Genomic DNA, 115,343 nt, shown 5'->3' with positions numbered 1-115,343 from the left:
GAGGCTCGAATTGCTCGCGCTCGGGATCGTCTTGGCGCTTTCACGGGTCGCGCTTTCTCAGCCCATCCTTCTCACGTTCGAAGACATCTCCGGCATGTCCAACTCGCCGGGCGCGACTGTTCCCGCGCCGTCGCGTCTTTCGGATTTCTATCTCGCGCAGCACGGCATTCGATTCTTTTCGGGCTCTCCTTTCGTCGCGGTCGTCGTTCACGGAGCATCCACACCCAGCGGCGTCAACATCCTCGGGGGAACGACGCCCGGCGGCCAACTCACGTACCAGAACTCGAACCCCGTTGAGGCGGCATTCTTCGATCCCTCCGGCTCGGTTCCGTACGTCGTCTCCACTGTTTCCGTCCGAGGCGATCTGACTTGCATCGCGGGAACAAAGACGCTCGAAGCGTTCAGCCTCGCCGGCGTGATGCTCGGTTCGGACACTCAACTCGATTGCAACTTGGACCCACTCGCGGTCTCCGCGCCCGGCATCCACCGAATCCGCATGTACTCGAGCAGCGCGACAGTCGGATTCGACGATCTGCGCTTCGATACTCCCGTTCCCGCACCCGGAACATGCCCCGGCGATCTCAACGGCGACGGATTTGTGGACGACGCCGACTTCGTGATCTTTGTTGTCGCATACAACATTCTCGACTGCGCCGATCCGTCGATGCCCGCCGGGTGCCCCGCGGACTTGAATGGCGACATGCTGGTGGACGACGCGGACTTTGTGGTGTTTGTTGCCGCGTACAACGAGCTTGTCTGTCCTTGAACAGCCCGCTTTTCCAGCGAATTCGAACATGAAATGAATCACGTCGCGGACGGGGCGATCCGTTCATTCGCCCGAAATCGCATCGCTTTTGGCATGCGGCGCGGTATCTTTGAATTGGAGCGTGTTCGCGGTGGATGCATACCTGCCGGTCACCGCGTGGACGCTCTCTCGCCCGTCGGGAGTTGCCGGTATGCAAGGATCAAGCCGCTTTTCTTCCATTTCTTTGCTCGCGATTCTGTTGTGCCACGCTCCGGCGATCGGCGCGCTCAAACAATCGCTGATCACCGCGCCCGGCGGATTCCTTCAGGCCGCCGCGGGGCCCAGCTCGTGCGGCTGCGGCCCCTGGCCGGGCGACGACTGGTTCACCGTCTACAACGCGCCTTTCGATTCGCACGAATCCGCTTTTGCCGGAAACTCTTCCGCTTCTCACTCCGCCTCGTATTCGTCGGGCAGTGTTTCGACCAGCGCGAGCGGCACGGCCGCGATGGGACACGCGAGCATGGAGGCCGCCGACGCGTTCCCGTCGACCACGTTCTTTTCCATCGGCGTCGCCAATGGAGGCTGGAAAGACACGTTCCTCATCAACAACCCGGCGCACACCGGTCAATCGGGCATCATGCAGTTCACCGTCGATGTCGTCGGTCGGCTTGACGCCACCGGCGTGACCGGCGCCGCATCAATCGCAACCACCGCTTACAAAGACAACGTTCAACTCATGAGCCACCCGCTCGCCAATCCGGGAAACTCCGATCTGATCAGCACCGATCGCCAGTACGGCAACTGGAGCATCGCGACCTACGGCAATCCGCCCTCCGACGGAAAAAATGTCAACGGAACAGTGACCTTCGCCGTGCCTTTCACCTTCGGCACGTCCTTTTCCCTCGGCGTCTATGTCAGGAGCACCGCCGGCCAGCGTTCCTCCGGTGGTTTCGGTGATCCTTCAACTTCGCACGTGACCCTCGCCAGCTTCAGCTGGGGCGGCATCAGCAACATCTATTTCGGCGGCTCTCCCGTCTCCGGCTCGACCATCGTCTCCGGAACCGGGATCGACTGGACCCCGCCGATCAGCGGCAGTTGCCCGGGCGACATCAACAACGACGGATTCGTCGACGATTCCGACTTCGTCCTGTTTGTCGCCGCGTACAACATTCTCGATTGCTCGGACCCGTCGATGCCCGCCGGCTGTCCCGCAGATCTGAACAACGACGGATTCGTCGATGACGCGGACTTTGTGATCTTTGTCGGCGCGTACAACCAGTTGCTCTGTCCCTAGCTGATTCCAATAGTTTGTGCCAACTCTGGAGGTTCCCATGCGAACACGTTTGTTCCAGATCGGATTCACTCTCTCCATCGCCGCCTCAGCCTGCTCCGCCGCGATCGTCACGCGCAACGCCAGCTCCGCCGCAAACGCCGCCGCGACCCGCGCACAGTGGCTCGCCGACTGCGGCGTCGCCGCGCCGACATACCTCGTCGACTTCGAATCCGGCTTCTCTCTCGGCCAGAATGTCTCCGGCGTGACCGGCCTCTTCCCAGGCGGCCTTGTCATCACTGATACGTCAAGCGCTCACAACGCCATCATCCGCGGCAGCGGCAGCTTCGGCGGCTCCAGCCCTAACGGGAGCTACGGCGTCGCCCACAACGAGCAGCAATTCCTCGAACTCTCGTGGCCCGAGCCCGGAGTGGACGGAGTCGGGTTCGCCGACATCGATCACGCCGGAACGACTATCTATGTCGATTTCTCCGGCGGCGGCACGGTGCAGTTCTCGATCGAGACCACGGGCTCCGGCGGCGTCACGGGAGAATTCGTCGGCATCTGGCGCAACGACATGCCCCGCATCATCCGCCTTCGCCTCGATGCGAGCGGCGACGGAAGCTGGGGCGTCGACGACATCCAGTGGATCGCCTCCGGTTCATGTCCCGGCGACATCAACAACGATGGATTCGTCGACGACTCCGACTTCGTCCTGTTTGTCGCCGCGTACAACATCCTCGACTGCGCCGATCCTTCCATGCCCGCAGGCTGCCCCGCAGACTTCAACGGCGACAACTTCGTTGACGACTCCGACTTCGTGATCTTCGTCGGCGCATACAACGAACTCATCTGCCCCTGAACTCTCTTCCGCTGTTCAAAAGCCCGACGTCCCACATCCGCACGTGGCACCGCTCTTCCGGGCGGTGTGCTTTTTCTCCAAAGCCCCTTCCCGTGGGTGGGGGAAGGAAGGGGTTGGCGGAAGGGAGTGTCTTTCGCACATGCGTGCCATCCCCTGATCTTCCCTTCTCTCCGCGCTCGCCGTGTCTCTTCGGTGAACTTTTCCTGAGTCCGCTGGCGCGGCAATATCACATCCGCCATTCGAAAGGCACGCACACCTCTGTGCCCTGCCGCATTCCTCCGAAGCTCGATCATTCAATTTCCCTTTGCCCTCCTTCCCCCTCCCTGTAGACTCGTGAAATCAACGGGTTTTCCCCGCAGACGGGAGGGTGAAACACAATGCGCAACTACTCCTTCGCCCCTGCCGCGATCGTCGCCGCAATCGCCGCAGCCGCAACTCACGCTGATCCGCCCCTCGTTCCCGACAATTCTCTCTTCCGCGGCAGCCAAACTGTCCTTCCTGATCTCCACGATTGCTGCGTCCAGAATCTGACCCCAACCCAAACCCGCGTCACCGCCGCAGCCGGCACACTCATCAGGATTTTGCAGACCCGCTCCGGGCAGCCGCCGCAATCTCATGTCTTCGACATGGCGCCGCGCATCCCCGAGCGAATCTTCCCCTTCAATTCAGCGAACCCCGGGCTTGTCATCACAACCAAGGACGAAGTGCTCTACGCCCCCGTTGACCCGGACGGCGTGCCACTTTCCCTCCAGCAGATCCTCGATAGTTCGCTTGAACCCTTCGGCGGCATCCGCGTCGCCATCGGCGATGTCACCGGCAATGGCCAACCCGATATCGTCGTCACCGGAAACGAAACAGCCTCCGTGCCGCAGTACCGGCCCATTATCAGAGTTTTCAAAAACGACGGCGCCAACCACTTCACCGATCACCAGACCATTCTGCCGCCAGTCTCGGTCGGCTTCGTGACCTCGATCAAGTGCGGCGACATCAACAACGACGGCCGCCCCGAATTCTCATTCTGCGCCACCAACGAGTCCTATTTCCTGACATCCATTCCAAACGGAACGCTCGCCTATCTCGATACCGCGACCGGCCTTGCGCAGAACACCGCGCCGCCCCCGCTCGACGGCTTCGCGGGCGAGTGCGAATTCCACGATCTCAACGGCGACAATCGCGACGACTTCATCGCGCCGCTCCCCTCCGGCGGCTTCGCGGTCTACCTCGCGCAGCCCAATTCAATTCTCGGCGCGCCCTCGATCACTCCCGGCGACATCCTGCAGCGGATCGTTTGTGCCGATTTCGACGGCGATGGAAACACCGATTTCTTCGGCGCCGGCGGCAACATCGGCGCCGCGTCCTTGTATCCCGGCCTCGGAAACGGCTCCTTTGCCGCGCCGATCACGATGGACGGCCCCGCAAATCCCAGTCGCGTCGGCATCATCATCCCGCCGATCGGCGAAACCTTCCCCGCGCGCGCCTTCTTCTCTGTTCACCGTGATCCCGAGGTCATCCAGAATTACCTCATCACACCCGAAGGTCCGGTCTCTTCCGATCGCCAGCCGTTCAAGAACGAATTCGGCAGCGCGATCCAGCCCAGTGCCGCCGCGCTCGCCGACCTCAACGGCGATGGTTTCCTCGATCTCGTCACCTCCGAAGTCGGCCGGAATCTCTTCTTCAGTCTCAACACCGCCGACGGTAGCGGACAACTCCTTCCACCCTTGCAGGACCGCGTCGATCAAATCCGGCATCTCGCCACGCTCGCGCCCGCGCCCGGCGAAGACGCCCGCGCCCGCATCGCGACCAACATCGAGAACCAGCCACTCGGACTGATCCTTCGCCTCGATTCGCCGAGCGAGCCTTCCGGCTGGGAAGTGCCGCAGGTCATCAATCTCCCGCAATCCGGCGTCGGTGTTGCGACCGGCGATCTCGATGGCGATGGCACTGACGACCTTGTTTTCACTCACACCAGCGGCCCGGCGGCATTCACCCGATTCATCCAAGATGAATCAGGCATGTTCGTGAGCGGCGCTTCCTTCGGCGCGCCCGGCAACTGGCCTGCTGTCGCGTGCGCCAATCTCAACGGTCAACTCGGCGATGAAGTCATCCTCGCAGATCCGGTTAGCGGCATTGTGCAGACATATCTCAATAACGGCAGCGGCAGTTTCTCTCCATCCGTTTCCGCCGCGAGTTCTCTTCCCGTGCCGCTCTCGAACAACATCGTCACGGGCGATGTGACCGGCGACGGCGTGCCCGATGTCATCATCGGCGCCGGTTTCGCCGGACTCAGCAACGGATCGGTGCGCGTGCTCCCCGGTGATGGATTCGGCGGCCTCGGGTCTTCGATCGGCATCCCGACCGATGCGCCCGTTGTCAGTGTCGCGGTCGCGGACCTCGATGGCGATGGCCTGCTCGACATCATTGCCGGAACACTGCCGCCGCTTCCTTTTGTTGATGGGCGCTTCGCGGTCATCTTGAATACGCCCTCCGGCTTGCCCCTCAAACCGACATCGTTCCATTACATCTCCGGAGATCCGAAGACGGTTCTTGTCGCGGATCTCAAGCACGCCGCGAGCCAGCGTGAAAAGCTGAGTCTCGCCGCGCTCTCCGTCGCGACCGCGCCCGGCGAAGGTCTGACCGTGATCGACATGGTCCCGAGTTCTGCCTGCCCGGCCGATCTCAACAACGACGGCTTTGTTGAAGATTCCGACTTCGTGATCTTCCTCGCCGCGTACAACATCCTCGACTGCGCTGATCCGTCGATGCCGGCCGGCTGTCCCGCCGATTTCAACTCCGACAACGCCGTCGACGACGCCGATTTCGTCATCTTCGTCCCCGCCTACAACGACCTCATCTGCCCGTGACCGAATCTCACACCGCTCAGGTGGCGCCGCCCTTCCGGGCGGAGTAGCTTTTCTCCGTGTCTTCTCCCGCGGCTCCCCGTGGTGCTCCGTGTTGAGCCGCATTTGCAGCATCCCATTCCCTTTCCCCGCTCTTCCTGCTCCCTCCACGTGTCCGAGGTGAAATCTTCTCGAAGTCCCAGTCACGGCAATCTCACATCCCCCGGGCGCGCCCGCCGCTGAAGTCGCCGATCTGGTTATCGCCCTCTGTCGCCGCGTCATTGCATTTGCTTCTTATGTCATGTATAAAGACGATTCCTCCCGCGCGAGAGGACGCCGACAGAGCATCGCGCCAAGGGGTAGGAGATCGTGCCGACAGTCCGCGTTCCGTCGCCACACCGCGGCATTTCGGCCGCCCGCAACGCAGCCCGCGCTCTGTGCGCGCTGCTTGCCGCCGTTTGTGTGTTCGCTCTGCTCCCTTCCCGTGCCGCCGCCGACACGCTTACCTGGACCGGCGCAGGCGATGGCATGACATTCAGTCAGCCCGCCAACTGGTCTCCCGCAGCCGCGCCGAACCAGACATACGACTGCATCATTCCCGCCGGGCGACCCCCATCCGCGTCGCAAGCAACATCCACGTTCGCAGCCTCCTCACCGAGCGAAATATCTACCTCGATGGCTGCGTCACGCTCGGCTTTCGCGCAGGCCTCACGCTCTCGGACGGCGCGATACTGACGGTGGACAACACGTCCGGCTGTCCCGCGCTTACCTTCCAAGGCGGCACCCAGTCCATCGAAGGAACCGGACAGGTCGTCGTCTCCAGCGTGGGAAACTACGGCACGATCCTCGACCTCACCAACCAGGCGTCGCTCACCATCGGCCCCGAGATCTCGCTTGTCTACGCCGCCAACTCCGGTGGCCGGGGGCCCTCGCTGAAGGTTGGCACAAACTCCTCGCTCACAAACCTCGGAACAATCACGCTCGCCAAACCCGGTTCGCAGATCACCATCGAGGGCGCCGGAACCTTCACCAACCGCGGCACGCTCGACATCCAGGCCGGCACGTTCGCATCGTACAGCACGAAGGACGACGTCGGCAAGATTCAACTCGGCGCCAATGCCGTCGCCCGCATCTATGGCGGACCCTTCACGCTCGCCCACCCCCTCTCCATCCTCGCCGGCGCCGAACTGGTTGTTGACGGCGCGTTCTCCGTCGAAGCGCCGATCCACGTGACCGATGCTCGACTCGAGTTGTCGGGTTACTGGAGCAACACCTCAACGATCGAGTCGCTCCGCTCCACAACTCTTCTGCTCGGAACGTGGACCAACGGCGGATCCCTCTCAATCAAAGACTCCGATCTCACAGTCGGTGGTTTCATCCCCGACCTCGGCGAGCATCAGTTCACCCATTCCAGCCTCACCTATTCCGGCACATTGCCTCAGGGAATCACGCTCGTCGCCGACGAATCAACCGGCGACATCAACCTGGCCAGTGCCCTGCTGAATGAGGCGGAGCTGGAAACGCGCGACGGGGCGAAGTTCCATTTCCGATCATCCCCATTCTCCTGGCAACTTACGACGCTCACGGCTTGCCGCCTCGACGGCGAGTTCGCATTGGCTGAGTGCGTACCCGTGTACGTGCGCGACGGGCTCACGCTCCTCAATGGGGCCCGCATCGAACTCAAGACCGGCTGCTTCGGCGGCTTGACGTTCGAAGGTTTTCCTCAGTCACTTGCCGGAGACGGCGAACTCCTCGCGATCGGCCCCGGCTCGATCATCGTCGGCGCGACGACTTCCGCGCTCACCATCCAGAACGCTCATTCGCTCGATGTCGGCCAGTACTCCGTCGCCGTCTCCACCCCGTGCAGCGCCGTCACCAGCGACTCTGCCTGGCTCCGCTACTGCCACGGAGATTTCAACAGCGACCTCGCCGTCGACGACGCCGACTTCACCTTCTTCGCTCTCAACTACGACATCCTCGACTGCACTGATCCCGCCATGCCCCCCAACTGCCCCGGCGACTACAACGCCGACGGCCTCGTGGACGACGCGGACTTTACATCATTCGTCGTTGCATACGACACGCTCGTCTGCCCGTTCATTTCCGTCTGCCGCTGCTCAACCCCCGCGCCCACAACCCCGCCCTGCGATTTCTTCCGGTGTCGCTAGCAAACGCCCCGGCGACCGAGGGGTTTGAAGGCCGGAATTTCGAGCTCGGAGCTGAATGCAACCGGAAACGACGTGGATGGCTTGGGCGCGCCGCAATCTGCCGCGGTCGTCGCGCACTTCCGGATAATCGCAGGCCGCTCGCTCACGTGATCCCGATAACCGCATCACAGGCTGATCGCCGCACCCGTTTTGAATCGCCGCCCCAACTCCACGTATCAGGAGTCTCCTGCCTCGTGGTAAATTAGAGCGATTCCTCACGTCCACGCCCCGCGCGCCGAGCCACGCAGCATGTCCAGGCCGTTGTTCTATTCCGTTTCACGCAGCGCCGCCGCGCTCGCGTTTTTCGCGTGCATCGCACCCGCTCACGCGCAAGTAACAATCAACACCACGAATCAAACGATCACGGGTGACACCGATTTCCTCTCTTCTTCATTCAACGGAACTCCGTTCCGCACATATGTCGAAAACGGCATCGCGGTTTTCGCGATCAAAGGTGATCTCGTCATTCCCGCAAACCAGATCATCACGATCACCGGCTCGCGCCCGTGCCGCATCCTCGTCGGCAACAACCTCGTCGTCAACAACGGGGCCGTCTTCAACGCGTCCGCAACACTCTCGACAATTCCTGTTCCGCTCCCCGGTCCCGGCGCGGGCGCGGGCGGGCTCGGTGGCGCGGGCGGCGCAGGCGGCACGGCATCCTTCATCTCACCACTCGGCGGCAACGCAACAACCGGCGGGAACGGCGGCAACAAAGGAACCTGCGGCACGCTCTCCGGTTTCGCCGGCGCTTCCGGTCAATCCGGCGCATCGGGCCAGCGCGGCTTCGACGGAAATGTCGGCGGTCTTGGTTCACCGGGCTCCTACGGCGGAGTTGGTTTCGGTCAATCTGGTCTCGGCGCGTTCTACGGTCTCGGCGGCAGCGGCGGCTTTGCAGGTTCCGGCGGCACAGGTGGTCTCGGCGGCAGCGCCGGCTCCGGCGGTTTCGGCGCGATGTCTTTCGCCGGAAACGGAACAAGCGGCAACATCGGTTGGCCCGGAAATCCCGGCAGCGCCGGCAGCGCTGGCAATCAGGGAATCTCGGGCAACAACGCGAGCGCGCCGACAAGCGCAGGCTCTGAACTCCTCTTCATCGCGGGCAACGGCGGCGCGGGTGCAGGGGGGGGAGGAGGGGGAGGCGCAGGGGGTTCGGGAGGAGCAGGAGGCGCAGGAGGTGCGGGAGGGGGCGGGGGCGGCACTTCGTGCAACGCGGGAGCGAAAGGTGGAAATGGAGCCGCGGGTGGAAACGGTTCGCTTGCTTCGAACGGGGGTCAAGGTGGAAACGGCGCGCGCGGAGGGGGCGGGGGTGGAGCATTGGAAATCACGGTGCTTGGAAGATTGACCGTGCGCGGCACTTTGAGTGCGCGCGGGGCGGATGCGGGCGCGCCGGGCGCGGGATCGAACGGGGGCGGAACGCGCTTTGAAGGCGGAAGTTCTTCGTTCGGATTTTCAGGATCGTTTGGAGTTTCGGGTTCAGGAAATGGAGGATCAGGAGGCAATTCGGGTGCGGGAGGTTCGGGGGGTGCAGGGGGCGCGGGTGCGCAGGGCGGATTTGCGGGCGGGGGCGCGGGCGGCACGCTGAGAATTGTCGGAACGGAATTTGATCTGCAGGCTTCGATCGATGTGAAGGGCGGCGCGAACTCGAATGCGAGCGCGAGTGCGCCGAATGGGAGGCTGCAGGTCGGGGCGCACACGGCGGATGCGTACAGCGCGGGCGCGGTGAACGGAACGGTCGCGATCGTGGATGCGCCGAAGGACGCGAACCCGTTTTTCGCGGGCGCGCCTCAGACTCCGTACATCGCGAACCTGAAGGAGGGTGCTGCGATCGCGGGGATCGTTCCGAACCTGAACGCGGGGGCGATGCTGAGCGGGTTGCCGGTGCCGCAGCGCGCGGTGGGCGCGATTGTGTTCACGATCATCGATTTTCCGGGGCTGCGCTACAACACGTCGAACAGCACGGCGCTTTTGTACTTGAACATTTCGGGCGCGGCGCTGAATAACCCGAAGATGGGCGCGGGCGCTTCGAACTTTTCGTCGGCGCTCAAGCAGTTCGGATGGTCGAAGGATGCGCGGTTCGGCGGGGTCGGGCCGAGCACGCTCTTTGATCTGCCGAAGGATGCGGTGTACGCGACGCTCACGTCGGGACCGTTCAATGATCTCTCGAACTTGAGCGCGACCGCGACACTCAACGGCGCGGGCGCATCGCTCGAGTTTTCGTCGATCCACCTCAACGAAGTGGTTTTCATTCTGCTGCCTGAAGCGCCGTGCGCGGGCGACCTGAACGGAGACGGGCTGGTTGAGGACTCGGACTTTGCGGTTTTTGCTTCGATGTACGACCTGTTCGACTGCGCGATCATGCCGCCCGGGTGCGGTGCGGACATGAATAAGGATCGCTTTGTGGACGACGCCGATTTCGTGTTGTTTGCGAGCGCGTACGACCAGCTTGTGTGTCCGTGACCCGGCTTGTGGGCGCGGGCACGAAGCCAATCCGGCGGTGTTGCTTAAGGAAACGCTCATCGCGAGCGGCGTTTTTGAGCCGTGCGGGCACATCGAAACCGGCGGCGACAGCGGATTACGGATTCTTCTTGGGTATTCCTGCTGGGTCCGGTATAACGAAGGCGCAGCGCGGCGCGCGGGGCTCCGGCTGCGGGTCGGCGGGCGGGGGCTCGAAATGCGGAGGGACATCATCATGGCGACCTGGATGCGTCTGATCGCGGCGGCGGTTGCGGTGCTCTTGTGTGTTTCGTTTGCGGAGGCGGGCGCGGCGCGCAAGCCGAAGGTGCTCTTTGTTCACTCGACGGTCGAGGCCGGCGGCGCGGCGGACGTCGTGAGCAAGCTCGCCGGGTCGGGGGTTTTTGCGCAGGTCGATGCGTTCGATGCGGGGCTTGGGACTCCGACGCTGGCACAGCTCAAGGCGTACGACGCGGTGCTCTGCAGCAATCAGGGGTCCTGGGCGGATCGGACGGCGCTGGGCAATGTGATGTCGCAGTACGTGGACGCGGGGTACGGCGTCGTGCAGGCGATCTTCACGACGGGTGGAATTGCCAACAGCAATCTGGGGGGGACGTGGACGGCCTCGTACAACTGCATCACGTTCGGGTCGAGCACGAGCGGCGCGGCGACGCTGGGCACGATCGCGGTTCCCAATCACGCGACGATGATCGGCGTCCAAACCTTCGACGGCGGATCGAGCAGCTACCGTCCATCGGGAACGGCGCTCACCGCGGGCGCGACGCTGATCGCGTCGTGGTCGGACGGGAAGCCGCTGGTGGTTGTGGGGCCGAAGATCAATCGCGCGGACCTCGGCTTCTGGCCCTTGTCTTCGGCGGTGCGGAGCGATTTGTGGAATGCGTCGACAGACGGCGTGAAGCTGATGGTGAACGCGCTGCTCTACACGATTCGTCCGAAGGTGCTCGTGGTTCATTCGTTTGGGGGCGCTTCCGAGACGAACGACGTGATCGCGAAGCTCGCGGGCACCGGCACGCTCGGCGGCGTCGATGCGTTTGACGCCGAAGCTTCCACGCCGACGCTGGCACAGCTCCAGAATTACGACGCGATCCTGGTCGCGAACAACTTTGCCTGGTCCAACCGCGTCGCGCTGGGCAACGTCGTCGCCGATTACGTGGACTGGGGCGGGGGCGTGGTGCTGTCGATGTTCACCGTCAGCGGCATCGCGAATAGCGATCTGGGCGGGCGATTCACCGGCGACTACCGGATCATCAATTTCAGCTCAACCACATCCGGCAACGCGACGTTGGGCGCTGTCGCGTATGCGAGTCACCCGATCATGGCGGGCGTCGGGGGCTTTGACGGCGGCAACAGCAGCTATCGGCCGACCCTGACGACGCTCGCACCGGGCGGTCTCAGGGTTGCACAGTGGTCGGACGGCAAGACGCTGGTCGCGGTTTCGACGAGGCGCGCCAATCGCGCGGACCTTGGTTTCTATCCGCCGTCGAGCACGCTCGGTGCATCGTACTGGTCGGGCGACGGCGCGAAGCTCATGGCGAACGCGCTGCTTTATGTGAGCAAGCCGTACATCGGCGTCACGGCTTCGGACACGACGACCGACACGATTGCGAAGCTGATCGCATCGCGGCGCTTCAGCGGCGTCACCAACTCGCAGGACCTGGAGGTGGGAACGCCGGGGCTCTCGGCGCTCAGCCCGTTCAACGCGCTCCTCTGCTGGAGCAATTTTAATTTCCTCAACGCGGACGCGGTCGGGAATGTGTTCGCGGACTATGTAGATGCGGGCGGCAGCGTTGTCGAGGGCGTGTTCGCCGTCACCGGCAATGCGGCATTCGCGAACTCGCGCCCGCGCGGCCGGTGGATCTCGCAGGGGTACGACATCACTCCGGAGGGTTCGACCGGAGCGAGCATTTCGACGCCGGCGACCCTCGGGGCGTTCGTCCTGCCGAACAACCCGATCGCGACTTTCGTCCGCAAGTTCGACGGCGGCACCTTCGCATACCGGCAGGGGAACAACCCACTCCTGCGGGGCCAGAGGATCATGAACTGGTCGGACGGCAAGATGCTCACCAGCATGCACAACTTCCGAAAGCGGGTGGATCTCGGTTTTTATCCGCCTTCGTCCGACGCGGCCGGTAACTGGAATCCGCGGACCGACGGGACATGGATCATGGCGAACGCGCTCGACTACGCCGTGCGTCACGCGCCGTGTCCGGGCGACCTGAACGGGGACGGATTCGTGGACGATGCAGACTTCGTGCTCTTCGCGGGGTACTACGACAATTTGATCGATCCGCGCGGCGACCTGAACGGCGACGGATTAACGGAGGACTCGGACTTTGTGATCTTCGCCGGGAGTTACGACGCGCTGCTGTGTCCTTAAGTACCGGCAGCGGAGAAACCTCTTGTGCTTTATGGGACCGGGCGCGATTCTCGTGGGAGCGTGCCCGGTCTTTCTATGGAAATGTTGCGGGGGGCGGTAGACTGCTTCTTCATGCGGCGCGGGCATCCGCGCGCACAGGAGAGGGTTATGAAGAGCATTGGTTTGTGGGCGGGTTTTGCCTCCGGCTTGCTGGTGTCGGCGTGTGCGCTGGCGCAGCCGTTTCAGATCGTCGCGACGGAGACGCCGCCGTTCAGCATCCCGCCCGAGCAGTGGAAGAGCGTGACGCGCTGGTCGCTGACGGGCGCGGGTAGCGCGCTCACCCCGCTTTCCAGCATCCCCGATGGACAAGTGCACGATCCGATCGGCGTGGCGTTCCGCACGCCGACCGACCTGTTCATCTCCAACCGCGCGGGCAACGGATTCCAACCGGGCACGATCTCGCGCTTCACGCTGACCGATGGCGGTGCGACGGCGACGAAGATCGATGAGTTCGGCCAGACCGGGCTGGTCGGTCCGCACGAGATCTGCTTCAACCCGATCACGCGCGAGCTCTTCTGCGGGGCCGTGAACGACGGCATCTGGCGCTGGACGTTCGACACGCAGGGCAACGTGACCTCGAACGGTTCGTTTGCGCGCGGGCGGGCGTGGCGGGGCGTGTGCGTCGAGCCGAGCGGTAATTACCTGTACGCCAGCGCGGGCACGAACGGCACGATCTTCCGCTTCCGGCTCAACGGCGACGGCTCGGTCACCGAGCTTTCCGCGGTGGGAATCCCGGGCGCGAGCGGGCTGCATTTCTTTGCGCTCGGCCCCGTTCAGGGCGAGATCTATGTGTGCGATTACGGCTCGAGCAAGGTCTACCGACTCCAGACTCACGCGGATGGATCGTTTACGGTGCTGCAGTCGATCAACTCGACGCAGTCGATCGACTGCGCGTTCAGCCCGGACGGGCAGGAGATGTACGTCGCGCGGCACAACTCGGGCGGGATCGACCGGTTCACGTACAGCAGCGGCACGAATTCATGGACGTTTGTCAATACTGAGAGCACGCCTTCGATGGGGTGCATCGCGGCGTACGTGCCTGCCGCGTGCCCGGCGGACCTGACGGGCGAGGGCTTCGTCGATGACTCGGACTTTGTGGTGTTCGTCACGGCGTACAACCTGCTGGACTGCGAAGACCCGACGATGCCGATCGGGTGCCCGGCAGACTTCAATCTCGACGGGCTTGTGGATGATTCGGACTTTGTGATCTTCGTGGCGGCGTACAACGAACTGGTGTGTTCGTAAGGGAAGGCATTAGGCACTGGGCATCGGGCAACAGGCATCAGGGGCTCGGCGCTTCTGCAAGGAAGCGGGCGGTCGGATTCTGCCGTGGCAAGGTCGCTGGGGATTTCACCACAGAGGCACGAAGGACACAAAGGGCACGGAGAAGAAAGGAAGAGTTGAAAGAGCGAAGTGGCGGGTTTGTGGTTGCCGCGGAGGGCAGGCCGTGGAGCTGGACGCGATATTCCTGTTTTCTCCGGCAGGGGATGTGACGCCGCCCGGGTAGCAACAATCGCGCATGGCCACAAACACCATCCGCCTTCACCGCGTGTTGAAAGCCCCGCCCGATCGCGTCTACCGCGCGTTTATCGATCCCGGCGCGATGTGCAAGTGGATGCCGCCGGATGGGTACACCGGCACGGTGCATTCGATGGACGCGAAAGTGGGCGGCGGGTACCGCATGTCGTTCACGAATTTCACGACGGGGTATACGCACTCCTTCGGCGGCACGTACATCGAGATGAAAGAGGGCGAGAGCCTGAAGTATTCGGACAAATTCGATGATCCGAATCTGCCGGGCGAGATGCGGGTGACGGTGACGTTCAAGAAGGTTTCGTGCGGCACGGAGCTGACGATCGTGCACGAGGGCCTGCCGGAGATCATCCCGCCGGAGACTTGCTGCGTCGGCTGGCAGGAGTCGATGAGCCTGCTCGCGCGGCTGGTGGAGCCGGAATTGAAAGACGGGATGTAAACGAGCGGGTCGCGCGAGACGTGCGGCACCAGAAGCTTGCGCACCGCCCGGAAGAGCGGTGGCACCAAGGCGCGTTACTTGGTCCACTCTTGGCGTGCTTCTTCGAGGTCGTGCAGGAAGAGCGGGCTTTGTTTCATCTGTTCGACGATTGCCTTTCCCAGTGCGTTACCCGCGGCGACATCGCTCGGGAAATGGACGCCGAGGATGATGCGATCGAGGCCGATGAGCCTGCCGCGGGATCGGATCGCGTCGGATTTTTCGGGGACGAGCAGGCAGAGCGTTTCGGTCCAAGCGCTGGCGCGGGTGGCGTGGCCGCTGGGATAGGAGTTGTTGCTCGGGCCTTGGGTGACGAGCTTGATGCGCGGGTCCTGGATGTAGGGACGCGGGCGGTTCCACGTTGCCTTCGCGCGATCGCTGATGGCTTTGCTGTCGCACTCGATCTGCTTGATGAGTGCCGCAGTCTTCGGTTTGTCGGCTTCGTTGAAGGATGGGCCGAGCGCATCGGCGAAGAGCCAGACCTTCATGGTGTCTTCGTCGATAGCGCGCTGGCGAGATGCGGGAAAGGCGTCGGCCTGCGTCGCGAGGATGAGTTCGATCTCGCCGTTTGAGATCGGAGAGTTCGGCGCGGGAGGATCGGGGAGCAGCGCGTGGAGGTCGATCGCGCCTGGCGCGATGTACCTGCCGATGGCGGGCGCCTGAGGCTTTGCAGGCGGCGGGGCGGGGGCGTGGGAGACCGGCGCGGGCTGGGCGGCGACGTGCGATTCTGTTTGGCAGGCGGGGCCGAGGAGTGCCGCGGCGAGGAGGAGAGAAAGAAGCGACTTGTGGAGCATTGGCGGTTCTCGCGAGGGATGCTGAAAGTACGCGGGTTGGAAGCGGGTTGAGGGTTTTTGCCTGCGAAATCGGCCGATCTCTGCCCACCCCCACACCCCCTCCCTCCGGGAGGGGGCTCGGCGAACCGATACTGCATGTGGCCGGTAGGATGGGGAAGCGATTGGTGGGCGAATGGAGTCGAAGCGATGAGCGAGCCGGAAGTGCAGATGCAGGATGTGGAGCAGGTTCGCGAGTCGGCGCGCCGGCTGAAGGAAGAGATCCACCGGACGATCGTGGGGCAGGACGAGGTGGTGGATCAGACGCTGATGGCGATTTTTTGCCGCGGACACGCGGTGGTGGTCGGAGTGCCGGGGCTGGCGAAAACGCTGCTGATCAGTACGCTGGCGAAGACGCTGAGTTTGCAGTTCAGCCGCATCCAGTTCACGCCGGACCTGATGCCGAGCGATATCACCGGCACGGAAGTCATTCAGGAAGATAAAGCGACCGGGCATCGGCAGTTGCGCTTTGTGCGCGGGCCGATTTTCGGGAATGTGATTCTGGCGGACGAGATCAACCGCACGCCTCCGAAAACACAGGCGGCGCTGCTCGAAGCGATGCAGGAGCGGCACGTGACGGTCGGCGGCATTCAGCACGACTTGCCGAACCCGTTCTTTGTGCTGGCGACGCAGAATCCAATCGAACAGGAAGGCACGTATCCGCTGCCCGAGGCGCAGCTCGACCGGTTCATGTTCCAGATTCAAATCTCGTATCCGTCGATGAGCGAGGAAGAGGAGATCGTGAAGCGGAGCGTGACGCGGGCAAGCGTGCAGACGCAGGCGGTGCTCTCGGCGGCGGACATAAAGAAGATACAGGACCTGGTACGGGCGATGCCGGCGCCGGACTATGTCATTAAATATGCGCTCAGGCTGGTGCGCGCGACGCGCGTGAAAGAGCCGTTTGATGGCGGAGGCAAGCGGCCGAAATTGGTGGAGGCGTATCTCGCATGGGGCGCCGGGCCGCGGGCGAGCGAGTTTTTGGTGCTCGCGGCAAAGGCGCGGGCGATCCTGACCGGCGCGACGCACGTGACGCCGGAGCATGTGCGTCAGATCGCCAAGCCCGTGCTGCGCCACAGGTTAATGACGAATTTCAACGCGGAAGCCGATCAGGTGACGACGGACGCGATCATCGACAATCTCCTGAAGGAGATTCCCGTGGACGGGGCCACGGAGCTTGAGCGCAGGCAGATGAACGAAGTGTTGAGATAGGAATGCGGAGGCGGCGGGTCGCCGGCGCAAGATGAATCTGTTCTCATTTTCACAATGAGTTCGGAACCGATTGCCCTTTTGCGATGAATCGCCCAGCAAATCTCGCGTCGTTGCAATATGGACGGTTGTTCGCCGTTTTGCCGACACGTGGGTCCGCGGACGGTCGGTCATGCCCAAGGGAACGCAAGCACTCGGTTTCGTGTGGGTGGTGGCGGTGTCGCTGCGCGCGGCGATGGGTGCGACCGCGTCTGAGGTGCTTGTTCAGTCCGATCAGGCCCTCGCTCAACTTCACAGCGTCGAGTACGTGGTCGCGTGTTATCGGGTCGGGAGCGGCCCGTTCGGCGACGCGAGCCGCAAGACGATCGCGCGGGTGAAGCAGCAGCGGAGCGACGACGATGCGTTGCCTCTGTTCTGGTCCCGGGTGGTTGTTCCTCGATCGGATCTGGTGGGGGAACTCATCCAGGAGATTTCGTTCGACGGATCGAGGTTGGGGGTGATCGATCATGCGCGAAAGGTGTGCACACACGGCACGTACGAGAACGCGGCATCGAACGCGGGCTCGTTTCTGAGCGTCGTGCTGTTCCGCGAGTTCACCCAGCAATCACGGGCGCGGCTATCGCCCGGGGGCGGATCGGTGCGGTTGCTCGGGACGGAGGAAGTTTCCGGGATTCCGTGCGACGTGCTCGAAGTGATCGGGCCGGAGGGTGAAGTGACGCGCTGGTCGATCGGCGTCGCGGATCACCTGCCGAGGAAGCGCCGGCGGATTTCGGTCACGGGCGGGCGTGAATCGGCGGTCGTTCAGGAGATCATCTCGCTGGACACGGCGCCGAATCTTCACGCGGACGTATTCAAGATCGAAACGCCGGACGGGTATGTGCACCGGATCGATCATGGCCTGAAGAGGCTCGCGTTCGAGAGCGGCGGCGCGCCGGAAACGGCGCTCCGGTACGGCGTGGCGGATGAGAAGTACGCTTCGGAGCTGCGGAGTGTGTGCGGGCTCGACAAGTTGTGCGAGGGCGCGACAAGCGATCTGGAAAGAGTGAGACGGGTGTGCGCGTACGTACACGGGTTGTGGAAGCACGACGGGGGCGGTCGATCGCAGGGCACCGATCCGATCTCGATCGTGCGCGAGGCGGCAAAGGGCAGGCGGTTCAGCTGCGTCGAGTTTGCGACCGTCGTTGCCGGCTGCTTGAACGCGATAGGGATCCCGGCGCGCGAGCTCAGCCTGATGCTGCCGGATGTGGAAACATCCCTGATCGGCGCCGGACATCTCGCGGCCGAAGCGTGGCTGGCGGACCAGAAGACCTGGGTTTATGTCGATGCTCAGGAGAACGTGGTTCCGTCGGTCCGGGGCGAAGCTCTTTCTGGCGTGAAATTCCAACAAGCCCTTGCGGAACGATGGCCTGATGTGAGCCTGCGGGGCGAATATAGCGAGATGGGAGAGGCAAGCCGCTATCCGGTCGAACTCGCCGAATCGCTCTTTTACTTCCGGGCGCGGCTCGACAATCGCGTGGCGCGCGACAGGGTCTACACGGGCTCTTTGCTGCTGATGCCCAATGACGTGCCGCAGCCGAAGGTTTTCCAGCGGTGGATGCCTCTCGAGGGCGATGTGGCGACACGGTCGCTGGATGTTTTCTACGCGCCGCCGGGCGGAATCGGGCAAGGGAGCCGCGAGTAGTCTGATGTGCTAGCGTCTAGACGCGGCATGGAAGCAAAAACGCAGGAGAACTCGGGAGCGCCGGGGCTGTTCCGGGCGATCTTTTCGACCAGGGGCGAGCTGTACGCCGCGATTCTCGCGGGAGTGCTGCTGCTCTTTGGCTGGGGTTTGCACGCGATCTTCGATTGGCCCCGGGCCGAGCTTGCGATTTGGGCGAGCCTTGCCCTCGGGCTCGTGCACGGCGCGCGGGCGGCATGGGAAGCCCTTTCGGAAAAGCGCGTCGACATCGACGTGCTGATGGTGGTTGGCGCGATTGCCGCGGCATCGATCGGGCACGCGGAAGAGGGCGCGCTGCTGCTGTTTTTGTTCGTGCTGGCCGGCGCTCTCGAAGACATGGCGATGGCCCGGACGAAGCGCGAGATCGAGGCGCTGCACAAGCTGATGCCGACGGAAGCAACGGTGTTGCGCGCCGGCGAGTGGGTGGACATCGCGCCGGAGAGCCTGGTCGCGGGCGAGCGCGTGAAGATCAGGCCCGGCCAGCGCGCGCCCGCCGATTGCAAGTTGCTCCAGGGCGCAACCGAAATGGATCAATCGGCGATCACCGGCGAGAGCATGCCTCGCGCGGTGAAGCCCGGCGATGAGCTCTTCGCCGGGACGATCAATCTCGACGATCCGATCGAGGCGGAGGTGATCCGGCCGGCGCACGAGAGCAGCCTGCAGAAGGTGTTGAATCTTGTGACGACGGCGCGCGAACAGCGCGAACCGGTGCAGCGGACGATCGACAAACTCAGCGGGCCGTACTCGGTGGGCGTGATGGTGGTGAGCGCGCTCGTGCTGGTGGTCTGGTGGATTCTGATCGGGCGCACGTTCGACGAGTCGCTGTACACGGCGATCACACTCTTGATCGTGGGCTCGCCGTGCGCACTGATCATCGCGACGCCGACGGCAACACTCTCCGCGATCGCGCGCGGCGCCCGCGCGGGCGTTTTGTTCAAGGGCGGGCAGGCGATCGAGCGGCTCGCGAACATCGGCGCGGTCTGTTTCGATAAAACTGGGACGCTGACGATGGGGCGCCCGCGATTGGAACAGGTGCACGCGGTGGCGTGGTCGGACGGGAAGCAGCTTCTGTCCCTTGCGGCCGCGATCGAAGGGGAGAGCACGCACCCGATCGCGGCGGCGGTGCGCGACGCGGCGAAGGCCCGCGAGATTGCGCCCGATACGGAGCTTTCGACCATCACGCACACAACGGGGCGGGGTATGAGCGCGGTATGGCGCGGATCGGAAGTGAGGCTCGGGAGCACGGCGCACACGGATGCGGTGACGCCCGTTTGTCTGCGGAACCGCGTGCACGATGTGCTGAAGACGATTCAGCAGCGCGGGCAGATGGGCGTGGTGATCGCGGTCGGGGTGGACGAGAGCACGCTGAGTTCGGCTCGCGCGAGCGATCCGAATGCGGAAGGCGTCGGACAGGCGGCGGTGCTCATCATGTCGGATTCTGTGCGGCCCGGAGCGCGGGCACTGGTGAAGGAACTCCACAACCTGGGCGTGCGCCCGGTAAAGATGCTGACGGGAGACAACCGCACCACGGCCGAGCGCGTGGCGAAGAGCCTGGGCATCGACGAGTTCGGAGCGGACCTGCTTCCCCAGGACAAACTGGATGCGGTCGCGGCGTTGAAGGAAGAGTTGAAGTACCGGGCCCAGACGCGGGGCGGACCGATGCGCGGCGTGGCGGTGATCGGCGACGGAGTGAACGATGCGCCCGCGCTTGCCGCGGCGGATGTTTCGATGGCGATCGGATCGATCGGCAGCGACGCAGCGCTGGAATCTGCCGACATCGTGCTCTTGTCGGACGATCTGTCGGCCGTTCCGTGGGCGGTGAAACTGGCGAGGCGTGCTCGGGCGACGGTGCGCGCGAACTTGGTTTTTGCGCTCGGAATCATCGCGGTCATGGGAGTGGCGACCTTGATTGGTTCGCTCTTGCGGCACCCGGTGGCGCTGGGGCTGGGTGTGGTGGCTCACGAGGGGGGCACACTTCTGGTTGTGCTCAATTCGTTGCGATTGTTGTGGACCGACCCGCCTCGTCAGGCAGTGACTCGGGCTGCGGGAAACGCGGCGGGCGCGCCCGTGAAGGCAGAAGCCAAGCCCGCGGCCGTGTAAAGATGCGGCGAACTTCGTGGTGTTGGCTGGAAAGTGCAACGCGGCGGGAGCGGTTTCTGCTAGAATGGGCAAGACGCGGCCGCGTGGCCGCCACATACATCCGGCGCGGGTGAAGATTCGCGCTTGACCGTCCGGGTAAAAGCCCGCGAACGTTCGGAGATTGGACCGATGATTCCGAAACCGCCCCCGCGCGAGGGCTCTTTGGGGTTCTATTTCGTTCCGCCGTACCGGATTCAGGGCTTTTCGGTCGCGGGCGAAGTCACGACAATTCAGGTGCCGGAGCTCGACGTGTGCTTCGACATGGGGCAGTGTCCGCGCGCGGCGCTCGCGAGCAAGTACTGCGCCGTGAGCCACGGTCACATGGACCACATCGGCGGGCTGGCGTACTACTGCAGCCAGCGCCGGTTCCAAGGGATGGGCGACGGGCGGATCATCTGCGACGAGCGGATCGCGCCGGCGATCACACGCATGATGGAAGGGTTCATCGATCTCGAGCAGCAGAAGACGCCGTACGAACTGATCCCGCTGAAAGCGGACGGCCAGGTCGAGATCAAGAACAATATCTACTTGCGCGGATTCCACACGGAGCACACAGCGCCCTCGATGGGCTACAGCGTCATCGAGAAGCGGAGCAAGCTCAAGCCGGAGTATGTGGATCTGCCTCAGGAAAAACTGAAGGACCTGAAGGACCGCGGGATCGAGATCACGCGGACGCTGGAGATTCCGCTGATCGCGTACCTGGGCGACACGCAGCCGTGCGCGGCACTCCTGAGACCCGACGTGATCAACGCGCAGATCGTGATCTGCGAGTGCACGTTCTTTGAGCCCGATCACAAGGAGCGCGCGAAGGTCGGCATGCACATGCACGTCGAGAACATCGCGGAATGGCTCGGTGTTCTGCAGTGCCAGGCGCTGGTGCTCTGCCATGTGTCGCGCCGGACGGACCTGATGTACGCGCGCAAGCGGCTCTACGAGGTCGCGGGGCAGAAGGCGGAGAAGGCGCTCTTCCTGATGGATTACAAGGTTGGCAAGGCGAGATACGAGCGGCAGGTCATCGAATCCGGCGGCGTGATCGAGCGCCCCGGATTCCGGGGCGGGGGGCATGGCGGGCACGGTGGGGGCGGGGGGTTTCGACGCGGAGCGCCGGCGAATCGGTAGGCGGAAATAGGTCCTATGAGTCCCATGCGACCTGTGGCTTCTTTTCGAAACCAGTTGGGCTACGGCGGCGAACTACGATTTGGTCCTCCGGATGCGGAGATTTTCCGCCATGCGTCGCGTTGCGTTCACATTGATCGAGCTTCTGGTGGTCATCTCGATCATCGCGCTGCTGATTGGGATCACGATTCCGGCGCTGAGCGGGGCGCGGGAAAGCTCGCGTCGCGTCAAGTGCATGACGAATTTGTCCAGCATCGGCAAGGGTTTGCAGATGTACATGGACACGAAGTCCAAGGGTGTGCTGCCCTTTGCGAGCGGCCTGATCGAATCGACCGATCGGCCGACTTTTCCGGAAGTCGTGGGTGAGTATCTCGATACGCCCAAGCCGGTGAAAGAGTCGGACGGGTTCTATAGATCAAACGATCCGTGGAAGTGTCCGTCGGATGTGATCGGCTCGGACCCGGCGACGAACTTCGAACCGACGTACCGCATCGGCGGGAGCAGTTACGAATACTGGCCCGGCTCGATCATGCTACTCGCGGATTTCATCCGGCTCGGGTTGACGCGGCCCGAGTGGTCGCTGACGAAGCTGTATCAGAAGCCCAGAAACGATCCGGTTACGGGGCAGCGCAAGTTCTGGCCGGTCCTGGCGTGCGCGGATCAGTGGCACAAGCTGCGGGCGGCATCGCTCGACCGGCGCAATGCGCTCTATCTGGATAACGGCATGAGGGTGGATTGGTGTATTCCCAAGCCGTCCACCGAAGAGATCAAGGAACTGATCCTGGAGCTTGCGAGGGAGCCCAACAGTCTGTTCAAGTAGACGGGATGCGCACCGTGAACAAAGAGAAGCAAAACGAAGGATCGCTGATCGCCGACTTGAACTTCGGCACTCTTTCGGCGAAGCGAGTGTCGCCTTGGACACGCGTGCGTGCCGCGGTTGCGGGTGTCTGGGATTCGCCCCGGGTGCGGAATCGCGTGCTGGCCGGATTGGGTATTGCGATCGTTGCCGGCGCCGGAGTCGGCGGATACCGCTACTGGCAGCTTCATCACCGACCCGACTACGCACTCGATCCGATCGACGATCTTGCCGAGTTCACCTTCCTGCGCGGCGATTTCAATTCGCTCCCGATCAAGGAGCGACTAAAACTGATCAAGGACTTCGCGGACCGCATCCGCAACGCAAGCAGCGGCGATTCGGCGCTCCTCGCGAGTTTCGCTGCGGGAATCAGCGGCAAGGCGCGGGAGCAGATCCAGGAAAACGGCGCGCGTTTGATGCTCGACATGGTGGACGCCAGCGCGCTCGACTACGCGAAGGTGGCGCCGGAAGAGCGGGGCGCATTCCTCGAGAAGTCCGTGATCGAGTGGACGCGGATCGGCGATCAGGTCTCAGGCCGGCCCGAGCGCAGCGACGAAGAGATCCTCGCCGATGTGCGCAAGCAGACGGAAGAACGCGACGAGCGCCGCAAGAAGATGGGGCCGGAGCGGTCGGCGAAGATGGCGGCGGGGATCGTCGGCTTCTTGAACGGCAACGTCGCGAATCACGCGAACCCGGTGCAGAGCCAGCGGACGCTGCAGATGATGAGCGATGTGAACAAGCACTTCTCGGGGAAGTAACCCGATCGCTCTCCGGTGCTCGCGCGGGATTAACTTTCCTGTCCTGCGGACCGTTTGCATTCGGCCGCTCTCTCGCGAAGGAGAGATTGTTCGCGCGTGTTCCGGGTCATCGTGGCGGCGCGCTCGAATTCCGGCGCGGCCTCGGCGAAACGGCTGAGCTTGAAGAGGAAATCGGCGCGCACGGCAGGGAGCAGGTGGTACGCGGCGAGGGCGGGCTCGGTCGTCAGCGCGTCAACGATGCGGAGCCCGGCTTGTGGTCCTTCGGCCATCCCGACCGCGACCGCCCGGTTCAATTCGACGATCGGGGAAGGCGCGACGAGGCCGAGGCGGCCGTACAGATCGGCGATCTGGCGCCAGTCGGTTCCCGCGGCGCTGTTTGCCCGCGCGTGACAAGCCGCGATCTCGGCTTGGAGGGTGTAGGGGCCGGGGGCGTGCTTCGAGCGTCGGGCGGCATCGAGCGCACCGAGCCCATGCCGGATCAGCGTGCGATCCCATCGGGAGCGGTCCTGATCCGGGAGTAGGATCGGGTTTCCGTCGCGGTCGGTGCGGGCGTTCAGGCGCGAAGCCTGCAACTCCATGAGCGCAACGAGCCCGTGCACTTCGGGCTCGAGGGGCATGAGGCCTTCGAGAATCCTTCCCAAACGCATCGACTCTTCGCAGAGCGAAGGGCGGATCCAATCGTCGCCCGCCGTTGCGGTATAGCCCTCGTTGAAGAGCAGGTAGAGGACTTCGAGCACGGAGGCCAGGCGCTCGGGCAGATCCTTTCCGACGGGGACTTCGAAGGCGACACGGTTGTCCGAGAGGGTGCGTTTGGCGCGGACAATCCGCTGGGCGATGGTGGGTTCCGGGACGAGGAACGCTCTGGCGATTTCGCCGGTGGAGAGGCCGCAGAGAAGTCGGAGGGTGAGCGCTGATCGTGCGTCATCCGGCAGGAGCGGATGGGACGTCATGAAGACAAGACGGAGTAGATCATCCTCGATCGGGTCGTCGAGCCTGTCGATGGCGGCGGGCATGGGGTCTGAAGTTCCGGATTCTCGCGAGAGTGCTTCGCCGATCTCTCGTAGTTTTTGTTCGCGCCGGATGCGGTCGATGGCGCGACGGCGTGCGGTTGTTGCCAGCCAGGCGCCGGGGTTTTCCGGAACGCCGGCGTCGGGCCACTGCTCGAGCGCTTCGACGAACGCGTCCTGCGCGGCTTCTTCGGCTAGCCCGACATCGCGCACCCGGCGCACGAGCCCCGCGATCAACCGGGGGGCCTCGATCTTCCAGACCGCCTCGATCGCGCGGCGCGTAGGCGATGGCTCGGGCATGCGTTGAGATTAGCCCGAGCCGCCGCCTTGCTGGTTTGCGTACGTCCGCGTGCCGGTCGTTCGTTACGCTCCGAAATCGGAGGCTTCGAAGAGAGGCCGGATCTCGACCTCCGTGTCGGCGCCCGGGTTCGGATGAGGGCAGCGCTTGAGCCACTGGATCGCCTCCTCCAGAGACTTTACCTGCCAGAGCCAGTAGCCCGCGACAAGTTCCTTGGATTCGGTGAACGGTCCGTCGATGACGGAGCGCTGCGACCCTGAAAACCGGACGCGGGCGCCGTGGGAGCTTGCCTTGAGGCCGGCGCCGTCGAGCATGATGCCCGCCTTCGTCAGCTCCTCGTTGAACTTGCCCATCGCTTGAAGAAGTTCCGGATTGGGCATTTTGCCCGCTTCGCTGTCCTTCGACGCCTTGACGATCACCATGACTCGCATTGGAAGCTCCGTTGGAAGTGCGCCCGTTCTGCGGTTATACACCGCCGCAAAGTGGGTCGTTCGACACAGGACGTCGAACGCGACGAAGCGGAATCGACAGAGACGTTCAGAAATTCTCAAACCAGCCCAATTTGTGATGTAACCTCATGTTTGAAAAGTGTTTGCGAGTTCGGTCGCTGGGCGAGTGCCAACCGGTGGACGGGCTTTGAAGGTGCTCCGCTCCATCGTGGTCTGGCAACGCCGGTAAGGGTGCGTATCGGAAGTCGCGTTCGAACAATCCGAACGCGAGGATCGGCTCGCGAGGTGGCCGGGTGGGCCCACAACAAAGGGATCCGATGAACCATCAGACCCGCGTTTACGACAACATCTTCGAGATGCTCCCGAGCGTAGAGAATCCGTCGCCCCTGGTGCGGATCGGGAAGATGAACCCCGCTCCCAACTTTGAGCTGTACGCCAAGCTCGAATGGATGAACCCGTTCGGCTCGGTGAAGGATCGGGCGGCGTCGGCGATGATCGAGGACTTGGAATCGCGGGGCGAACTCAAGCGGGGCGAGACGAGGGAAAGCGGGCGGGGGATTGTCGAGCCGACGAGCGGAAACACGGGGATCAGCCTGGCGGCGATGGCGTCGGTGAAGGGGTACGCGATGCGGGCGGTTGTGCCGCAGAAAGTGCCGCTGGAGAAGCGCGTGCTGCTGCGGATCGCCGGCGCGGACGTGGACGTGATCAACGACCAGATGTGCCCGAGCCCGGGAATGGGCGAGGGTTCGATCGGCATCGCGCGGTCGTACGCGAAAGCGCAGAAAGACCGCTATGCGATGCCGAACCAGTACGAGAACGAGTTGAACGTGCGGGCGCACGTGCGGACGACGGGGCCGGAGATCTGGCGGCAGACCGGCGGCAGAGTGACGCACGTCTTTGTATCGCTGGGAACGGCGGGGACGGCGATGGGGCTGTCGAAGTTTCTGAAGGAAAAGAACCCCGCGGTGAAGGTGATCGCGGTGCAGCCGAGCGAGGGGCACGATGTGCCCGGGCTGCGGAACCTGAGCGAACTGCACGTAACGAAGCTCTTTGATGAGAAACGAATCGACGAAATTCTCGAGATTCCGTTCGAGTTGGCGTACACGCGGGCGCTCGAACTGTGTCGAACCGAGGGGCTTTTCGCGGGTCCTTCCAGCGGGCTGATTTATGAGGGAGCGCGGCGGGTCCTGGAGCTCGACGCGAAGCAGAAAGGGGTGGGGGTGATGGTGTTCTGTGACAGCGTGTTCAAGTATGTGTCGAGTATGGTGAAACACATTCCGGGTCTTGGAGAGGAATAAAGACATCGAGAGAACGCGGAGGAGCGGAGGTGGCGGAGTGGCGCGGAGAAGAAAGCATATTGGATGGCGGCTGTCGGAAGCCGGCGCTGCGATTGAACTGTCTCTTTGCTTTCACTCTCTCTGGTATTCTCCGCGTTCTCTCAAATGAAGAACGAAAGGATCACACATGAGCAATTACGCGCATCCGGAAGTTCTGGTGGAGGCAGATTGGGCGAAGGCGAATATCGGCAAGCCCGGGATCAAGTTTGTCGAGGTCGATGTGGACACCAAGGCATACGAGGTCGGCCACATTCCCGGCGCGGTCGGGTTCAACTGGCAGACGCAGTTGCAGGATCAGGTTCGGCGCGACATCGTGAGCAAGGAAGAATTCGAGAAGCTCGCGAGCAGCGCGGGGATTGCGAACAGCGACACGGTGATCCTGTACGGTGACAACAACAACTGGTTTGCGGCGTACGCGTTCTGGCTCTTCAAGCTGTACGGACACAAGGACGTGCGGCTGCTCAACGGCGGAAGAGTGAAGTGGCTTGCGGGTGAGGATCTGCCGCTGACGGCGGACAAGATCGAAGTGAAGCCGACGACGTACAAAGCGTCGGCGCCGGATGAAACGCTGCGAGCCAAGTTGATGGACGTGATCGAGATCGCGCGCAGCGTGCCCTCGGCGCGGCCGTCCAATCTGGTGGATGTGCGCTCGCCGGACGAATTCACGGGCAAGGTGATCGCGCCGCCCGGAATGACGGAAACCGCGCAGCGCGGGGGTCATGTGCCGGGTGCCGCGAGCGTTCCGTGGGCGAAGGCGGTGAATCAGGACGGCACGTTTAAGCCGCTGATTGAACTGAAGAAGCTGTATCTGGAAGAGGCGAAATTGAGCCCGGAGAAGCCGACGGTGGCGTACTGCCGCATCGGAGAGCGCAGCAGCCACACGTGGTTCGTGCTCAAGTACCTGCTTGGCCTGAAGGACGTGCGCAATTACGACGGGTCGTGGACCGAATACGGCAGCGTTATCGGTGTCCCCATCGAGAAATGACGGGACGTGGCCCTTGGCGCATCAGAAATGGGTAGAAAGCGAGTTTGGTACGGCTGGAGTGGGCTCGTACGCAAAAATATTGACGAGCCTGCCGGATTGAGTGGAACCAAAGCCCCGAAAATCGGTAAGTACTTTCGAGACTGTCCTCCTTCGAACGGACCCGGATGCTTAAGTGCATCCGGGTCTCATCTTAGTGGAGCGGCAACAAGAACGCAATGCCTTTCGATCCGGGAAAGAAAGCCGCCCGCGAACCTTTCGGCTCAAGCGGGCGGTTTGCGGGCCTGAAGTGAGTGCGGGTCGTGCTTCAGGCCCTGGCGCGGGCGGTTGTTTGACGCAAAGATTTGGGCTCTGCGCGATCCGAGCAATCCGGATCGAAACTGCGGCGGGCGTTTTCGCGCGACGCCGCGGATTTTTCAAGGGCCCGCCGGGAGTTACACACGCGGCGGGCCACCCCTCCTCAATCCCTCTCTCCTCTCAAGAACACAAACTCATCGCCTCTGACCCAGAAACCAACGAACTCCCAACTCCCACAGGCAAACACCCACTCCAACCCCATCCTCGAACCCGAAACGCATCCACGAGAGGCTTGAACTTCGGCGAGCGGGGGAGGTTGTTCCCGCGAGCCTCTGTTCCGGCCGATCCAGATTCCTGCGAGACCGGCGATGTGCTCCGATTCGCTCCGACATTGATTTGCGTTCTTCGAGCCATGGTGTTGTCTCTTCTCTCCACCGGCGGGACACTTGGAACAGCCGAAACGCGCAAACCAACCCTGGAGGATGCGTTCTCACGCACCTCCAAGTAAGACAGACCGAGCAGGTCGTTTGGAATTCCCTTGTGCTTGACGGGGCGGGTGGCGTTGTTTGTTCCCACGAGCGCCCGCAAGGATTGAAAAGAGAGAAGTTGCTACGGCGTAGGGCTTGGTAGTTTCGAAGAATCCGGAACTGGCTGGGGAGCGTTGGGGAGGACGCTCCAGACCTAATTCGTTTCGGAAGCGAAGCGGGTCGGTTCCGAAAAATCACGTGCACCGCGCCGTTGCGGGTCGTTTTCACGCTTTCAAATACAAGAAGAATTTCTTCTTACCAGCGGTGAATCGGTGCAAGAAAACCGCATTCTCGTGATCGGAAGTCGCGTCTGCGCAGCGAGTAGAGCGGGGCTTGCGGCGGACAATTCACGCGGAACGGAAGGATCGCGGCGCCGAGCCCGCGCGAGATGCACAGAACAGTGTCGCGCAAACGGAACACGCCCGAGGCCAGATTTCCCGGCAAATCGCAGCTTGTGTGCGGGAGCCATGATGCGTGAGATCGAACCTGTCCGCCGTGCGTGTGGCCGCTGAGCACGATCGGGATGCGCAGCTCCGACGCTGCGAAGATTTCGGATGGATAGTGAACGAGCGCGATCGAGAACGAGTCGTCGCGCGTCCCGACACTCTCAAGAAGGCTCTCGGGAAACCCCGAGCCGATAAGCCGAAGTTCCGAAATGCCGCAGCCGAGATCGATCGGTATTTTGACCGATTCGTGGTGGAGCCAGGTGAGACCGGGGATCCGGCGCGCCCCGGCGATGAAGCGGGCGGTGTCGTGATTGCCCGAGATCGCGAAGGCGCCGAAGCGCGTGCGCCAGGAGCGGGACAATTCGGTGAGCGCGCGCAGAGCGGCGGAATCATCGCAGGGCGAGGTCATGAAATCGCCGGTCAGGACGACGAGGTCGGCTTCGACCCGGGCGAGCGCATCGAGGAGCCGGGTGTGGTGGGGCGGATTCGGGTAGATGCGCTCGATGTGCGCGTCGGAAAGATGGAGAATCCGAAGGCCTTCGAGACCCGGTGGAACCCCGGGATGGTGCAGTTCGAAGGGCTCGATAGGGGCGGGCGGGCGCGGCGCGCGAAAACCCCACTCCGGGCGGGTGGAGAGACCGACGTGCGGGGAGGAACCGGGTTCATCCGACTCGCGTGCCATAGGGGAAGTATCATCTAGGCCCGGCCGGGCCGCCACCGGCATTCTGGTCGGGATTCAGGAGTCCGCACATGGCCAAAATGTTCTACTCGCTCGACGAAGCCGCGCAGAAACTCAAAGTCTCTCCCGACGATGTGAAGGCGATGGCGGACAAGCGGCAGCTCGAGGTGTTCCGCGATCGCGACCGACTCATGTTCAAAGTCGAGCAGGTGGACTTGCTCGCGGGCGGCAAGTCGGACGGCAGGGAAGAGATCATTCCGCTGGCGGACAGCGGCATGGAACTCGAGCCGATCGGGCTTGCGAGCAGCGGCTCGGGCGCTTCGATGGGAAGCGGGCTTGGCATGAGCGGTTCGGGCGCGCCGGCCGGCGACAGCCCCAAGGAACAGACGGGCATCAGCATTTTCGATGCGGACGCGACGGATGAGTCTGATCCATCCGCGGTCACGCGCGTGACGAGCGCGCCGCTGCAGGGACTCGCCGCGACATCGGCGGGTGATTCGTCGGCGGGTTCCGGCATCATGGATCTCGGCGCCGGGACGGGATTCGGACAGGGGCTGGCCGAGGATGCGTTCGGAGTCACTGCGAACGCCGGCTCGGGGTCGGTCGACGCGGAGGGCAGCAGCGCCGGTGCTCCGGAAGGCGGAGCGCTTTTTGAAGGAGGCGGCGGAGCGGACGCGGCGCCTGCGAGCGCCGGGATGGTCCCGATGGCGGCGATGGTCGCGGCGGAGCCATACGACGGCGTCTGGTCGGGCGTGCTCGGAGGCGTGGCGTTCGGCGCGATCGTGACGCTGCTTCTGAGCGTGTTCGCGGTGGTGCTGGTCCTGAGCGGATCCGGCGCTGATTTCCTGCAGATGCTGGGTCAGAATATCTGGGCCGTCATCGGAGGTCTCGCGGTGCTCACGGTTGTTGCCGGTGTGATCGGAATGGTCATCGGTAAGCGGAGCTAAGGCAGAAAGCAGAAGAAAAAGCCCGCGCGTCGATGCGCGGGCTTTTTGTTTTGGCGCGAGAGTTCGGCTCAGGGACAGATCAGGTCGTTGTACGCCGGAACGAAAATCGTGAAATCGGCGTCGTCCACCACGCCGTCGCGATTCAGGTCGGCGGGGCAGCCGGCGGGCATGTTCGGATCGGCGCAGTCGAGGATGTTGTACGCGGGAACAAAGATGATGAAATCGAGATCGTCGACGAAGCCGTCGTTGTTGAGATCACCGACGCACGTGTGTTCGGAAAAGTCGGCGGTGAACGAGAAGCTCGCGCTCGCCGCGGAGCCTGCGGGTGACCCGGTCCACATCAGAAGCGTGTTTGCGGCGCACGACACGGTCAGCGTGTATTGAACACCCATTCCGACGGGCCCTTCGAACTCGATGATGCCCGCTGTGCTCTTGGCGTAGATCAGATTGGCGCCCTGTTTCAGCTCGGCGAGCAAAGTGGACTTGCCGCTCGTGCCGGCGAGCTGGCCCGAGAGATGGAGATTGCCCCCGGCGTCGGGCTGGAAAATGACTTGGAAGCGCGAGGTGCCGGAACCGGCGAAGATGAGCGGTGAGGAAGCCTTGGTCGCGGCGTTTGCATCGACCGTGCCCGCGCCCGACATTTGCGCGGAATCCATTTGGGAGTTGTGCATCGAGGTTGCGCCGCAGCTCCCCGATTCCATGTCGGTGTTCACCATCGTCGTCTTGTTGAACGGCGCGAAAGCAACAGCCGGCGTTTGCGCGGAGTTCTGACCGAAGGAATTCACCGATTGCACGAAGCGGTTGTCGGTGACGAAAGTCAAACCGGCCGCGGCCAGCGTCGACAGCGAGAAAACTGAAACAGCGGCGACCGGGCGAATCATGGTCCAACCCCTTGTGCGTCCGAACTCTCCCAGTTTACCGCGTACTCCACGATCAGCGGACAAAAAATGGCCGTGAGATCGCGTGCGACACGCCCGGATAACCGGGCGAATCAGGCTGGGGGAGCTTCGGCGGGGTCGGCACGCATAAACAGGGCATCGCCCTTCGCGATTCGGTGGCCGGCTTTCAGCCCGCAGGGTCCGTTAAAGCCGCATATTTCCGGGAGGGGAGTACTTTGCGGCGGGGCGCAGTTCCATGCTTGCCAGAGTTGCGACATTTTCTGAGGCATCGCCGGAGACAGCAGCACGGACGCGATGCGGATCGATTCAGCGCAGCAGGCGAGGATGTTGGCGACTTCCTGTCCGTTGGCGGACATGTCCTTTGCGAGCGTGAACGGTTTGGTTTCGCTGATGAGGTCGTCGACGTCTTTGATGAGCGAAGAGGCGGCTTCGAATGCCGCGGCAAGATCGAGGGACTTTGCGGCCTCGAGGTAGCGCGGCACGGCGTCGGCGGAGGTGGTTTCCCAGCGCCGGTCGATCCAGGTCGATTGGAATTCGGGGAGCGTGCCTCCGAAGTATTTTTCGATCATGTTGCCGACTCGGCTGGCGCAGTTGCCGATGCCGTTGGCGAGATCGGCGTTGTAGACCTCGACGAATTTGGCGTGCGAGAAATCGGCGTCGGTCGCGCCCTGAGGCCCTTGCGTGACGAGATACCAGCGGAGCGCATCGAGGCTGTACTTCTGCGCGTAGGCGTGGAGCACTTCGATGGTGACGAAATTACCGAGACTCTTGCTCATCTTTCGCCCGTCGCGCACCCAGTAGGCGTGGCTGTAGACGGCGCGCGGGAGATCGCGGCCGAGCGCCATGAGCAGCGCGGGCCAGATGACGGCATGGAACCAGAGAATGTCCTTTGCGATGTAGTGGACCGTGGCGGGCCAGAAGCGGACGCGCTCGGGCGTATCGACAACGCTGAGGTAGTTGAAGAGCGCATCGATCCAGACGTAGATGCGGTGCGACGGGTCGTCTGGCATCTTGATGCCCCACTGGCTTGTGGGGTCGGCGGTGACGGCGCGGCTGATCGGGATGTCCTGAAGTCCGTCGCGCAGTCGGCCGAGCACTTCGTTGCGGCGGGCTTCGGGGAGCACGAACGCGGGATTGGCGTCGAAATGCGCCCTGAGCTTGTCCTGATAGGCGGAGAGTTTGAAGAAGTAGTTCTTCTCGATCTTCTTGATGAGCGCCTTCCCCGTGACGGGGCTGACGTAGTTCGCCTCCTTTGCCGCGGTCTCGGTGAGGTACTCCTCCTGCGATTCGTCGAACCAGCCGACGTAATCGCCGAGGTAGATGTCTCCCTTTTTCTGGAGCTCGCGGATGTACTCCAGGACCTTTGACTTGTGACGATCCTCCGTGGTGCGGATGAAATCGTCGTTCGAGCAGTTCATGAAGGCGAAAGCCTTCTTGAATTCGGCGGCGTTCTGGTCGGCCCACTGGATCGGCGAAACGTTGTGTGATGCCGCGGACGTGACGACCTTGTCCGCGTGCTCGTCGGTGCCGGTGAGAAAGAACACATCTCGCGGATTCACTGATCCGATCGCGTCCTCTCCTTTGTGCAGCCGATAAAAGCGTGCCGTCACATCCGCGAGCAGGGTCGTGTAACAGTGACCGATGTGGGGCCGGTCGTTGACGTAGTAGATCGGGGTGGTGATGTACGTGGTTGGCGAATCGCTGGGCATGAGACCCGAGGATAGGGAAATATGAGAGAAGGCGAAGAGATACCGAACATGAAAGAACCGGGGGTTGCTCGGAGGGGTATTCTCAGGGGGCAGGAGAAACGCATGAACAAGCCCATTCTCGTCGCGTTCGTCGCGCTCGCCGGCATGGCTGTTTCCGCTCACGCGCAGAATGCGCTGGGCGACGGCCGCGGCATGCAGAAGAACACCAACAAATACGACTCGAGCCTCGGGCCGGTGAACCGGGGGTTTGATGTGCAGGCGGCACGGATGCGCGACGCGATCGTTTTCGGTCGCGCGCCGGGCGGATTGACGACGCGCACGAGCTCCCTTCCCGACTCGAGCCAGTTCATGGGGCGGCTCGGAACCGACACGCTCTACAACTTCCGGCGCGATTCATACTTTTCTGGACTGGCAGGTCAGGGGATCCGATCGACCGATGCTTTGCAGTACCAGTTCGCGATGACGACGGGCGGCGCGGTGGCCAAGCCCGGCCAGCTCGACGGCACCTTGGCGGTCGGTCGCTTTGGCGGCGCGAGCGGCGCTTCGGTCACGGAGAGCGCGGGCCTGACACGGCCGTTGGCGCGCGACTACGCCTCGGCCTGGCGAGCGGATGATGCGAATACGGGTGGCGCACTGCGGTCGACTTCGTCGTTCGTGACGTCGAGCATGCTCAAGCCATCGATCGTCGGAGAGCGGGTTGACGCGGAGGGCGTTGCGCTCTCTGTGGCGGCATCGCCCCTGCTCGGATTGCAGACGCTCGACCGAAATGTCAGTTCGCCTCTCAATGTCTCGGCCGATCGTTCGGCGGCGCCGCGAAACGCGGACACGACCGATCCGAGATCGGCGTCGCCGGGCGGGCCGGAGGCGAGGTCGAGCGGCGCGCGTCCCGATGATTCCTCGACATCAAGAACTTCGACGGATGATCAGATCTCGAGTCTTTCGGAACATGCACGCGAAAGGGCGGGCCGAAGCGAGCGCGGCATCAATGATCGGGATCGAACTGGGGACAAGGCCGGAGACAGAAACGGGGATAAGAAGGGAACAGACGGAGGCAACCCGGCGGGCTCGACCGCGCCCGGCGACATTCCGACAGACAAGGACGGAAAAGCCAGTGCGCTCCCGCGGTGGATGCAGGACATCGAGAACCTGCGGAAGACACTCAACAAGACCGACGCAGCAAGCGGCAAGTCCGCGTCGATGCTCGATGCGGACCAGGCCGCGGCGGCGGGGCTCCCCAAAGCGCCCGTGGGAATGGGCTACAACTCCTCGGGCAAGCTCGTGCCGCTGCTCGACAGCGGAACGATGGATCTGATCCGCGAGTCGGGCGTATCGGGCGCGCGGTTCATCACGCCGATGAAGGACGATCGCGACCCGTTTGTGACCGAGATGCAGCAGGGCGAGAAGCTGTTTGCGCGGAGCCAGTTTTTCCAGGCGGAAGAGAAGTTTGCCCGGGCGCTCTCGATGCGACCGAGCGATACCAGCGCGTTCACCGCACGCATGCACGCTCAATTGGGCGGCGGCATGTACGCATCCGCTTCGACCAACCTGCGCGATCTGCTCACCCATCACCCCGAACTCGCTTCCGTGCGGTACGCACGCGATCTGCTCCCCGCCGAGGAGCGGCTGCAGATCCTGACGAAGGATTTGGAGTCGCGGATGCTGACCAACCCGCGGATGCTCGGTTCGACCGGACTCAAGACGGTGCGTGATGCCGCCCTGCTGCGCGCGTATCTGGGGTATCAACTCGGTGATCGACTCGCCATCGAACGCAGCATCAACATGATGCTGTCGTCTTTCGAAGGGCGCGACGAGCCGACGCTCAACGAGCAGTCGCTGGCGGTCTTTTTGCGGGGCGTGTGGCTCGGTCCGGCGGCGGAGGCGGCGCCTGCAAAGGAACCCGCTGCCGCTCCCGAGCCGGCGAAGTAGGTTGGCGAAACGGGGATAGGACCTATGGGTCGTCTGAGGCCTATAGGTCCTAATGCCTTTGCCTTACTTTCGGCTGACTTCGACCTTGCCGCCGGGGGCGTCCTTGATCGCGTAGCCCATCGCGAGCAGTTCGTCGCGGATCTGGTCGGACTTCTTGAAGTCCTTCGCGGCGCGTGCGGCGCGGCGGGCTTCGAGCCTCGCGATCACGGCCGGATCGGGCGCGAGACCGCCGGTGAAGATGCCGATGTCGGATGTGATTGCCGCGGGGCGCGCGAGCGAAAGAACGCCGAGCACGTTGTCGAACGTTCGCATGGCGGCTACATCGCCGCTGGAGGGGCGTTCGAGTTTGGATGACCAGGTATTGAGTGCCGCGATCGCGCCGGCAATGTTGAGGTCTTCGTTCATCGCGCCGGCGAAGGCATCGAGCGCTTCGCGCGTGACGGGCGTGGGATCGCCGTGGGCGATCGTGAGGTCGCCGATGCGGCGCCAGCGGTCGATCATGCGCTGGCTGTCGGTGAGGCCCTGCATGGTGAAATTGGCGTTGGAGCGGTAGTGCGTCTTGATGAGTTCGAGGCGCAGTGCGGCGGGCTCGATGCCTTTGGCGAAGAGATCGCGCGGGGTGAAGAAGTTGCCCTTGCTCTTGCTCATCTTCGCGCCTTCAACCATGAGAAATCGCGGGTGGAACCACATCGAGGCGAAGGGCGCGGCGGAAGGGTCGGCGTTGAAGGCGCAGCAGGATTGTGCGAGTTCGCATTCGTGGTGCGGGAAGATGTTGTCTTCGCCACCGGAGTGGAGGTCGATGATGGGAGCGGCGTCAGAGACGACGAGCGCGGAAAGAGCCTCGGGATTGAGCAGCGGCCCCACGTTCGCGCGTGGGGTTCCTTTTGCGCTGAGCCGTGCCGCGGACATGACGCTGCACTCGATGTGCCAGCCCGGGTAGCCAAAGCCCCACGGGCTTTCCCATTTCATGATGTGGCGCGAGTCTTCTTTCCAGAGAAGAAAATCGGCGGGGTGTTCCTTTTGCGACTGGTTTGCCGCGGCGATGCGTCCGCCTTCGCCCTCTTTGAGCTTATCGAGCGTGTTGCCGCTGAGCTTGCCGTAGGAGGGGAAGGACTTGACACGGAAATAGACGACGCGCGATCCCGGCGTGCCGACGACGTAGGCGTTGCCTTTGTCGATCAAACGCTGAACGAGCGTGATCATGCCGCGGACGTTGTCGGTGGCGCGGGGCATGAGCGTCGGGTCTTTTTCCGCGTCGAGAACAAGTTTGAGACCGAGTGCCTTCGCATCCTCGCGGAAGCGCGATTCATAGAAACGGGCGACCTGATACGGGTCGCCCGGATCAACCGAGACACCCGCGGGGATCTTGCCGGCTTTCTTGGCTTCGGTGAGGCGCTTGGCGGCCTGCTCCATCTTGTCTTCGCCGGCGCCGTCGGCGCTGTCGTCGTCGGTCATGTGGCCGACGTCGGTGATGTTCATGACGTGCGTGACGGTGCGCGGGCCCTTGTGCGCGGCGCCTTGGCGGTCAAAGAGTTCGCAGAGGGGCGATTCGATCCACCGCCGGAGCAAATCGGCGGCGAGGAAGGAGCGGAAGTTGCCGATGTGGGCATCGTCGTAGACGGTGGGTCCGCAGGAGTAAAAGGTGATACGGGCGGGATCGCGCGGCACGAAATCTTCGAGGCGCTTGGTGAGCGTGTTGTAGAGGCGGAGGGGCATGAAAGAGGATCGTAAGGTGCACGCCCGGCGCGGAAGCTGGAACCGAGCTTCCAAGAGAAGGCGCGAATTCGCAACGCAGTCGAAAGGTTGTCGTAAATCGGCTCGTATTTTTCGTGCCGGCTGGGTAGGCTGACGGAAAGCCGATCGTAGATCGTCGGCGGGAGATGCATCATGCGCGGATTTGTTGGAAGTGTCCTTGGCTTGTTCCTGATCATCGGCATGGCGGCAGCGGGGCCGAACGGGGCGGTGGAGATACCACCCAGCGAGCAATCTCCGTTTGACGATCGTTCCGCTCCCAACGCTTATCAATACGACACGCTTCCGGCGACACTTCTCTGGAGGTGGGGCGATGAAACGCTTGCGATGGATTTGTTTGATGCGGCGGGCGGACGGGACTTAATTACATCTATCTCGGTGATGTGGTACGTTGTGGCTGACGGCACTTCGGCCCGCGTTTTTGTCTGGCAGGACCCGAATGGTCAAGGCAATCCTCGTGAGGCGGTGTTGGTTCATGAGCAGGCGGTGCAAGTACAGGGCAGCGGGACGGCAACGTACACGACTTATACGTTAACGAAGGGCGTCCCCGTTCAAGGCCGCTTTTACGTGGGAGTATCGGTTCCGACAACAGGCTACACACTTGCCGCCGAGAACAACCCCAGTGCACCGGCGGGGCGTTGCTTTCTTGGCGGAACCACCACACCCCCGATCAACGCCGCGAATCTAGGAGCGATTCCACTTCTGTATGACATAACATTGACAAATCCCGGGCATTGGAAATTAAGGGCTTCGGGAAGCGGATCGGTTTTTTCATACCAAGGACGGCTGACGCAGTCGGGCGCGAATTACACGGGCCCCGCCGATTTCAAGGCCACCGTATATGACAGCGCTTCGGGCGGGATACCGGTATCTCCGGTGGTTTCGCAGACCGGCGTCGGAGTTGTTGGCGGCGTGTTCGGCCTGGAAATCTTGGCAAATCCATCGTGGTTCCAGAATGCCCCAGATCGCTATCTCGAAATTGCGGTCCGCACGCCGGAAGCGGGCGGCGTCTACTCGACGCTCTCGCCGCGGCAGAGAATTGGGCAGGTTCCGGCGGCGATGGTGGCGACGACGGCGCAGAACGTGCCGTGGAGCGGTATCACCGGTGCGCCGGCAGGAGCTTCGGCCTGGAGCTCGTCCGCGGGGGGAATTGCGTATACGGGCGGCAGGGTTGGCATTGGAACCAGCTCACCGGGGGCGATCCTGACGGTTTCCGGGTTGAATTCCTACAACCACATGGAGGTGGCCAGCACCTTTGAACAAGGGACGTGGTTCAACCTTACGAACAGCAGCGCCGGCGGCCGCACATGGGCTCTCTGTTCGACGGGATCGATCAATGAAGAAGGCGCCGGTGCAGTGCTTCTCAGGGACAACACGGCGGCCGCGGTACGGATGGCCGTTTTGCCGAACGGAAACGTCGGAATCGGGACCATCACACCTCAGGCAAAGCTCGATGTTCAGGGCTCGATCGCCGCGAGCGGACCGGTTTTGTTCGGAAACAATCTGAACGACCTGCTCGTCCTCAATGGATCGCCGGGAGGACCGAATTTCGGGATCGGCGTCGCGCCAAGCACACTTCGGATCCACACAGCCGTCAATTTGCAGAACATCAGCTTCGGCTACGGCTACGCGGATGCGTTCACGCAGACGGCCTTGATCGCCGGCAACGGCAATCTGACCATCACCGGCAACGCGTTCAAGCCGGGCGGCGGAAGCTGGGCGATCTCCAGCGACCCGCGTCTCAAGCACGATATCTCACCCCTGACGGGCACTCTGGACCGGCTGCTCTCGCTGCGGGGATATCAGTTTTTCTATAACGACGATGTCATTCGATCGAACCGGGGAATGCCCGGAGTTCAGATCGGTTTGATGGGAGACGAGGTCGAGCGCGTGTTTCCGGATTGGGTGACGCGCGACGAGAACGGCATGCGCATGGTGACCGAGCGGAGCACGACGGCGCTGATGGTGGAGGCGCTCCGCGATCTTCGGGCGGAGAAAGACGAGCAGATCCGTGCGCGCGACACGAAAATAGAGTCGCAGGGCCGCGAGATCGAAGACCTCAACGCGCGCCTGCAACGGGTCGAAGAGATATTAAAGAATCGCTGACGCCGCCCCTGCGCAATAGGAAAAGGAGCCGGTGTTTCTTCAGCCAACGGCTGTGTGAAGAGGAGTACCCATGCATCGCGTCGCTTTGTTTGTGCTCGCTCTCGGGCTGATGTTCGGTATGGCAGAGACCAGCGTGCCCGCATCGGCGCAGATCGCACTCCCGACGTCCTTTACGTATCAGGGATTCGTGGCCAACACCTCGGGCCCACTGAATGGGACGGCGAACCTGACGTTTTCCCTGTGGTCCGATCCGGTTTCGGTGTCGGTCGCCAATCGGCTCGGAACGGCGCAGACGATTACGGGCGTCCCGATCAGCAACGGGCGGTTTACGGTCGAGTTGAACGCGAGCGGCCAGTTTTCCGCCAGCGCGTTTTCCGGTGATGCTCGCTGGTTGGAAGTGAGCGTCAACGGTGTAACGCAGGCACCCCGGACGAAAGTTCTCGGGACGCCATACTCCCATCGCGCGACGATCGCGAACGCTCTGCGCCTGCCCTTCGCCGCACAATCGACGATCGCTTCCGGAGCCATGCTCCAGATTCTCAACGACAGCCAGTTCGGGCGGTCGGCGATCATGGGTACTGCGGGCGGCTTTACAGGCAATTCCGGCGCGACTTTCGAGCCGTGCGGCGTGCGGGGCGAGAGCGCTTTCAAAGCCGGCGTGCTGGGCGTATCGACCACGTCAAACGGGTACGGCGTCGTCGGACTCAATGAAATCGGAGGCACAGGAGTTTTGGGGACTGCGAGCGGCCCGGGCGGTGTCGGCGTGAGTGGCGAGGCAAGCGGAACAAACGGCGTCGGGGTGTTCGGAAGGGCGGTCGGCGGCGGGGTCGCCGGTGTGCGGGCCGAGGCGACCGATCCGGGCTCGTACGCCCTCCTTGCTTCGCACCAGGACAAGAACGCTGTCGCGTTTCTTTGCTCCGGTCGGTCCGTCTTTGGAATAGGCGACGTGCAGTTGGGTAACGAATCCGGAAGCATTGGAGCAGGGACGTTGATCCTGCGGCGGAAGAACTTCGACACTTTGTTGCTGCAGCCCAGCCAGATGACGGCCAATGACTTTGTCCAGATCACGTTCTCCGATCCGGATTCAGGGACGCCGGCCGTCGGGCTTCGATATACCGATGCGGGGAATCCGGCGCGAATCGATGTCGTCGGCGGAAGTCTGCGTGGTGTGCTCGAGAACATTTCGACGATCCGATCCAAGAAAGATGTCACACCGGTCGGCAGCGCATTGAACGACTTGCTCAGGCTTCGCCCGGTGGAGTTCACCTGGAGCAAGGAGTACGGCGGCGGGCGCGACGTGGGATTGATCGCCGAAGAAGTAGCCGCGATCTTCCCGAGCGTCACTGGTTCACGAGATGGACAAATCGACAGCATTCGTTACAGCGGGGTGACGGCGCTGCTGGTGCGTGGCATGCAGGAACAGCAGGAACAACTCGAGAACATGCGTGCCGAGAACGCGGCGCTCCGCGAGCGGCTCGAACGCCTCGAGAAGAAACTTGAAATGTCTGCTCGCTAAGCGGGCGGGGGTGGGGGCGGCGCGGTCTTTACGGCGTCGCTGGGCAGCGTCGCGGGCGGTGCTGGTTCTTTCGGCGCTTCGGCCTTTGCCGGCGCGGGCTCGTCCACCTGCTCGCGCAATCCCTTGGCCCGCGTGATCAGGCCTTCTTCGAACTGCTGCTTTGGCTCGGTCTTTTCGAGCGCGGGCTCGAGTTTGAAGTGCCATTTCACCACGGTTTCATAGGGAATCGGCGCCGTGACGAGGTCGAGCGGCGCGCGCTCATAGATCGGCGTCCAGGCGGTCGCCTTGGTGCGAAGCGGTTCGTACCCGTCCTTTCGGACCTGCACGTCGTAGTCGCCGTAATACGTGAATTCGGTCTGGAGAGGCGTGCGACCGACCGGGACGTCGTTGAGTGTGACGAGCGCACCCTCGGGCTCGGTCGTGATCTCGATCACCTTTTGTGAGCAGCCCGCGAGGGAGATGAGTAGACCGAGTGAACCGGTGAGCCGGAGTGCGCTCTTCATGCCGCGTCTCCGCGATCGTTGTTTTCGTCGTCTCGACGCAGGCGACGCTCGGGCAGATGATCGAACTCATCGCCCCGGAAGAGCGAGCCGAGATAGGCGCGCCGGACCATCTCGTCGTTGATGAGCTCGCGGGGCGTGCCCTCGGCGAGCTCTCTGCCGCTGTCGAGGATGTAGGCTCGGTCGCAAACACGCAGAGTCTGCTGCACGTTGTGATCGGTGATGAGGAAGGCGATGCCCTCGCGCCCGGGCCCGTGATCGTGCGCGAGGTGGCGGATCTCGTTCTGTAGGTCTTCGACAGCGATCGGGTCGACGCCGCTGAAGGGTTCATCGAGGAGGATGAGTTTGGGGTTGGTGACGAGGGCGCGTGCGATCTCGAGTTTGCGGCGCTCGCCACCGGAGCAGGTGCGGGCGAGTTGTTTGGCCTTGTGCTTGAGCCCGAAGCGCTCGAGGAGTTCGGCGGCCTTCTTCTTGCGCAGGCCGTGGGGCGTGCCGGTCGTTTCGAGGATTGCAAGCAGATTCTGCTCGCAGGTGAGTCGCTGGAAGATCGAGGGTTCCTGGCTGAGATAGCCCATGCCGAGCCGCGCCCGCTTGTACATCGGGAGGGTGGTGATATCGCGTCCGTCGAAATAAACGCGTCCATCGCCAGCGCCGCCACCCCCACTCAATACGGCCGGATCAGCATCGATCATGCCGATCGTCATGCGGAAACTCGTCGTTTTGCCGGCGCCGTTGCGTCCGAGCAGGCCGACGATCTCGCCGCGCTCGATGTGGAAGGACATGTCGTCCACAACGACGCGGCCGGCGTAGGTCTTGTGCAGCTTGACGCACTGGAGGAGTGGCACGAGTGCGGATTATAGGAGAATGCGCGATGGAATGGGCGCATCAGACGATGCGGATGCTCATCGGGTAGCGGTAGTACTCGCCGCGGTGTGCCGCTTTGGCGGCGAGGATGCAGCCGACGATGTTGAGGACGAGCAGCGGGATCGCGAGGATCGCGCCCAGGCCGCAGGTGATAATTGCTGCGATGGGTACGACGAGAATCGCATAGATCAACATCGAGAGCTGGAAGTTGGTCGATTCGCGTCCGTGGTCATCGAGGAACGGGCTCTCGTCCTTTTTAATCTGCCACATGATGATCGCGGCGACCAACGGGATGATGAACGGCCCGCCCAGATGCGCGATCAGCGGCACGAGGTGCGTGAATGTCGCGTAGCTGCGAACTTCCGCGTCGGGCGCATCAGAGGTTGCGGCGAACGGGTTCTGGCCGGGATGCTGAGACACGGTGCAAGGACCTCCCAACCGGTTGTTCGGAGTGCCGCGGCGAGAATTTCAGGGTATTCCAGCGAGATCAGGGGCAAAGAAGTTCGTTGTACGCCTGGACGAACACCAGGAAATCGGCGTCATCGACGAAGCCGTCGGAATTGAAATCGGCGGGGCAATTCGCGGGCATCGACGGATCGGCACAGTCGAGGATGTTGTACGCCGCGACGAAAATAGTGAAGTCGGTGTCCTCGACGAGCCCGTCGCCGTTGAGATCGGCCGGGCAGGCGGGGATGTAGCGAACGAGGAAATTGTCCACGCGACCGCTCGCGGTTAGACGTGCATCGATCCCGCTGCCACCGTTGCCGGAGTAAAAGCCCAAAAACACGGGGTCGGCGCCGGCGGAAAAATCGGGTTTGTCCGAACCACCAATCTGGACCCAATCGGTGCGGCGGATCGTTCCCGAGTAGTGCACCCACGGGCCGCCCGCTAGTGCCGCTACTCCCGGAACAGTAAAGCGTTTGCTTCCCTGAAAGAGCACCGGCCCGAAACCGATGGCGTTGACGTGCGGCGCGGAATTGCATGCCGCGTCGAACGAAATCTCGAGCGAAGCTGTAGAGCCGAGTGCGCCGGCGCTGTGCGGGAGAGAGGACTTGATATGTCCGAACAGGATGGAAACCCCAGCGGGAACAACTTGCCAGTTGTGCACGACAAGGCGGCAATCACCGGGCATGCCCCCCGAGCCTCGAAGGCCGCTCACGAGCGCATCGGCGCTCGGCGTGGTGTCCACGAGTTTCGATGCGGTCCATTGCGAGTCGAGGAAAGTTCCGTCGAAGAACTGCTGACCTTGGCAGAAATGGGCGAACAGAACAGTCGCGGCCGCGGCGAGCTTTCTCATGTATCCCTCCGGTTTCTCCGTCGGAAGTGTACCGAAAGGGTTGCTAATTTCAGCACAAAAAACGAGTTGGGCCTGTTTCTAGGGACAAATCAGGTCGTTGTACGCCGCGACAAAGAGCACAAAATCGGCATCATCGACGAAGCCGTCGCTATTGAGGTCCGCCGGGCAGCCGGCGGGCATCGAGGGGTCGGCGCAGTCCAGGATGTTGTACGCGGCGACGAAGATGACGAAGTCGGTGTCTTCCACGAGGCCGTCTCCGTTCAAGTCGCCTGGACATGCGTTATCAAGAAAGCCGTACTGAAGGTGATCCACTTCGATGCCGCAGCAGCCGGCGGTCTGGTAGATGCGGATCTTGGAAATGCCCGTTGCGAGCTCGATTCCGTAGAAGCGGTCCTCGGCGGTCTGGCCTACGGCCGAATTGTCGGGGTGAGAGCCGGTGATCTCGCCGATTCTGACGCCGGTCGAGTCGAAAGCCTCGAAGTGAACGGAATCGGGAGTGTTGTTGTGCACACCGTCGGTCCAGACGATTCCGACTCGCTGTGGGTATTTGCCGCCGAACGCGGCGGCATCGAAAGTGAAGGTCAGTCCGGGATCACCGAAGCCGAAATAAGAGTGACCCAGGGTTCCGGAGCCGTCGATCGTGCCGTCGTCACAATCCACGGAATCGGTGTTTCCACCCGGGCCCACGGGCTGTCCGTTTCCCGAGACGCCCGGCGTATTGAGCATGCTGTCCTCGAAATCTTCGAGATAGAAGTTGGGAGCGCCGACGGGCCAGGGGCTGTCGCTCGAGCAGAGATAGGGCATTGGACCCAGGAATATTTGTGCAAGAGCGGCGGTCGACAGGCAGGCGGCAACCGAAACGGCGATGCGGTGGGGTCTCACGGGGGACCTCCTTTCAAGTGCATTGGAAAACGTCGCACGAGTCGACGATCACGACGCAGGCGCGAAGAGCGGAATTCATAAGTTCACCCGCGGTAACGCGCAGGCCAGCCTACCGGGGCGGGAGGGCAAACACCAGTGAAATCCGGCGGATGCACCGCTAATGCCCGAACAGGTTTTTCTCAGCGAAGTACCCGTTCTGCTCGAAATACTGCAGCGCCTCTTCCACGCTCTTGAAGATCTTGGTGGCGGTTTCGGTGATGAACGGGCTCGGTGCTTTCTTGGGCTTCCAGACCACGAACACTTCTTTGGTGTGCTCGAAGGCGTGGTGCAGCTCGCGCTCGACGCCGCTGGACAGCCCGGGGAATTCGGTCCCCTTCGCGGTCGGGATTTCCGGAATCAGGCTCACGATCATGTCGGATTGATCGATGAGCTTGAAATCGCGCATGTAGATCTGGCCGTCGATGTCGCCCGCGATGTCGAGCACTTCGCGGATGCGCACGCGCAGGGGCGGGCCGTCCGCGCTCTTGCTGCCGCCGTACGAGTGGGGGGTGACGTCGAGGAATTCCTTGCCTTCTCGTGCCGCGGCGATGGAGCGCTCGAGCAGCAGTTTCTCATCCACGTCGCCGGGATCGAAGGTGATGAAGTGTTCGGCGAGCGCGGCGCGGAAGGCGTCGATCTCGGCGAGCACGTCGGGCATGTCGACGACGTGGCTCATCGGGAACGAGGGGTACACCTTGCGCATCTGCGGGCGGCAGGAGAGTCGAAAGAGCGTGCGCGTCGTGCTCGCGTGCCGGCCGCGCGCCATGATCGCGAACTGCGAGCCGGGGATCGCCTTGCTCATGAGCTCGGTGGCGAGGATTTCTTCCTCGCGCCAGACCATGCAGTCTTTCAGCGTGGCGTCGATCTCGTGCTCCTTGTGGAGTCGATCGTGCACGACCTCGATGTTGTCGACGAGGCAGATGAACATGTCGGGCTGGAACTTGGCGATCTGATCGAAGTCGAACGCGCTGAACAGGCCGTGGCGCCAGCGGAACGTGGCGTGCGTATTGACGAGCACGTTTTTCTGATCGCGCGAGTCGGCGATGATGTCCTTGAACGCGGCGCGCCGGAGCGAGTTGAGGCGGGAAAGGGGCAGATCCAGAATCTTGCCCGGGCGCACATCCGTCGTTTCCTTGTACATCATGTCGCCGACGTGATAAACGTGGAGATTTTCTCCCTGCTGCCCGGCGAATTTGGCGACCTGGTCGAGGTAGGGTTTCTTTTCCATGCCAACCTGGCCGGTGACGATCACGCGCATGCAGAACACTCCGGGGAGAAGAGAGAATGCTAGGAATGCACGCGGCTTGAGCCCGGTTACGGAGTCGCCGCGGCGTCCAGAAACCACTCGGCATCCCCGACTCTGGCGGAGGGCTGATCTCGGGGCGGAGTTGCGAGGCAACCGGAAACCACGGGCTTCTTGTCGGGACCGGAAGCCAGAAAGATGCGATACCTGGCCGCCCTTGCCGCCGGAATCGTGAGCGTGACGCGGTCTTTGACGGGCGAAGTCGGCGGCGCCTTGGTGGACGCCACGGCCTTCGAGGACTCGGCGAGCGTGGGAGAGCCGGGGAAGAGGCTGAGAGTGTGCCCGTCGTCACCGATGCCCAGAAGCAGGATGTCGATCACGGGCATACGAGCCTGCGGATCCGCCTCGCAGCTTCGCCGGAGCTCGGCTTCGTATGCCGCGGCACACTCGGCGGGCGCGAGGGTCGTTGGCAACGCGTGCACGTTCGATTCCGCGAACGCGATGCGTGACAAGAGAGACTCGCGGGCCATTCGTTCGTTGCTGTCCTTGTCGGTGAGCGGAACGCATCGCTCATCGCCCCACCAGAAATGCACACGCGACCAATCGATACCGGGCAATCCGGCGAGCACGGCGTACATCGTCTTCGGAGTATTGCCCCCGGAGAGGCCGAGATGCGCGGTGCCGCGCACGCCGATTAGTTCGCGGAGGAGGTGGGCGACACGATCGGCGCAGGCGTGTGCCGCGGCGGGCAGATCGGCGTACGAGTGAACAACGTGAGCCATGCGCGGAGCATAACGCGCGGAGCGTGAGAGGCGATTCAGGCATCGGTCCAAGCCTGGCCGTAACGGGCGAGGAGTTCGGAAGAGGCCTGAGGTCCCCACGAGCCCGAGCCGTACGTATGAATCGGCGGGCGGTGTTCGAGCAGCGGCGTGAAAAGCTCCCACGAGGTTTCGATTTCGTCGGCGCGCACGAAGAGCGTGCGATCGCCTCGCGCGACATCGAGCAGCAAAGTCTGATAGGCCTCGGGCAGTTTTCCGAAGGCCTCGGAATAGCGAAAGTGCATCTTCTGCGTCTGGAGCTGAAGCCCCGAGCCGGGCTTCTTCACCTCGACGGTCAGGTTGAAGCCCTCATCGGGTTGGAGCAGAAGTTCGAGCCGGTTCTGCGTGAAGAGACAGGCGCCAAAGGTATCGAACATCGCGACCGGCGGGCGCTTGAACGTGACCGTGATCCGTGTCATCTTCTTCGCGAGGCGCTTGCCCGTGCGAAGGAAGAACGGCACGCCCTGCCATCGCCAGTTGTTGATCGAGAGCTTGCACGCCACGAACGTCTCGGTGAGCGAGTTCGGCGCGACTCCGTGCTCCGATTGGTACCCGGGAACCACTTCGTTGCCCATCATCCCTTTGCCGTACTGGCCGAAGACCGCGTGGTCGCGATCGACCGGCAGGATCGACTTGAGCACTTTGACTTTCTCGTTCGCAACGCTGTCGGCCTCGATAAGCGCGGGGGGCTCCATGGCGACGAGCGCGAGCAATTGCATCATGTGGTTCTGCACGATGTCGCGCAGCGCGCCGGCGTTTTCATAGAACGCGCCGCGCCCCTCGACGCCGAGCTGCTCGGCGACCGTGATCTCCACCCGCTCGATGCGGTCGCGGTTCCAGAGCGGTTCGAAGAGCGAATTGGCGAACCTGAAAACGAGGATGTTCTGGACTGTGTCTTTGCCGAGGTAGTGATCAAGCCGGTAGATGTTGGATTCGGAGTAGTACTTGTGCACGAGGTCGTTGAGAGACCTCGAGCTCGAGAGATCCTGCCCGAACGGCTTTTCGAGAACCAGTCGCGTCCATCCGGGTGATTTGTTGAGCCCGGCTTCCGCGAGGCGCTCCACGGTCGGCGCAAAGGCGGGCAGCGGCAGCGCGAGGTTGAACGCGCGATTGCCCGGAAGGTCGAGCTGGCGCTCGAGCGCCTCGATGCGCTCGCGGAGGGCTTTGTACTCGGCTTGCCCGCTCTCGCCGAGCGACTGGAAGTAGAGCGTTTTCTTGGCCCAGGATGCCGCCTTCGATTTGTCGATGCCGTGCTCGGCCAGTGCGTCGGCGGCCGCCTTGCGGAATTCGTCATCGGAGAGTTTCGCGCGGGCCGTACCGAGAATCGCGTGGCCGTCGTGCGCGTCCGGGTCCTGATCCATGTTGTAGAGCGCGGGGAGAAGCTTGCGATACGAAAGATCGCCGGTTGCGCCGAAGATCACGAAGAGATGCCGCGGCGCTTTTCCACCCTGTCCGATGAGTTGCATCGCCAAGACTCCACAGAATGCCGGGCGCGGCACGCCTGCGCGCGGAGAGGACGCCCGTCGCTGAGGTTATCACGCTGGTCGGCCCTGCGGTGCGGTCACCAGCCGGCCGGGAGCCGGAACACAAAGTACGGGCTCGCGGGCATCGTGCCCCGGGGGCTGAACCGACTGGTCCGATTGATTTGCGAAGTCGTGAAGTAGAGGGAGCCGTCGCTGCCGAACGCGAAACTGTCGGGCCAGATGATGCGCGGGTCGCGGGCGATCGTTTGCATCAATCCGTCGGGAGTTCGCGTCATGATCGATCCTTTCTCGAGCGCCGTGAAGTAGAGGGTGCCACGCGAATCGATCTCCATGCCATCGGTCATCACCGAGGGTCCGAGCGACTTGACGGCGGCCGAGATACGTTCATCGCTGCTCGTCGGATCGCGCAGCACGTCGGTCGGGATTCTGTAGAGTGTGCGTGCGGTGAGTGCCTGCCAGTAGAGCCACTGGCCATCGCTCGAGATCGCGATGCCGTCGGCGTTTATTTTGGGGACCTGTCCTGTTTCTGGCCCGGTGGAATAGCGGAGTTCGCGCCCTTCGATCACCGGAACGATGTCCTCTGCCTTGGTGCGCGGGTCGTCGGCAAGCAATCGGCGCGCTTTTCCAGTTTGAAGATCGACGACAACAATCGCGCCGAGGCCGGAATCCGTGATATACGCCGTGTCGCGTGCGACATCGATGCGAACATCGTTCAGGTAACTGTTCTTTGGCGCGATCGCATCATCGAAATGAATGATCCGTGCGGCACGATCGGTGGCGAGATCGAATTGGACGAGCTTGGCGCCCCCGGGTATGACCCCTGCGAACTTTGGAGAAGCAGGATCCAGTACCCAGAGCCGATCGGAAGAATCGATATGAACGGATTGGACGCAGACGAATTGATCCCCGGGCGGAATTCCCAGGCGTTCGTCGAATCGATTCCAGAATTGATCCGGGTACGGAGCCGGAGACCCGTCGGGTTTCAGTTCGGCAACCGACCAGTAGTGTCCGTCGTGCCAGTTGGGGCTGCTCACGAATCGCCGGCCGGCCTTCGATACAGCGAGGCCGGTCCATTGAACCCCAAACGACTCGGCGACCGCTTTGACTCTGTCTTCGTCCGCGAGTGAACCGCTCTCAAGCCCGGCGCAGCCGGCAATCGTGCCGAGCGCAACCAGAATCGTCGGGAAGGCAATGAGTCGAGTAGCCCGGAGTGTGAGGAGCATTGCCAAGCCTATTCCGAAGATCAAAGCAGGCCTGCACCCAAGGCGATTCCAGTGATGATCAGAAGAGCGGCGACTCCGAACCGAAGAACTTCCAGCGTGATCTTTGTCATCAGCCGCGACCCGAGGAACGCGCCGAGGAATGCCGCGACGCACGCCGCACCAATGAACGAGCCTCGGATGCCGCCTTCCGGCATGCTCCGCGCGTCGAAGAACGCGAGCCCGTAGACCAGGAGTCGGGCGACATCGACCATCACGCTGCACACGTTGTTGACGCCGATATACGCCTCTTTCGAAAGTCCGGTCCTCATGAGGAACGCGGCGCGCAGCGTCCCCTGGTGGCCCGAGAGTCCACCGAAGTAGCCGGACAGAATTCCCCCGAGTGGGAGCAAGCGAGGACCGACTCGAAGACGCGGGCCGATCGGCATCAGATCGAGGAGCGCGAAGCCGACAATCAATGCCGCGATCACGAGTTTCACCGCCGTGACCTCGCAAAGGTGGGAGCCGATGAACCACGTCGCGAGCGGCCGGACATCCGAAAGGGCGCGCAGTGTCGCGGCGCCGGCGAACGCCGCCACCACGGCGGGGATGCCGAAGCTCAGCACGACGCGCTTGTCCGCGTGACGCGCGACAAGACCCAGAGCAAAAACGTTGTTCGCGAGGTGGACGATGGCGGTCGCGGCGATCGCTTCGGGAAGCGGGAAGAAGGCTGCGAACGCCGGCATGAGCAGCGTTCCGAGCCCGAATCCGGTGACGAGCGTCAGTGCCGACGCGAAGAGGGCGACCGAGCAAACGAGGAGATAGTCCACGATCGCGAGATTACGCCGCGAGTGGCAGGTTCGTGCGAGGGGCGGTTTCAGAAGCGGCTTCGGCGGCCGCGGCGACCAGGCCGAGGCGCCAGGTCCAGCGCTTCAGCAGGAGCTGTTCGCTGAAGATTGATTCCACTGCGGGCGCGGTCGCGGACTCGGCGCTCACATCGGCGAGCGCGAAGAACTCCTGGCGGAGTTGCTCCGCGAGCCCGCGCTCGGCGGTAACGAACGCGCGGCTGTACCGCAGTTCATCCGCCTGGCAGATGTCGCGCCCGAAAAGCGCTTTGGCGAAGCGAGGGTGCCGGCGAGCGATGCGATACGCGTGCGTGCCGCGTGAAAACTCGCGGGCGAGAAAGACATCGGGCTCGATCCGGTGATCGTGTTTCGCTCGGATCGCGGTGCGATAGACAACCGGAAGCGAGCGCACCGAAGTGACTCGCCACGCCCACTCGAGATCGGCGTACTCGGCGCATTTCGGCGATTCATCGAAAAGCATTCCCGCGGCATCCTGTGTGCGGATTGAAAAGTTTCGAAGGCTCGCGTGTCGGAATGTCCAGTCACGCTCGAGGCTTGAGCCGTGCCGCTCCATCTGGGAGCATATTGAGACCAGAGAAGTCTCCCGCGCGACGCGGTCGAGCAGACGATCGGGAAGTCGGATGACCGGGGGGGAAGCGCCGACGACCAGTGCGGGCTTTCCCGCGAGTGACTCGTGGCAGCGCGCATGCCGCTCAAGGCAATCGGCACTTGGAACGACGTCGCTCGCGAGGAAAACGAGCACGTCGTTTCGGGCGGCGCCGAGCAGGGCGTTGCGATCGGCGGCAAGGCTCGTGCCCGCCGACGGGATGAGGCGATACGTGGCGGAAGAGGCGCCCTCATGCTGGCCCGTGATGAGGATTTCGAACCGGTCGCGCGCGAGCGATTGCGAAGCCAGGGCTTCGAGGCATCGGGCCAGTTTTTCAGGGGAGCCGCTTGAAGGAATGAGGACGCTGATTTTCACGCCCTCCATATCGGTTGAAGACCCGTGTTGGCATTGGCACGAGAGCGTCCGAAAAAACAGCGCGATTTTTGAAAGGTCCGCGAAAGCGGTCGATTCATGCGGCCGATGGGCTCAGGTCCGCCAGACCGCGAACCGGATGCGACCACCGACGCATTCGGAACCCGGGGGCCACGGACGGCCCTCTGCGGGCTGGACGGCAAGAGGAGCCGCGGCATGTCCACCGACCGTCCCTCGAAGTCCGCAAGTCCCGATTCAATCGGCCAGATCGAATCCAAGCCATTCGACGCGCCGCAGGGCGCCGACCGGCGGCGGCACACGCGGATGTATGTGCGGAAATCGTGCAAGGTATTTCATGCCGAAAGCCGCCAGTATCTGCCGGCGAGCACGCATGATTTTTCGGTCGGCGGGGCGATGGTGTGGCTCGAGCCGGGCCGCCATCTTCAGATCGGCGACGACATCGACATCATCGTCGGCTGGAACTCGGGTGCCGTGGTGCGGCAGGATGCGTCGGTGCCCGGTCGTGTGCTGCGTGTGATCAACATGGACGGCGGGCGCCAAGCCGTCGCGGTGCAGTTCAAAGCGATCCAGCAGGCGCGCCTCGCGGCGTAGCAAAGGCTGCTCGTGCCATTTCTCGTCGCGGATAGACTGCCGATGTGCATGGCATCGCGGCGAATTTCCGTCTATTCCCTGCAATGCTTTGCTCGGCGTTGATCGCGATCGCTGGTTGCGAAACTTCGCATCTTGCTTCGCACGCGGCGTTCGGTCCGTCGCTTCGCGCGGAGCAGATTTCGTTTCGTGGCCCAATCGAGATTGCAGAGCATCAGAAAGGGCGCGAAAATGGGTTCATCCGCCTGCAATCAGACGATCCGCTGATCACGGAATTGAATCTGTGGGCGCAACAGGCATTGGCCGGAGCGAAGGTGGATATTGTGAACTACGCACCGGGAACGACCGTACGTGGTACGGGTTTCAAGCTGAACTTCAAGCCATGGCGAGTTGTCGTGGATATCTGGAATGAGTCTGGCCCGGTCGGCAGTTGGTCAAAGCCATCGGATGAGAACACCGACCGAATGCTGGAAGCACTGACCGCGCGTTTGCACTTGAGTGAATAACGGCGACCGGTCCTCTGGTGGGAATCGGCAACGCCGGTTTCTTCGGAAAACCTAGACTTTGCTCGTATCAAGCGAGATTCGCTCGGCGTCCAACGAACGGGACCAATTCGTGCTCTGGCAACCATCGCTACCCGAAAAGTACACCAAGATGAGCGGCGAAGAACTCGCCGCGGCGATCGCGGAGCGCAAACGTGAACTGGGCCCATCGCTCGTCATTCTCGGTCATCACTATCAGGTGGACGAGGTGATCGCGCACGCCGATCACATCGGAGATTCGCTGAAACTGAGTCAGATTGCCGCGAAGCTCGCGGGGAGCGCACCGAAAGACCGGCCGGTGAAGTGGGTCGTTTTCTGCGGCGTGCACTTCATGGCCGAGACCGCGGACATGCTGACGCCGGATTCGGTCAGCGTGATTCTGCCCGATCTTTCCGCGGGTTGCTCGATGGCGGACATGGCGCAGTACGACGACACGGTGGAGGCGTGGAAGGCGCTGCACGAATCGCTTCGCGAGCAGGGCTGGCGGGGCAGGATCGTTCCGATTACATATGTCAACAGCACCGCGGCGATCAAGGCGTTTGTCGGCGCGAACGGGGGAGCGTGCTGCACGAGTTCGAACGCGGACAAAGTCTTTGCCTGGGCGATGGCACAGGGAAAGCCGGGTGAAGATGTCAAGGTCCTGTTCCTTCCCGATCAGCATCTCGGACGCAACACGGCGGCAAAGTTCGGCATCGATGTCGAGGCGGAAACTTGCGTCTACGACCCGCGGCGTGCGAGCAAGGGCGAAGAACTCGGCGGCGCGAGCGCCGAACAGGTTCTGAGATCGAGGGCGATCCTGTGGGCTGGTCACTGCTCGGTGCACAAACTGTTCCGGCCGGAACACTGCGACGAGATTCGTGCCGATGATCTCACGCACCCTGAACACCCGCGAACGACCATACTCGTTCACCCCGAATGCTGCAAGGAAGTGGTTGATAAGAGCGATCTTGCCGGCTCCACCGAATTCATCATCAAGACGATCCGCGAGGCACCGATCGGTTCGTATTGGGCGGTCGGTACGGAAGTGCACCTGGTGAATCGGCTCGCACGTGAAGCACGCGGCCGCGGCGTCCATGTCCGGATTCTCAGCGATTGCCAATGCCTGTGCACGACGATGTTCCGCATCGATCAGCCGCACCTGCTCTGGGTGCTCGATCATCTCGCGGGCGAGTACAGCAAACACGGCGAGCCGAGAATCATGAACGAGATTCGGGTGCACCCCGAAGCCCGGCGCGACGCGCTCAAAGCGCTCGAGCGGATGCTCTCGCTCACGAATCCGTCGCCCAAGTTCGAGGCGGCGGCGATGCTGGATTGAGAACGGGCGATCAGCGCGTTCAGGTCTTTGCCCACGGGCGCACGACGACGATGGTTTCGTCATCGGGTTTCGGGGCGAGTCCCGCGAATTGGCGCAGGCTCCAATGGATGTGTTCGGTGATGTCCGAAGCGGTCGCGCTCGGCTTGGACGCGAGGAATTCGAGGATGCACGTCCGCAGCCGCTTTTTTCCGAACTTCTGGTGATCGAAGTTCACGGCATCGGTCACGCCGTCGGTGTACGCGACGAGCACATCGCCCGGGTGCATGTCGTAGACCGCGCGCTGGTAGCGCTGGCTCCGATCGATACCCACGACCATGCCCCCGACCGCGAGTTCGTCCACATCCGCAGGTCCCGGGGGTCGGTGTTCGGGGACTCGGAAAATCATGGGCGGCTCGTGTCCCGCGCTGCAGTAGGTGAGCCGAAGGCGGACAGGATCGAGCACGCCGTACCACAGGGTCGCGAACTCGTTGTCGAGCGTGTCGCGGCAGAGCGCGATGTTCACCCGGCTGATGACTTCGTCGAGGTCATAGACGCCCTGCGTGTGCGCCCTCAGGCTCGCGCGCACGGCCGACATTAGAAGTGCCGCGGCGATTCCCTTTCCGACCACGTCGCCCACGACGATGCCGAGGTGGCCGTTCAGGCCGATGAAGTCATAGAAATCGCCGCCGAGCTCGAAGCTCGGGATGTACTTCGCCGCAACATCCAGGTTCCTGAAATCAACTGTCGACGCCGGGACAAAACGCGGCAGCATGCGGCGCTGCACGTCGCTGGCAAGCATCAACTGCCTCTGGATGCGCAGGTCGTCCTCCTGCATTTTCAGCAGACGTGCCTGCTGCACGGCGACCGCGGCCTGCGCGGCAATCGAGCGAAGCACCCGCTGGTCCGGCTCTTCGAAAACGCGGGGCGTGCGGGAGTAGAGGCGCATCACACCGATCGGGCGTCCCTGGAAAGCAAGGCCGGCGTGGATCGCGGCGCCGAGCTTCTCCGCGGCGAGCCGCTCGGGCTCGAGCACGCGCGGATCCTCGGCGAGGTTCTCGCTGATGACCAGTTCGCCGCCGATCGCGAGCCGATCGAAGAGCCGGTCTTTGCTGAGCGGGCGCGGATCGTCCAGCCATTTCTGGCTGAGCCCCTTGCTCGCGATGCGGACGAGATCGGTTTCGTCCGAGCCCTTGATCTCGGCGATCTCCTCGGTCTCTTCGGGCACGAGCACCACGCCGCCGCAGTCAAGGTCGAGGACGTCGAGCGCGAGTTCGAGCGCGACCTGCAGCACGCGATCAACACTCGTGGCGCGAGGCAGCATCGTGCTCAGTTTGTACAAGGCGCTCGCTTCGCGCACGCGGTGACGCAGATCGAGCTCGCGCTCGCAGAGTTCCGAGGTCGTTGCGCCCAGCAGCGTCACGACGCGCCGGAGCGATTGCTTCGATTCTTCGTCCGACTGATCGGACGCAAAGCTCGAGACCGCGAGCGCACCGATTCGGCGCCCTTCGACAAGGAGCGGGACACTCGCCGCCCCGTCGGGAAGGGGGGCCGGTTCGCCCTGCTCGATGAACCAGCCCCGCTCGCTCATGCGGATGGCGCGGCCTTTCGCATCGAGGAGTTCGACTCGAACGCCCGCGAGCCTGGTCAGCTCGTCGCAAAGCCTTACGAGCGAGCCGTCAGAAAGAAAATCGGAGATCGATAGACCGGGGCGTACGGGGACCTCGGGGCCGTCGGCCTTCGCGGTTTCATCCGCCCGCTCACCGGATGGCGGCGGTTGGCCGGGGACGGTCACGCTGGGAGGGGACATTCGGAGAATGATAGGGCGGATCGCGATTCAATGCGGATTTGGCGAACCCACAATCGGCATTAAGTCTTGGTGTAGAAAGAGATTGTGATCTAGGCCCGGGCCGCGGTGCCGCCAGCTCCCTGCTGGCATTTCTCTCGCCACACGGTTCGAAGCAGTTTTTCAAAGCGCTCGAAGAATGCGGGACCGTCCATCAACACGCTCTTCTCCATTCGGCCGCGAAGCGTGCGGCGGTATTCGGCGAGGCGATCGCGATCGCGGGCGAGGGACACCGCCTTTTCGACGTACTCGTCCGCCGAGTGCGCGATCAATTCTGGAACACCCACGGCATGGAGCAGCGAAGAGCCGACGCGCGAGCGGTGACCATCACCCTGGAGCGTGATGACCGGCGTTCCCATGAGCATGGCTTCGCAGGTGGTCGTCGTTCCGTGATAGGGGAACGCGTCGAGGGCGATGTGCATTTTGTGATAGGCCTTGAGGTGCTCGTTGGTGAGCGCGATCTTTTCGAGCAGCTCAACCCGTGCCGGATCAACGCCGTGTTTCTCGAGAGTGCCCAGCACGTACTGGCGTGCCGCGGCATCACCGAATTGGTAGCTCTTGAGGACCAGTTTCGAATCGGGAACCGCAGCCAGAATCCTCGCCCAGACTTCAAGAATGAACGGTGAGAATTTGGCGGCGTTGTTGAACGTGCCGAAAGTGATCGGCGTCGATGGGTCGATCATCGCTTCGCCCAATTCCGGCGGGTCGAAAGGGGGCGTGAAGCACAGGAAGCACGGATCGAGCCGGAGCAGTTTCTCGGTCGAATACGAGTCGCTTTCGCCGGGCGGGTCGGTGATCGAATCGACGATGCGGTAGTCGGTGCGTGTGTACCCGGTCGAGAACGGGTAGCCGAGATAGGTCATCGTGATCGGGGCGGGCCGATGGCAAAGCAGCATCGAGCGATTCAGGGGCGTGTGCCCCGCGAGATCGATCAGCATGTCCAGACCATGCCGTCGGATCTCGGCGGCGGCCAACTGGTCGCCGATCTTGAAGATGTCGCACCAGAGCCCGCACATGCTCTCGAGCCGCCCCGAAATCTCGTCGCGCATCTGGTAGCACGAATAGAGCGCGATCAGCATCTTCGATCGATCGCAATGCGTCATGATCGGTTCGAGGAATCGGCTGACCGAGTGGCCGTACAAGTCGGGCGAGAGGAAGCCCACGCGCAGCGGGCGCTCGGCGTCTTCGGGCTTCGGATCGGGAACGCGGTTGGGGTTGAGTGGGGTCAGCGCTTCCACCCGACGACCGAGCGCCGCGTGCTCGATTCGCAGATCTTCGTTGGTGGTGCCGGCGCTGTACAGCGAGAGGATCGCACGCATCGCCAGGATCGGGATGTCGTTGGGTGTCCGCTCGTCCTGGGACTTGGCGACCTCGAGCGCTTCATCGGCTCTTCCGGTATTCCAAAGCACCCAGGCGAGACCGATCGAGAGCGCCGGGATGTCTTTCCGAAGCGAGAGCCCCTTGCGGAGCGCCGCCTCGGCCTCGGCGAATCGACGTGCCTCGAGCAGCGATTGGCCGAGGTTGTTCCAGGCTTGAGCGTCGGTTGGTGCGAGTTCGCATCCGGCGCGGAATTCGTTGATCGCGCCGGCCAGGTCGCCTCCGTTCGCGAGGCAGATGCCAAGCACCCAGTGGGAGGCCGCATTCGCCGGGTTGAGCTGAACGGCTTGGCGCGCGTGCGGCAGCGCCTTGTCCGCTTGGATCAGCTTCATGTAGGTTGTGGCCATCAGGTGATGGGCTTTGGCGATGTGCGGGTGCGCAGACAAAAGCTCGCGCAGATAGATCTGCGCGAGCTCGAAGTTTCCTTGGTTGGCCGCGGTCACGGCCTTTTGATAGAGCGTTTCTGGGCTGGTCATCCGGAGTGCATTGTTTGCAGCCGCCGGCGCGCCGGCCCGGCGAATTAGCGATCGCCCGGCTTGCTGGCATCGCTGGTCGCGCTGCCGGTCGTCTGGCTCTCAGGCTTGGCGGTCGAGGCGGTGCTCGACTTGACCACCGGCTCGACCAACTGGCGGGTCTGCTCGGGAGTCAGGAACGCAACGCCCTCGCGCATCTTGGCCACGCGATCGGCTTCGTCCTTCGAAGCCTTCGCCTGGTTGAATAACTCGACAACCTTCGGCGCGACATCGGCCGACACGCCGATCTCGGTCACGCGGGTCGCCGCGTCGTTCACGCTGTCGGCCAGCATCCAGTAATACACCTGACGCGCTTCGTCGGCCATCGTCAGGAACATGGCGCGAGCGACAAGGTCGGTGGCGCCCTGCTTCGCATCGCCCGAGCCGGAGGAATCACGCTTCATGTCATCCAGCATCAGGCGCCGGTAGTCGTCCACGATGATCTGGTGCTGCTGCACGTTGTTCTGCGTGAACAGATCGGCCTTCTTGAGTTCAGTGGCGAACGGGCCGAGGTTCGTGAACGGCTTGGTATCGGCGAGAACCTGCTTGAGGTTGTCGCGCTCGCCCATCGAGAATGTCTCGAGGACGCCGCTGTCGAGAAAGCGCACCTTGTCCATATTCTCGAGCACGGTCTGCTCGACCTTGGCGCGGCGCTGATTGATGAACGCCTGGATCTTCTCGCGGGTCGCGGGCGTGATCGTCTTGTTCCGCTCGATCGCGGCCCACTGCAGCGGGCGGTCGAGCTTGATCACATGACCGGAGCCGTCGCGCTCCCACTGGTCATAGTTCGTGTGCATCTCGTCTTTGGTCAAGTTGTGCTCGGCAGACGGCTGCGCGGGCTGGGCCGGCTGACCCTGCGGGTTCTCACCCGGGGTCTTGTTCGCGGAGGGGTCGATCAGCCCGCGCCGGATCGCCTCTTCCATCGTGATCGTTTCGTGCTTCGTTTCGTGAGCCGGGATGGGGGTTTCCTTCGGCCAGCCCTCGGGCTTCTGCGCCGGCGGCGTCGTCATCTGCGCCATCGCGCCGATCGCCAAGCCCGCCACTCCCACCAGCACGCCGAGTTTGTTGAATCCGCTCATCATCTGTTGATTCTCCAAGGGCCGCGCAATCTGGGACACTTCGCCCGGCGGCAGTGGCTCGATATCGACGATCTTTCCGGCCATTCTCAGTCCAAGACGCCATTCCGCTCACAGAACCTGCCACAAACCCGCTTTTTGCCACGCCGCCCACCGGATCAGGCTTGCATCCGGGCGGGTTCAAAAAGATATCCGGACCTTGTGGGTGCTTTTCTTCAAGCGCGCCGCGTCCTCCGAAGGTTCATCCTGCGCTCTTTGCGGTCTCGAGCTGGGGAGGGGCCACCCCAAGCAGCAATCGCAACCAGGTCAGCTTCTGCGGGGCGTCGAGCGCCGGCACGACGCGGACGGAAAGCTCATACAAGTCGCGTGCGTTGGGCTTCGATTTGGTTCGGCTGGCGGCCGCCTCGATGGGCTTGCGCACTTTTTCGTTCTGCTTGTCGCTCGGGTCGAGTGCCACGATCAATTCTTCGAGAACATGTTCGTGGGGAACGCAGCGCCGCTCGAACGCGCGCCGGATCTCGGTCGCCGCCGCATTCAGCGTCACGCGGACGCGTGCCTGCGCCAAAGTGAATTTGTCGTTGCGGTTCTGCGCCTGTTGCATCTCATCGAGCACGACGGCGCGCCAGTACTCATCGATCATGCGCTGAAAATCGCGTCGCTCGGATTCGGGCAGCAGCGGCGCAAGCCGGTCTCGCAGACGAACGGTGCCGGTGGCCCGGTCTATGCCTTCGGCGAGTTGTGCGACGAGAGCCGGCGCTTCCGGCTTGTTCCCGGCCTGCCGGGCCCGTTGCAGGAGGACGAAGACGTCCGGGTCGTGACTGACGAATTCGTCGAGCGCCGTCTGGCTCTCCCGCACGATCTTGTCCACCTGATCGCGTGACTCCCGCGGCAGGTTGAGCGCGTTGAGCGCCGCTTCTTCCGGAGTGCGGTCGAGGCGTCGCAGATTGCCGCTGAACTCGAATCGAACCAGTGTTCGCGCCTCCGCCTCTTCGCTCAGCCGCGGCCCCGAAAGAAGCGGCTCCTCTTCGCCCAGCCAGGGATCCGGTTCGACCGCCAGCGGCGCGAGGGGTGACGATTCCTCTTCAGAATCCGGCTCGGCGGCAAGGGTCGAAAAACACGCTGCAAAGGCGAGAAGAGTTATGGCAAAGCGGCTCGGCACGGCAAAAGTCTACCCGATCCGCCGTTTTTTCCAAGCCCGCTCGCTACGCTTGGCCCATGTCCAGAGAGGCGCTTGTAAAGGAGATCGCCGAAGTCGCCCTGTTGCGGGGAACATTCACGCTGCGTTCGGGAAAAACGAGCACTTACTACCTCGACAAGTACCTTTTTTCGACGCGTCCGGAGTTGCTCGGCCAGCTCGCACCCCTTTTCGCCGAGCGCCTCGACGCCCTTGAATCGAGGCTCGATCTCGACATCGATCGCATCGCCGGGGCGGAGCTGGGCGGCATCCCGCTCGTCACCGCTGCGAGTCTCGCGACCGGTCTCCCGTGCGTCTTTGTCCGCAACAAGAAGAAGGACTACGGCACGTCCAAGCAACTGGAGGGGGCGCTCGAAAAAGGCGAAGTTGTCGCGCTCCTCGAAGACGTGGCGACAACCGGGGGGCAGGCGCTCGAGGCCGTTGAGGTGCTGCGCGAAGCCGGGGCGAAAGTGATCGCCGTCATCGCGACGATCGATCGGCTCGAGGGCGCCCGCGAGAACGTGGAGAAAGCCGGCCTCCTGTTCGAGTCTCTCTTCACCGTCCGCGAACTGGGCGTCCAGCACTAAATCCTTGCGGATACCGACCTGCGTCTTTGCCTAGCATTTCCCCCTTCGGAACCGGCGATTTCGGCCGACCCGGTCGCGGTCGCGGAGCGGGTGTCGGAGGGTTTGTTTCTCCGCCCAAGGACGGCTTGTTTTCGGTCGATATGGACGTGGACCAGGGCCGGAGTATCCGCGGATCGGCCGCGGATCGGTTTTCGGCGTGCCGACCAAACCTCGGCCGCCCTGCCGTCGTACGACTCGGCCCGTCCGGATGGGTTTTGATCCCGCGGCAAGGCAGGCGCCCGCCGCTCTCGAAGTTGAGGAGATTCGCAGCATGGCCACCCCGCGTCGCGCTCTTGTCACCGGCATCACCGGTCAGGATGGTTCCTACCTCGCCGAGTTCCTGCTCGGCAAGGGCTACGAAGTGCACGGCATCATCCGGCGCTCCTCCTCGTTCAACACCGGCCGCATCGACGGCATCTACCAGGACCCGCACGCCAAGAACGGCAAGCTCAAGCTGCACTACGGCGATCTCTGTGACGCCAACAACCTCAGCAAGCTGATGCGCGAAGTTCGCCCGCACGAGGTCTACAACCTCGGCGCGCAGTCGCACGTCCGCGTTTCGTTCGACATGCCGATCTACACCGCCGAAACGGTCGCAATGGGCGCGCTCAAGCTGCTCGAGGCCGTCCGTGACTTCCAGCAGGAATCGGGCCAGCAGGTCCGCTACTACCAGGCGTCCTCGTCCGAGCAGTACGGAAAAGTCGTTGAGACCCCGCAGAAGGAAACCACGCCCTTCTATCCGCGCTCGCCCTACGCCTGCGCGAAGATGATGGCGCACTGGGCGACCGTCAACTACCGCGAGTCGTACGGCCTGCACGCTTCCTGCGGCATCCTGTTCAACCACGAATCGCCCCGGCGCGGCGAAACCTTCGTCACCCGCAAGATCACCCGCGCCGTCGGCCGCATCAAGCTCGGCCTGCAGGACAAGATCTTCCTCGGCAACCTCGACAGCAAGCGCGACTGGGGTTTCGCGGGCGACTACGTCAAGATGATGTGGATGATGCTCCAGCAGGAGAAGCCCGACGATTACGTGATCGCGACCGGCAAGACGATCAGCGTGAAAGAGTTCTGCGAACTGGCCTTCAGCCACGCGGGCCTCGACTACAAGGACTTCGTCGCGTTCGATCCGCGCTACCTGCGCCCCGCCGAAGTCGATCTGCTCCTGGGCGATCCGTCCAAGGCCAAGCAGAAGCTCGGCTGGGTGCCGACCACGACGGTCGAGCAGCTCGCGGCGATGATGGTCGATACCGATCTCGAGCTCGCCAAGCGCGAGAAGACGCTCCGCGACGCCGGGCACGAGATGCCCGAGTTTGCCGGACACGATCAGTAAGCCTGCCCTCAGATTGAACCGAAGAAGCCCGCGTTCGCGGGCTTCTTTCTTTGAAGCAACGATTGGAGATGCCTTGGTCCGGCCGCGTCATCATGCACGTCGATATGGACGCGTTCTTCGCGTCGGTCGAGCAGCGCGACAACCCGGCTCTGAAAGGAAAGCCGGTGCTGGTCGGCGGCGCGAGCAAGCGGGGCGTGGTTGCCGCGGCAAGCTACGAATCTCGCAAGTACGGATGCAAGAGCGCAATGCCTATGGCGCAGGCGCTCCGGCTCTGTCCTCACGCGATCGTTGTGAAAGGGCGGCACGGAAAGTACGGAGAGGTGTCGAAGGTTGTGTTTGAAGTGCTGCGCTCGTTCACGCCGGATGTGCAACCGATTTCGGTGGACGAGGCGTTCATGGAGATGACCGGCACGATGCACCTCTACGAAAAGAAGTGGGGGACGAACGGAAACGATGCGCTCGAGCGAACCGGGCGGGCGATCAAGCAGCGAATCCGCGAAGCGGTTGATCTGCCGGCGAGCGTCGGCATCAGCGGCAACAAGTTTCTCGCCAAACTCTCGAGCGATCTTTCGAAGCCTGACGGATTGAAAATCCTCGATCCGCGCGACGCAGAACGCGAGCTTGCTCCGCTTCCTGTTGGCGTGATTTACGGGCTCGGGCCGAAGACTCAGGATCGGCTGCGCAAACTCGAGATCAAGTCGATCGCCGATCTTCGCGCTTTCGGCGAAGAGAGATTGGTCAGCCGCTTCGGCGAGCAGGCTCGCGATTGGCTGCGGCTTTCGCGGGGCGAAGACGACCGCCCCGTGCGCCTCGAACGCGAACAAAAGAGCATCGGCAAGGAGCGCACGTTCTTCGACAACATCTCAGATCCCGAAGAACTCCGCGCGCTCCTGCTCGGGTTCACCGAAGAAGTGGCGCGGAGCCTCCGGGAAGACGGACTGACCTGCCGCGGCGTGACCCTGAAACTGCGACTCGGGGACTTCACGACGTTCTCGCGCAGTGCCTCACTCCCGTCACCAACGGATTCAACGAAGTTGATCTGGGGCGCTGCGCTCGGCCTCCTGAACAAATGGCTTTCAGAGCGACGCGGCGCGCTCCGGCTCATGGGCATCAGCCTGCACGGACTTTCGAGCGAGGAGCAACTGGGGCTGTTTCAGGCCCTGCCCGAGCAGGCGCCTTCGGAAAAGCGTGCGCAGCGCCAGGAACGGGTGGACAAAGCGACCGACTCGATCGTGCGGAAGTTCGGGCGCGGAGCGATTCGGCGGGGCGGGAGCTTGCGCGACGAATAGCCCGGACACGCCATTCAAAAAAAACGAAAAGAGCCGGATTTCCCGGCTCTCTCGGATCGGATCGACGATCTTGCGTCGCGCTAGCGGCGGCGACGAATCACGATCAAGCCCGCCCCGGCGAGCACGATCGCGCCGCCCGGAGCCGGGATCATGGCGCTCCCGCTGAAGCCGCCCGCCTCGTTCCAGTTCACCTGGCCGCTGCCCGTGAGCGAGCCGACGATTAGGTTGCCCGTGAGCACGCCCGACGAAAAGCTCGTTGCTGCGTTTGCGGCGAGGATGTTGACGTTGTGCCCTCCCGACATGCTGATCGACGTCGCCTGATTCAGGTTGAGCAGCGTGCTGACGGCGCTCGCGCCGTTCTGATAGTTCCACGTCTTGCTCGCGAAGTTGAGCGATGTGCCGCCGACGTTCACGACGACCGGTCCGCTTCCGACGACGCGGATACCCCAGGCGTTGATGAAGTCGCTGCTGTTCACGTTCACCACGGTGAGCGGGCCGCTCGCGTTGATGATCAGTTCGCCCCACTGATTGACGTACGACGTCGTCGACGCCAAACCCGCGGCGTAGTTGCCCGCGTTGTGGAAGTACGTCGATGCATCTGCCAGATTCAATGCCGCGGCATACGCCTGGCCCGTGCTGAGCGAGCCGTTCACGGTCAACTGATTTCCGGTCGTCTTGGTGCCGGCGATGGAAACATTGCCATTCACGCTGCCGCCGGCACCGCCGAGATTGCCGCCGCCGTAAACGGGGCCGGAAATCGAGGCGTTGTTCATCGTCACGTTGCCGGCGACGTTGACGCCGCCGTTGTTGACGCTGCCGGAAATTGTGAAATTGGCGCCGCCGTAGAAGCCGGCCGCAAGGCTCGGCGAGCTGTTGGCCATCGTGCGGGCCGCGAAGCTGCTGAAGTACGCGTTCCCCACAGCGCCCGAAGCGCCCTGGAAATCAGAGCCGTAGCCCTGACCCGAGGTGCCGATGGTCGAGCGGCTGAACACGTTGAAATCCCAGTACGAGATCGCGGCGCTCGCCACGCTCGTCAGTGCCGCGGCGCTCATGATGGCGGCGGCTGGAATGTAGAAAGATCGATTCATAACCCCTCCTCTCGAACGGGACGCATCCGTCTGGCGAATACGACCCCACGGCTCAGTGAAATACGAACCCTGCGGCTCGACGGGTCAAAGTTCCAATTCGTGAAAGCGACTTGCAAGCCGGGTCGCGCGGAAAACGCGGAATCGAAAGCGTTTACACGGGCTGCGCGTCGCATAACAACGGCGCTGGGAATCCGGATTCTGGCGGGTCCAGAAATCGCGGCGATTCCACGCAACAGTCTGGGGCGATCGACTTGGGGCAGCACCTGCCCAGTAGGTTCATTGAGAAGAGATCCGCACTCGAACGGGTTCACGTGGCGGTTCGTGTGCGTCAAGTTTGCGCGTCGATATTGGGCGTTGCAGAGGTGCGTTCGGGGGGAATTCAACCCTTCGAAAATTTGAAAAGGCAGATTTTTCGTTTTGGGCGAAAAAGTGGAATTCTCCTCCACAAACATCAACGATTGTTGAATTCATGAAAGAGTCTGACTTTCGAGGCCAGTTTCCCGGAACGCTCGTGCCGACGGCCTTCACAGAGCGGCAGGAGGGTGGCGAGCGGGTTATCCGAGGGATCGCCTTTGTTCCGGAGGCGCTACCTCCGGAGTTGGGACGAGAGCACCTGATTGGACGATTGTTCGAGGTTTTGGATCGAGCGAAGACTTCGCTCCTGGAACTGCAGGCGGAAGCGGAGTCGCTGCCCGACCCGAACGTGCTGCTGAGCGCGATGCGAGTCCGCGAAGTTCAGTCGTCGTCCAAAATCGAAAACACGTTCTCATCGCTGAAAGACATCGCGATCTCGGAGGTTCTTGGCGCAAAGGCAGATCAGGATTCGCAAGAAGTGTTGCGCAACAAACAGGCAGTCGAGCACGGGCTCACGTCGGCCCTGCCGCTTTCCAATCGATTGATCAACGAGATGCACCGAAAGTTGATCATTGATCCGCGTCATACGCCGGGAAAACTCCGGCAGAAACAGGTGTGCATCGGCGACGAGAATCACGGCTTTGCCGCGGCAAGGTTTGTGCCACCACCAGCCGAGCACGTTTCAGGCTGCATGAAGGATTGGGAGCACTTCGTCAATCCGGAAAGCATCGGCGCGCCGAAGCGGGCGAGGTTTCCGTTCTTCATCGAGCTCGCGCTCGCGCACTATCAGTTCGAGGCGATTCACCCGTACAGCGACGGCAACGGCCGGCTCGGACGCGCGATTGTGAACATCGCACCGATCAAGGCCGGCGTGCTGCGCCAGCCCGTGTGCAATCTCAGCGAATGGGTTCAGACACACCGCGATGAGTACTACGACCGGCTCCTGCGCGTGAGCACGATGGGCGAATGGGAACCTTGGATTCGATTCTTCTGCACGGCTCTAGGAGAACAGGCTTTGCTCGATAGGCAACGTGCCGGTCGTATCCGGGCCCTTTATGAAAAATACCGTGCGATGGTGCAGAACAAACAGCGCAGCGCACTTGCCGGTCGACTGGTCGATTATCTCTTCTCGGATTTCGTCGTCACAATCCCGCGTGCCCAGGAGCTGCTTGGGATCTCGTATACGGCCGCGCAGAGGCACATAGCGCACTTGATCAAGCAGGGAATTCTGACCCAGGCGAACAAGGGCAACTACGACAAGATTTACATTGCAAATGCGATACTGAAGGCGGTACGAGGCAAGGCGGAGGACTGAAGGGCCTGCCGCCGTACTCAAAGCCGACTACCAATCAGTGCGGGTCGAAATACCGTGCTGTGTCTGTTGGTTCGAGGTCCCTCATTTGGCCGGTTCGAGATTACTACTTCTCGGCACGTACCCACTCGACAAGTTCGGTTCCGATGGCACGCAGCTTACCCAAAGTCTGGCCCGAATAAGGGGGCGAGGAGTCAGATATCGCTGTGCCATGGCTTGCCAGAGTGAATGGTGTTGATTGAAGTGCGTCACGCCTAGCAGGCCTGGTCCCTGGTCCGCGCCGAGTTCCTCTTTATCGATTCTCAATCGCTCCGCACCTACCCAGTCGCATAGGCGGGAAATGAATTCGTCATCTTCCGCTCGCGCTGCGGCCACAGATAGGACGATTGCCGCCAGCCCAGCGAACAACAGGGATTCTTCCCACCACGGAAAGGGCAATTTCAGCGTCGCCGAAACCGACCGTCGAGCCTGCAGTGTCGCATTGTTACCCAGAAATATCGCGCTCTCAACGAGCGGCGCAAGTATGTCGGACAAGGAATGCAGATATTCACGAGAATCTTCTTCGCAGTAGGCGTCCGCCAGAATCGCACACGCGAAAAGACGTCGACGATGTCCGTCTGCAGAACTGGGCTTCTCCCATCGCTCCAGTTCGATCGCTTCCTTCGGATTCCACTCGAGACGGCCAGCGACCTTCATTGTCGTTCGCGCGACTCGCAATGCCTCTAAATGGAGCTCACAATCAGGAGTGTCGTTCCAAGCGATCTTCACGAGATCGGCATCAGTCATCTGAGGACAGATGAACCGGAGCAGCGCGCCGCGATCGCTTTCAATGCTCGCTGGAAAATCGAACGTTGACGGCGCTTGTTTGTCCGGCTCAGTCCCCACACCACGCTCCGCCGGGCTTTACCCGCCCATCGCGCTCAACATCGCCGATCCCATGTCCGCCGGGCTCATCGCCACACTCACGCCCGCCGCTTTCAACGCAGAGATCTTCGCATCCGCCGTGTCATCCGCTCCTCCGATGATGGCCCCCGCGTGACCCATGCGCCGGCCGGGCGGCGCGGTGCGTCCCGCGATGAACGCCGCGACCGGCTTCTTCAATCGCCCACTCTTGCGATTCGCCTCGATCCACTTCGCGGCATCGATCTCGTCGCTGCCGCCGATCTCGCCGATCATCAATATGCCGTGCGTCTCCGGGTCTTCGGCGAAGAGTTCGAGGCAGTCGATGTGATTGAGTCCGCGCACCGGGTCGCCCCCGATCCCGACGCACGTGCTCTGGCCGAACCCGAGATTCGAAGTCTGCCACACCGCTTCGTAGGTGAGGGTGCCGCTGCGGCTGACGATGCCGATAGCTTTACCCCGCTTGCTCTGGCTCACATGCGTGTGGATATAGCCTGGCATAATGCCGATCTTGCACCCAGCGCTTGTGAACGGCGCGCCCGGTTCGCCCGTCATGCTGCCCGCGTTCGTCCGCGGTCCCGGAGTGATCACGCCCGGGCAGTTCGGCCCGACCAGCACGAACTTCCGCTTGCTCGCGGGCGTTTCCGGCCCGCCGTTGAGTTCGTCGAGCACCGAGCGCACGCGGATCATGTCCTGCACCGGCACGCCCTCGGTGATTGCGCAAATCACGCGGATCCCGGCTTCCGCCGCCTCGAGAATCGCATCCGCCGTGAACGCCGGCGGCACGAAGATCATCGTCGCGCTCGCGCCCGTCTCACGCACAGCCTGCGCGACGGTGTCGAAGATCGGGAGCCCGTTCGCGTCCTTGGTACCGCCCTTGCCGGGCGTGACGCCCCCGGCCATCTTCGTTCCGTAGAGAAAACAGCCCTTGGTGTGCACCGCCCCGAAGGAGCCGGTGATGCCCTGACAAAGAACCTTCGTGTTCGCGTCGATCAGAATCGCCATAGGGGGAGGAGTGTAGATGCTCGAAAGCCCCCTCCCGAAGAGACTGGTTTAGGATGGGCGGCTGGACAAGCACTCGCGCCGGCGAACCCGGCTGCATTTCCCTTTTCAGCGATTCTGCCGTAAACAATCCCTCGATGACCGCTCCCAATCCACCGGCGTCCTTTGTCGGCAAGCCCTATCCGTCCCGTCCGCCCATTATCGCGCAGGATGGTTGGCTGATCATCTCATTCTTTTTCTTTCCCACGCTCTTTGCGATCGTGGTTGCGATCGGCCTACGCAACACCGCCGCGGCGATTCCACTCTTCGCGATCGCGCTGGTCATGACCGCTTTCACAGCTTGGGCGTTCTGGTTCTTCCGCGATCCGGAGCGCAAGCCGGGCGCCAACGAAGACCTCTCCCTCGCGATGATCTGCCCGGCCGACGGCGTGATCGTCAAGATCGATTCCGCCGCGCCGCCCGCCGAGGCGAGGGAAGCCGTCGGCGAAGAACCGACGCCGCGCACGCGCATCTGCATCTTCATGAATGTGTTCAACGTGCACGTGAACCGCGCGCCGCTCGCGGGCACCGTGCAGGCGATCGCCTACAACCGCGGCAAGTTTTTCAACGCGAGCTTCGACAAGGCGAGCGACCTCAACGAACGCGCCAGCCTCGTGCTCACGCTCGCCGACAACTCGCGATTCTTTGTCGTGCAGATCGCGGGGCTTGTCGCGCGGCGCATCGTGAGCAAAGTGCGGGTCGGCCAGGTTCTAACAGCCGGCGAGCGCTACGGACTCATCAAGTTCGGGTCACGTGTGGATGTGTACCTGCCGCCGGGCTTCGAACCGGCTGTTCAGCTCCGCGACAAGGTCTTCGCCGGGCAGTCAATCATCGCGCGCCGGGCGGGCTGATGGCGCGGATTCGAGTGCTCCGAACGGGCACCAGACCGACGGGCGCCTGTTTCATTGTGAAGTTTTGATTGGAGCCACGGAATTGGCCGCAGGAATGGCTTGATTCCAACGCTGATTTCCGTAGGCTGGAAACGAGCGAGAGGGTTTTCGCCGCGGGAATTCTCCGCGATCGTCCTCTCGGCATTGGAAGTGAGCGCGCTGCGCTCAGGAGTGGCGATCGATGAATACTTCACGCACCGGAGCGTTGATTCTCTGCGCGGGCTTTGCTGCTTCGATGATCGGGAATTCCGCCATCGCCGCGGACCCGCTCGAGGCATATCTCGACAGGATTCGGCTCAATCAGTTGCTCGCCACCGCGAATCTGACGGGCGCCGGGATGAACATCGGACAGATCGAAGACGGTGCGCCGCTCGACACGCATGTGTCCCTCGTTGGCAAGGTGAATACGCAGCCCGGGATTCCCGCGGCAGCTGCCGCCGCGATTGACCACTCCACCGGTGTTGCGGCCCTGCTGGTGGGGCAGCGCAAAGTCGCGGGCGGCAACTTCCAGGGCGTCGCGCCCGGAGCGACTCTTTGGAGTTCTCCGCTTGGTCCGGCCGGCGGAAGCACCGACGAAGCCACCCTGCTGAACGCGATGAAGAGTGCCGTCGATTGGCAATTGACCGCGCCGCGTACGAGCGTTGTCAACATGAGCTGGGGTGTCTTCTGGAACGAGCCGGCCGCGCTGCGCAATGGCGTGAATCGAATCACCGACTGGGCCGGAACGCAAGGGCAGCTCTATGTTGCCGCGGCGGGAAACCAGGGCCAGCAGGCCGGCGACGGCGGCAACATGACCGGCAATCTCGCGAATCCCGGCAACTCGTACAACGCTCTCACCGTCGGCAATTTGGACGGTCCGGACTGGAAGCAGATCCGTCCTGCATCGAGCGTGTCCGAAGTCGGGAAGCGTTTGAGCGTGGATATTTGCGCCCCCGGCACCAACATCAATTCCGCCGGCAACGCCTCCAACGACACTTACAAGAACTGGACCGGCACGAGTTTCGCAACCCCGATTACCGCGGGTGTGGTTGCGTTGCTGCAGCAGCACGGCGGGAACAAGGGCTTTTCCACGGACACTCGGGTGATGCGCGCCGTCATTATGAACAGCGCGGACAAGACCGTGCAGAATCGTGCCGGCGATCGCTGGGACAAGCAGTTCGCGGCGGGCGCGAAGTTCATGAGCAACGAAACCGGAACCGGCGGCCTCGACGCCATGGAAGCGTACAACCAGTACAACGCCGGTCAGGGCCATGCCACGCTGAAGAAGGGCACCTCCACGCACGAGCCCTTGGTGAAGGCGACGGGCTGGGATGTTGACACCGTGGACGGCAAGGGCGCCGCGAACGGAAACGACTACATCACCGCGGCCGAACTTCGCAAAGGAACGTATCTCACCTCCACGCTCGTCTGGAATCGGGATGTCGTCGCCACCGATGCCGACGTGACGAAGTGGACATACGCCGACCTGGCGGGAATGAACCTCTCGATCGGCAAGGGCACGGTCGGCAACGTCGTGAGCCTGTCGAACTATGGCGAAAAATCGGGCGGCGGCGAAGACGACGCATCCAAGGGAACCACGCAGCACAACGTCTACAAGACCGACGCCCGCTCGCAGTACACGATCAGCGCGTACCTGCGCACGACCAGCCCGATCGCCAACATCAAGTACGGCCTGGCATGGCGCGGCTATGAGATGGTCACCAATCGGGTCGAAGAGTTCAACGGCGGCTTCGACGGCGATCGCGGCGCGTACCGCGACAACGGCTGGTTCCAGGCGGTCAACACGGTGACGTTTGGGCAATGCGTGCGCGAAGGCTGGATGGGCGGCGGTGACGACAATTGGGCGATGCGGATGGTGAGCGGACTCGGGATCAACGCCGGTGTCGCGCAGGAGGTGGTGCGGCCGTTCTCGTACTTCGTCATCACCTTCGACATCGCGTTCGAGGCCGCCGACTTTCTCTCGCGCGTCGATGTGTTCCTCGGAAATCTCATGATGGGCTCGGTCTTCGCCGACGGGACGAACACGAAGTCCTTCCAGTTCATTTCCGATTTCTCGCTCGATGCGACGCAGCTCGCCGCCCTGACGCCCGGCGCGTTCGTCGATCTCTCCTTCAAGTTCGTCTCGGTGAACGCCAATGCCGCGTACATCGACAACATCGCGTACGTGCCGTCGAGTTCGGCGCTCGCGCTGATGGGGTTCGCGTGCGTGATCTCCGGGGGGCGCCGGCGACGCTGAGCCGGCAATTCCAATCTGATTTCAAGGCCGCCTTCGGGCGGCCTTTTTGTTGGCGATGATCGGTCCGTGCGGGTCAAAAGCACCGGCGGCGATCCGGGCGAACAATTGAACGACGTGTTTCTCAAGTTCCCAACTCGTCATAGCGCCGTGCCGCTCCGGGCAATCCTGCCCAACATGATCACGTCGGTGGCGCTCGCCTGCGGCCTTGCAAGTATCCACTTCGCCATGCAGAGCAAGTGGGAGAACGCTCTGATCGCGATCGCGCTCTCGGCCGTCTTCGATGCGCTCGACGGTCGCGCCGCGCGTTTGATGCGAGTCACCAGCAAGTTCGGCGCCGTGCTCGACTCGCTCTCCGATTTTGCTTCCTTCGGCATTGCGCCGGCTGTTCTTCTGTACCAGTGGATGCTGCGCGATTCGGAAGCCGTGCGTCCGGAGCCGCTCTTCATGATGAGCGTTCTCACTTTCGCCATGTGCTCGGCGATGCGACTCGCTCGGTTCACAAGCGCCAAGCCCGCCAAGAAAGGCAATCCCTTTGCAACGCGGTTCTTCGTCGGCATGCCCACTCCCGCCGCGGCGGGCGCCGTGCTGCTCCCCGTTCTGGTCTCGCTCTCACCCTCGATCCACTGGCCGATGCCCCCGATCGCCATCGCGATCTACATTTTCTTTGTCGGCGCGCTGATGGTGAGCCGCGTGCCGATGTACAGCTTCAAGAAAATCCGGATCCATCCGCGCGCGGTGGTCCCGCTCTTCATCGGCGTCGGATTGCTCGTGTTTCTCGCCGCGAAAGACACCTGGCTTGTCGCGATTATTCTCGCGGGCGGATACCTCCTTTCTGTCCCGCTCGCGTGCTGGTCGCACTATCGACTCAAGAGGCAACTCGCGGAGCAGGCGTTCCGCATGCTCGAGGGTCACGACGCGATGATCGAGCCCGATGAGAAGCCGCCTTCCCGTTTGAAATTGGGTCGGCGCTGATTCTCTGATACCGGTGCGAGCGGGCTTCTCAGCCGCATACCAACTGGTCGTACGCCGCGACGAAGAGCACGAAATCCGCGTCGTCCACGAGCCCGTCGTGATTCAGGTCGGCGCGGCACGCCGGCGGCATCGCGGCATCGGCGCAGAGCAGCACGTTGTAGCTGTACGCGAACATGACGAAATCGGTGTCGTCCACCTGGCCGTCGAGATTGAAATCGCCGGCGCAGTTCTCGATGCAGCCGTCGGGAATCCCGTTATGATCCGAGTCGGTCGAGAATCCGCTCGCGATATCGCACGAGTCGGGCACGCCGTTCTTGTTGCAGTCCGGATCAAAGCCGAAGGAGATGTCCACCGAATCGTCGCGGCCGTTTCGGTTGCAATCTTCCGGTCCGATACGGATGTAGTAGACATCCTGCCCGCCGGTGAACGTCGCCGACATGATGACGCTTGCGCCCAAATCGTCCGATTCAATGTCGTAGTAATCGCCGATCTTGTTCTGGTTCGGCTGCCCCACGGTGGAATTGAAGATGTTGGTCACCTGCAGCGCATCGCTCCAGGTGGTTCCGCCGTCGTTCGAGCTGATGTACATCAGTTTCGAGTTCGTCAGAGCGCCGGTGCCGTCGGTGCTGTTGTACACGACGTCGAGGCGCCCGTTCGGCGATACGCCGATCGTTCCGAACCACTGCCAGGATGTGTTCAGTGCGGGCTCCGGGTTGATCTTCTGAGGAGGCGAGAAGGTCAGCCCGCCGTCCGTCGAACGGACGAAGTTGATGTCGCCGGGATCGGTCCCGACGGGATCAACCGTCGCCAGCAGATACACCCAGCCGCGCCGGGGTCCGTTGGAAGCATCGACGACAACCTGCGATTGCCCGAGCAGGCCGCCCGGGTTCGGAGTGCCGCCGATCCTCGCGGTCCCACCCATGTTGACGGTCGACCAGGTGAAGGCCGGCGTCGCCAGCGCATCGTTCGCGTTGGACGACTTCACCAGGTAAAACGTGGAAGTGGAGGACGAGTTGGGTGTTCCGAAGACGTACACCTCGCCGTTCGGGCCGACGTAGTTCGTTCCAAACACGGGCGAGACCGGGAGCTGAATCGGATCCTCGAAGAAAAACCCGTCTGTCGCTCGCGCGAAAGTGTTTGGCGCGTAATTGTTGCCCGCGGTGTTCCAGCTCTCATACAGAAAACCGCGACCAGGACCGCTCGTTCGGTCGATCGCCATCCAGGTTTTGTCGCCGCCGAACGCGGGATAGGGCGCGGCCCAAGTCTTCCCCCCGTCGTACGAGAGAAAGTTCCACCCGAAGAAATCGCCGGTCAGCGAGTTGTAGAAAATGACACCGTCCGAGTTCGCTCGAAGCACCGGATCAGATCGAAACACTCCGGGGTTAAGTGTCGAGGCATGCCAGGTGCGTCCGCCGTCGTTCGACCACGCGACCCCCGCCTGTCGGAAGTTGCTCGCGATCGTGTCGAATTGACGCCAGCCCACCGCGATTCGGCTCGGAGCGGTCGGATCGTGCGCGAGCGAAGGTTCGTTCGCCGCGTCACCGACAATGTTCTGCTGCGACGGTGTGACGTTCACCTGCGTGACGCGAACCACCGGAGTCGCGGCGAGCGGCAAAAGTTCCTGACCGGGCGGAGTTGTCTGCAAAGCCGGGCGCAAAAGGGCCGGCGGGTTATCGGGCTGCTCAAGTCTGGTTGGCGATTCGTCCGCGAGAACCGCTACGCCAGCCAGGAAAATCGCCGCCGACCCGCCGATTTGGTGCCGCATCGCATGCTCCTCACCTCCCACAAGTCCCTGGAATCCGCATCAACCTGAAAGTATGTCCGAAAGAATGCGTCACCGCTTTCAATTTCCTGCAAACATGCCGATGATTTGCAGATTCCGCGTCCGCCCGACACTGTTCGCGACGTGAGAAGCGGCTGTTTCTCGCAAACCTGATCGATCGAAAATGTATGTGGACCCACCTCCTCAAGCTTCCGATCGCGTTGGGCCTTGCTTCGTCCGCGAGCGGCGCTCCGTTGGCGGTCGAATTCAAAGGCTCGACAGCGCTCGGCACTTCCGCGATCGATCAGAATTCCGTCGGTTTCACCGTGGCTGGACTCAGCGGGCTTGCTCGCGTCTCGGGCGAACGGTACGTCGCGGTGATGGACAATTCGAACAAGCTGGTCTTCGTTGACATAGCGATCGGCGCCGACGGCTCCATTTCGACCGCGTCCATACCGCTCGGCATCGGTGGCGGCCGCGCACTCGCAGATGTCCGCGACTTTGAAGATGTTGTCTTCACCGGCGTCGCACGCGATCGCGTACTGCTCGCCGAAGAGGGCTCTCCGGAAGTTCGCGTGTACACCGTGACATCCGGGGCGTTTGTGTCCGCAATCGACCGCCCCGCGATCTTCGCGAGCCGGCGCGCCAACTTCGGCTTTGAATCGCTCTCGCTCGATCGCACGCACAGCAGGATGTGGACGTGCAACGAAGAAGCGCTCACGGTCGACGGCTCCCAATCAACTTCTGCCGCAGGGACTCTCGTGCGTCTGCTCAAATACGACTTCACGTCCGAGGCCCCGAGTGCGCTCGCTCAATTCGCGTATCTCACCGAGCCCATCCACGGTGCCGTCATCAGCGGGGCGCGCAGCGGCGTTTCGCAGGTGCTGGCGCTCCCGAATGGAAAACTTCTGGTGCTCGAACGCTCGTTTGCCCTCGGCGCGACGTTCTTCCAGACGCGGATCTATGAAGTCGATATCTCGGGTGCGACCGACGTCTCGGCTTTCGGTTCGCTCATCGGTTCCACATACACCCGCGCGACCAAGCGGCTGCTCTACAAGGGGGATCAGACCAACCTCGAAGGGCTCTGCCTCGGGCCCGCGCTCTCATCGGGCGGTTATGCGCTCCTGGGCATCGTCGATGACGGTGATCCGATCAGTGTCAACAGGGTGGTCGCATTCCGCCTGACGGGCGATGTGGATAGCGTGTGCCCCGCCGACCTCAATAGCGACGGCGTTGTCGATGATGCCGACTTCGTGCGTTTCTCGCAGTCCTACGACTTGCTTCTCGATCCGGTCGGCGACCTCAATCTCGACGAGATGGCCGACGACAACGACTTCGTGCTGTTTGCCGCGGCGTACAACGAGCTGCTCTGTTCCCCATGACCTGCCGCTCCGCGCGAGGCTGTGACGCGGCTGCGTCATGGAGCGATCAAAGAGCGTGCTACTTGATGGGAGCGGGGTTTCCCATCGCACCGCCCCCGCCCTGGCGGGGTTGGCGGATGTGCAGGCCGAGCGCCGCATCCATCGCATTGGCGATGTCCGGTTCAAGCCCGGCATCCGCGGCACGCTTGAGCATCCGGCGTGCGAGCTCATATCGCCCGTCGGCCTGCATCAACACCGTCACCATCAGCCAGCTCGAGGCGCTCCCGATTCGATTGGCATACTCCACCGAGCGATTGATCAACGACGAACGCCGCGCCGCGTTGAGCCCGAGTGCGTTGATATCCAGATCGCGGTTGGAGAGCGTCGGGTCGAGTGAATACGCCCGGCGCATCATCGCGGCCGCATCGTCTGGCTGGCGTGTGTCGAGCAGCGCGAGCGCGAGCACCCGCATGGCGCCGGTGTCTTCCTTGTCCTTGCGAACAGCTTCCGCGAGGTACTTCACCGCGGCATCACTCTGTCCGTCCCGAAACGCCGCGACGCCGTAGTCGTACGCGCTCGGCGCCGGCGCGGGCGCCGCCATTGCTTGTTCCGCGATGGCGCGTTGGGTCGCCCCCGGAAGCAGATTCGGGTCGTACAGATACGTCAGACCACCGAACGGGCCGGGTACATAGGGCGGAATCGGATACCCGTTCCAATACACCGCGTAGTTCCATCCGTTCCAAACAACCCAGCCATTCCAGCCCCACGGCCACCAATTCCAGCCCGGCGGGCAAACCACCGGCGGCGTCGGGCAGGGCTGATTTGGGTTGTTTGGCAATTGCGTCGCGCCCGGCGGCGTCGGCACGGATCCAGGCTGCACGCCGGGAACTCCCGGAACCGCGCTCGGGAAGCCCTGATTCCCGCGATTGAGAATCGGCAGCGTGTTGGGATTGAGCACCGGGAGCGTGTTCGAATTCAGCATCGGCGACGTGTTCGAATTCAGCACGGGAAGCGTGTTGGAATTCAGCACCGGCAGCGTGTTCGAGTTGAGCACCGGAAGCGTTCCGGGCACGTAGTCGGGCTTCACGTTCCACTGATTCGAAGGCGCAAACATGCGGCCGGTCGTTCCGAAACCACGCCCCGCAAACCCGTTGTTCATCGGCATGGATGGCCCAAGCCGCGGCGTGACCCCGAAACTGCCGGCTCCCCGAAACGAAGACATGGGAGTGTTGGCTCGGATTGCCGCCGGCGGCGCCGCCCAGCAAAATGAGGCGATCGCCAAAGCGAGAATTGCCCCGGCCTTGAAACTCGATACGCTCTCGGCCTTGTTCATCGACGTGGCTCCTGGCCCCGCACGCAGATTCCAAAACCCCGACCGCCCGCCACGATACCGTACAAGTCTATCAGATCATGCCCCAACGCGGATCCCCTATCCCTTCCCTGATTCTCCGGTACGTGCCCTTCGCGGCAGCAGCCGCCGCGGCCTGTGTTTCGGCTTCTTGCGGGGTCTTTGGCGGTGGATTGACCCGCGGCACCTCGCTTGCCTCGGCCGAAACCGGCTACGTCCTGAACATGACGCCCCGATACCAGGCGTATTTGTCCGCCGATATCAACACGGCCGACTTCTTTCTCTCGGACCTTCCTGCCGACGCCTTTGCTGATGGCGCTGACCTCAGCCAGTTTTCCGGAAGCCTCGTGCAGATTCATATGTTCCTCGCGCCCAAGGCCGGTTCCACTCCGATCGAGTTTTCCGCGACTTCCGCGACCGTCCGCCAAATCGTGTTCGCCAATGGACAGATGGGGATGTACTCAGGAGGAGGCTTCCTCCTGCCCAGCGGAACGGCGGGCGACAGCACGTTCGGCGGCACGATCCACAGCGCGTCGATGCGGCTCACCGGGCGGACGCCGGGCTTCGCCGACAAACTCGGCCCCGCCGAATTCGCGAGCGGGCTGAGCGTTCCGAAGGATGTTTCGCGCGCCAAGCGCATGTCTCTGCTCGTCGAACGTGCGTACGCGCAGATGCCGATCCGCATTCTGCCCAAAATCCTCGGGCAGGATCAGCAGGATGCGATCAACGAGATCCGCGGCGAATTGGGTGAGGACACCTCGGAATCGACGCCCGATTCGATGATCGAGAAGCCGACGCAGGCGAATCCGGGCACGGCGCCAGCGCCTTCACCAAAGCCCAACACCGGACCGTATTGATTTCAGGGCATTGCCTAGGCGAGTGCGAGCGACCGCCGCCTTCGACGGATCAGTGCGATTGCGACGCCGACCACCAGAATCGCACCGATCGCAAGCACGATGGGAGTCAGAACCGCGAGCACGCTGGCAACGGTCGCGAGCACCGACTCAGCAGCGGCGTAGAACGGATTGGCGATACCGCCGGTGGTGGCCGTGGAGACGACGCGCCCGCCGGCGCTTGTCGCCTGGGTGATGCCCGCGGCAGCGATTCCGGATGCCGCGGCAGCGCCGAGGCCCGTCGCGTAAAGCGTCTGATTGATCAGACCGCTCACATGGTCGCCCGAAGCGAGCGTGGCGTGCAGCTCGGGCGCGACGAGCCCGATTGAAAGGAGAGCGCCCGCGAGCCAGCCGGCTGGTGCGCTCAGCGCATCCAGCGCATGATCGACCGCCGGAATGCAGTATCCAACACCTTCGGCGACGCTCAAGAACGCGAGCACGCCGAGCGCGACCCAGCTCGATGTCCACGCCAGTGCAGGCGCGAGCTCCACGAGATTCAGGCGCTGCGCGATCCCCGCGATCAAGAGCGGCACGAAGATGCGCAGGCCCCCCGCGGCGGACAAGCCCAGACCGACACACACTGCCGCGAGGAGTTCCATGTGTGCTTCTTGGGATTCTCGTGCCCCGGGTTTTGCCAGAAAACGAGCCCGCGATAACGGCCAAATGACCAGCGGATGCGATCGGTGCGAAGAATCTCTCGGACACCTGCGGCACGCGTGCGCTCACGCGGTTCAGTTTCATCGGAATTCGCTTCTGTTACATGAACAACGGGCGGATTCACGAATGTACGCTCATTCGTTCGGCGCTCGCAAGAGCCGACACCGGAGACTTCCCGAATGACGCCCAACCGCTTTCGTCGCAAATTGTCCGCTGTCGCGATGCTTGCCGCGCTCGCGTGCGCGCCGATGCTCTTTGCAGCCCCTGTCAAAGTCGATCTCGTCCAGAAAGACGGCAAGTGGCAGTTGATACGGGAAGGAAAGCCGTACTTCATCCGTGGCGGCGGGGGCGACGGCAGCCTCGAAACGCTCACGGCGATCGGCGGCAACTCCAAGCGCACCTGGGGTGCCGACAACATCGATCGCCAGTTGGACGAAGCACAGAAACTCGGGGTGACCGTCGCCGTCGGAATCTGGCTCGAGCACGAGAGACACGGCTTCAACTACAGCGACGAGAAAGCGGTCAAAGCGCAGTTCGAAAAAGCCAAAGCCGCGGTCATGAAATACAAGGACCATCCGGCCGTGCTCGTGTGGGGCATCGGCAACGAGATGGAGGGGTACGCCAAGGGCGACAACCCGAAGATCTGGCAACACGTCAACGACATCGCCAAGATGATCAAGCAGATCGATCCGAACCATCCGACGATGACCGTGATCGCCGAGATGGGCGGTGAGAAACTCCCCTGCATCAAGAAGTACTGCCCCGATCTCGACATCGTCGGCGTCAACGCCTATGGCGGAGCGAAGAGCGTGCCCGAGCGATACGCCGCCGCGGGCATGACCAAGCCCCTGATCATCTGCGAGTACGGACCGGCGGGTACTTGGGAAACTCCGAAGAACGCGTACGGAGTGACGCCTGAAAAAACCAGCACCGAAAAGGCCTCGGTTTACCGAGACGCAGCGGCGGCATACGAGAAGAGCCCGCTCTGCCTCGGCTCGTACGCGTTCATCTGGGGCGACAAGCGCGAAGCGACGCTCACGTGGTTCGGTATGTTCCTGCCGACGCCCGGCAAAGAGCGCACGGGCGCGATCGATGCCCTGCAGGAAGTTTGGACCGGAAAGCCACCGGCCAACCGCGTGCCGGTCGTCGAGCCGCTCAAGATCGCGGGCACGGACAACGTGAACGGCGGCGACACGGTGAAGGCCTCGCTCAAGGCGTCCGACCCCGAGAATGATCCGATCAAGGTGGAGTGGGTGCTCAAATCGGAGCTCGATCCGAGCGAGGGGGGCGATGCGGTTTCGGAGCGACCTTCACATCCCGAGGCGATCATGCAGTCGTCGAATTCGGAAGTCACGCTAAAGATGCCGAAAGAAGGCGGCGTTTACCGGCTCTACGCGTTTGTGACTGACAATCACGGTGGTGGCGCGGTGGCGAATGCGCCGCTCCACGTAAACGGCCCGAAGTCGAGCGCCGCGCCGAAGCCGAAACTGCCGTTCGTGATCTACTCCGACAGCGCCGAAGGACCGTTCACGGCGTCGGGATGGATGGGCAATACCGGCGCCATCTCAATGGACCCCGCCTGCACAGACAACCCGCACTCCGGGAGCGCGTGCCTCAAACTGCAGTACAACGCGCCCGACAACTGGGGAGGCATTGCCTATCAGAGCCCGGCGAATGACTGGGGCGATCAGCCCGGCGGCTACGACCTCACCGGCGCCAAGCGGCTTTCCTTCTGGGCGCGGGGCGACGCGGGGGGCGAAAAGATCGAAATCAAGGTCGGCACGATCGCAAAGGACAAGAAGTATCACGACACCGCGATCGTCGCCAAGCCGATCACGCTCACGAAAGACTGGCAGAAGTACGAAATCGATCTCCGCGGCAAAGACCTCAGTGTCATCAAGACCGGCCTCGTCTGGTCGCTCGGTGGGCAAGGCAAGCCCGTGACGTTCTATCTCGATGATGTGCAGTTCGAATAGACCGTGGAATACCGCTGGCCGGCGTCTCGATCACACGGGGTCATCGGACTTCGCATCCGGGACGATTGTTCAGTCCACGACCGTGTCGTTCATCTGCACCACCCGCTCCATCGCCTGCGCCGCCGTCGGTGGGTCGGACAGGTCGATCGGCAGGTAGACGCCGCGCTCGTGATCGGTGTTGAGCACGACGGCGTTTGGCGGGACCAGGTATGCGCCCTCCGGCGCTTTTTCGTGCCCCAGAATGAACAGGTTGATCCCCCAGCGCTCGACCAGGTCTTCGAGCTGTTCGGCGTCGTATCCCCGTCCCCAGATCATGATGTGCGCCGCGCCGGTGCGCGGTTCGTAGTCTTCGCGCGTGAGTTCGCGAGCGAGCACCGACGGATCGAAGCGCTGCATCATGGCAAGACCCGGGAGCGAATGCGCGCAGAGAATGTCGATGCCGCGCGATCCGTCCGGCTTGTTGCACTCGCAGCGCAGCGCCAGAGGCATCGCGAGCACGAATTCCCGGATCGCCTCGAGCACCTCGACCGATGATTCGCCGAACACGTTTTCGAGCCCCGCGTTGAATGCATCAACGACTTTCACGCCGTCCTTGACGATGCCCGCGCCCATGATCTGCGAAAGTTCGTGGTTGCCGAGCAGCACGTGCACGTATTCCGGAAACTCGGCCTTGAGCGAGGCCACGCGCGCCAGCGCGCGATACGAGTAATCGACACCGTTGAGCAGGTTCGGCGGATGGATGATCTCGTGCAGCGTCAGGTGTGCGGGGTCGTCGCCTCCGAGCCCCGCAATCTCGACAAGTTTCTTGAAATTGATCGGGTGGTCGTGCAGATCGCCGGTCGCGATGAGCCGCCCCGGTGCGCGGATCACGTCGATCGAGCCGCGCCTGCACTTGGCGTCCCGGCATGCCGCGGCACCCGCGCGAAACAACTCGCATACTTGCGACGCGTCCTGAAGTCCGAGGTGTCCGATCGCGGCTGGTTGCAAATGCTGTCGTCCCTGCACGGGTCCGCAATCCGGCGGATCCCGGTGCCTACACATCGGCTGTCTTGGTCGTCCCCGCGCGTCGAATCACGCCGGCTGGGAGCAGGTGGATGGGGGTCGAAGATCAGGCCGCGGAGTCTTCCTGACTCTCATTGGTCTCGGAGGCGGGTCCGGTTCGCATCGCAACGAGCTTGGCCCGGATGAGATTGAGGCGGTCGGCGACGACCTTCATATCAGCCGGACGCTTCTCCGGATCGATCTCGAGGCAATGCATGATCAACTCACCCAGCATCGTCGGGATGCGTGGGTTGAGCGTGTGTGCCGGAACCGGTTTCTCGAGCAGACTGTCGTCGATCTTTCCGAGCAGGCTGTCGGTTTTTCCAAGCGCCGTGGGGATGTGTTTGCGCGTCAGAATCCAGTACATCGAGGCGCCAAGGTTGTAGACGTCGGTCTTCGGCGTGATCGGGCGGCAGTGCACCTGCTCCGGCGCGATGTAGTCGGGCGTGCCCTGAATGCGTTCCTTCACCGTATCGATCCGGCATGACTGCCCGAGATCGATGATCTTGGCCGTGCCATCGGCGGTGACCACGATGTTGTTCGGCTTCATGTCCGCGTGCACGAATCCGCGTGCGTGCATGTGGTGAAGGGCTTCGGCCGTCTGCTCGAAGATGTGGACCGCGTCCTCGAAGGTCTTCGGGGGCTTGACCTCCATGGAAACCCCGTCCACAAGTTCCATCACCAGGTACAGGTGAATGGTCTCGAGGCTGAGCATGCTTCGGCCCCGCTTGATCATCTTTTCGATCTTGCGGATGGACGGGTGGTCCATCGCCTGGGCAACGTGGTACTCGGCTTCGGCCTGATCCAGGAATCGCTGGTCTTTGGGCTCGAGCTTCTCGACGTGCTTGAGCGCCCAGATATGGCTCTCCTTGTCCTTGACAAGGTAGATTGCCGATGCCGCACCGCGACCGAGCTCGGAGAGGACTTTGAATCCCTCGACCGTTTCGCCCTTCTTGTACTCGGTCCCTACGCGGCTCATTCCAAGCACGTCTCCGGAATCGCATTCCCGCTGTCACCCGCCATTGCAACGGCCCGCCGTGATCACCCGATCCCGGCGCTTGGTGAATTCATCTTTCGTCCTGCCACTCGCCGCTGCCCGAGAATCGGGACAACGCCCCGTCTTGCCATCTGCTCGAACCTGGGGACTCCATTCGTCGTCCGGACCGAACCCGAACTTCAGCCGCGAGTGTAGCTCGCCCTGCGGGTAGCCCAAACGCCGCGGCGGTGTTCACGTTGCCTTTATTGGCAAAAAACCGATCACGGTTCCAAGCCGCTTCGCATGATCGACGGTTATTTGGCCGAGTTTTTCGATTTGTACCGAGCCGACGCTCCGGCCGTCACCCATTGTTATGGAAGCGCGAGCTGCTCCCGGAACGCGGCACCGGGGAAATAGCGGCCCGGACCGGCGCCTTTCACCAAATCGTCCTGCAGAACGATGCGCTCACGGGGGATGTCGAGCTCGCGACAGAGCGCATCGACAAGTTGTGTCAGGCGACGCATTTGCGCGTCGGTGAAGCGACCCCTGTCACCGTTCCCGACGAGGCAGATGCCGATCGAGTTGCGGTTGTACCAGTCGGCCTTGGGCCCGATCGCGTGGGCGCCTGGTTGCTGGCGGAGCCAGCGCGAACCGACATGCAGTTCACCGTCGTCGAGGCCGTTTCCGTTCCCGATGACGAAGTGATAGCCGAGCCCGGCAAGTCCATTCGCATGGGCTTCCGACTCGAGCGATTGAGGTGTTGCGTACGGCGAACCGGTGTGATGAATCACAATGGCTTGCCACTGCTTGGCATCGAGCGGAGCCTTGGTGTTGAAGATGACCTCAACACTGGTCGCGGCGGCCGGGGCGATCAGCGCAGGGAGATTCATTCCGTCGATGCGCGGGCTGGCTTTGCCGTCCATCGCGTACAGCGCACCGCCAAGCAGCGTCATCGTCGCCACCAGCGCGCCCCAGACGTTGCGGGAGCGGGCGCTCAACAAATCCTTGCCGGCATGAGCCTTCGAACTACGGGGCATCCACCCTTCCTTCGCGCAAAGCACCTGCTGGCGCTCTGTTCACTCTGTCCTCGATACGCGCCGGGGTCAAGTGGTCCCCGGCGGTTACACGCATATTCATCGTCGCGCCGCGCTCACACAATTCAGCGAAAGGCGCGTGCTGAGCATGCAACTTTAGACTTTTTTTCGACACGCGGCGATGTTTGTTCCGCGCATTTCAGAAAACAAATCAACAGCTCGCGTCACGCTTGAACCAGACCACAAGCCGCGGTGGGTGGCCTTTTCGAAAGCCGACCGAAAATGTTCGAAACCTCATTCCTTGGGCAACAAGCGACCGCGCAGGTTTGGTCTCTTGTAGCCAAACTCGTCGGTATAAACCGTTGCCGCACGCTGATCGCGCACCGCGTCGTAACGGTCGTACTGACTGCGCGGCTCATCCGGAGCGAGCAAGGGCTCTTGACACCCTGCGACCGAAAGCATTCCACCGAGAAGGATTGCCCTTACTAAGTGCGAACGACGACCAGGTTTTTCGGTGAGCTGCGCCAGATCCAGTCGCTCCGGAATCCCGAATTGGGACCAAAAACAAGTGTACCGTCCGAAAGAACAGACGGCACACCGAGGAGAGAGGAGATGGATCGGCTTTTCAGCCAAACCCATATACGGACGCGACTTGCAGCCGGTTCGCGCTTCTCCGCCGACCCCGGTCACGCTTTGGGCATTTCGACGGAAGGCTGCGTCATCAACATGGCGGAAGGGGAGGCCTCCCCTTGAGGTTCGCTTGTGGGAGGGAAGGCGGTCTTTTCCATTTCCAGCACCCATTCTTCCAAGGGCACATGCCGCAAGAGGTCGAGCCTGACTTCCTGGCCACCGAGCGAAGGCGCGCCCTCGCGAACCTTGAGGAAGATAAGGAACTTGTCCCACTTGCGCTTGTCGTAGACGACGACATCCGTCGCGGCAATCGACTGTCCACTCGGAAGCGTCAGCGTCTTGGACTCGGGATCGAAACGGAAGACCGTCGAGACTGTCCGAATGAGCACGGCGATCATCGCCAGTGCCGCGGCGGAGCACACAAAGAAGATTCCCCATTGAACGGGAATGTCGAGGCGCGAAAGAGCCTTGGGCGCTTCGGTCGTCTTGCTGAATCGCTGCTCGAGTGCCTCGAGCGTGCCGCGCGGATCGGTGATCTGGGTTCGGGATGGATCGAGGCGCGAGGCGTTGCGGAGCGCAGCGAGCCAATTCATCCGGGCCGTTTCAACCGGCGAGAGTGTCGCGGTCTTCTGGCGCTCGATGAGGCGCTGCAAATCCTCTTCCGGATCCTCGATAGAAGTCCGCTCAAGCACACCGGGCGAGAGCGCGGCCTTGAGATACTGCCACTTCAGAAAGTCGGCCGCCCGCTCACCTCCCTTGGGGTAGGCAATCGCCGCGTCATAGAGCGCCCACATCGCAAAGCCGCAGATCGCCAGGATGAAAATCATCTGCTTGCCGAGCCACTTGGGAGAGGCCTTGGTTCGAAGTAACGTGTCTGACATGGGAATTCCTGCGGGGCGGGTTCGATCGGAATGGCCGACAGAGCGAACGAGGGGCCGATCGCGGACGGTGAGCGTATACGCCCATCGGCAATCTCCGTGGGCCGCTTCACTTAGAGGAAGATCGCCCGGAAGGCTCGACGCCACCAGCGCTCGCAGATCGCGCGCCCGCGGGTCGTCGCCGTGAACTCATCGAATCCGCCCGAGTCGGCGCGTTTGACGGGTATCCGAGGCAGATCGAACTGCCCTCGCCGCAGCGCCTCGGTCAGCCAGGCGCTGTGCTCGTCACGCATGCGCTGCGCAACTTCCTCGATCGGACGGGAACGGAAGAAAAAGAGGCACACGGCTCCAAAGGGTAGCCGAGCCGTCAAGATCGGTCGTGGGCCGCGATCCCCACACTCAGAACGTCCCGGCTTTTCGGATTTCTTCCCACGCCCCGCGGTAGCGGGCGGCCATGACGGCAAGCGACGTATTGATCACACGCACGTGGCCGACGATGTTGAGAAAGTTCACATCGCCGCTCCAGCGCGGCACAAGATGCACATGCAGGTGATCGGGAAGCCCGGCGCCCGCGGCTCGCCCCTGGTTGACCCCGATGTTGATTCCCTGCGGGTTGATCGCGAGCCGCATGAGCTCGGCGCCCAGATCGGTGAGTCGCCAGAGCGCCGCGCGCTGCTCGGCGGAGTAATCGAGCAAGGATGGGCGCGCCTCACCGAGCGCGACAAGCAGGTGCCCGCCCGAGTAAGGGTACATATTGAGCAGGATCATCCCGACATCGGTGCGGACCACGACGTGGTTCGCCTCGTCGCGCTCCGGGTGCTGCCAGTAGTCGAGCAGGAACGAACCCGTCGAGGGCTTCTTCTCGTCGAGCGATTCGATGTAGTCCTGTCGCCACGGCGCGTGGAGCGAATCGGGGCGGGCGCTCGGATTTGCCGGCCTTTGCGGTTCGGGCATCGCAACGAGTGTAACTCGATCGGGTACACGAGCAACGTAGACTTGCGGCTCGTTTTTCTTACGCAGGCTCGAAAGGGAAGAACATGTTCGATTCGATTCGCTACACCACCAAATCGTCCAAGACTGCCGCGCTCGTCGTCGGCGTTTTTTCCTCGGACTCCAGGCAGGAAGGTTCGAAGCCCGTGCTCGATGCCGCGACGGGGAAGATCGTGGCGGGCGTCGGTGGGGGGGCGAGCGAGGCGGTGAAGAACGCGATCGCGCGTCCGGAGTTCGAGGGCGCGATGGGCTCGACGGTCGAAGCGTTCGCCGGCAGCGGGGGCAAGACGCGCATCATCGTCGTCGGGCTTGGAAAGAAGGACAAGTTGAGCACCGAGACGCTCCGGTTCGTCGGGGGCGTGATCGGTCGAAGACTCGCCGCGGCAAAGGCGACGAGCGCGACGATCGAGCTCGCGAGCGCGGTGAAATCTTCGGGCGCCGGCATCTCCGCGTCGAGCGCCGGGAGTGCGGTCGGCGAAGGACTCGGGCTCATCGGCTGGGTGTGCGATGAGTTCAAGGGGAGCGTGACAAAGAAGAAGGATGCCAAGGGGAAAGAAGTCAGCCCGAGGACGAAGTTGGACGTGGCGTCGAGTGATTCCAAATTCGGCGCGGGTGTGGAGCGGGGTCTGGGGCTGGCCGTCTCGGCGAATTTCTGCCGCACGCTGAGCCAGACTCCGCCGAACATCGCGACGACTTCGTACATGGCGCAGCAGGCGCGGTCGATGGCGAAGAAGGTGGGGCTCAAGTTCAGCGTGCTGGAAGGCGCGGCGCTCGAACGCGAGAAGATGGAAGGGCTGATCAATGTCGGCAAGGGGAGCATGTACAAGCCGTGTCTGGTGCGGCTGGAATACTCGCCCAAAGGGAAGAACAAGAACGCCAAGCCGCTGGTGCTCATCGGCAAGACGATGACGTACGACACGGGCGGCCTGTCGCTGAAGATCAATAACGGCATGGTGGGCATGAAGCGCGACAAGGACGGCGGGTGCGCTGTGCTCGGTGCGATGCACGCCATCGCGACGGTCATACAGCCCAGCCGGCCCGTCGTCGCGCTTCTCTCGATCGCGGAAAACAGCATCAACGAGGAGGCCTATCGTCCGGACGATGTGATTACCTATCGCAACGGCGTGACGGTCGAAGTGACCAACACCGACGCCGAGGGCCGGCTCGTACTCGCCGATGCGCTCTGCTGGGCCTGCGAGAAGGAAGACCCGAGCGCGATCATCGATCTCGCGACACTCACCGGGGGCGTGGTCGTCGCGCTCGGCAGCACGTTCGCGGGCATGTTCTGCGAGAACGATGCGCTCCGCGCAAAGGTGGAGGCTGCGAGCGCCGCCAGCGGCGAGCGCGTCTGGCGCCTGCCGATGCACCAGGAATACCGCGACCTCATGAAGAGCCCGGTGGCGGACATTCTCAACAGCAACGCGAACCGCAAGGCGCACCCGATCCAGGGCGCCGCGTTCCTTTCCTACTTCGTCGAAGACAACATCCCGTGGTGCCACCTCGACATCGCGGGCGTGCACGTCGCCGACGGCAACAAGGGCGCGTTCATTGACGGGCCGACAGGCTGGGGAACGCGGCTGCTGGCGGAGCTGGTGGACGCGTAAAGCAGTTTGAACGCAGAGCCGCGAGCTAATACATCATCGCAGCCACGCTCGGCGGCTCAGCGCCCTTGAGGAGGGCAATCAGGTCCTTGCGCATCCAGCTGAACATGTTGTAGTACATGATCATGGCGATCAGAGGCGCGAGAAAGCAGAGAAAGAACACAAAGAGAACCGGTCCGAGCCACATCAGGAGCTTGGCTCGCTTCGCGATCCGCTCGCTCGGTATGCGCGGTGCGAGCCACCTGGTGTAAAGCATCACCGCGAAATACTGCACGATCCACGCGAGGCCGCCGATCGCACTGGCGACCAACTGAAGCCCGCCGGCGCCGCTCAATGAACCTGTGGTCATCCCCGCGCCTCCATCGCCGATCATCAAAAGCACGAACTGCGCGATCGCCGCGACAACTGAAACAAGCAGCATGATCCGAACGATCCGCCTGGGCTGCTCACCCCGGTTCTCGCTCAGCTGGCCGGGATCGGGCGAACTGTACAGGTAGTAGCCGTAGATGGAGATTCCGCTGGCGGCGAGTCCGATCACGCCGGAAAGAATTGTCGCGCCCGGTCCGATCACGGCCACGAGCGCGATGCCGATGATGAAGTTCAAGATGACGAGAAGGATTCCCGCCATAATGAACGTCACGCCTCGCAGCAGCGCGCGAAGGTACGCCGCATCGCTGAACGCGAGCAGGTCGCCGCGCAGCGAGCGCTCGATCGGCGTGGCGCACTCGGGGCAATTTCCGGTTGCCGGAAGGCCCTGCAGGTTGTATCCGCACTTGATGCAGGGGCGTACTTCGGCGACAGCTGGGGTCAGATCGGTCATGGGGAAAGAGTGTACAAATCGGCAGGGATTCGGAGATCCGAACCGTGGGCATGAGCGTTCATCAAATGAAGGCAGTGCATTCCACTCGCGCTACTCCGCAGGGACTTGTATGGGTTTCTGCTGCTTGGCGATCTCCGTGAGCGCCTCTTTCACCCACGAGAACAGGTTGGAATAAAGAATCGCGGCGATCAGGGCTGGGATGACTGCCCAGTAAAAAAGGCAAAGCAATGGACCGAGCCACATCAACAATCGCGCCCGTTTGTAGATACGCGGGCTCGGAATCAACATGGCGAGCCAGCGTATATAGATCATCGCGGTAAAGAACTGAACAATCCATGCCGCGACCGACGCAAATTGCAAAAAGGAGCGGATGAGGCCTGAATGGTTTGCGAGCGGCGACTGCGGCGCAGCCCACCAGTTTGGGAAGGCGACCTGCTGCATTGTAATTGCCATCGCAGAGAGAGCGGCAACGAAAACAGTTATGCGGATCAGGCTGCGCACGCGATGGCCGGTAGCGTCGCTGGGTACCCCCGGATCGGGCGCGCTCAACAGCCACCAGCCCACCGGAAAGAGAATCACGCCCGCCATCGTGGCGAGCAGAGAAGTGATCATGCCTATGTCGAACAAGATGCTGGACGACAAGTTCGCCATTGCCATTGCGAAGACAAGGACCAAGAAGAGCGCATTCGAACCGACGATGAGGTTGATCGAGGATTCGACGAGCAGCGCGCCACGGCGGAGTCTGGCGAGATACTTCGGGCTGCGAAACAGCAGGAGATCGCCGCGCAGTGATTATTCAACCGGCGAGCCGCACTCGGGGCAGTTCGCGGTTGCGGGCAGGCCGGTGATGTCGTACCCGCAGCCGAAGCAACGGTCGGTGTTGGGCGCGGGTGCGTCGGCCAAGCTTCTGAGATTCCCCGATCGGTTGGCCCGGGCCGCGTGGGCGCGAATCTGAAATTACGACTCAGAAACAGGGCGGCCGATGCCTCGTTGTTGTTCGGCAATCTGTGTCAGCGCTTCTTTCACCCATGAAAGCAGGTTGCCGTACAGAACGAGCGCAATCAGGGGCGGGATCAAAAGGCAGTATGGCAGCGAGAGCAGAGGTCCGAGCCACATGAGCGTGCCGGCCCGCTGGTAAATGCGGAGATTGGGAATCTGCTTCGCGAGCCACCGCAAATACACCATCGCGGAAAAAAACTGCACAAGCCAAGCGGCGAGTGTCGTGAACTGCATGACTGTGCGAATCAGCTCCAGCAGTTGAGAAAAAACCGAGGAGGCGCTCCCGGAAAAGAGCTGGCCACGGAAAATCATTTCGTTCGCGGCACTCACCAGTGAAGAAAAAACAGTGATCGCAACCGTGACACGGATCAGACGCCTCGCCCGTTGTTCGCCCGCGATATCGGCGCGCCCGGGGTCGGGCGAACTCAGAAGCCACCAACCGATCGGGAAAAGAACCAATCCGGCGAGAAACACCAGCGTCAACACGATGATTCCCGCGCCGAAGAACCAGGTGTTGTGCATGCCGGCAACCGCGAGCGTGAGGACGTACACAAGCATCAGAGCGAGCGATCCGACCGTCAGATTGATGGAGGTTTCCACCAAAAACGCGCCACGTCGAAGCTTGAGGACATACTCGGGCTGGCGAAAAACGAGCAGGTCGCCGCGCAGTGAGTCTTGCACGGGGCTCCCGCACTCCGGACAGTTTGCCGAATATGCAAGGCCCGTGAGTTCGTACGAGCAGTGAATGCAGTGAGCGATCGGTGTCGGACCAGAATCGTCGGACATGCGCTGATTCTAATGATGATTCGTGCTTGTTCAGCCGCCGCGCTCAGCTCGGACGGCTTCTCGGATGAGATCCGCGGCGTCCGCCGCAAGGTCTCCCCGCGCGATCATCTGCTCGAGAAGTTCTGCGATGCCGCCCGGCTCACGCCCGGCGATGATCACCCGCAACCGCTCGATCACCCGATCCAGCCGAATCCGAATGGTGGGGTAACTCACTTCGTACGCGCTCGCGAGTTCCTTGAGCGAACCCGAGCAAAGCACAAGGTGGACGATCAGGTCCTGATCCTCTCGCGGCAGTCTCGCAAGCGGGTGAGCCGCTGCTTGTTCGATCGCCGCCGCATCCCGCAACTCGCTCGATTGCGGCCGCTCGCTCGAAGGCCTTGGTCTCGCCTTCACGCTGGCGGGAAACTTGGGCACACCGTTTGGAAAATTGAAAGCCATGCTTTCGGATTGTGAAAGATGTTTTTAGGATTGTCAAACGCCAGCTTCGACTAGTGGTGAGTAGTGGTGGGGCCGGAGTGATCCGCCGCCGATAATTCCAGCTCGGGTAGATAGGGACGAGTTCCAACCGCCAATCATCCGCCCGATTCCGACCTGATCCTCTCCCTCGCAGAACCCAACAGCCAGGCCATCAGGCCCAGCGGGACAACACGGGTCGCCGTCCCGAAAATCAGCGACGCAACAAACGCCGCGGCGATCGCAACGGGCAGCAGCCAGCTCATGGACTTCGCCATCCCGAGCAGGCGATGGTCGGGGACGCGCACAGCGAGCCAGCGCGTGTAGTTCACAAGCCCGGTCGCGAGCGTGAGCCAGCAGGCGAGATTCCAGAGTGCGCCCGCCATGATCATGATGACGGCCGAGAGTGACAGTGCCGCGGGGCTTACCCCGATCGCGATCGTCGGCAACGGCGCGCGAAGCGCCACGAGCAGTTCGAATATCGCCAGCAGGAGCAGGCCCGCCGCGGCACACTTCATCGCGCGCTTGTTCGTCCGCGCCTGGTCCTTGATGTGCAGACCGGGGTCGTCAATCGTGAGTTTCCAGACGCCGAAGACCAGCAGCGCCGCGCCTGCGATATCGAGAAACACAAAGTACTTCTGCGTGCCCGGAGTAAAGAGGAATCCGATCAGGTGCCAGCGCACGAATCCCGCGGCAATATAGATCGCAAGCGCGACCATCGCGACCAGCGCCCCCAGCCGAAGCGAGGCGAGATAGCCCGGAGAAGAGAGCCCGAGTCGGCGCTTCTCGAGCGACTCGGCGATGGAGAGCCCGCATTCGGGGCAGACACCCGTCGGCGCAAGCCCGCGCAGCTCGTAGCCGCAGCGCAGGCACATGGCGGTGCTTGTTGGCGATTCGCCTTCCACGAGCGAAGCGTACAGGTCCACAATCGCTAGCGAAGATCGGTCGCTTCGGGATTCTCGCCAAACTGCTTCAGCATGTGCATGAAAGCGCCCCAGCCCGCGATGTAGCCGCCGCGTGTCGAGTCGTCTTCCGCCGGGCGAAGATGCGTGAGGGTTACGCGCGAGCGCCCGGGCCCGATCTCGGAGATTTCCCAGCGCACGCGCGAGGTCGGTTCCTTTGCGTGATCCCAATCGTGCTCGATCATCTTGCCGGGTTCGATCGCCAAGAAACGGTGCGGTCCGCAGTGCGCCGGCGGATCGCCGAATTTCCAGCCGTAGTTGTACGTACCACCCGCGCGCGGTTCGACCGCCGCTTTGGTCGAGATCCACTTGTCCATCTGCGCGGGATCGGTGAGCGCGCGGAAGACCGCCGCGGCGGGCGCCTCGATCTCGATCGAGAGCGCCACGCGATCGCCTTTGTTCTCGAAGTTCGGACGCAGAGCCGCTTTCCCGTTCTTGAGGAAGGAACGCAGATTGCCGATCGAGAGCCGCCAGAAATCGAGCATTGCGAACTCGGTGTTCTCGCGGCTGTCGAGAACTTTGCCCGTTCCTTCTTGAACGATGCGCAGGTTCGTGTGCTTCGAGGAGCCGTCGAGCGTGATGATCACCGTGCTGTCGAGTTCGCGCCACCGCCAGGAATACGAGAGCAGGCGAGGCGGATCGATCCGGATGATCCGCTGCGTCGCGCACTCGCGCGGCGTCCACGGTGTGAGCGTGCCCCAGAAGCCGTACACGCCCCCTGCTTTCGGTTCGACCTCGGCGTGCTCCGCGAACCACGAGCGGAGCTCATCCGGGGCGGTGAGCGCACGAAAGACCCGCTCCGGTGAATCTGAAATGGCGAAGGACTTTTTGAATCGCGCGTTCTGCGTAGCCTGTTTCATGATTTGTCTCCGGCTCGTTGGTGCTGTTCGGACTCGACAAACTCCTTGAGCGCAACGAGATTCGCGCTCCAGTGCAGGCGATAAGCGGCGAGCCACACATCGATGTGCTCGAGCGGCTGTGGAGAGATCGAGTAAAAGCGCTCGCGGCCCTTGCGCGATTGCCTGACCAGCCGCGCCGCGCGAAGGATGCGCAGATGCTTGGAAATCGCGGGGCGGCTGACGGGAAAGGCATCGGCGATGTCCCCCGCACGCATCGGAGCGGTGCGCAACCTGTCGAGGATGTTGCGCCGCGTGGGGTCGGCGATGGCCCGAAAAACCAGCTTGGCGCTTCGGGGGCTGCTCACCCACAAAGCGTAACCGATTGGTTACGTTTGTCCACCGGGAAATCCAAAGAACAATTAAAAAGCAGGGATGGCCGCGTGCGAGGCACGGTGGAGCGCCCCCTGCGGCGTTCTATGATCGCCCTCACCATGCCCTACACCCTCAAGCCCATCGAATCCCTGAGCGTCGATGCCGACAACATCGACTACATCAAGAAGCACGTCGATACCGGCGACCGCTGGGTGCTCAACTTCGGCCCGCAGCACCCCGCGACACACACGACGCTCCGCATCGTGATGGAGCTCGACGGCGAACGGATCGCCCGGATCACGCCCCACATCGGCTATCTGCACTCGGGCTTCGAGAAGCTCGGCGAGGTCCTCGATTACAACCAATACGTGACGATTGTCTCGCGGATGAACTATCTGTCGCCGATCGCCAATGACATCTGCTGGCACCACGCCGTGGAGAAATTGTTCGGGATCGACATCACGCCCCGCTGCAAAGCCGTGCGCACGATCATGGCCGAACTCGCCCGGATCCAGGATCACTTGCTCTGCGTTGGTGCCGCGGGGTTGGACCTTAACGCCATCACCGGCTTCCTCTACTGCTTCAATCTCCGCGAGAAGATCTACGACATCTGCGATTTCATCAGCGGGCAGCGCTTCCACCCGGATTGGACGCGTGTCGGCGGTGCGATGATGGATTTGCCCGACGAGGAGATGTTCAAGACGCTCGTCAAGAACTTCATCCACAAAGAACTGCCTAAGGCGCTGAACGAAGTTGAAGGCCTTCTCAATCGCAATCGCATTTTCTGGGATCGCACCAAGGGCATCGGCGTGATGACCAAGGACGAGGCGAACGCGTTCAGCCTCACCGGCCCGCTCGCCCGCGCCAGCGGCGTGCAGCGCGATCTGCGAAAGGACGATCCCTACCTCTGCTACGCCGACAACTGGGACGGCCAGGGCGCCGAGGCCGTGAAGTTCCAGGTCCCCGTCTGCGACGACGGCGACTGCTACGCGCGATATCTCGTGCGCGTCGAAGAGATGAAGCAGGCCGCGAAGATCATTGAGCAGCTCATCGACAAGATCCCCGGCGGCCCGATGGACACTTTCGCCGATTCGAAGATGGTGAAGCCCAGCAAGAAAGACGTCTACGGCAGCATCGAAGGCCTCATCCAACACTTCGAACTGATCATGACCAACCGCGGCTGGAAGCCGCCGGTCGCCGAGATCTACGGCGCGAACGAAACCGCCAACGGCGAACTCGGTTACTACATCGTCAGCGATGGAGGCCCGCGCCCGTGGCGCGTCAAAACGCGGCCACCGAGCTTTATCAATTACTCAACCGTCGCGAAGATGACCGAGGGACATGTACTCAGCGACATCGTCGCCATCCTCGGCTCGATCAATATCGTCGCGGCGGAGTTGGATCGGTAGCAAAGGTGCGGTTCGCTTTCGAGGCCCCATGAGTCGATTGCCCTCGTCGTCGATAGCATCAATCTCATGATGCACCCGGATGATTCCGCAGCAGATCGCGAAAGGGCGCTCGATGCGCGCCTTTCTGCCGCGGCACGCCGGGGAGATACCAGGGCGCTCGCCTCGCTCATCGAGCGCCATCAGGTTCGCGTCTACCGCATGTGCCTGCGCGTCACCGGTGATGAAGATGCCGCGGCCGAAGCAACGCAGGATGCACTTCTCCGCGCCGTTCGCGCAATCTCCACCTTCGACGACCGCGCCCAGTTCTCCACGTGGATCACCCGGATCGCCATCAATGCGTGTCTTTCCCGGGCCCGTTCCGAAAAGCTGCGGCGTCATCGCGGCCTGGACGCCCCGATCGGCGGGTTTTCGGCCGTTTCGGGGCAGACGCAGACCCTCGGAAATTCCCTTCCCACCGGGGAACAAACCCCGGCCCGGCGAGTCCAACAAGATGAGGATCGTGCGCGGGTGCTGGAAGCCCTGGCCGTTCTCGACGTGGAGGCCCGGACAATCCTGCTTCTGCGCGACGGGCACGATCTGGAATACGACCAGATCGCGGAAATGCTCGGCGTCGCGATCGGCACGGTGAAGAGCAGGCTGTTTCGGGCACGCGTCGCGTTGCGCGAGGCGATGGAAAGCAAGCGGAAGTGAGCACGAATCACGACAACCCCGCCCGGCAGTATTCGAGCGAAGAAGTCGCTCGGATGCTCCGCGCGATCGAGGTCGAGAGCGAAGCCGTCGGTGCCGAAGTCGAGGCGATGCGGCGCGATCGCGAAGAGCTCAGGGCCGCTCTTCGCCAGGATTTCGCAACGCCCTTGCCCGCCCGCCGCGCCGCCCAACTCTCACAAATCGTGCGCGACGAAATCGATCGCTCACTGCTCTCCGATCTCTCCGCGGGCGCTCCGCTGGTCTATCACCCGCCGGATTTGCTGCGAAGGTCTCCGCGATTCGGCTCGTGGAGGTTCACGCGCATCGCGGCAGTCGCCGCGACCGTCGCGCTCGTCGGCGGCATCGCGTGGCTCGCGCTGCAGCGACCGGCCGTGCCGCGCCAGACCATCGTTTCCGGCACGAATGCTTCGGGCTCTTCTCCCCGCGAACTGCCAAGCTGGGCGATTCTCCCTGAGAGAGCGCCGAACGCGGAAACGCCGAAGCCCGCGCTGGAACCGCGCAGAGTTGCTCGGGCAAATCCCGAAGAGACCACCCAAGAGTCGCATTCAACGCGCGATCCCGCGATCGCGCTCGCGTGGGCAAAGCGAGGCGTGCTCGCGATCCGCATCACCACCGATTCACCCGGGCGCGATCTCGAACGACTCGAAATATTCGCGCAGCGCCACAGCCGCGATTCTCACTGGCTCCTTTCGACGTCGGCCCCTTCGGGGCTGGCCTCGATCCCCGCACACCCCTGGCCGATCGACATGCGCCTCGCCGACAGCCGCGATTCGGCAATGGCCGTCCGTCCCGAAAGCGCGACGATCGCGGGCTTCGGTTTGACGGTCAGGCCGACGACCGATTCCCTCGAATCGGTGCGCGACGATCTCGAGCGCACGCTTGCCGGAGCCGTCGTCTTCGAGCGCGTGGATGCACTCGCCGCGTTCGCCCAGGGCCCCATCGCCGAACCCGCGCCGGAATCCGCGGCGGATGTGATCTGGTGGAAGAAGCCGGCCAGCCAATGGTCGCCCCGCCTGCGGCTGCCCGTGTTGCTCGAATTCGGCACGCCGGTGCGCGACCAGGCCAAGTAGTCCGCAAAGTCATCCGCCCGTACGCGTGCTAGATTCTGGCCATGAATTCGGCCATGAACATCGCGGTCATCATCGCCGCGGCGGGCGCTTCTCGCCGCTACACAGATTCCGGCGGCCTGCGCTCCAAGCTCGATGAAGATCTCGGCGGCAAGCCGGTGCTTCAGCGCAGCGTCGAGATCTTCACCAAGCACGACGATGTGAAGTTCATCGTGGTCGCCGGTCCGGGCGACGACGCCGAATTCGCGGAGTTCAAATCCAAGCACGCCGATCGGCTCGGGCTGCTCGGCGCCGCGATCGTAAAGGGTGGAAAAGAACATCGCTGGCAGACCGTCAAGGCGGCGATCGATGCGATACCCGCCGAAGCCGGCGGAGAGAAAATCACGCACGTTGCCGTTCACGATGCGGCCCGACCCGCGGCATCCGCCGAGCTCATCGATCGAGTCTTCGAATTCGCGCGACATCATCCGGCCGTCGTTCCCGGTTTCGAAGTGGGCGACACGCTCAAGCGCGTGAGCCAGTCCGAGGCGCCGGCTCGGCCGTCCGATCCGCTCGCGGCAATCCTCGGTGCATCCGCTTCGGAGGAGAAAACAATCGTCGTCGAGAGCACGATCGACCGCGCCGGACTATTTGCCGTGCAGACGCCTCAGGCGTTCACCATCGACGTCATCCGCGCCGCGTATGCGCAGGTCGATCTATCAAGCACCGACGATGCATCGTTAGTCGAAAAGCTGTTTGCGAGCGAAGGAAAGGGACGCAAGGTCGTCGTCGCTCCGGGCGATCCGCGCAATATCAAAGTCACGCGCGCCGGCGATCTTCCGCTCGTGCGCGCGATCATGGGCCTGCGCGGGCCAGAAGAGCGACCCGCGCACAAGCGATTCTGATCCGCTACTCGTCGCTTCCCGCGGCAAACAACTTGCCGTCCGCGCTGTTCCACACCCAGCCCGCCTCGTTCGGGTCCGCGGCAGCGCCCGTGACACCCTTTCGGGTTACTTCGATGATCTTGGTTCGGGCGCGTTCGGGCGAGAACGGGTTCACAGGAAGATTCGCGAAACCGAACGGACTCCACTGATCGCTCACCGCCTGACCCGGACGCCAGGGAAGTGATCGCGATGATTCGGAATATTGCGTCACCGCGGCGCGCACGCGCCGCAGTTCCGTTGCCAGGCGATCGTTGATCGACATTTCCTTGGGCTGCTCATCGAGCCCGCGCTGCGCTTTGAACGCCGCCACCTTGTTCTGCTGCTCCTGCACGAACTTCGGAACGTCCGGTGCCTGCGCTGTTTCCTTGCCGCAAGAGAAAACAAGACCGGCGACACTCGTCGCGAGGCAGATGCTTAGGTAGCGCATGGTCGAAACCCCTGCTGAAGTGCGATGCGGAACGCTCCACAAAGCGTCGGCAATCGGCCCGATAGGAGTGAGCGATTCCTCGTTTTCGGACTCGGCAGAGGGCGGCTTGTGACGATCAGATCGCCCGCGCGATGGTCACGAGCGCGCGCGGTGCGAGTTTTCCCAGCGGTCCGGCAAGATCTTGTCCGGCGCCGTCCGCCGCGCCAAAGAGCGCGAGCGCCGCGCGATCGTCGGAAAGATCATGTTCGAGCACTTCGAAGCCGGCGCCCGCAAATTGCTCACGCGAAAATGGGGATCGTCCGTCCGCGCCGGGGCCGGTGTCCGCAGGGTCGAACGTGTTGTAGATCACAAAAAGGCCGTTTGTCGAAAGGCCAGCGCGCACCGAAGCGAGAAACGCCTCATCGGTCATCTTGAGTTTCACGTTCGGCTCGTGCGAGTGCTCCGCGCGCGGGTGAACGTATCCTTGCTTCAGCGTGTTGCGGCTCAGCACAAGATCGAAGGAACCCGGCGGCAGCGTCCAATCGATCCCGAGCCTGCCGCGCTCGAGGCGGATGTGCCCTTCGTGCGAACGGTCGATCGTGCGCCCGCGCACGGTGCGGATCGCGCCCGTGTCGCCGTCAAAGCCGTAGAGCGCATGAGGCAATTTGTCCGTTTCGATTCCCGTCACCGAAGCGCCGAGACACGCCATCAGCCGTAGAGGAAGTATGGATGCGAAGCCGATGTCGAGGATGCGCTTGCCCGAGATCGAGGCAACTCCCTGCCGCGCGAGCACGTCCATGACCACGGCGTACGACAGAGGCATGCCGTAGCGCCCCTCGTAATACTCGTGCTCATCGAACGAGCGGCTGACCAGTTTCCAGCGTCGCTCGGCGCTGATCGAAGCGATCCGCGACGATGGGTACAACTCCTTGGATTCGGGGTCCTGGTAAAGCCTGCGTGGCTGAATCCACGGGAGCGCGCTCGTCGCGTTCAGAAAGTCCGAGGCAAGGTCGGAACGGACCGCGGCTTGAAGTGCTTTCGCCAAGCGCTGCAAACGCGCGACCGCGAGCCCCGGCTTCGATTCTGCTCGAGAAGATTCCACGCCACAAAAGGTACCCGACGAGAGACCGGATGCACTTTTGCGGGTCACGCGGGTGGCGGTCTTACCGTCCGTACCGCCTCACCACAGCCTTCACTACCCCTTGCACCTGGCAGAAGCGCACGCGGATCGGCTCGAACGCCGGATTCGCCGGCTGCAGGCGGATGTGGTCGTCTTCCTTGAAGAAAGTCTTGAGAGTGGTCGAGCCGTCGGGCAGAAGCGCCACCACCCGGTCGCCGTTCTGTGCCAGTTGCGTGCGCTCGATCAGGACGAAGTCGCCGTCGAGTATCCCCTCGTCACGCATCGAGTCGCCCTCAACCTTCAGAGCAAACGTCGATTCCTGTCCCTTCTGCGTCTTGGCGACCAGCATGTCGGCCAGGTCGATCTCGTCGGCATTCTCCACGCGCTCGATCGGGTGTCCCGCGGCAATCCGTCCCACCAGCGGGAATCGGAGCGGGCGGGCCTCGTCCGGAACCGCGATCCCATCAGCGATCGACAAAGAGCGAGCCTTGTTGGGCTCGCGTACCAACGCGCCCTTCTTGATAAGCGCTTCGACGTGTTCGAACACCGTGACCTTGCTGACGCCGATTTCGTCGGCAAGTTCCTGCATGGTCGGGGAATAGCCACGACGGACGCGCCAGTCGCGGATGAGTTGCAGGATGCGGAGCTGCTTGGGTGTCAGGTTCAGATTCATGATGCTTTTCTCCCCAGTTTCGCTCGAGCCGCGCTCGATCTTCCGTTCCGTCCAGCCGAGCGACGGAACCTTCAGGCCCGGTCGCGAAAGCCGTCAACCCACCCAGCGAGCGACGAACTTCCGTAACCAGTCTTGCGGCGATGCACCATTGAACCAGCCGCAAGACATCCGACTCACCAGCCAGAATCCCGGATTCACCTTCAGCCACGTGCTGAGCGGTCGCCTCCGGTTCCGACTCCTTCGCACGCCAGGCCCACGACAGCAGACCCGAACACACGCCGCGCTGGACTCGCCTCAGACTGGTCGAACCCAGTCGCCTGGGTTGATAGTCCGCGACGAATTCGCCTCCGGGACCGAACCGCAGAACAGCAGGAAGAGCGGTCATCATGGCTCATCTGATCGGTGTTCGCGCGGGAATCCGATCAGATTTCGCTCGGTCTGTTTGGTAGAAGATAAGGTATCGAACGCCCCCTGTCAAGTGTTATTCCATTGTGGGAGCCGTATTTCCGACGAAAATACCAAATTTTTACCAAAAATCTGTTCGGGTGCGATCTGGAGCCCTCCTGAGGTACTTTTGCGGTCAGTTTGTTAGGGTCTATGCCCTAGGACATTGTCCGACGCGCGAAGCGCGTGCCCACCCGGTGAACCCTTTTCGAGATCTCAAGAAGCGTCAAGTGCGACCTCAAACTCGCCGGCGCAAGGCCCGTCAACTCCACAAGCTCATCCGCCGAGCGTTCGGTGTCGAGCGCGGTCAGGATGCGCTCCTGGTCAGGCGGAACGGGCGCCTTGATCGGAACCTCTTCTTCCGAACGCGTCGGCCCGAATCGCGCGGCATGTGTGCCTTCGAACAAGTGTCGCGCCGGCGATTCGAGCAGCGCGACCACATCGCCCGGTTCGGTGACCATCGCCGCACCGCCCGACTTGAGAAGTTCATTTGAACCCTCCGACGCCGCGGAATCGACCCGGCCCGGGATCGCAAAAACCTCGCGCCCATGCTCTTCGACGGCTTGCTGCGCCGTAATCAGCGCGCCCGAACCCTTCGCGGCCTCAATCACCAGCACGCCCAGCGACAAGCCCGAAATGATGCGGTTCCGCCTCGGAAAGTTCTGTCGATCGGGCACCGTCTGCAAGGGCAATTCGGAAACGACCGCGCCCAGGCTCTTTCCGTCCTCATCAACCGCGGCAACCTGGTCGAAAAGCTCGGCGTTTTCCGGCGGATAAGTGTGCGCCAGCCCGCACCCAAGCACCGCGATCGTCCGCCCCTTGCTCATCAAAACGGCGCGGTGTGCCGCGGTATCGATCCCCCGCGCGCCGCCCGAAACAATCGTGATCCCGGCCCGCGCCAGCGTTCCCGCGAAGCGCGTGGTCTGTTCAAGCCCGTACGCGGTGCACCGCCGGCTCCCGACGATCGCGGCCGCGAATCGATCGGATTCCGGAATCAGCGATCCTTTGTAATAGAGAATCGGCGGCGCATCCGGGATCTGCCGCAAAAGCGCCGGATACGACTCGTCCGCCAGCGAAACGATCGAAACGCCGAGCGATTCGGCCCGCGCAATCTCATCTTCTGCGGCAGCCTTCGACTCCCGGATATCCGCCGCCATCTTCGCCGCCCGCTGCGCACCCACTTTGCACAGCCCGATCTGCGCCGGCGAGAGTTCGAGCGCCTCTTCCGCCGACCCCGCGAGCCCGACCAACTTGGCGATCGTCGCCGGGCCGAGACCATCGACGAGCGTGAGGCGGAGAAAGGCAAGAGTGGGGGCAGGGATTTCCATACGGTTTGTGTAAGGTACACGAAAAAGCCCGCGATTGCTCGCGGGCTTTGAAAAATCGACTGGGTTGTGCCGCCCACAATCAGCGCTTGCTGAACTGGAAGCGACGACGCGCACCAGCCTGGCCGTACTTCTTACGCTCGACCTCGCGGCTATCGCGGGTCAACACGCCCATCTCGCGGAAGCGGGCTTCGAGCGTCGGGTCGTAGCCGAGCAGAGCACGCGCGACGGCGAGCTTGCACGCCTGCGCCTGGCCCATCGTGCCGCCGCCGTGGCAGCGGAAGATGACCGTGACCTTGTCCTGCAGGCTCGCGGCCTTGATCGGCTCGAGCACGTCGTTGCGGTCGCGCATCTCGGCGAAGTACTGCTCGACGGTCTTGGTGATGCGCTTCTCGTTCTTCGGGTCCTTCTTGCCGGCCTTGCTGGTCGAAGCGACCTCGAAGGAGATGCCGGCATCGTTACCCTTGGCGGGCTTGATGCGAACACGCGCAACAGCGGTCTTGCGGCGGCCAGTTCCCCACCACCAGCCGTGCCGATCGGCGGGTTTGGCGGCGCGAACAGGACGGACGATCGGTGCCGCGGCAGGCGCGACTGCGGTGGCGCTGAGGCCCGCGGGAATATTCAAACCGGACTGCATGGTCGTCATAGGTGTTTCTCTTCGGTGCTCGCGGGGTTCAGGAAACCTTCAGTTCCGTGGGTTTGTGATTGGCGTGCGGATGCTCCGAACCCTTCACAACGTGCAGGCTCTGGAGCATGATGCGGCTGAGGCGGTTCTTCGGAAGCATGCGGCGGACAGCGTCCTTCACAAGAGTCTCCGGGTCGCGCTCGCGCACCTGGCCGTAGGTCTGGGTCTTGAGGCCGCCGGGGTATTCGGTGTAACGCATCTTGAGGCGCTGCACCGACTTGCGGCCGGTGAGTTCGACCTTTTCAGCGTTGGTCACAACGACGTTTTCGCCGCAGTGAACGTGGGGGGTGTAATCCGGGCGATGCTTGCCCATGAGCACCAGCGCGACTTCGCTGGCGAGGCGGCCGAGCGGGATTCCCGCTGCGTCCACGACGCGCCAGGTGTTGGAGCCCGTGCCGGGCTTCAGGAGTGATGTTTGCCGACGATGCATAGCGAACCTCCGCTTGTCCGGCGTTCCGGGCGAATTGGCAGAGAAGCCAAAGGCACGGGACGACGGTGCGTCCGAAACTGCGTACTCGCCGCCTACCGGGCGGGGCGGGCCGAACAATCCTTGCGGTCCGTGCGGCAGAATTTCCCAAAAGGGACCGGCGAGTATAGGCCTCGCCCGATGACCGGTCGATCTGGGTAGCAGCGGGGGAGGAGCCGGAAATGGGGACGAACGGGGTATCGAGTTGCCGGGGAATCTGCTATGAACCACGGCAAAGAAAGTAGAAGAAGCACCGCATGACCCAGAACCCCTTCAGCCGCTTCCCGCCGGAACCCGCTCTCGTCAATCCGCAGGCTGAGGGTGGCGTTCCGGATCCGGGCTCGAAGGGCATGGGCTGGCTGGCCGGGTTGATCGCGCTGGTTTGTTTCGCGACGGTGGTCTTTCTCAATCAGTTTTCCGGTGCGTCGAGTTCGACCCAAAAGGCGGCGAAGGCAATCACCTCGCAGCGGACGGTGGATCTCGCCGACCCGATGACACTCGCGTCGAAGATGGTCGTGAAACTCGCGCACCTTTTCGACACCGAAGACAAGGCGGCGCGCGAGGCATGGCTCGCGGAAACAAAGAGCCCGGTGACCGACCCCTCGAAGCGGTCGGAGTCGGAGCGCGTTCGCGAAGCGATCGTGCACGCGGAGATCCTGAAGGGCGAAGACGGAGTGAAGGAAGCCGAGCGCCTCTTCAAAGAAATGGAAGAGGAGTTCGCGGATCGGCCGGATCGGCTCGCGCGCCATTTGGAAGAGGACGAACAGGCCCGCATCGATGCCGCGAAAAAAGACATCGAAACGCTGCGGCAGATCTACAAGACCGATGAGGCGCACTCGACGCCGCCGACCGAAGAAGAAAAGCAGCGGCTGATCGATCGCCACGAATGGTTCGGCAATCTCGCACTCTCGTTCGGAAAGCCAGACAGCGATCCCGAGCGCGCACAACTTCTGGCGGGCGGCGGCGCACTCATCGGCGGTGTCGTGCTGATCGGCGCCGCCGGACTGATCGCGGCGATGGGCGGGATGGGATGCTTTGTCGCGATGGTCGTCTTGATATCAACAGGAAAAATCCGGCGGCGATTCGTCGCGCCCGCGCCGGGCGGCAGTTTCGGCTGGGAAATGATCGCGGCGTTCCTGCTCACTTTCCTTGGCTTCAAACTCGTTGTCACGCTCGTGGGCTTGGCCGTCGTGACGAAAGACGGCTTGCCGAACTGGTTCGCGTATATTGCGATCGGCGGCCAATGGCTCGTCGCGCTCGCGATCTTCTTTCCGCTGCTGCGCGGCGTGCGATTCGGTGAGTACCGCAAACTTGCGGGTTGGACCGCCGAGCGCGGCATCATCCGTGAAATCGGCGCGGGGATCTTCGGCTATCTCGCAGGGTTGCCGATCGTGTTCTGTGCGCTGCTCGTTTCGCTGCTTCTGAATGTCCTGATTCAGACGTGGAGCGGCAAAGATGCCGAGCCGCCGACAAACCCGATTCTTGAAATCGCAGGTCGGGGCGACGCGCTGTTGCTTGTCCTGCTCTTCACGCTCGCGACCATCTGGGCGCCGATTGTGGAAGAAACCGTGTTCCGCGGTGGCCTCTTCCGCGCGATGCGGGCTCATATGCACTTTGTACTCGCGGCGATCGCCAGCGCGCTGGTCTTCGGCTTCATGCATCCCTATCCGATCCCGCTGCTGGGACCGGTGATCGCGATCGGGTTTGTTTTCGCGCTCATCCGCGAGTGGCGGGGGAGCATCATCGGCCCGATCGTCGCGCACTTCCTGAACAACGCGACGATCCTCGCGATTCTCTTCCTGATCCTCACCGCCGCGGCGTGATTATCCGTGAACATCAAATCTGCGGCGTGCGCGAGTGCCACTCGGTCGCCTTCTCGAACGCGTGCGCGATGCGGAGCATGCGAGATTCATCGAACGCGGGCGAGATGATCTGAACCCCAACGGGCAATTGCTTGCTCTCGACCGAAGCGAAGCCGGCGGGGATCGACATCGCGGGGAGCCCGGCGAGGTTGATGGTCACCGTGTACACATCTTCGAGGTACATCGCGAGCGGGTCGCTGGTTTTTTCGCCGACCTTGAACGCGGGCGAGGGGCTCGCGGGCATCAGGACGGCGTGGCAATCGGCGAAGGCGCGGTCAAAGTCCTGCTTGATCTTGCGCCTTACTTTGAGCGCCGTGTTGTAGTACGCGTCGTAGTAACCGCTGCTCAGTACGTGCGTACCAAGCATGATTCTGCGCTGCACTTCACTTCCGAATCCCTCTGAGCGCGACTTGCAGTACAAGTCGAACAAGTCTTCGCCCGGCGCGAGCCTCGCGCGGTGACCGTAGCGGATGCCGTCGAAACGCGCGAGATTGCTCGAGGCCTCGGCGGGCGCGACGATGTAGTACGCCGCGATCCCGTAATCGAGCATCGGGAGCTCGACATCGACGATCGTGGCGCCGAGCTTCCTGTACGTCGCGATGGTCTCATCGAAGACGCGCGACACTTCCGGGTGATTCGAAGCGCTGCGAGCCTGGCGGGGAACGGCGAGGCGCAGGTTCTCGATCGGTTGTTCGAGTCCCGCGGCAAAGTCCGGCACCGCTTCCTGCGACGAAGTCGAATCGAGCCGGTCGTGGCCGCAGATCACGCTGAGCGCGCGGGCGGCATCTTCGACTGTGCGCGTCAGAGTTCCGATCTGATCGAGGCTGCTCGCGTAGGCGACGAGCCCGTAGCGGCTGACGCGTCCGTAGGTTGGTTTCACGCCGACGATACCGCAGTGTGAAGCGGGCTGTCGGACCGAGCCGCCCGTGTCCGAGCCGAGCGCGAGCGGGACGATGCCCGCGGCGACTGCGGCGGCGCTCCCGCCGCTGCTGCCCCCGGGCACGCGCGCGAGATCCCAAGGGTTGAACGTGGGGCCGAAGCACGAATTCTCGCACGAGGACCCCATCGCGAATTCATCGAGGTTGGTCTTGCCGACAATGATCGCGCCGGCGTCGATGAGCTTCTGAACGGCGGTCGCGGTGAACGGCGATTCGTACTCGCGCAGCATGTTGCTGGCGCAGGTAGTTTTTCCCCACGCGAGACAGAGATTGTCTTTGAGCGCGACGGGAACACCGGCGAGCGGGCCGCGGCTTTGCTTCGAATCGCTGGCAGCGGCGGCCTCGTTGGCGCACTGATCGAAGACCTGCGTGAACGATCTCAGCCTCGCATCGACTTCGCCCGCACGTTTGAGGGTCGCGGCGACACGATCGCGCGCCGAAGCTGCGGAACCGAAGAATCCGGGAGCGCTCACTTCGGCTGCTCCTTCTCGATCTCCAGCAACACGGCTTCCTGGAATCCGCCGATCGGTTTGGAACCCTTGGTGCCGTACATCCAGTCGTGGATTGCCGATCGCGTCGTCGAGACGTCGTCTCCCGGTTTCAGCCCGACATCGTTGAACGGTTCGCTTTCGAGTTTGCCGCTGATGGTGTCCCCCTGCATCCTGCGGACGCTGATCCACATGTACTCGTGGTCGGAGGAATTGCGAACCGGAAAGCCGGTCTTGACCAGGAAGACATCGCTCATCTTCCGTTTCTCGAACGCCGCGGCGAATTCGGAAAATCTCTTCAATGCTTCGTCGCGGGCGGATTTCATCCGCGGATCGTCGTTCGACGCTTGGACCAACGTGTCGTCGCGTTTTTCGCACGCCCCGGGGATGATCGCCCCGGCGCACAGAAGCGCTGACAACAAAAAGGGACCGGCTCTCACGCTCCACCCCCTTCACCAAGAACCTTCGGCACTTTGACGAACGGCGGCATCGATTCCGGCGCGATCTTCATGAGCGTTTCGTTGCTCAAGGTCGGGCCGGGTACATCGTCGTCGAGGCGGTTGGTCGTGCCGCCGACGTTGGCCATGGGTTCGACGTCATCGAGTTTGAGTTCGCGCAGGCGGTTCATGTAGCCGAGCACGGCGGACATGCGCGAGCCGTATTCGGCGGCCTGCGCATCGGTCAGCGACAGGCGAGAAAGCCGGGCGATGCGCCGGACGTATTCGGGTGAAAGCGACTCGTCACTCATGCACCGAGTGTACGGCCCTGAGCGACCTAACTCCGCACGCCGAGCTTGGGGTCCATCGCTCCGGCGATTTGGCGGCAGAGTTCGTGGGTGAGCGCGTGACTCGATCGGTGCGCGATCACCTCGGCGACAAGCGGGCGGCCGAGGAGCGCGAGGTCTCCGATCAGGTCGAGCAACTTGTGGCGCGCGGGCTCGTCTGGAAACCGGTACGTGTTGTCGATGGGGCGTCCGTCGGGAGCGATCACCAGCATGTCGCGGGGCGTCAAGTGGGGAAACAGGCCGGCAGACTTCAACGCGATCGCTTCGCGCTCGAGCGAAAACGTGCGTGCCGGCGCGATCTCTTCGTTGTAGTGCCGCGGATCGCCGTCCCATTCAAAGTGCTGATCCGCGATTCCGCTGCCGGGCGGATAGCGGAGTTCGTAGCGATAGCGGATCGAGCGCGCGGGGCGTGCTTCGATCCACGCGCCGGTCGCGGCATCGTCGACGCGGAACGGGCGGTTCAGTTGGAGCGGCGTCGCAGCCGAAACGGGCGACTCTCGCAGCGCTTCGACGAAGCCCAGAGCGGAGCCGTCGAGAATCGGGAGTTCGCCCGCCTCGGTCACGACATCGATGTGCCAGATGTTGAGCCCGGCGAGCGCGGACAAGAGATGTTCGATCGTTGCGACGGCGTAGGCGTCGATTGCGATCACGGTGTTTCGGCCTCCGAGCGGGCCGCTCGCGATCCGCTGGAACGCGATCAGCGCGGCGACGCTCGGCGAGCCGGCGGGATGAACGAAGCGAATGCCGCTTTGAGACTGCGCGCACCGGAAAAGAACCCGCGACGGACGTGCCGAAAAGAGCCCGAATCCGGAGACTTCGATTTCCTGAGGCGTTCTCATCGACGCGCCGGCGACCGTCTACAGGCCGTCGATCTTCACCTTCTTCAGGATCTGCGAGAGGCGCCGGAAGAGCGCGAGATTGCGCGCGGCTTCCTTCGCGGGGAGCGCGGGGCTGCCCATCCACGTTTGCCCGGCGGGCACGTCGTTCATCACGCCGGCACTGGCTGCCACGCGCGCCATGGAGCCGACGTGGATGTTGTCGGCGATGCCGACCCGACCTCCGAGCTGCACTCCGTCGCCCAACGTGACCGAGCCCGACAGCCCGACCTGCCCGCAGATCACGCACGAGCGTCCGATGCGGCAGTTGTGCCCGATCTGAACGAGGTTATCGATTTTCGTGCCGCTGCCGATCGAGGTGCTGCCGAACTTCGCGCGATCGATGCACGTGTTGGCACCGATATCGACATGATCCCCGATGACAACGTTGCCGATGTGCGGGAAGTGAACGAGGTACTTGCCCCGGCCGCTGGGGTGGCTCTGCATCGTGTATCCGAATCCTTCGGCGCCGATCACGACGCAGCCCGCGATGTTGCAGTTGCTTCCGACGACGCAGCGATCCATGACGGCAGAACCGGGCCCGATGACGGTGTCGTGACCAACGACCGCGTCTTCACCCAGGTGCACGCCCGACACAAGGTGGGCGCGCGGCCCGACCTTCGCGCGCGGACCGATCACGCACATCGGGCCGATTCGTGCGCCCGGATCGATCGACGCGGTCGCGTCGATCTTCGCGGAGGCGTCGATTCCCGGTGCGGGGGGCTGCTGCGGCGGCGCAAGGGCCGTGAGAATCTTCAGCTGCGCCACGTCGACGTCGTCGACGACGATGAGAGAGCGACCCTCGGCGAGTGCCCGCGGCGGTCCCACTTCACGCGCGAGAATCGCGACCGAGGCCTTGCTTCGATCCCACATCTGCGCGAATTTGGTGGAACGGATGAACGTGAGATCGCCCGGGCGTGCCTGATCGATCGCGCCGATCCCGCTGATTGCGGTCTCCGGCGAGCCGAGAAGCTCGCCGCCTAACAGCTCGGCGAGCTTGCCGGCGGTCATCAGCCCGGCGCCTTCGAGCTGCGCGGGCGAAGCTGCATCGTCCGTCGGCGCGGATTCGCCGCCGGTTGCTGCGGAAGAAGGAGTGGAAGTAGCTGTGGCTTGCATCATTGCTCTCGCGACGATTACCGCCTGGGCTTGTCGGCGGGCTTCTGGCCGTTCGCGGCGAAGTTCGTATTCATTAGTTTGATCACGGCGTCGGTGATATCAAGCTGCGGGGCCGCGTAAAGGATCCGCTTCTGGGAGATCAGGGCTGTGACCTTTCCCACATCGTCGTTTTCCTGGAACGCCAGCACGCGGTCATCGACCATGACCAGGTCGATCTCGTTCTTCTTCGCGTAGCTGGCGCAAGCTTCCATGATGTGCCCGTGCACCAGCCTGAACAGGTCGCCCTTTTCGAGGTTGATGATGGCCTGGAACGCCTGCTGCTTGGCGTTGGCGGTGGCGCTCAGTTCCATCAGCTTGACCGCTTCGTCGCGCCGGCTGGCGTCCTTGGGGTCGATCAGTTCGAGTTTCTTCTGACCCTCGTCGAGCTGTTTGCCGAGAGCGTTGAGCTCCGCCTGTCGTGCCTCCGCCTTGGCGGCGATTCTCTGCTGCCCGATCTTCAGTTCGTCGAGGTCGTTGATGACTTTCTCGATGTTGATCAGGGCGATCCGCGGTGCCGCGGGGGCGGTGCCGCTCTGGGCATGAACGCTCATGGCGCCGATGCCGGCGATTCCCGCCGTGACGATTGCTGCGCCGATCAAGCCCGCGAAACGACCGAAGGACCTGCGACCGGTGTTCATGAAGTGTGTGTCCAGAGCGTGCATTGAATTCCGACGACTATGCGGGGCACGCCTCCCGATGTCGCGGCTGCATGATACGGGAGAATCGGACGCCGGTTTCGGGGCGGGCTGGAACCGGCAAAAACGCGTACCCCGCGATTAGAACGGCACATCCACGCTGAACGTGAACAGACGGCCGCTGTCCTGCGGCTCCTTCTTGACGGGGAAGCCGAAGTCGAACGCGAGGGGTGCGCCCGACAACTGCGGGATGTTCACGCGCAGGCCGGTGCCGACGGAGACGCGGTACTGATCAAAACCGGGTTCGAAGAGCACCGTGCCGGAATCAACAAAGAAGACGAGCGCCAGGATGTCGTCGTAGATGGGGATTTTGACTTCGGGTCCGAAATTGAACATCCACGTGCCGCCGATGGGCTCGGGGCTGGGGAGTCCGGTATCGAACGCAACCGTTCGCGGCGACACCGTGCGGAACTGGAAGCCGCGCAGATCCGAGCCGCCGAGATAGAAGCGGTCGTAGACGGGGACCTTGTCGCGCCCCTGCGGGATGTATCCGACGCGTGTGTGGAAAGAGAGAGTGGTTGTCCGCCCGAGATAGTCTTCGCTGAGGGGGATGAAGATCTGGTGCTCGGCGTGGAAGATGTTGTAGTTGTACGTGCCGTAGACCTGCTCGGCACCGATCTGGAACTTGGTGCCGCGCGTCGGCTGCACCGGATCGTCGAAGGTGGAACGCGAGAGATTGAGCCCGACACGGTAGATATTGGCGGAACCCTGCGACTCGTAGATGTCGACTGCGGAGGAAGGCGGGATGTCGTAGATGACCGCCTTCTCAAAGCTGAACGGCATTGTGGCGAGCCAACGGGTGCCGAAGCGCCGGCTGAGCGCGAAGCGCGGGCCGACGCGCTGCTCGCTGTACTGGTCGTAGATGCGCTGGTTGTACGCGAACGCCGCGGAGCCGGCGAAGTTTGTTTCAAACAGATACGGCTCGGCGAGGGAGACGCCGTAACTTTGAACCTTGTCGCCGGGGAGGGCCGTGATGTTGAATGTCTGTCCACCGCCGCGGAATGCGCGCCCGCTGAAGAGTTCGCCGGCGGTATCGGGTGGATCGGCGATATCGAAATTGCGCTGGGTGATCGAGATGCGCCCGAGCACGCCGCCGTCGCTGCTGATCGCGGCGCCGATGTTGAATTCCCCGGTGTTGGTCTCCGCGACTTCGGCAAGGACGTCGCGGTGTTCCGGGTCGGAATCCTCCGGTTTCTGCGCGGTGATTCTGACGCGCTGATTATCGAAGACATTGGTCTGCTTGAGGCGGCGCGTGCTGTTTTCGAGCGCGACCGTGTCGAGGGGACGGTCGGGCTGCAGCTCAATCTGGCGACGCGCCACTTTCTGCTGGGTGATGTCGTTGCCCTGGATGATGACCTCGCCCGTTCTGTACTCTTTTCCCTGGGTGATGAAGACCACGATGTCGACCCGGGGCTGTTCGGTATCGCGCCGCTCGCGGCGGGTCACCTGCGCATCGACGTAACCCATCGTTCCCAGCGCGTTGGCGATCGCACGGATTGATTTATCCAGCTTGTCCACGCTGTAGACGTCGCCGGGCTTGATCAGCATGAGCCCCTTGGCCTGTTCGGAGGAGATCTGGCCGTCGCGTGAAACAAAGATGTTGCGTTCCGGGCTGCCGGGGCGGGCCTCTGGCCCGAGCACCAGCATTTTTTCTCCCGGCTTCATGTCCGCCTTGGCTTCGGCGATTGTGGGGAAGCTGCGCGCGAACTCCATGTAGAAAGTTTCGACGCTCCGGAGCGTGTACACCGGGCCCTCGTCGATCAGGAAGGTGACAATCGCCTCCTTGCCAGTCGGCGCCGGGCGGATGTTCCGGTCCACGCGCACGTCGAGGTAGCCGCGGTCTTTGTAGAACCGGATGATGCTCCCGACATCGTCGTCGAGCACATCGTCGTCGAGGGGGCCGCGGTTGAAGAGCCACGCGACCTTGGTCTTGATGACGGGCTGGATCTCGGCCGCGCCGAAGCTCCTGTTTCCTTCGAAGCGGATATCCACGACTTTCAGCCGTTCGCCCTCGCGGATGTTGAAGATGACGATGCCGCTCTTCTCGAGTTGCTCCTCTTCCACGGAGACGCGGGCGAGGTAGTAGCCCTTCTTTCGGTAAAGCGCCTCGATGCGTCGGCAGGCGCGCTCGAGCTGGAGGGGATCGACGGGCGTGCCGCGGAGAATGTCCACTTCCTTGGCGATCTGCTGGTCGCTGAACTTTCGGTTGCCGACGCTCTGCACGTCCTGCACGATGGGCTGGAGCTGCAGGATGTAGATGAGCGCGACGCTGCCGTCGTCGTAGGGCTGTGCGCGGGTTTCGACCTGCTTGAATCTGCCGAGGCGGTTGAGACGGGTGATGTCGGAGGAAACAACCGATTGGTCGTAGGCGGCGCCCTCGCGCAGTCGCAACTGGTTGCGGACGAGCTTTGCGGTCTCGCTGTCCACGGGCTCGTAGGTAACGGGTTCGTCTTCCTGCTTGGGGCGCACCGGCTTGACAAGCCGGATCTCGCGCACGGGCCGACCCTCGAAGACTTCGAGCTGCACATCGGGCGGGCCCGGCTTTGGTTCATCGCGCCGCAGAGGTCCTTCGGCGGGCGGCGCGCCGACCGGCCTCTCGGGTTGGGGCGCGGGCTGCGTCTGCGCGCCGGTAGGGAACGCGATCGCGCAGCAGAGCAGGAGCGGCAACGCCGCGAGCCTTCGGAACTTGTGGCGGACTTTCGCCATCGCGTGGTGGGGACGATACACCTTCTTGCGGCTCTTCACAAATCGGGTCGCGCCGAACCAGCGGCGCCTTTTGCAAAACTTTCTGAAGTTGGATCGCTCCGTCGGGCGATCGCTAGAACTTCGCCGGCGCGGAGTGTAGATTTGCCTCCCGGCGGCGCGCCGCGGCACACTTGGGGATCTTCATGCACCGCATGGTTCGTTCAATTCGTCTCGCGGGGATCATTGCCGCGGCCTGCGTGACCCTGCTTTCGGGTCTCGCGCTGGTCTGGTTCTTCGTGCAGCCCGAGACACTGCCGCTGCTTTCCACTTGGCAGCTCGCCGCCATTCTCGGGTCGATTGTGCTTCCGGGATTGTGTCTTGCGGCCTGGCAGGCCGATCGCTCGGCCGCGGCACGCGCCCCCCGGCGCAAGGTCGTTCGCACGCCGATCGCGCAGCCTCTGCCCATCCAGGCGCCGTCGCCGGTCGTGGAGCGTGAGGAACGGCAGACCATCGAATTGTCGACGGTTGGAAGACTGTCTCCCAAGCGGCGCAGCCGCACCGATCGCGCCGTGCACCGCCATCGGCGCTCGGCCCGCGTGTAAACGCTCGGCCGGGCCGGCGTTACTGCAGGTTGACGGGCATGACGACGTAGACGAAGTCGCCGCCGCTCTTGACCACGCCGGGCTTGTTCGGGGCTTTCAGTTCCATGATCACCTGCGGGTCGCTGATGACCTTGAGGGCATCGGTGATGAAGGTGGGATTGAAACCGATCTCGATGTCGTCGCCTTCGTAGCCGGCAAGATCGATATCGACCTTGGCTTCGCCCATTTCCGGGGCGCGGCTGGAGAGTTCCAGGTGCTTTTTCTTTGACTGGAAGTTCATGCGAACGCCGCGGGACTCTTCGTTGGTGAGCAGCGCGGCGCGCCGGACGGCGCTCGAGAGTACGTCGCGGTCGAAGGTGACTTTCTTGTCCTGGTCCTTGGGGATGACATCTTCGTAGGGAGGGAACGCGCCCTCGACGAGGGTGGAACTCAGGACCGAGTGAGGTGCATCGTTCTTGCTGCCGCCGCCGATTCCGAAGAACACCTGGTTGTCGGTGATCGCGATCTGGACGATTTCTTCGGGATTGCCGAGCAGCCGCTGCAGCATGTTCAGAGCTTTGGTCGGAACGATGCAGGAGATCGTCTTGGCGTCCTTGTCGCCGCCGCCGGTGAGCGAGGAGCGGCAGAGCGCGAGGCGGCGTCCGTCGGTCGCGACCATTTCGAGCTTTTTGCCGTCGCGCTTCATGAGCACGCCATTGATCGCGTAGCGGCTGTTCTCGCGCGCCGTGGCGAAGAGCGTGCGTGCAACGGTGCCCGAAAGCAGGCCGGAGTTCTGCGTGAAGACGGCCTTGGCCTTGGCGCCGTCGCTGCCCGAGATCACATCCGCGATATCCGGCACGGGCGGAAAATCGGCGACCTGATAGCCGAAGACTTTGAAGTGCGCGTCCTGGCCCCGGATGTGCACGATCTCGTTCTCGGTTTCGACGGTCAGTGTCGGTTCTGAGTCTTCGGCCGAGACGATCTGGCGGAGTTTGTCCGCCGGGATCAGCGCTTCGCCGGGCTGCTGCACGTCCACCTGCGCGAGGCGAAGGCGCAAAGAGATCTCGGCGTCGGTGGCGACCAGTGTGACTTCGCCGGCGTTGCCCTGCTTGGCGGCCGTGAACTTGACGCAGGTGAGCTGTACTTTCGGGGTCCGCGCTGCCACCGCACCCGAGATCAGATTGATGGCGTCCAGAAGAGCGCCGCGATCACAAATGACTTTCATCGCCTTCTCCAAACCGATGCACAATTCGGGCCGCTGAGAGCGGGCTCCGTTGGGCGGGGAGTGTACCACCCGGCGGACCCGAACACACTAGGAATAGATTGGCTCCAAACGGCTTCCCGAACAGGTTGGGTCGGTCGCGACAAAGCTGGGGGTGTCGGTCTCCCCGCCTCAATCCGGGACCGACGCGGAGATATTGATCAGATTTCATCCGAAAACTGCGAGCCTCGGAGTTGTCAACGGGTACTGGTTTGCGGATACTCACCCGCTGGTAGTGCGGGCCGTGCTGCGAAAGTGCGGGCTTATAGGACCTTGCAGGGGCCGCCAAGGCATCCTTCGCGGGGTTCGAGCAATGTCGTCCGACTCGACGTAGGTGCTTGTCCCACCGCCGACGCGTGTCGGCGGCGGGTTGTGGATTCGATTGGGAGAGTGGGATCGAACAGGACTATTCGCGGAGGTTGCATGTCATTCGAAGCCGCCGTTCACGCCCAGGCAATTGAACTTGATCGACTCGCGCTCGAGATGACCGCCGCCGCGGGCAGCGGGCATCCGAGTTCATCCATGGGCATCGGTCACCTTGTGACGGTGCTGATGTTCCACACGATGCGCTGGAGCCCGGATTACCCCGACTATCCGACGAGCGATCGCCTTGTGCTTTCGGAAGGTCACGCGGTGCCTGCGGTGTACGCGGCGTGCGCAAAGCTCGGCGTGATGTTCGGCAAGGATCCGAACAATCGCCGGCGCCTCACCATCGACGACCTGAAGACGCTTCGTGCCGCGGACAGTTGTCTCGACGGGCACCCGAATCCGATGGAGGGTTTCCCGTTCTTTGACTCGGCGACGGGCTCCCTGGGACAGGGGTTGAGCGTCGCGGCGGGCCTGGCCGAGGCGGCGCGGCTGGATGGGATCGACAAGCACATCTACTGCATCATCGGCGACGGCGAATCGCGCGAAGGGCAGATCGACGAGGCGCTTGATTACATCATCGATCACAAGCTGAATCGGGTGCTGCCGATCTTCAATTGCAACGAGTTCGGTCAGTCGGACCGCGTGAGCGGGCAACAGAGCGCCGAGTGCACCGAGGCCAAACTCGAGGCGTTCGGATTCGATGTCAAGGTGATCGACGGGCACAACCCGACGCAGATCAAGAACGCATTCGACGCGTTCGAGAAGGCGACCAAGCCGATGGCGATCGTCGCCAAGACGGTGAAGGGCTGGGGCGCCGAGTCGATGCAGGGCGCGGGCTGGCACGGCAAGGTCGCGACGGGCGATGCGCTCAAGAAGGCGCTCGCGGAACTCGATCAGAAGCGGATGGAATTGACCAGCAGCCTGGCGCAGAGCGATTCGTTCACGATCGAGCCGCCCCCGGAGATCAGCACGCCGGACGTCGCGACGGGCGACATGCCGACGCTCGCGGAGGCGATGAAGGCCTTCGACATGGAGAGCCTGTTCCAGTCGGGCGTGATCGCGACGCGCAAGGCTTTCGGTATCGGGCTGCGGGCGCTCGGCCGGGTGAACAAGAAGGTTGTGACGCTCGACGCGGACGTGCAGAACTCGACGTTTACCGACATGTTCCGCAAGGACCCGGCCTCGGCAGATCGGTTCTTTGAGTGCAAGATCGCGGAGCAGAACATGATCGGCGTCGGTACCGGTCTTTCGGCCGGCGGCAAGATCCCGTTCATGGCGACGTTCAGCAAGTTCTTCACCCGCGCGTACGACCAGATCGAGATGGGCGTGTATTCGGGCGCGAACCTGAAGATTGTGGGCAGCCACAGCGGCATCACGCTCGCTTCCGACGGCCCGAGCCAGATGTCGTTGCCCGATGTCTCGTGGTTCCGCGCGTTCGCGACGATGAAGGATCACCGCGGCAACCCCGGCTTTTACATTCTGCAGCCGAGCGATGCGTATGCCGCGTACGCGCTGGTCGGCGTGATGGCCGAGTACGACGGCTGCTGCTACATGCGGACGCTGCGCGCGGAGACCGAATTCCTTTACAGCGACAAGGACGTGTTCAACCTCGGGGGCTTCCAGACGCTCGTCGAGGGCAAGGACCTGGTGATTGCCGCGACGGGGTACATGGTGCACGAGGCGAATAAGGCGATCGAGCTGCTTGACAAGGCCGGCATCAGCGCGACGCTGCTCGATATGTATAGCATCCCGTTCGATACGGACGGCGTGCTGGATCACATCAACAACGCGGGCGGCAACATCATCACGCTGGAAGACAATTACGGCGGCGGATTGGGCTCGGCGATCGCCGATGCCCTGACCGAGAGCGGCGACGCGTTCCGCCTGAAGCAGATGCACGTGACGCGGATTCCCAAGAGCGCCAAGACGCCCGATGAGATGCTCAAGATGTGCGGCCTGACGGCGCAGGACATTCTGAAGGAAACTAAGAAACTGCTCGGCGTGGACTGAGCGGGTGCGGCGAACGGCGGCACACAGATTCACCACACAGAGCACTTGAAGAGCACGAAGAAGTCAAAGGGGAGGCGCGAGAGGCGTCTCCCCTTTTTCATTTGTGGGGCGGAGTGCCGCTGTGCGAGCTGCCGCACTCGGGGCAGTTTGAATTAGATTGAGTGGCCGAGAGGTCGTAGCCGCAGTTGGTACACGCGCCGGCGCGAGCGCGGCGGCGAGCGATCAGGTCCGATCGCCAAGCGAAACCAGTGGACAGAAGAATTGGAATGAGCAGCGCGTAGGTGGGAACGCGCGCGTACCAGTATCGGGCTCCTGGGGGCGTCACATTCTGCCCACTCAACACACCGGTCAGGCTCGAAACCCAATAGCGGTCTTGCGTGTTGAATTCAAAGTGCAGAAAGGGCGACCAATCACTCTGGATCACGTAGCCGTCCCAGCCGAACGGTCCGGCGTTCGGCGAGCTGTTATGGCCAAATTGAAAGGCGAAGGGGATCAGCCCGGCCCACCAGCCACTTTGCCCGCGCCACCGCACGACGCAGGGCACGCTGCAGATCGTCAGCCCGAGCACAACGACAGTCAGGCCCGCGCCCACCCACTTCACCGTCTTTCTGAACTTTGGATGGGGCTTCACGCCGCGAGTTTAGCCGGAGCGCGGCATGCGCTGGCGCCACCGCGCATTCTCAGAACGCCGTTTTCAAAACTCCAATGGATCACTCTGCACTGCACGCCAAAAGCCAAGAGAAAAACGAGGCCTCACGGCTTCACATACACCGAATCAGCATTGATGACGAGGCTGTTGCCGGTTCCTTCCGCGACCGTTCCCACGACCGACACGATCGTGAGAGGTTTGAGTCCGTGGACGCCGTTGAGTTCGGTGCGGAGAGGCTGACCGTTGCCGTTGATGAATTGAATCGTCGCGCTGTTGGCGGCGAGCACGTCCGACGGTTCGCAGCAGTAGTCCCACGGAGTATGACAAGAGTCTTTGGTTTCTTCGCCGCAGTACTTCACGCCGAGATCAACGATCGTGAAGACCGCGCGGTCTTTGACGAAGGGCTCGTCGCCCATGCCGATGCGCCCGACGACAGTGACTTTCTCGCCGCTCTTCGCG

General features: G+C 62.8%; 100 protein-coding genes and 1 pseudogene (2 of these 101 cut by a window edge). 42 read left to right on the top strand and 59 right to left on the bottom strand.

The genetic code is table 11. From position 1 onward, the window contains the following. The 5 genes from KF691_00705 to KF691_00685 form a co-directional block, all read left to right on the top strand. A protein-coding gene (locus KF691_00705; protein ID MBX3387951.1) for a hypothetical protein crosses the window boundary here: on the top strand, positions 1-766 show its 3' portion. 8 nt of this gene lie to the left of the window's left edge; only the last 766 of its 774 coding nucleotides appear in the window; its start codon lies beyond the left edge, outside the window; its stop codon occupies positions 764-766. 190 nt (positions 767-956) lie between these two features. Continuing rightward, positions 957-2,039, top strand: coding sequence for a hypothetical protein (locus KF691_00700; protein MBX3387950.1), 1,083 nt, complete (start codon positions 957-959; stop codon positions 2,037-2,039). Positions 2,040-2,076: 37 nt separating this feature from the next. Beyond that, positions 2,077-2,877: a hypothetical protein gene (locus KF691_00695; protein ID MBX3387949.1), complete on the top strand. Its 801-nt coding sequence runs from the start codon at positions 2,077-2,079 to the stop codon at positions 2,875-2,877. A gap of 377 nt (positions 2,878-3,254) precedes the next feature. Further along, entirely contained in the window at positions 3,255-5,738 is a 2,484-nt protein-coding gene (locus KF691_00690) for a VCBS repeat-containing protein (GenBank protein MBX3387948.1), read from the top strand. Between the two features lie 713 nt (positions 5,739-6,451). Beyond that, positions 6,452-7,882, top strand: coding sequence for a hypothetical protein (locus KF691_00685; GenBank protein ID MBX3387947.1), 1,431 nt, complete (start codon positions 6,452-6,454; stop codon positions 7,880-7,882). Between the two features lie 1,163 nt (positions 7,883-9,045). On the opposite strand, the pseudogene KF691_00680 reads toward KF691_00685, so the two are convergent. Then, positions 9,046-9,228: pseudogene (locus tag KF691_00680) on the bottom strand (hypothetical protein). A gap of 34 nt (positions 9,229-9,262) precedes the next feature. Here KF691_00680 and KF691_00675 point away from each other — a divergent pair. The 4 genes from KF691_00675 to KF691_00660 all read left to right on the top strand — a co-directional run bounded on the left by KF691_00675 (position 9,263) and on the right by KF691_00660 (position 14,778). Then, positions 9,263-10,375: a hypothetical protein gene (locus KF691_00675; GenBank protein MBX3387946.1), complete on the top strand. Its 1,113-nt coding sequence runs from the start codon at positions 9,263-9,265 to the stop codon at positions 10,373-10,375. A 37-nt stretch (positions 10,376-10,412) separates the two neighbouring features. Further along, the gene (locus tag KF691_00670) at positions 10,413-12,767 is read left to right on the top strand and encodes a hypothetical protein (protein MBX3387945.1); all 2,355 of its coding nucleotides are present in this window, start codon (positions 10,413-10,415) and stop codon (positions 12,765-12,767) included. 147 nt (positions 12,768-12,914) lie between these two features. Beyond that, entirely contained in the window at positions 12,915-14,051 is a 1,137-nt protein-coding gene (locus KF691_00665) for a hypothetical protein (protein MBX3387944.1), read from the top strand. A 274-nt stretch (positions 14,052-14,325) separates the two neighbouring features. Beyond that, positions 14,326-14,778 carry an SRPBCC family protein gene (locus KF691_00660; protein ID MBX3387943.1) on the top strand — a complete coding sequence of 151 codons (453 nt, stop codon included), beginning with the start codon at positions 14,326-14,328 and terminating at the stop codon, positions 14,776-14,778. A gap of 74 nt (positions 14,779-14,852) precedes the next feature. Here KF691_00660 and KF691_00655 read toward each other — a convergent pair whose 3' ends face one another. After that, positions 14,853-15,608 carry a phosphatase PAP2 family protein gene (locus tag KF691_00655; GenBank protein MBX3387942.1) on the bottom strand — a complete coding sequence of 252 codons (756 nt, stop codon included), beginning with the start codon at positions 15,606-15,608 and terminating at the stop codon, positions 14,853-14,855. A gap of 186 nt (positions 15,609-15,794) precedes the next feature. Here KF691_00655 and KF691_00650 point away from each other — a divergent pair, with 186 nt between their 5' ends. From KF691_00650 to KF691_00625, 6 genes are all read left to right on the top strand, one after another. After that, positions 15,795-16,853 carry a MoxR family ATPase gene (locus tag KF691_00650; GenBank protein ID MBX3387941.1) on the top strand — a complete coding sequence of 353 codons (1,059 nt, stop codon included), beginning with the start codon at positions 15,795-15,797 and terminating at the stop codon, positions 16,851-16,853. A 169-nt stretch (positions 16,854-17,022) separates the two neighbouring features. Then, on the top strand, positions 17,023-18,531 hold the full coding sequence (locus tag KF691_00645) for a hypothetical protein (protein ID MBX3387940.1): 1,509 nt from the start codon (positions 17,023-17,025) through the stop codon (positions 18,529-18,531). A 27-nt stretch (positions 18,532-18,558) separates the two neighbouring features. After that, complete coding sequence (locus KF691_00640; protein ID MBX3387939.1) at positions 18,559-20,667, top strand: cation-translocating P-type ATPase; 2,109 nt, start codon at positions 18,559-18,561, stop codon at positions 20,665-20,667. A gap of 168 nt (positions 20,668-20,835) precedes the next feature. Beyond that, positions 20,836-21,825: an MBL fold metallo-hydrolase gene (locus KF691_00635; GenBank protein MBX3387938.1), complete on the top strand. Its 990-nt coding sequence runs from the start codon at positions 20,836-20,838 to the stop codon at positions 21,823-21,825. A gap of 91 nt (positions 21,826-21,916) precedes the next feature. Beyond that, positions 21,917-22,642 carry a type II secretion system protein gene (locus tag KF691_00630; GenBank protein ID MBX3387937.1) on the top strand — a complete coding sequence of 242 codons (726 nt, stop codon included), beginning with the start codon at positions 21,917-21,919 and terminating at the stop codon, positions 22,640-22,642. 14 nt (positions 22,643-22,656) lie between these two features. Further along, positions 22,657-23,436, top strand: coding sequence for a hypothetical protein (locus tag KF691_00625; GenBank protein MBX3387936.1), 780 nt, complete (start codon positions 22,657-22,659; stop codon positions 23,434-23,436). A 29-nt stretch (positions 23,437-23,465) separates the two neighbouring features. On the opposite strand, the gene KF691_00620 is transcribed toward KF691_00625, so the two are convergent. Further along, a complete protein-coding gene (locus tag KF691_00620; GenBank protein MBX3387935.1) occupies positions 23,466-24,743 on the bottom strand; it encodes an RNA polymerase sigma factor in 1,278 nt (425 codons plus the stop codon). Positions 24,744-24,806: 63 nt separating this feature from the next. After that, positions 24,807-25,172 (bottom strand): YciI family protein, encoded by a 366-nt coding sequence (locus KF691_00615; protein ID MBX3387934.1) that lies wholly within the window; start codon positions 25,170-25,172, stop codon positions 24,807-24,809. 335 nt (positions 25,173-25,507) lie between these two features. On the opposite strand from KF691_00615, the gene KF691_00610 reads away from it, so the two are divergent. Then, positions 25,508-26,488 (top strand): cysteine synthase family protein, encoded by a 981-nt coding sequence (locus tag KF691_00610; GenBank protein ID MBX3387933.1) that lies wholly within the window; start codon positions 25,508-25,510, stop codon positions 26,486-26,488. Between the two features lie 166 nt (positions 26,489-26,654). Then, positions 26,655-27,512 carry a sulfurtransferase gene (locus tag KF691_00605; GenBank protein MBX3387932.1) on the top strand — a complete coding sequence of 286 codons (858 nt, stop codon included), beginning with the start codon at positions 26,655-26,657 and terminating at the stop codon, positions 27,510-27,512. Positions 27,513-28,588: 1,076 nt separating this feature from the next. On the opposite strand, the gene KF691_00600 is transcribed toward KF691_00605, so the two are convergent. Beyond that, entirely contained in the window at positions 28,589-29,461 is an 873-nt protein-coding gene (locus KF691_00600) for a metallophosphoesterase (protein ID MBX3387931.1), read from the bottom strand. Positions 29,462-29,529: 68 nt separating this feature from the next. Here KF691_00600 and KF691_00595 point away from each other — a divergent pair, with 68 nt between their 5' ends. Then, positions 29,530-30,405, top strand: coding sequence for a helix-turn-helix domain-containing protein (locus KF691_00595; GenBank protein ID MBX3387930.1), 876 nt, complete (start codon positions 29,530-29,532; stop codon positions 30,403-30,405). A gap of 68 nt (positions 30,406-30,473) precedes the next feature. Here KF691_00595 and KF691_00590 read toward each other — a convergent pair whose 3' ends face one another. Both KF691_00590 and metG read right to left on the bottom strand, forming a co-directional pair. Further along, positions 30,474-31,286 carry a hypothetical protein gene (locus tag KF691_00590; protein ID MBX3387929.1) on the bottom strand — a complete coding sequence of 271 codons (813 nt, stop codon included), beginning with the start codon at positions 31,284-31,286 and terminating at the stop codon, positions 30,474-30,476. A gap of 110 nt (positions 31,287-31,396) precedes the next feature. Then, positions 31,397-33,013, bottom strand: coding sequence for a methionine--tRNA ligase (gene metG / locus KF691_00585; GenBank protein ID MBX3387928.1), 1,617 nt, complete (start codon positions 33,011-33,013; stop codon positions 31,397-31,399). Positions 33,014-33,115: 102 nt separating this feature from the next. Here metG and KF691_00580 point away from each other — a divergent pair, with 102 nt between their 5' ends. Beyond that, positions 33,116-34,939: a hypothetical protein gene (locus KF691_00580; GenBank protein ID MBX3387927.1), complete on the top strand. Its 1,824-nt coding sequence runs from the start codon at positions 33,116-33,118 to the stop codon at positions 34,937-34,939. A 63-nt stretch (positions 34,940-35,002) separates the two neighbouring features. Here KF691_00580 and KF691_00575 read toward each other — a convergent pair whose 3' ends face one another. Continuing rightward, positions 35,003-36,655, bottom strand: coding sequence for a hypothetical protein (locus tag KF691_00575; protein ID MBX3387926.1), 1,653 nt, complete (start codon positions 36,653-36,655; stop codon positions 35,003-35,005). A gap of 171 nt (positions 36,656-36,826) precedes the next feature. Between KF691_00575 and KF691_00570 the strand changes: the two genes are divergently transcribed. Further along, a complete protein-coding gene (locus tag KF691_00570) occupies positions 36,827-38,797 on the top strand; it encodes a tail fiber domain-containing protein (protein ID MBX3387925.1) in 1,971 nt (656 codons plus the stop codon). 70 nt (positions 38,798-38,867) lie between these two features. Continuing rightward, positions 38,868-40,313: a tail fiber domain-containing protein gene (locus KF691_00565; GenBank protein MBX3387924.1), complete on the top strand. Its 1,446-nt coding sequence runs from the start codon at positions 38,868-38,870 to the stop codon at positions 40,311-40,313. On the opposite strand, the gene KF691_00560 is transcribed toward KF691_00565, so the two are convergent. From KF691_00560 to KF691_00510, 11 genes are all read right to left on the bottom strand, one after another. Continuing rightward, positions 40,310-40,816 (bottom strand): PEGA domain-containing protein, encoded by a 507-nt coding sequence (locus KF691_00560; protein MBX3387923.1) that lies wholly within the window; start codon positions 40,814-40,816, stop codon positions 40,310-40,312. The two genes, KF691_00565 and KF691_00560, sit on opposite strands and share 4 nt — an antisense overlap. Next, the gene (gene lptB, locus KF691_00555; protein MBX3387922.1) at positions 40,813-41,658 is read right to left on the bottom strand and encodes an LPS export ABC transporter ATP-binding protein; all 846 of its coding nucleotides are present in this window, start codon (positions 41,656-41,658) and stop codon (positions 40,813-40,815) included. The genes KF691_00560 and lptB overlap by 4 nt, the downstream gene beginning before the upstream one ends. A gap of 40 nt (positions 41,659-41,698) precedes the next feature. Further along, complete coding sequence (locus KF691_00550; protein MBX3387921.1) at positions 41,699-42,097, bottom strand: DUF4870 domain-containing protein; 399 nt, start codon at positions 42,095-42,097, stop codon at positions 41,699-41,701. Between the two features lie 67 nt (positions 42,098-42,164). Then, on the bottom strand, positions 42,165-42,974 hold the full coding sequence (locus KF691_00545) for a hypothetical protein (protein ID MBX3387920.1): 810 nt from the start codon (positions 42,972-42,974) through the stop codon (positions 42,165-42,167). Between the two features lie 78 nt (positions 42,975-43,052). Continuing rightward, on the bottom strand, positions 43,053-43,856 hold the full coding sequence (locus KF691_00540) for a hypothetical protein (protein MBX3387919.1): 804 nt from the start codon (positions 43,854-43,856) through the stop codon (positions 43,053-43,055). 157 nt (positions 43,857-44,013) lie between these two features. Next, complete coding sequence (locus KF691_00535) at positions 44,014-45,153, bottom strand: AAA family ATPase (GenBank protein MBX3387918.1); 1,140 nt, start codon at positions 45,151-45,153, stop codon at positions 44,014-44,016. A gap of 56 nt (positions 45,154-45,209) precedes the next feature. Further along, positions 45,210-45,920: a 6-phosphogluconolactonase gene (gene pgl / locus KF691_00530; protein ID MBX3387917.1), complete on the bottom strand. Its 711-nt coding sequence runs from the start codon at positions 45,918-45,920 to the stop codon at positions 45,210-45,212. A gap of 35 nt (positions 45,921-45,955) precedes the next feature. Then, on the bottom strand, positions 45,956-47,422 hold the full coding sequence (zwf, locus tag KF691_00525; GenBank protein MBX3387916.1) for a glucose-6-phosphate dehydrogenase: 1,467 nt from the start codon (positions 47,420-47,422) through the stop codon (positions 45,956-45,958). A 95-nt stretch (positions 47,423-47,517) separates the two neighbouring features. Further along, positions 47,518-48,663: an SMP-30/gluconolactonase/LRE family protein gene (locus tag KF691_00520; protein ID MBX3387915.1), complete on the bottom strand. Its 1,146-nt coding sequence runs from the start codon at positions 48,661-48,663 to the stop codon at positions 47,518-47,520. A 20-nt stretch (positions 48,664-48,683) separates the two neighbouring features. Continuing rightward, positions 48,684-49,469, bottom strand: coding sequence for a sulfite exporter TauE/SafE family protein (locus KF691_00515; protein MBX3387914.1), 786 nt, complete (start codon positions 49,467-49,469; stop codon positions 48,684-48,686). A gap of 10 nt (positions 49,470-49,479) precedes the next feature. Next, positions 49,480-50,466, bottom strand: a complete 987-nt coding sequence (locus KF691_00510; GenBank protein ID MBX3387913.1) for a glycosyltransferase — start codon at positions 50,464-50,466, stop codon at positions 49,480-49,482. A 213-nt stretch (positions 50,467-50,679) separates the two neighbouring features. Here KF691_00510 and KF691_00505 point away from each other — a divergent pair, with 213 nt between their 5' ends. From KF691_00505 to nadA, 3 genes are all read left to right on the top strand, one after another. Beyond that, a complete protein-coding gene (locus KF691_00505) occupies positions 50,680-51,075 on the top strand; it encodes a PilZ domain-containing protein (protein ID MBX3387912.1) in 396 nt (131 codons plus the stop codon). A gap of 44 nt (positions 51,076-51,119) precedes the next feature. Further along, on the top strand, positions 51,120-51,578 hold the full coding sequence (locus tag KF691_00500; protein ID MBX3387911.1) for a hypothetical protein: 459 nt from the start codon (positions 51,120-51,122) through the stop codon (positions 51,576-51,578). Between the two features lie 148 nt (positions 51,579-51,726). After that, on the top strand, positions 51,727-52,929 hold the full coding sequence (gene nadA, locus KF691_00495) for a quinolinate synthase NadA (GenBank protein MBX3387910.1): 1,203 nt from the start codon (positions 51,727-51,729) through the stop codon (positions 52,927-52,929). Positions 52,930-52,948: 19 nt separating this feature from the next. On the opposite strand, the gene KF691_00490 is transcribed toward nadA, so the two are convergent. The 4 genes from KF691_00490 to KF691_00475 form a co-directional block, all read right to left on the bottom strand. Further along, the gene (locus tag KF691_00490; GenBank protein ID MBX3387909.1) at positions 52,949-54,715 is read right to left on the bottom strand and encodes a SpoIIE family protein phosphatase; all 1,767 of its coding nucleotides are present in this window, start codon (positions 54,713-54,715) and stop codon (positions 52,949-52,951) included. 89 nt (positions 54,716-54,804) lie between these two features. After that, entirely contained in the window at positions 54,805-56,604 is a 1,800-nt protein-coding gene (locus tag KF691_00485; GenBank protein MBX3387908.1) for a tetratricopeptide repeat protein, read from the bottom strand. Positions 56,605-56,648: 44 nt separating this feature from the next. Then, positions 56,649-57,803 (bottom strand): hypothetical protein, encoded by a 1,155-nt coding sequence (locus tag KF691_00480; GenBank protein ID MBX3387907.1) that lies wholly within the window; start codon positions 57,801-57,803, stop codon positions 56,649-56,651. Between the two features lie 154 nt (positions 57,804-57,957). After that, a complete protein-coding gene (locus KF691_00475; protein MBX3387906.1) occupies positions 57,958-58,875 on the bottom strand; it encodes a hypothetical protein in 918 nt (305 codons plus the stop codon). A gap of 56 nt (positions 58,876-58,931) precedes the next feature. Between KF691_00475 and pyrE the strand changes: the two genes are divergently transcribed. From pyrE to dinB, 3 genes are all read left to right on the top strand, one after another. After that, positions 58,932-59,477, top strand: a complete 546-nt coding sequence (pyrE, locus tag KF691_00470) for an orotate phosphoribosyltransferase (protein MBX3387905.1) — start codon at positions 58,932-58,934, stop codon at positions 59,475-59,477. A 310-nt stretch (positions 59,478-59,787) separates the two neighbouring features. Continuing rightward, on the top strand, positions 59,788-60,846 hold the full coding sequence (gmd, locus tag KF691_00465; protein ID MBX3387904.1) for a GDP-mannose 4,6-dehydratase: 1,059 nt from the start codon (positions 59,788-59,790) through the stop codon (positions 60,844-60,846). A 68-nt stretch (positions 60,847-60,914) separates the two neighbouring features. Beyond that, positions 60,915-62,135 carry a DNA polymerase IV gene (gene dinB / locus KF691_00460; GenBank protein ID MBX3387903.1) on the top strand — a complete coding sequence of 407 codons (1,221 nt, stop codon included), beginning with the start codon at positions 60,915-60,917 and terminating at the stop codon, positions 62,133-62,135. An 80-nt stretch (positions 62,136-62,215) separates the two neighbouring features. Here dinB and KF691_00455 read toward each other — a convergent pair whose 3' ends face one another. After that, a complete protein-coding gene (locus tag KF691_00455; protein ID MBX3387902.1) occupies positions 62,216-63,223 on the bottom strand; it encodes a choice-of-anchor A family protein in 1,008 nt (335 codons plus the stop codon). A 469-nt stretch (positions 63,224-63,692) separates the two neighbouring features. Between KF691_00455 and KF691_00450 the strand changes: the two genes are divergently transcribed. After that, entirely contained in the window at positions 63,693-64,892 is a 1,200-nt protein-coding gene (locus tag KF691_00450) for a Fic family protein (protein ID MBX3387901.1), read from the top strand. Positions 64,893-64,973: 81 nt separating this feature from the next. Here KF691_00450 and KF691_00445 read toward each other — a convergent pair whose 3' ends face one another. Both KF691_00445 and sucD read right to left on the bottom strand, forming a co-directional pair. Then, positions 64,974-65,774: a hypothetical protein gene (locus KF691_00445; GenBank protein ID MBX3387900.1), complete on the bottom strand. Its 801-nt coding sequence runs from the start codon at positions 65,772-65,774 to the stop codon at positions 64,974-64,976. 18 nt (positions 65,775-65,792) lie between these two features. Beyond that, a complete protein-coding gene (gene sucD, locus KF691_00440) occupies positions 65,793-66,794 on the bottom strand; it encodes a succinate--CoA ligase subunit alpha (protein MBX3387899.1) in 1,002 nt (333 codons plus the stop codon). A gap of 134 nt (positions 66,795-66,928) precedes the next feature. On the opposite strand from sucD, the gene KF691_00435 reads away from it, so the two are divergent. The 3 genes from KF691_00435 to KF691_00425 all read left to right on the top strand — a co-directional run bounded on the left by KF691_00435 (position 66,929) and on the right by KF691_00425 (position 70,928). After that, positions 66,929-67,681: a phosphatidylserine decarboxylase family protein gene (locus KF691_00435; protein ID MBX3387898.1), complete on the top strand. Its 753-nt coding sequence runs from the start codon at positions 66,929-66,931 to the stop codon at positions 67,679-67,681. Between the two features lie 220 nt (positions 67,682-67,901). Then, a complete protein-coding gene (locus tag KF691_00430) occupies positions 67,902-69,956 on the top strand; it encodes a S8 family serine peptidase (protein MBX3387897.1) in 2,055 nt (684 codons plus the stop codon). Between the two features lie 66 nt (positions 69,957-70,022). Continuing rightward, positions 70,023-70,928, top strand: coding sequence for a phosphatidylcholine/phosphatidylserine synthase (locus KF691_00425; GenBank protein ID MBX3387896.1), 906 nt, complete (start codon positions 70,023-70,025; stop codon positions 70,926-70,928). Positions 70,929-70,956: 28 nt separating this feature from the next. On the opposite strand, the gene KF691_00420 is transcribed toward KF691_00425, so the two are convergent. Next, a complete protein-coding gene (locus KF691_00420) occupies positions 70,957-72,693 on the bottom strand; it encodes a hypothetical protein (protein ID MBX3387895.1) in 1,737 nt (578 codons plus the stop codon). A gap of 185 nt (positions 72,694-72,878) precedes the next feature. Here KF691_00420 and KF691_00415 point away from each other — a divergent pair, with 185 nt between their 5' ends. Then, positions 72,879-74,072: an esterase-like activity of phytase family protein gene (locus tag KF691_00415; protein MBX3387894.1), complete on the top strand. Its 1,194-nt coding sequence runs from the start codon at positions 72,879-72,881 to the stop codon at positions 74,070-74,072. A gap of 58 nt (positions 74,073-74,130) precedes the next feature. Here KF691_00415 and KF691_00410 read toward each other — a convergent pair whose 3' ends face one another. Next, positions 74,131-75,384 (bottom strand): tetratricopeptide repeat protein, encoded by a 1,254-nt coding sequence (locus KF691_00410; protein MBX3387893.1) that lies wholly within the window; start codon positions 75,382-75,384, stop codon positions 74,131-74,133. A 77-nt stretch (positions 75,385-75,461) separates the two neighbouring features. Between KF691_00410 and KF691_00405 the strand changes: the two genes are divergently transcribed. After that, positions 75,462-76,256, top strand: a complete 795-nt coding sequence (locus KF691_00405; GenBank protein MBX3387892.1) for a hypothetical protein — start codon at positions 75,462-75,464, stop codon at positions 76,254-76,256. A gap of 14 nt (positions 76,257-76,270) precedes the next feature. Here the strand turns inward: KF691_00405 and KF691_00400 are convergent, their stop codons facing one another. Continuing rightward, positions 76,271-76,891, bottom strand: coding sequence for a DUF4126 domain-containing protein (locus KF691_00400; GenBank protein MBX3387891.1), 621 nt, complete (start codon positions 76,889-76,891; stop codon positions 76,271-76,273). A gap of 237 nt (positions 76,892-77,128) precedes the next feature. Between KF691_00400 and KF691_00395 the strand changes: the two genes are divergently transcribed. Beyond that, positions 77,129-78,925, top strand: coding sequence for a DUF4434 domain-containing protein (locus tag KF691_00395; GenBank protein ID MBX3387890.1), 1,797 nt, complete (start codon positions 77,129-77,131; stop codon positions 78,923-78,925). Positions 78,926-78,994: 69 nt separating this feature from the next. On the opposite strand, the gene KF691_00390 is transcribed toward KF691_00395, so the two are convergent. The 7 genes from KF691_00390 to KF691_00360 form a co-directional block, all read right to left on the bottom strand. Beyond that, positions 78,995-79,930, bottom strand: coding sequence for a metallophosphoesterase (locus KF691_00390; GenBank protein MBX3387889.1), 936 nt, complete (start codon positions 79,928-79,930; stop codon positions 78,995-78,997). A 103-nt stretch (positions 79,931-80,033) separates the two neighbouring features. After that, positions 80,034-80,945: a serine/threonine protein kinase gene (locus KF691_00385; GenBank protein MBX3387888.1), complete on the bottom strand. Its 912-nt coding sequence runs from the start codon at positions 80,943-80,945 to the stop codon at positions 80,034-80,036. A 368-nt stretch (positions 80,946-81,313) separates the two neighbouring features. Beyond that, positions 81,314-81,979 (bottom strand): N-acetylmuramoyl-L-alanine amidase, encoded by a 666-nt coding sequence (locus KF691_00380; protein ID MBX3387887.1) that lies wholly within the window; start codon positions 81,977-81,979, stop codon positions 81,314-81,316. Positions 81,980-82,270: 291 nt separating this feature from the next. After that, positions 82,271-82,438, bottom strand: coding sequence for a hypothetical protein (locus tag KF691_00375; protein MBX3387886.1), 168 nt, complete (start codon positions 82,436-82,438; stop codon positions 82,271-82,273). A 224-nt stretch (positions 82,439-82,662) separates the two neighbouring features. Further along, positions 82,663-83,487, bottom strand: a complete 825-nt coding sequence (locus KF691_00370; GenBank protein ID MBX3387885.1) for a hypothetical protein — start codon at positions 83,485-83,487, stop codon at positions 82,663-82,665. A gap of 110 nt (positions 83,488-83,597) precedes the next feature. After that, positions 83,598-83,828 carry a hypothetical protein gene (locus KF691_00365; protein ID MBX3387884.1) on the bottom strand — a complete coding sequence of 77 codons (231 nt, stop codon included), beginning with the start codon at positions 83,826-83,828 and terminating at the stop codon, positions 83,598-83,600. A 55-nt stretch (positions 83,829-83,883) separates the two neighbouring features. Continuing rightward, positions 83,884-84,438: an HIT domain-containing protein gene (locus tag KF691_00360; protein ID MBX3387883.1), complete on the bottom strand. Its 555-nt coding sequence runs from the start codon at positions 84,436-84,438 to the stop codon at positions 83,884-83,886. Between the two features lie 83 nt (positions 84,439-84,521). Between KF691_00360 and KF691_00355 the strand changes: the two genes are divergently transcribed. Next, the gene (locus KF691_00355) at positions 84,522-86,078 is read left to right on the top strand and encodes a leucyl aminopeptidase family protein (protein MBX3387882.1); all 1,557 of its coding nucleotides are present in this window, start codon (positions 84,522-84,524) and stop codon (positions 86,076-86,078) included. A gap of 25 nt (positions 86,079-86,103) precedes the next feature. Here the strand turns inward: KF691_00355 and KF691_00350 are convergent, their stop codons facing one another. The 7 genes from KF691_00350 to KF691_00320 form a co-directional block, all read right to left on the bottom strand. Continuing rightward, positions 86,104-86,895 (bottom strand): hypothetical protein, encoded by a 792-nt coding sequence (locus KF691_00350; protein ID MBX3387881.1) that lies wholly within the window; start codon positions 86,893-86,895, stop codon positions 86,104-86,106. 90 nt (positions 86,896-86,985) lie between these two features. Beyond that, positions 86,986-87,552 carry a hypothetical protein gene (locus tag KF691_00345; protein ID MBX3387880.1) on the bottom strand — a complete coding sequence of 189 codons (567 nt, stop codon included), beginning with the start codon at positions 87,550-87,552 and terminating at the stop codon, positions 86,986-86,988. 300 nt (positions 87,553-87,852) lie between these two features. Continuing rightward, positions 87,853-88,680, bottom strand: a complete 828-nt coding sequence (locus tag KF691_00340; GenBank protein ID MBX3387879.1) for a hypothetical protein — start codon at positions 88,678-88,680, stop codon at positions 87,853-87,855. 30 nt (positions 88,681-88,710) lie between these two features. Beyond that, positions 88,711-89,118, bottom strand: a complete 408-nt coding sequence (locus tag KF691_00335) for a DUF2089 family protein (GenBank protein MBX3387878.1) — start codon at positions 89,116-89,118, stop codon at positions 88,711-88,713. 134 nt (positions 89,119-89,252) lie between these two features. Next, entirely contained in the window at positions 89,253-90,038 is a 786-nt protein-coding gene (locus KF691_00330; protein MBX3387877.1) for a hypothetical protein, read from the bottom strand. Positions 90,039-90,064: 26 nt separating this feature from the next. Continuing rightward, positions 90,065-90,955 carry an SRPBCC domain-containing protein gene (locus tag KF691_00325; protein ID MBX3387876.1) on the bottom strand — a complete coding sequence of 297 codons (891 nt, stop codon included), beginning with the start codon at positions 90,953-90,955 and terminating at the stop codon, positions 90,065-90,067. Beyond that, positions 90,952-91,299: a winged helix-turn-helix transcriptional regulator gene (locus KF691_00320; protein ID MBX3387875.1), complete on the bottom strand. Its 348-nt coding sequence runs from the start codon at positions 91,297-91,299 to the stop codon at positions 90,952-90,954. Before KF691_00320 ends, KF691_00325 begins: the two co-directional genes overlap by 4 nt. A gap of 126 nt (positions 91,300-91,425) precedes the next feature. Between KF691_00320 and KF691_00315 the strand changes: the two genes are divergently transcribed. The 4 genes from KF691_00315 to KF691_00300 all read left to right on the top strand — a co-directional run bounded on the left by KF691_00315 (position 91,426) and on the right by KF691_00300 (position 95,374). Then, positions 91,426-92,715: an NADH-quinone oxidoreductase subunit D gene (locus tag KF691_00315; GenBank protein ID MBX3387874.1), complete on the top strand. Its 1,290-nt coding sequence runs from the start codon at positions 91,426-91,428 to the stop codon at positions 92,713-92,715. A gap of 66 nt (positions 92,716-92,781) precedes the next feature. After that, the gene (locus KF691_00310; GenBank protein MBX3387873.1) at positions 92,782-93,405 is read left to right on the top strand and encodes a sigma-70 family RNA polymerase sigma factor; all 624 of its coding nucleotides are present in this window, start codon (positions 92,782-92,784) and stop codon (positions 93,403-93,405) included. Next, positions 93,402-94,493 (top strand): hypothetical protein, encoded by a 1,092-nt coding sequence (locus tag KF691_00305; GenBank protein MBX3387872.1) that lies wholly within the window; start codon positions 93,402-93,404, stop codon positions 94,491-94,493. The genes KF691_00310 and KF691_00305 overlap by 4 nt, the downstream gene beginning before the upstream one ends. Positions 94,494-94,534: 41 nt before the next feature. Further along, entirely contained in the window at positions 94,535-95,374 is an 840-nt protein-coding gene (locus tag KF691_00300) for a 2-C-methyl-D-erythritol 4-phosphate cytidylyltransferase (GenBank protein ID MBX3387871.1), read from the top strand. Between the two features lie 4 nt (positions 95,375-95,378). Here KF691_00300 and KF691_00295 read toward each other — a convergent pair whose 3' ends face one another. The 6 genes from KF691_00295 to rplM all read right to left on the bottom strand — a co-directional run bounded on the left by KF691_00295 (position 95,379) and on the right by rplM (position 100,496). Then, positions 95,379-95,840: a hypothetical protein gene (locus KF691_00295; GenBank protein ID MBX3387870.1), complete on the bottom strand. Its 462-nt coding sequence runs from the start codon at positions 95,838-95,840 to the stop codon at positions 95,379-95,381. Between the two features lie 115 nt (positions 95,841-95,955). After that, positions 95,956-96,921, bottom strand: a complete 966-nt coding sequence (locus KF691_00290; GenBank protein MBX3387869.1) for a hypothetical protein — start codon at positions 96,919-96,921, stop codon at positions 95,956-95,958. Between the two features lie 61 nt (positions 96,922-96,982). Beyond that, positions 96,983-97,612 carry a transcriptional repressor LexA gene (gene lexA / locus KF691_00285; GenBank protein ID MBX3387868.1) on the bottom strand — a complete coding sequence of 210 codons (630 nt, stop codon included), beginning with the start codon at positions 97,610-97,612 and terminating at the stop codon, positions 96,983-96,985. A 602-nt stretch (positions 97,613-98,214) separates the two neighbouring features. Further along, positions 98,215-99,384 carry a DNA-processing protein DprA gene (gene dprA, locus KF691_00280; GenBank protein ID MBX3387867.1) on the bottom strand — a complete coding sequence of 390 codons (1,170 nt, stop codon included), beginning with the start codon at positions 99,382-99,384 and terminating at the stop codon, positions 98,215-98,217. A 79-nt stretch (positions 99,385-99,463) separates the two neighbouring features. Further along, complete coding sequence (rpsI, locus tag KF691_00275) at positions 99,464-100,027, bottom strand: 30S ribosomal protein S9 (GenBank protein MBX3387866.1); 564 nt, start codon at positions 100,025-100,027, stop codon at positions 99,464-99,466. A 28-nt stretch (positions 100,028-100,055) separates the two neighbouring features. Further along, entirely contained in the window at positions 100,056-100,496 is a 441-nt protein-coding gene (rplM, locus tag KF691_00270; protein ID MBX3387865.1) for a 50S ribosomal protein L13, read from the bottom strand. Positions 100,497-100,789: 293 nt separating this feature from the next. Between rplM and KF691_00265 the strand changes: the two genes are divergently transcribed. Continuing rightward, positions 100,790-102,355, top strand: a complete 1,566-nt coding sequence (locus KF691_00265) for a CPBP family intramembrane metalloprotease (GenBank protein MBX3387864.1) — start codon at positions 100,790-100,792, stop codon at positions 102,353-102,355. 13 nt (positions 102,356-102,368) lie between these two features. Here the strand turns inward: KF691_00265 and gatA are convergent, their stop codons facing one another. The 7 genes from gatA to KF691_00230 all read right to left on the bottom strand — a co-directional run bounded on the left by gatA (position 102,369) and on the right by KF691_00230 (position 110,056). Then, positions 102,369-103,805, bottom strand: coding sequence for an Asp-tRNA(Asn)/Glu-tRNA(Gln) amidotransferase subunit GatA (gatA, locus tag KF691_00260; GenBank protein MBX3387863.1), 1,437 nt, complete (start codon positions 103,803-103,805; stop codon positions 102,369-102,371). Then, positions 103,802-104,260 (bottom strand): DUF2314 domain-containing protein, encoded by a 459-nt coding sequence (locus tag KF691_00255; protein MBX3387862.1) that lies wholly within the window; start codon positions 104,258-104,260, stop codon positions 103,802-103,804. The genes gatA and KF691_00255 overlap by 4 nt, the downstream gene beginning before the upstream one ends. Then, positions 104,257-104,568: an Asp-tRNA(Asn)/Glu-tRNA(Gln) amidotransferase subunit GatC gene (gene gatC / locus KF691_00250; GenBank protein MBX3387861.1), complete on the bottom strand. Its 312-nt coding sequence runs from the start codon at positions 104,566-104,568 to the stop codon at positions 104,257-104,259. Before gatC ends, KF691_00255 begins: the two co-directional genes overlap by 4 nt. Positions 104,569-104,594: 26 nt before the next feature. Then, positions 104,595-105,443: a UDP-3-O-acyl-N-acetylglucosamine deacetylase gene (locus KF691_00245; protein MBX3387860.1), complete on the bottom strand. Its 849-nt coding sequence runs from the start codon at positions 105,441-105,443 to the stop codon at positions 104,595-104,597. An 18-nt stretch (positions 105,444-105,461) separates the two neighbouring features. Further along, on the bottom strand, positions 105,462-106,595 hold the full coding sequence (gene lpxD / locus KF691_00240) for a UDP-3-O-(3-hydroxymyristoyl)glucosamine N-acyltransferase (protein MBX3387859.1): 1,134 nt from the start codon (positions 106,593-106,595) through the stop codon (positions 105,462-105,464). Positions 106,596-106,612: 17 nt separating this feature from the next. Then, the gene (locus tag KF691_00235; GenBank protein ID MBX3387858.1) at positions 106,613-107,272 is read right to left on the bottom strand and encodes an OmpH family outer membrane protein; all 660 of its coding nucleotides are present in this window, start codon (positions 107,270-107,272) and stop codon (positions 106,613-106,615) included. A 138-nt stretch (positions 107,273-107,410) separates the two neighbouring features. After that, a complete protein-coding gene (locus tag KF691_00230; protein MBX3387857.1) occupies positions 107,411-110,056 on the bottom strand; it encodes a BamA/TamA family outer membrane protein in 2,646 nt (881 codons plus the stop codon). Positions 110,057-110,226: 170 nt separating this feature from the next. Here KF691_00230 and KF691_00225 point away from each other — a divergent pair, with 170 nt between their 5' ends. Then, positions 110,227-110,616: a hypothetical protein gene (locus KF691_00225; protein MBX3387856.1), complete on the top strand. Its 390-nt coding sequence runs from the start codon at positions 110,227-110,229 to the stop codon at positions 110,614-110,616. Positions 110,617-110,635: 19 nt separating this feature from the next. Here KF691_00225 and dnaN read toward each other — a convergent pair whose 3' ends face one another. Next, positions 110,636-111,820: a DNA polymerase III subunit beta gene (gene dnaN, locus KF691_00220; protein MBX3387855.1), complete on the bottom strand. Its 1,185-nt coding sequence runs from the start codon at positions 111,818-111,820 to the stop codon at positions 110,636-110,638. Between the two features lie 459 nt (positions 111,821-112,279). Between dnaN and KF691_00215 the strand changes: the two genes are divergently transcribed. Then, positions 112,280-114,235, top strand: a complete 1,956-nt coding sequence (locus KF691_00215) for a transketolase (protein ID MBX3387854.1) — start codon at positions 112,280-112,282, stop codon at positions 114,233-114,235. A gap of 97 nt (positions 114,236-114,332) precedes the next feature. Here the strand turns inward: KF691_00215 and KF691_00210 are convergent, their stop codons facing one another. Both KF691_00210 and KF691_00205 read right to left on the bottom strand, forming a co-directional pair. Continuing rightward, on the bottom strand, positions 114,333-114,866 hold the full coding sequence (locus KF691_00210; GenBank protein MBX3387853.1) for a hypothetical protein: 534 nt from the start codon (positions 114,864-114,866) through the stop codon (positions 114,333-114,335). Between the two features lie 122 nt (positions 114,867-114,988). After that, positions 114,989-115,343, bottom strand: the 3' portion of a protein-coding gene (locus KF691_00205) for a hypothetical protein (GenBank protein ID MBX3387852.1). It continues 182 nt past the right edge of the window; only the last 355 of its 537 coding nucleotides appear in the window; the start codon falls outside the window, past its right edge; its stop codon occupies positions 114,989-114,991.

Source organism: Phycisphaeraceae bacterium, from assembly GCA_019636555.1.
GTDB lineage: Bacteria > Planctomycetota > Phycisphaerae > Phycisphaerales > UBA1924 > JAFEBO01.
This window is presented reverse-complemented; position numbering and strand designations above follow the sequence as displayed.

Excerpts from the sequence above, each read along its gene's own strand:
- KF691_00700 (MBX3387950.1), top strand. The coding sequence starts at position 957 with ATGCAAGGATCAAGCCGCTTTTCTTCCATTTCTTTGCTCGCGATTCTG.
- KF691_00695 (MBX3387949.1), top strand. The coding sequence starts at position 2,077 with ATGCGAACACGTTTGTTCCAGATCGGATTCACTCTCTCCATCGCCGCC.
- KF691_00690 (MBX3387948.1), top strand. The coding sequence starts at position 3,255 with ATGCGCAACTACTCCTTCGCCCCTGCCGCGATCGTCGCCGCAATCGCC.
- KF691_00665 (MBX3387944.1), top strand. The coding sequence starts at position 12,915 with ATGAAGAGCATTGGTTTGTGGGCGGGTTTTGCCTCCGGCTTGCTGGTG.
- KF691_00660 (MBX3387943.1), top strand. The coding sequence starts at position 14,326 with ATGGCCACAAACACCATCCGCCTTCACCGCGTGTTGAAAGCCCCGCCC.
- KF691_00655 (MBX3387942.1), bottom strand. The coding sequence starts at position 15,608 with ATGCTCCACAAGTCGCTTCTTTCTCTCCTCCTCGCCGCGGCACTCCTC.
- KF691_00650 (MBX3387941.1), top strand. The coding sequence starts at position 15,795 with ATGAGCGAGCCGGAAGTGCAGATGCAGGATGTGGAGCAGGTTCGCGAG.
- KF691_00645 (MBX3387940.1), top strand. The coding sequence starts at position 17,023 with ATGCCCAAGGGAACGCAAGCACTCGGTTTCGTGTGGGTGGTGGCGGTG.
- KF691_00640 (MBX3387939.1), top strand. The coding sequence starts at position 18,559 with ATGGAAGCAAAAACGCAGGAGAACTCGGGAGCGCCGGGGCTGTTCCGG.
- KF691_00635 (MBX3387938.1), top strand. The coding sequence starts at position 20,836 with ATGATTCCGAAACCGCCCCCGCGCGAGGGCTCTTTGGGGTTCTATTTC.
- KF691_00630 (MBX3387937.1), top strand. The coding sequence starts at position 21,917 with ATGCGGAGATTTTCCGCCATGCGTCGCGTTGCGTTCACATTGATCGAG.
- KF691_00620 (MBX3387935.1), bottom strand. The coding sequence starts at position 24,743 with ATGCCCGAGCCATCGCCTACGCGCCGCGCGATCGAGGCGGTCTGGAAG.
- KF691_00615 (MBX3387934.1), bottom strand. The coding sequence starts at position 25,172 with ATGCGAGTCATGGTGATCGTCAAGGCGTCGAAGGACAGCGAAGCGGGC.
- KF691_00610 (MBX3387933.1), top strand. The coding sequence starts at position 25,508 with ATGAACCATCAGACCCGCGTTTACGACAACATCTTCGAGATGCTCCCG.
- KF691_00605 (MBX3387932.1), top strand. The coding sequence starts at position 26,655 with ATGAGCAATTACGCGCATCCGGAAGTTCTGGTGGAGGCAGATTGGGCG.
- KF691_00600 (MBX3387931.1), bottom strand. The coding sequence starts at position 29,461 with ATGGCACGCGAGTCGGATGAACCCGGTTCCTCCCCGCACGTCGGTCTC.
- KF691_00595 (MBX3387930.1), top strand. The coding sequence starts at position 29,530 with ATGGCCAAAATGTTCTACTCGCTCGACGAAGCCGCGCAGAAACTCAAA.
- KF691_00590 (MBX3387929.1), bottom strand. The coding sequence starts at position 31,286 with ATGATTCGCCCGGTCGCCGCTGTTTCAGTTTTCTCGCTGTCGACGCTG.
- metG (MBX3387928.1), bottom strand. The coding sequence starts at position 33,013 with ATGCCCAGCGATTCGCCAACCACGTACATCACCACCCCGATCTACTAC.
- KF691_00580 (MBX3387927.1), top strand. The coding sequence starts at position 33,116 with ATGAACAAGCCCATTCTCGTCGCGTTCGTCGCGCTCGCCGGCATGGCT.
- KF691_00575 (MBX3387926.1), bottom strand. The coding sequence starts at position 36,655 with ATGCCCCTCCGCCTCTACAACACGCTCACCAAGCGCCTCGAAGATTTC.
- KF691_00570 (MBX3387925.1), top strand. The coding sequence starts at position 36,827 with ATGCGCGGATTTGTTGGAAGTGTCCTTGGCTTGTTCCTGATCATCGGC.
- KF691_00565 (MBX3387924.1), top strand. The coding sequence starts at position 38,868 with ATGCATCGCGTCGCTTTGTTTGTGCTCGCTCTCGGGCTGATGTTCGGT.
- KF691_00560 (MBX3387923.1), bottom strand. The coding sequence starts at position 40,816 with ATGAAGAGCGCACTCCGGCTCACCGGTTCACTCGGTCTACTCATCTCC.
- KF691_00545 (MBX3387920.1), bottom strand. The coding sequence starts at position 42,974 with ATGAGAAAGCTCGCCGCGGCCGCGACTGTTCTGTTCGCCCATTTCTGC.
- KF691_00535 (MBX3387918.1), bottom strand. The coding sequence starts at position 45,153 with ATGCGCGTGATCGTCACCGGCCAGGTTGGCATGGAAAAGAAACCCTAC.
- pgl (MBX3387917.1), bottom strand. The coding sequence starts at position 45,920 with ATGGCTCACGTTGTTCACTCGTACGCCGATCTGCCCGCCGCGGCACAC.
- zwf (MBX3387916.1), bottom strand. The coding sequence starts at position 47,422 with ATGCAACTCATCGGACAGGGTGGAAAAGCGCCGCGGCATCTCTTCGTG.
- KF691_00520 (MBX3387915.1), bottom strand. The coding sequence starts at position 48,663 with ATGCTCCTCACACTCCGGGCTACTCGACTCATTGCCTTCCCGACGATT.
- KF691_00505 (MBX3387912.1), top strand. The coding sequence starts at position 50,680 with ATGTCCACCGACCGTCCCTCGAAGTCCGCAAGTCCCGATTCAATCGGC.
- nadA (MBX3387910.1), top strand. The coding sequence starts at position 51,727 with ATGAGCGGCGAAGAACTCGCCGCGGCGATCGCGGAGCGCAAACGTGAA.
- KF691_00490 (MBX3387909.1), bottom strand. The coding sequence starts at position 54,715 with ATGTCCCCTCCCAGCGTGACCGTCCCCGGCCAACCGCCGCCATCCGGT.
- KF691_00485 (MBX3387908.1), bottom strand. The coding sequence starts at position 56,604 with ATGACCAGCCCAGAAACGCTCTATCAAAAGGCCGTGACCGCGGCCAAC.
- KF691_00480 (MBX3387907.1), bottom strand. The coding sequence starts at position 57,803 with ATGGCCGGAAAGATCGTCGATATCGAGCCACTGCCGCCGGGCGAAGTG.
- pyrE (MBX3387905.1), top strand. The coding sequence starts at position 58,932 with ATGTCCAGAGAGGCGCTTGTAAAGGAGATCGCCGAAGTCGCCCTGTTG.
- gmd (MBX3387904.1), top strand. The coding sequence starts at position 59,788 with ATGGCCACCCCGCGTCGCGCTCTTGTCACCGGCATCACCGGTCAGGAT.
- dinB (MBX3387903.1), top strand. The coding sequence starts at position 60,915 with ATGCCTTGGTCCGGCCGCGTCATCATGCACGTCGATATGGACGCGTTC.
- KF691_00455 (MBX3387902.1), bottom strand. The coding sequence starts at position 63,223 with ATGAATCGATCTTTCTACATTCCAGCCGCCGCCATCATGAGCGCCGCG.
- KF691_00450 (MBX3387901.1), top strand. The coding sequence starts at position 63,693 with ATGAAAGAGTCTGACTTTCGAGGCCAGTTTCCCGGAACGCTCGTGCCG.
- sucD (MBX3387899.1), bottom strand. The coding sequence starts at position 66,794 with ATGGCGATTCTGATCGACGCGAACACGAAGGTTCTTTGTCAGGGCATC.
- KF691_00435 (MBX3387898.1), top strand. The coding sequence starts at position 66,929 with ATGACCGCTCCCAATCCACCGGCGTCCTTTGTCGGCAAGCCCTATCCG.
- KF691_00430 (MBX3387897.1), top strand. The coding sequence starts at position 67,902 with ATGAATACTTCACGCACCGGAGCGTTGATTCTCTGCGCGGGCTTTGCT.
- KF691_00420 (MBX3387895.1), bottom strand. The coding sequence starts at position 72,693 with ATGCGGCACCAAATCGGCGGGTCGGCGGCGATTTTCCTGGCTGGCGTA.
- KF691_00415 (MBX3387894.1), top strand. The coding sequence starts at position 72,879 with ATGTGGACCCACCTCCTCAAGCTTCCGATCGCGTTGGGCCTTGCTTCG.
- KF691_00410 (MBX3387893.1), bottom strand. The coding sequence starts at position 75,384 with ATGAACAAGGCCGAGAGCGTATCGAGTTTCAAGGCCGGGGCAATTCTC.
- KF691_00405 (MBX3387892.1), top strand. The coding sequence starts at position 75,462 with ATGCCCCAACGCGGATCCCCTATCCCTTCCCTGATTCTCCGGTACGTG.
- KF691_00400 (MBX3387891.1), bottom strand. The coding sequence starts at position 76,891 with ATGGAACTCCTCGCGGCAGTGTGTGTCGGTCTGGGCTTGTCCGCCGCG.
- KF691_00395 (MBX3387890.1), top strand. The coding sequence starts at position 77,129 with ATGACGCCCAACCGCTTTCGTCGCAAATTGTCCGCTGTCGCGATGCTT.
- KF691_00385 (MBX3387888.1), bottom strand. The coding sequence starts at position 80,945 with ATGAGCCGCGTAGGGACCGAGTACAAGAAGGGCGAAACGGTCGAGGGA.
- KF691_00380 (MBX3387887.1), bottom strand. The coding sequence starts at position 81,979 with ATGCCCCGTAGTTCGAAGGCTCATGCCGGCAAGGATTTGTTGAGCGCC.
- KF691_00375 (MBX3387886.1), bottom strand. The coding sequence starts at position 82,438 with ATGCTTTCGGTCGCAGGGTGTCAAGAGCCCTTGCTCGCTCCGGATGAG.
- KF691_00370 (MBX3387885.1), bottom strand. The coding sequence starts at position 83,487 with ATGTCAGACACGTTACTTCGAACCAAGGCCTCTCCCAAGTGGCTCGGC.
- KF691_00360 (MBX3387883.1), bottom strand. The coding sequence starts at position 84,438 with ATGCCCGAACCGCAAAGGCCGGCAAATCCGAGCGCCCGCCCCGATTCG.
- KF691_00355 (MBX3387882.1), top strand. The coding sequence starts at position 84,522 with ATGTTCGATTCGATTCGCTACACCACCAAATCGTCCAAGACTGCCGCG.
- KF691_00350 (MBX3387881.1), bottom strand. The coding sequence starts at position 86,895 with ATGACCGATCTGACCCCAGCTGTCGCCGAAGTACGCCCCTGCATCAAG.
- KF691_00345 (MBX3387880.1), bottom strand. The coding sequence starts at position 87,552 with ATGGCAATGGCGAACTTGTCGTCCAGCATCTTGTTCGACATAGGCATG.
- KF691_00340 (MBX3387879.1), bottom strand. The coding sequence starts at position 88,680 with ATGTCCGACGATTCTGGTCCGACACCGATCGCTCACTGCATTCACTGC.
- KF691_00335 (MBX3387878.1), bottom strand. The coding sequence starts at position 89,118 with ATGGCTTTCAATTTTCCAAACGGTGTGCCCAAGTTTCCCGCCAGCGTG.
- KF691_00325 (MBX3387876.1), bottom strand. The coding sequence starts at position 90,955 with ATGAAACAGGCTACGCAGAACGCGCGATTCAAAAAGTCCTTCGCCATT.
- KF691_00315 (MBX3387874.1), top strand. The coding sequence starts at position 91,426 with ATGCCCTACACCCTCAAGCCCATCGAATCCCTGAGCGTCGATGCCGAC.
- KF691_00310 (MBX3387873.1), top strand. The coding sequence starts at position 92,782 with ATGATGCACCCGGATGATTCCGCAGCAGATCGCGAAAGGGCGCTCGAT.
- KF691_00300 (MBX3387871.1), top strand. The coding sequence starts at position 94,535 with ATGAATTCGGCCATGAACATCGCGGTCATCATCGCCGCGGCGGGCGCT.
- KF691_00295 (MBX3387870.1), bottom strand. The coding sequence starts at position 95,840 with ATGCGCTACCTAAGCATCTGCCTCGCGACGAGTGTCGCCGGTCTTGTT.
- lexA (MBX3387868.1), bottom strand. The coding sequence starts at position 97,612 with ATGAATCTGAACCTGACACCCAAGCAGCTCCGCATCCTGCAACTCATC.
- dprA (MBX3387867.1), bottom strand. The coding sequence starts at position 99,384 with ATGGAAATCCCTGCCCCCACTCTTGCCTTTCTCCGCCTCACGCTCGTC.
- rpsI (MBX3387866.1), bottom strand. The coding sequence starts at position 100,027 with ATGACGACCATGCAGTCCGGTTTGAATATTCCCGCGGGCCTCAGCGCC.
- rplM (MBX3387865.1), bottom strand. The coding sequence starts at position 100,496 with ATGCATCGTCGGCAAACATCACTCCTGAAGCCCGGCACGGGCTCCAAC.
- KF691_00265 (MBX3387864.1), top strand. The coding sequence starts at position 100,790 with ATGACCCAGAACCCCTTCAGCCGCTTCCCGCCGGAACCCGCTCTCGTC.
- gatC (MBX3387861.1), bottom strand. The coding sequence starts at position 104,568 with ATGAGTGACGAGTCGCTTTCACCCGAATACGTCCGGCGCATCGCCCGG.
- KF691_00245 (MBX3387860.1), bottom strand. The coding sequence starts at position 105,443 with ATGAGAACGCCTCAGGAAATCGAAGTCTCCGGATTCGGGCTCTTTTCG.
- lpxD (MBX3387859.1), bottom strand. The coding sequence starts at position 106,595 with ATGCAAGCCACAGCTACTTCCACTCCTTCTTCCGCAGCAACCGGCGGC.
- KF691_00235 (MBX3387858.1), bottom strand. The coding sequence starts at position 107,272 with ATGAACACCGGTCGCAGGTCCTTCGGTCGTTTCGCGGGCTTGATCGGC.
- KF691_00225 (MBX3387856.1), top strand. The coding sequence starts at position 110,227 with ATGGTTCGTTCAATTCGTCTCGCGGGGATCATTGCCGCGGCCTGCGTG.
- dnaN (MBX3387855.1), bottom strand. The coding sequence starts at position 111,820 with ATGAAAGTCATTTGTGATCGCGGCGCTCTTCTGGACGCCATCAATCTG.
- KF691_00215 (MBX3387854.1), top strand. The coding sequence starts at position 112,280 with ATGTCATTCGAAGCCGCCGTTCACGCCCAGGCAATTGAACTTGATCGA.